Here is a 113,002-nt window from a genome sequence, read left to right as displayed (position 1 = left end):
GTCGTGACGGGGCGCTTCTTCATGGAGCGGATCATGCCGGAGACGTCGGCGCATCTCGCCCGCATTTCGAGCGGTGCCGACACATTGATGGCACTGCCGGCGGAAGCGTTCTAAAGATGATCGGCGTCCTCCTCCCCCTTGAGGGGAGGGTGGCCCGAAGGCCGGGAGGGGTCGCTGCGGCAGTGCGCCGGCCTCAGTTTCGATGATGCATCTCGGGAGGAGTATCATACCAGCATGACCAACCCAGCTGAAATCCTTGGCCTTCCGAAGCCCGCCTGGGCGGCGGATGAGGTCGGCATGCTCTACGACATGGCGCATCGATTCATGTCTGAGGAGATCGCGCCGCGCTACGACGAGTTCGAGAAGAACGAGATGGTCGATCGCGAGAGCTGGCTGAAGGCAGGTTCCGCCGGCCTGCTCTGCGCCTCTATGCCGGAGGAATATGGCGGCTCCGGCGGTACCTTCGCGCATGAGAGCGCCATCATCGAGGCCATCGGCCATGTCGGCGTCGACGGGTTCGGTATCGGCCTGCACAATTCGATCGTCGTCCCTTACATCCTGCATTACGGCTCCGAGGAGCAGAAGAAAAAATGGCTGCCGAAGCTGGCGACCGGCGAGCTGATCGGCGCCATCGCCATGACCGAGCCGGGCGCCGGCTCCGACCTGCAGGGCGTCAAGACGCGGGCGCAGAAGGATGGCAACCAGTACAAGATCAACGGCTCCAAGACCTTCATCACCAACGGCCAGCTTGCGAACTTCATCATCGTCGTCACCAAGACCGATCCGGAGAAGGGCGCCAAGGGCACCTCGCTGATCGTCGTCGAGACCGACGAGGTCGAAGGTTTTCAGCGCGGCCGCAACCTCGACAAGATCGGGCTCAAGGCCAACGACACGTCGGAGCTGTTCTTCAACGACATGCGCGTGCCGACCTCCAACCTGCTCGGCCACGAGGAAGGGCAGGGCTTCGTCCAGTTGATGCAGCAACTGCCGCAGGAGCGGCTGCAGATCGGCACCGGTGCCATTGCCATGATCGAGCGGGCGCTGGCGCTGACCATTGATTATGTCAAGGAGCGCAAGGCATTCGGCAAGGCGATCATCGATTTCCAGAACACCCAGTTCAAGCTGGCCGAACTCAAGACCGAGGCCACCGTCGGCCGCGTCTTCTACAATGATTGCGTCACCCGCCACATCGCGGGCGGCCTCGATCCCGTGACCGCGTCGATGGCCAAGTACTGGCTCAGCGACCTGCAGGGGAAAGTCGTCGACGAATGCCTTCAATTGCATGGCGGCTATGGCTACATGAATGAGTACCCGATCGCCCGCATGTTCCGCGACGCCCGCGTCCAGCGCATCTACGGCGGCACCAACGAGATCATGAAATTGCTGATCGGCCGCTCTCTGTGAGAGCGACATCAGGCAAACCCAAGGAGCAAGCAAATGGCTGAAGCTTATGTCTATGACGCCGTGCGCACGCCGCGCGGCAAGGGCAAGAAGGACGGATCGCTGCATGAGGTGCCGGCGGTGCGGCTTGCCGCCAAGACGCTCGAAGCGCTGCGCGACCGCAATGGGCTGGATACCGGCACTGTCGACGACATCATCTTCGGCTGCGTCGATCCGGTCGGCGAGGCGGGTTCGGTCATTCCGCGCGCCGCCGCCTTCGAGGCCGGCTACGACACCAGGGCGCCCGGCATGCAGATCTCACGCTTCTGCGCTTCGGGGCTCGACGCCATCAATTTCGGCGCCGCCAAGATCGCGCAGGGCGCCGACGAGATCGTCATTGCCGGCGGCGTCGAATCGATGTCGCGCGTCGGCATGGGCGCCTCGGGCGGTGCCTGGTTCATGGATCCTTCGGTCGGCCTGCCCGGCTGGTTCGTGCCGCAAGGCATCTCGGCCGACCTCATCGCCACCAAATATGGCTTCAGCAGAGACGACGTCGACGCCTATGCGGTCGAGAGCCAGAAGCGCGCCGCCAAATCCTGGGCCGATGGCCGCTTCAAGAAGTCCGTCATCCCGATCAAGGACCAGAACGGCCTGACCATCCTCGACCATGACGAGCATATGCGCCCGTCCACCGACATGCAGTCGCTGGCCTCGCTCAATCCGTCCTTCGTCATGCCCGGCGAAATGGGCGGCTTCGATGCGGTTGCCGTGCAGAAGCATCCCGAGGTGGAAGAGGTCAACCACGTCCATCATGCCGGCAATTCGTCCGGCATCGTCGACGGCGCCGCCGCCGTGCTGCTCGGTTCGAAGAAGGCCGGCAAGGCGATGGGCCTGAAGCCGCGCGCCCGCATCCGCACCTTCGCCAATATCGGCTCCGAGCCGGTGCTGATGCTGACCGGCCCGGTCGACGTCACTGAAAAGCTGTTGAAGCGCGCCAAGATGAAGCTGTCCGACATCGACCTGTTCGAGCTCAACGAGGCCTTTGCCTCGGTGGTGCTGCGCTACATGCAGGCCTTCGACATTCCGCACGACAAGATCAACGTCAATGGCGGCGCGATCGCCATGGGTCATCCGCTCGGCGCCACCGGCGCGATGATCTTCGGCACGGTGCTGGACGAACTCGAGCGCCGCGATCTCAACACCGCTCTGGTGACGCTGTGCATCGGCGCCGGCATGGGCACCGCAACCATCATCGAACGCGTCTGACGGGGAGAGAAACGATGAGCTACACCAATTTCACTCTCGACATCGACGCCGACGGCATTGCCCTGGTCACCTGGGACATGCCTGGCCGCTCGATGAACGTGTTCACCGAAGAGGCGATGCGGGAATTGAACGCCATCGTCGACAAGGTGGCTGGTGACGCCGCCATCAAGGGCGCCGTGATCACCTCCGGCAAAGACACCTTCTCCGGCGGTGCCGACATCACCCTGCTGCAGAAGATGCTGACGACCTACGCTACTGACAAGGGCAAGGACGCAGAAAAGGCGACCAAGGCGCTGTTCGACAATGCCGGCATGATGACCGGCCTGTTCCGCAAGCTGGAAACTTGCGGAAAGCCGTGGGTGTCGGCGATCAACGGCACCTGCATGGGCGGCGCCTTCGAATTGTCGCTGGCCTGCCACGGCCGTGTCGCCGCTGACAGCGACAAGGTCAAGATGGCGCTTCCCGAGGTGAAGATCGGTATCTTCCCGGGCGCCGGCGGCACCCAGCGCGTGCCGCGGCTGACCGATCAGCAGCAGGCGCTGCAGATGCTGACCTCCGGCCAGACGCTGTCGCCGCAGAAGGCCAAGTCGATGGGCCTGATCCATGAGATCGCCGAGCCGGCCAGGCTCGTCGAGACCGCCAAGGCGATGATCAGGAATGGCCTGAAGCCAGTGGCACCATGGGACGAGAAAGGTTTCAAGCTGCCCGGCGGCCAGATCTATTCGCCGGCCGGCTTCAATCTGTGGCCGCCGGCCATCGCCATCCTGCGTCGCGAGACCTACGGCAACTATCCGGCCGCCGCCGCGATCCTCAAATGCGTCTATGAAGGCCTGCTGGTGCCGTTCGATACCGCCTTGCGCATCGAGCAGCGCTACTTCACCGAGATCATGCAGACCAGGGAAGCGGCGGCGATGATCCGCTCGCTGTTCGTATCGCTGCAGGAACTGAACAAGGGCGCCCGGCGCCCGGCCGGCGTGCCCGAAACCAAATTCAAGAAGATCGGCATTCTCGGCGCCGGCTTCATGGGCGCCGGCATCGCCTATGTCACCGCCAAGGCCGGCATCCCGGTGGTGCTGCTCGACCGTGATCTGGAGTCGGCGACCAAGGGCAAGGCGCATTCCGACAGCCTGATCTCGGATCAGGTCAAGAAGGGCCGCGCCAAGCCGGAGGACAAGGACAAACTGCTGTCGCTGATCACGCCGACGGCCGACTATGCCCACCTTGCCGGCTGCGATCTGGTGGTCGAGGCCGTTTTCGAGGATTCGAGCGTCAAGAAGAGCGCCACCGAACAGGCGGAAGCCGTGTTGAAGCCGTCGGCGATCTTCGCGTCGAACACCTCCACCATCCCGATCACCGGCCTGGCGAAGAATTCGGCGCGGCCGAAGAATTTCATCGGCATCCATTTCTTCTCGCCGGTCGACAAGATGATGCTGGTCGAGATCATCTTGGGCAAGAAGACCGGCGACAAGGCGCTGGCCACCGCGATCGACTTCGTCCGCGCCATCAAGAAGACGCCCATCGTCGTCAACGACACGCGCGGCTTCTACGTCAACCGCTGCGTGCTGCGCTACATGTCGGAAGCCTACAAGATGCTGATCGAAGGCGTTCCCGCGCCGATGATCGAGAATGCGGCGAAGGCAGCCGGCATGCCGGTCGGCCCCCTGGCGCTGACCGACGAGACGGCCATCGACCTTGCCCAGAAGATCATGAAGCAGACCATCAGGGATTTGGGCGACAAGGCGGTCGATCCCAAGCAGATGGCGCTGATCAACACCATGGTCGACGATCACGGCCGCTTCGGCCGCAAGAACGGCAAGGGGTTTTACGATTACCCGGCAAAGCCCGCCAAGAAGAAGCTGTGGCCGGGCCTCAGGGAACTCTATCCGCAGCTTGCGCCCGAGAAGGTCGATTATCAGGAACTGCAGCAGCGGCTGCTGGTCACCATCGCGCTGGAAGCGGCGCGGGTGATGGAAGAGGGCATCGTCACCGACCCGCGCGAGGCCGATGTCGGCTCGATCCTCGCCTTCGGCTTCGCTCCCTACACCGGCGGTGCGCTGTCCTACATCGACGGCATCGGCGCCAAGGCGTTCGTCAAGATCGCCAGGAACCTGCAGAAGAAATACGGCGCCGAGTTCAAGGCGCCCAAGCTGCTGCTCGATATGGCCGAGAAGGATGAGAGCTTCTACCAGCGCTTCGATCCCTACGCGAAAGGCGAGGCCAGGAAAGCGGCGTGAGTAAGCCTTGCACTGTGGACAAGATGGCGGTCCGGGGTTAGAACGGGGAAGGTATTTTTTCCTGTTCGAAGGAGAGCGACGCATGCTCTCGCATGACCGTGTCTGGGCTGCCATCGATGCTCTTGCCGAGCGCTACTCGCTTTCGGCCTCGGGGCTGGCCAAGCGTGCGGGGCTCGATTCCACCGCCTTCAACAAATCGAAGCGCCTGTCGTCGGATGGCCGGCCGCGCTGGCCCTCGACCGAATCACTGGCAAAGATCATGGAGGCGACGGGCGCTTCGCTCGATGAATTCACCGGTTTGATCGAAGGCCGGCCCGGGATCAGCAATGGTGCTTCGACCAGCCATGCCGCTTCGATTGCCCGCCGAAGCTCCGTGCCGCTGCTCGGCTTTGCCCAGGCCGGCGCCGGCGGCTTCTTCGACGATGCCGGCTTTCCAGCCGGGCAGGGCTGGGATCTGATCGAACTGCCGACGCAATCGACCGAGAGTTCCTATGCTTTGCAGGTGCAGGGCGATTCCATGCTGCCGCTCTACCGCAATGGCGACGTCCTCATCGTCGAACCGGGCGCCGTCACCCGCAAGGGCGATCGCGTCGTCGTCAAGACCACATCAGGCGAGGTGATGGCCAAGGTCCTCGAGCGCCAGACCGTCAGGTCGATTGCGCTGGTCTCGCTCAATCCCGATCATCCCGACCGCGATATTCCCATGCGCGATGTCGAATGGGTGGCGCGGATTGTCTGGGCAAGCCAATAGGTCACGCTGGTGCGGCTTCTCCATCATGCGCTGGCGGTTCTGATGGTCCCTGTGATGGCAGCCATCGTCGTCACTGGCGGTCGCGCGTTGAAAGGAAGTGAAAGCGTCATTACGGTGGACCAGCTTGATCCGGGCGCCGATACGATGGCGCAGCAGGCTGCCGGGACGATGCCCGAGGAGCCGGCCACATCCGCGATCGCAGCCCCACAGCCACCGAAGCCGGCGCCGCATTCAAGGGCGATCGATCCCGAAATCGTCGCGCCGCCGGAACTGCCCGCCGAGGGGCTTGAACGGGTCGAGCCGCGCGAGCCGTTGAGCAAGCTCGCGCTGGCTGTGCCGCCCAAGCCGAAAATGCCCGACGACTGGAACGGCACCAAGCTGTTCCAGCCGGTTGCGCCAGCCGCCGGCCTGATCGAGGCGAAGGGCTATTCCGTCGCGGTTTCCGGCATCGACATCGTCAGGCAGGACGAGACCTGCAGCGAGGACGGCAAGCCCTGGCCGTGCGGCGTCCGGGCGCGAACGGCGTTCCGCGCCTTCCTGCGCGGTCGCGCGGTGGTCTGCACGGTGCCGCCGCAGGGCGGCCGCGACCTGATCGCAGCCGAGTGCCGGATCGGCAAGCAGGATGTCGGTCAGTGGCTGGTCGAAAATGGCTGGGCGCGCGCCGCCAGGGGCGGCCCCTATATCGAGGCCGGCGACAAGGCGCGCACGGGCAAGAAGGGCATTTTCGGGTCGGCGCCGAACCTCTCCGGCCTGCCGGCGATGCCGGCCGCGCCACGCCCGGCGCCTCAGGCGCCAGGTTCGATCCTGGAAGAGGTCGACGGCATGCTCAAGCCAGCTGACCAGCCAGCGCCCGCTCAATGAGCGCACGCGTCTCGGCAACGCCATAGAGTGCTGCGAACGAGCCGAAGCGCGGGCCGCGCTCCTGGCCGATCAGCACCTGGTAGATCATCTGGAAGAAGGCGCCCGATACGCCGGGGCCGCCCTCCGGGCTCTGCTTGGAATGATCCTGGTAGCGTTCGATCCTGCGCGCAACGTTGAGCGAGGCGTTCTGGATCGCTTCGCCGCTGGCGCCGGCCGGCAGCGCCCCAAGTGCTTCGTCGAGGGCTGCCAGCGCCTCGCGCTCGACCTCGTCGGCGGGCCGGAAGGTTTTCGTCGGCTTCACGAAATCGTCGAAATAGCGGATCGCATGGCCGACCAGCCGGTCGAGCTCTGGATGCGTCGCCGGCGTCACGCCTTGCGTATGGCGCGAGATGAAGCCCCACAGCACATCCTTGTTCTGTGCGTTGGACGCGCTGACCAGATTGAGCAGCAGCGAGAACGGCACCGGCATGTCGATCGCGGGCGGGTTGCCGTCATGCATATGCCAGACCGGGTTGCCGAGCCGTTCCTTCCAGTCCTGCCGGGGATACGCGGCGAGGAAGGTATAGTATTCGTCCACAGCCCGCGGGATGACGTCGAAATACAGCTTCTTGGCCTGCCGCGGCCGCTGGTACATGTAGAGCCCGAGGCTCTCGGTCGGCGCATAGGTCAGCCACTCGTCGATGGTCAGCCCGTTGCCCTTCGACTTCGAGATCTTCTGGCCGTTCTCGTCGAGGAACAGTTCGTAGACGAAATGCTCCGGCGCCCGTCCGCCCAGAATGTTGCAGATGCGGTCGTAGACCACCGCATTGGTCTGGTGGTCCTTGCCGAACATTTCGAAATCGACGCCAAGCGCTGCCCAGCGCATGCCGAAATCCGGCTTCCACTGCAGCTTCACGCGGCCGCCGGTGATCGAAAGCGTGGTCTCGGTGCCCTCGTCGTCGAAGGTGATGGTGCCGGCCTTGGCGTCGACATGCTTCATCGGCACGTAAAGCACGCGGCCGCTCTTCGGTGAAATCGGCAGGAACGGGCTGTAGGTCGCCTGCCGCTCGGGGCCGAGCGTCGGCAGCATCACCGCCATGATCTGGTGGTAGCGTTCGGCGGCACGCAGCAGCATCGCGTCGAAACGGCCGGACTTGTAGTATTGCGTCGCGCTGGCGAACTCGTAGTCGAAGCCGAACGTATCGAGGAAGCGGCAAAGCATCGCGTTGTTATGGTCGGCGAAGCTGGCATAGTCGTCGCCGAACGGATCGGGGACCGACGACAGCGGCTTGTGCAAATGCTGCTCGAGTGCGGCGCGATCCGGCACGTTGTCGGGTATCTTGCGCATGCCGTCCATGTCGTCGGAAAAGCACAGCAGCTTGGTTGCAACCTTGTCCTGCGTCAGGACGCGGAAGGCATGGCGCACCATCGACGTGCGCGCCACCTCGCCGAACGTGCCGATATGCGGCAGGCCGGACGGTCCGTAGCCGGTCTCGAACAGGACTGTTTGCGGGAAGTCGGCGCCTTTGTAGCGCTCGATGATCTTTTTGGCTTCCTCGAAGGGCCACGCCTTGCTTTCGGTCGCGGCCGCCAGCAGTTCGGGGTTGAGATCGATGATGTTTGATCCCGCCATGTCACAGTTTTCCAAATCATTTGCCGGCCCGAAGGCGGGCCGCAGCAAGGGTTTTTCAACCGGTCTCTAGGCGTGCAGCGCCGGAGCGTCAACGCGTGCGGCGCTTTTTCCTTGCGGTGCAGAATGGGCGTTCCTAACTTCGAGGCCCGGTTCAAGGAGAAAAAATTGCCGACACCTCATGAAGCCCTGATCTATCTGATGGTCATCACCTCGGCCTCCGACCGCGACATGACCGATGTCGAACTGGCGCGGATCGGCGAGGTCGTCCGCTCCTGGCCGGTGTTCGAGGACTTCAACCACGACAGGCTGGTCGGCGTCGCCCAGGCCTGCCAGAAGCGCCTGCACGAAAAGGACGGGCTGGAAGGCGTGCTGGCCGAAGTCGCCGAGGTCTTGCCCGAGCGCTTGCGCGACACCGCCTATGCCGCCGCCTTCGAGGTTGCCGCCGTCGATCTCGAAATGCGCATGGAAGAGGTGCGGGTGCTGCAGCTGATCCGGCGTCAGCTCGATCTCGACACGCTGACCGTTGCCGCCATCGGCCGCGCGGCCAAGGCACGGCTGCGCACTTTGACCTGACTATCAGCAGCGCCTAGAAAAAACTCACCGGGAAATAGCGCAAATAAAATTCGGCGAACGTGCCTTTCATCGAAATCTCCTGCAGCGCGTAGTCCATTGCGGCGGCCAGCGCCGGATTGTCCGCTTTGGTGGCGATAGCCATGCCTGTGCCCAGATATTCAGGCGCCAGATAGGGCCCGCCGGCAAAGCGGCAGCAGCCCGCCGCATCCGAGCCGCCCAGCCAGAAGGCCAGGCGCATGCCGTCGCCGAACGCCGCGTCGACCTTGCCGGCCTTGAGATCGTTGTAAAGGTCTTCCGGTCTATCGAAAGTAACGACCTGAACCGTGTTGAAATAGTCGCGCAGCACGCGCTCATGCGCAGAGCCTGATATGACGCCGACACGCTTGCCGTGCAATTTGTCAAAGACGGGTTCGGTCAGGGCCTTGCTCTTCGGCATGATGAAGCGTGCCGGAAACTGCAGATAGGAGCGCGAGAAGGCATAGGTCGCGCGCGATTCCGGCGTTGCGGCGATACCGGCGATGACCGCCTCGCCTTCGCCTTTCTGCAGTGCGCCTTCCAGTTCGGCCCAGGGCAAGGCCTGGATCTGGCACTTTTCGACGATGCCAAGCTCGGCGCAGATGGCGCGCGCCAGATCGATGTGGAAGCCGGAAAGCTTTCCCGAGCCGTCGAGGAAATTGAAGGGCGGGAAGTCCGTGGTGGTCAGGAATCTCAGCCGGGGCAGCGCCGAGAGATCTGGCTTGGGCAGCCGCTCCTTGGCATCCCACAGCACCGGAACCTGAGGCGCCGCGGCGCGCGCACTGTCGGCGAACGACAGCAATCCGATCAGCATCGCAAGGGCGAAGGACCTCCACTGGAACGCCAAGATAAAACTCCGCCACACTCGTGCTCGCACCGGTTTTGGTACGAAAATGGGACAGGCACAATGGTTTTTGATTTCAACACGCCGATTTCAGGATATGATTTAGCCGGTTTGCAAATCAGCTTTGGCCGCCTTGGTGAGAGGATCAAGGTCGGAACCACAGAATAAGCATGCGGTTTGCAATCCGTGGTCGGTGGCGAAGTGTAAATCAGGCACGCATCATTGGCCGCAATGCATGAGGCAACATGGGGTTGATGTTGCGATGGGTCAGTTCGATCGCACGCTGGAATACATAGACCAACTGCAGCACGCCGGAACGGCGGCGGCGGTCTGCGAAAGGCTGTTGGGCATCACGTCGGATTTCGGTCTCACCGCGCTGATGGCGGGGACCGTGCCGCAGCCCGGCACGCCGGCCGGCCAGCAGAAACAGCATGTTCTGCTCTGCGACTGGCCCGTCGAATGGCTGGAGCGCTATGTAGCGCGCAACTATGTCGATCACGACCCGGTCGTCAGCCACATGAAACAGCTGCAGGCGCCGTTCCAGTGGCGTGAAGCCTCACAAGGCATCCGCATAGACAAGAGCAGCGGCGAAGTGATGGGCGATGCCGGCGTCTTCAAACTGCGCGACGGGCTGGCCTTCCCGCTGATCACGCTCGACGGCCAGATCGTCATGGTGTCGCTGGGCGGCGAGGCGGTCGAGTTGTCGGCGGCCGAGTTTGGCCTGGTGTCGCTGGTGTCGACCTATGCGGTCGGCCGCGCCATGCAGCTCCACACCATGGCGAGCAACACCATCGACCATATCATGCTGACGCCGCGCGAGCGCGAATGCCTCCAATGGGCCGCCGTCGGCAAGTCCGAATGGGAGATTTCGCAAATCCTCGGCATCTCCGAACACACCTCGGAGAAACATCTTCTTAACGCCAAAAGCAAACTCGGTGCCGTCAACCGGGTTCAAGCCGTCGCGGAAGCGATAAGGCGAGGCTACATTAGTTAGGTCGGCCGTGCCGGCCTAGAAATCCTTGCCTACGCGATCACGCAATTTTCTCATCAAAGCACGGCCGTATCTTCCTCTGAACGCAGGAGACGGCGGAATGCTTTTTTCCCTTACAACCCAGGAATTGATGGAACGTCCCGACCTTTGGGAGGCCGTCCATCGTTTGCGCTACAAGATATTCGTCGAAGAGATGGGGTGGGATGACCTCAGGCGCCCCGACGGGCTCGAACTCGACCAGTTCGATCACGACGAGGCGGTCCATCAGATCGTCATCAGGGGCGATGAAGTGGCGGGTTATCAGAGGATGTTGCCGACGACACGGCCACATCTGCTGACCGAGGTCTTGACCGATCTTTCCGAAGGAACGCCGCCATCGGGTCCAAACATCTGGGAATTGACCCGTTATGCGGTGGCTCCCGGTTTTCGCGATGGCCGTCGCGGCGTTTCGACCGTCGGCACCGAACTGATTGCCGGTTTCGTCGAGTGGGGGCTGAAGCGCGGCGTCGACAAGGTGATCATCGAGTTCGAGCCGATGTGGGTGCTGCGCGCCTTGCAACTGCATTTCCTGGCGACCCCGCTGGGTTATCAGCGCACCTATGGCAACCAGCAGGTGGTCGCCACCTTGCTGACCTTCAACGAGCACACGCTCGACGTGGTGCGGTCGCGCCGCAATCACTTTGCTCCCGTGCTGGCCAGGGGATATCCCGACATGCTCGGGCAAAGGCGTGCGTCATGAGATCGGAGACAGTCATGAGCACACACCCGCAACCTGAACTTCGCAACCACACGCTGGTCGTCACCGTGTCGTCGAGTGACGGCCGGCCGGTGCTGGACAGGAGGGCCTATGAAAGCCTGGCAAGGACCTTCCATGAAGCCGCCGACAATGAGGAGGTTCGCGTCGTCGTGCTGCGCGGCCTGGCAGGCTGTTTCTGCCTCGGCGGCGACTTCTCCGAATTCCTCGACGCCACCAAGCACCAGAAACTGATCGCCGCCGTCACCGACCTGTTCCGCACGCTGGCGACGTTTCCAAAGCCCATCCTTGCCTGCGTCGATGGCGATGCCGTCGGTGTCGGCTGCACCATCCTGTTCCATTGCGACATGGTGATCGCGTCCGATGAGAGCACGTTCAGGGTGCCGTTCGTCGATTTCGGCCTGGTGCCGGATGCCGCGACCAGCATCCTGGCGCCGCAGAAGCTCGGCTACGCCGGTGCCTTCCGCTTCTTCTGCCTCGGCGACACGCTTCGTGCCGAGGACGCCAGGGCGCTCGGCCTCGTTGCCGAGATCGTGCCGGGCGGCAGCGTCGAGGAAGCGGCGCTTGGCCGGGCGAGGCAGCTTGCCAAGAAGCCGGTCGCCGCCTTGCTGCAGACGCGCGGCCTGCTGAAGGGGAACACCCAGGCGCTCTGCGACCGCATCGACCAGGAGATTTCGCTTTTCCAGCAGGCGCTGCAGGACGACACCACGCTGCGGCGATTGCAGCGCATCGCCCGGCTCGCGGCCTGAGCGAAAGCATCAAGGAACGCGCCGCGCGGCCAATGCCGCGCGGCGCGGAAGCGTCAATCCTGCTTGCCGAGGAATGACGGCCCTTCGCCGATGATCTTCTTGTCTTCCTTGCCGATGATTTCGAGATCGCGCCCCTCATAGGGCAGAGACGACAGGATGCGCCGCATTACCGCCAGCCGCGCGCGCCGCTTGTCGTTGGCCCGTACGATGATCCACGGCGCGAATTCCTTGTGGGTGCGCTCGAACATTGTGTCGCGAACCTTGGTGTAGTCGTCCCACTTGGTGATGCCTGCAACGTCGATGGGCGAAAACTTCCAGCTCTTCAGCGGGCTGTAGCGACGGTCATGGAAGCGCTCGAGCTGCGTTTCCCGGCCGATGTTCAGCCAGAATTTGAAGAAGTGGATGCCCTCGTTGGAGATCATCCGCTCGAAATGCGGCGTCTCGTCGAGAAACTGCTCGTGCTGCTGCGGCGTGCAGAAACCCATCACCGGCTCGACACCGGCGCGGTTGTACCAGGAGCGGTCGAAGGTGACGAATTCGCCTGAAGTCGGGAAGTGGTCGACATAGCGCTGGTAGTACCATTGGCCAAGCTCGGTCGGGGTCGGCTTGGTCAGCGCCACGTTGCGTGCCGTGCGCGGATTGAGGTACTGGCGCACCACGAAGATCGTGCCGCCCTTGCCGGCAGCATCGCGGCCCTCGAACAGCGCCATCACCCGTTTGCCGGTCGACTGCAGCCAGGCCTGCGCCTTGACCAGCTCGATCTGCAATTTCTCGAGCGTCTCGTCATACTCGTCGCTTTTCATCTTCTTGTCGTAGGGATAGCCGCCAGCGGTCAGCTTGTTGTCCTCGACCCAGTCGGGAAGCACGGGATTTTCGATGTCGAACTCCCGCTCCTTGCCGCCGATCGTGATCTTCAGCGGCCCCGAAGTTGGCGCGGCGGGACTTTCCTTGGCTTTTTTCATCGAGACGAACCCTTTCCAGCTTCCGGACTCATGCTATGGGGAGCCACTACAGCGCCGCGCGTCCGTTTGGACGCGCAAAGGACGCTGTAGCACTTTTAATTTGCGCATGATCCTTTCCGAAAATCGATTCCCGATTTTCCGGGTCATGCGGCAAGCGGTCCAGCGGAAGTTTCCGCCACCGGGTCGTCGGATGCGAAGGCATGGGTGCGGACGCTCAAGAAAATGGCTGACCTGGATGCAGAACAGAAAGGTACCGCGCAAACCATGGCCGCCCGGCTGTGGGACAGCCGCTGGCTGCTCGCGGCCGGTATTGTTGCGGTTCTCGCTGTTTATGCCTTGGCCGGGATTTCAGCCTATGTCGTCCTCGCGTCGCTGCTGTTGCTGCTTGCAGCGGCAATACTGCCGGCCACCGGCGCGCGCCAATCCACCGGCAGCGGCGCTGCCATCGAGGCCATCGGCCTGCAGCGGCTCTCGGGTGAATATCTGGCCGCCGCCGTCGCCGATCCGCTGATCATCTTCGACCGGGCCGCCACCATCGTCCATGCCAATGCCGCCGCCTTCGCCGCTTTTGGTGGCATCGCGCCAGGCATGTCGCTGTCGCTGAAATTCCGGGCGCCGGAGATGCAGACCCTGCTGGATGGCGTGCTATCGGGCGATGTCGCCTCGGATGTCGTCGACTACATGGAGAAGCTGCCGGTCGAACGGGCTTACAGGGTGAGCGTGTCCTCGGTCGGTCACGCCACCGATCTCTATGTGCTGGTGTTCAAGGACCAGAGCGAAACGCGCAGGATCGACCGCATGCGCGCCGATTTCATTGCCAATGCCAGCCACGAACTGCGCACGCCGCTCGCCTCAATCGCCGGCTTTATCGAAACGCTGCGCGGGCCAGCCCGCAACGACGCGGCGGCGCGCGACCAGTTTCTGCAGATCATGCAGAGCCAGACCGGTCGCATGGCGCGTCTGATCGACGATTTGTTGTCGCTGTCGCGGCTCGAGATGAAACCCTATCTGAAGCCGGGAACCGAGGTGAACCTGCGCCAGACCGTCGACAGCGTCATCGACTCGCTCGGACCGTTGGCCAGCGAAAACGCCGTTGCCATCGAGCGGCACTACGCCGATGGGCCGCTTCATGTGCCTGGCGACCGCGATGAGCTTTTCCAGGTTTTCGAGAACCTCCTGGAAAACGCCTGCAAATACGGGCAGTCGGGTGGGCGTGTGGTTGTATCCATAGCGCATAGCGATGCCGGATCAGAGCCGGGCATCGACGTGACGATCAGGGACTTTGGCCCCGGCATTCCCGAGGAGCACATTCCGCGCATTACCGAGCGCTTCTACCGCGTCGACGTCGAGACCAGCCGGACCCAGAAAGGCACCGGCCTCGGCCTGTCGATCGTCAAGCATATACTGACGCGCCACAACGCCCGGCTTTCGATCAAGTCCGAAGTCGGCAACGGCGCGGCATTCTCGGTTCATTTGCCGACGCACTGATATCGCCCTAGTTCAAGGGAACTGTTTCTTTTTTCTGTCATCCGGCTAGCGTATCAGCGGGGATTCGAGGAAACGACTCAAAATCAAAACACCCCGTGGGAAGGCATTTTGCCATGCAGTCCGTGCACATCGTCAGCGCTTATGACGAGGAGCTGAAATATCTGTCGAAGCGCATCGCCGCGATGGGCGGCCATGCCGAGCGCATGGTCGAACAGGCGGTCACCGCTCTCGTCAACGCCGACCCGGGATTGGCACAGAAGGTCATCCGCGACGATACAGTACTGGACGAGGGCCAGCGTGAAATCGATGACAAGGCGATCATCATCATCGCCAAGCGTCAGCCGATGGCGGCGGATTTGCGCGAGATCGTCGGGACCATTCGCATCTCCGCCGACCTCGAGCGGGTTGGCGATCTCGCCAAGAACGTTGCCAAGCGGGTGGTCGCCGTCACCGACGGACGCCAGCCGACCAGCCTGTTCCGCGGCCTCGAGGCCCTGTCCAACCTGGCGTTGACCCAGCTCAAGGAAGTGCTCGACGTCTACGCGTCTCGCTCGGTGGAGAAAATCGGCTTCGTGCGCGATCGTGATGACCAGATCGACGCCATGTACACGTCGCTGTTTCGCGAATTGCTGACCTACATGATGGAAGATCCGCGCAACATCACGCCCTGCACGCATCTGCTGTTTTGTGCCAAGAACATCGAGCGCATCGGTGATCACGCCACCAACATAGCCGAGACCATCTACTACATCGTCACCGGCGATCAGTTGCCGGCTGAGCGGCCCAAGGGCGACAAGACCGACAAGATCAGCCTTTCCGAGACGCAGCCGGTGAAGTGAACGCGCCTCTCGAACCTTCATCCGATTTACGCTAAGCTTTCCGGGCTTGCCTCTATCCTCGTCCGTGGATTTGCTCCGGGAGGTCGTGATGGAAAATGTTCGGAACCTGACCCCGGCGCCTGCGCCGATATCCGGCATTATCGCTTGCGGCGTCTACACGGCCGGGCGCCGCATCGCCGACATTCCCATCGAGGAAGCCGGCGAATGGGCAAAAAAATCCGGCCATGTCGTCTGGATCGGCCTGTTGGAGCCCGACCGTAACCTGTTGCTGCGCGTCCAGGCGCAGTTTCACCTGCATGAGCTGGCGATCGAGGATGCCGAGCACCCGCACCAGCGGCCGAAGATCGAGCAATATGGCGACGCCTTGTTCATCGTCGCCCGCACCGCGCAGCTGATCGACGGCCGGGTCACCTTCGGCGAGACCCATTTGTTCGTCGGCTCAGGCTACATCGTCAGCGTCAGGCACGGTCCCTCGACGTCCTATGCCGCCGTTCGTCAGCACTGGGAAAGCTGCCCGCATTCGCTGGCCAAGGGTGAGGATTTCGTCCTCTATGCCATTCTCGATTTCATCGTCGACAATTACATGCCGGTGCTCGAGCAGATCGAGGACGAGGTCGAGGCGATCGAGGACAAGGTTTTGCTGAAGCCGATGACCGCTCCCGACATCGAGCGGCTCTACATGCTGCGCCGCGATCTCCTGCGCCTGCGCAATGCCGCGCTTCCGCTGGTCGAAGTCTGCCGACGGCTGACCAGCGCCGAGCTGCCGCAGATACATACCGCCATGCATCCGCTGTTCCGCGACGTCACCGACCACATCCGCACCGTCCAGGAGAAGATCGACAGCCTGCGCGAGGTGCTGGCTTTCGCTTTCGAGGCCAGCCTCCTGGTCGGCCAGAGCCAGGAAACGGCCAACACCAAGAAGCTCGCCTCCTGGGCCGCGATCCTGGCGGTGCCGACGGCGCTCGCCGGCATCTACGGCATGAACTTCGACAGTATGCCGGAACTGAAGATGGAATACGGCTATCCGGTGGTTCTGGGCGCTATCGCGCTGATCTGCACGGTTCTCTACTGGCGGTTCAGGAAGAACGGCTGGCTGTGAGAAGAGAGGGGAATAAGGGAGTAGGGCAGTACGGGAGTAGGTAAAAATAGCGCTTTTGTGGGCGCAGCTCCCAACATACTCCCTTACTGCCCTATTCCCCTACTCCCTTATCTGCTCCGCCGCCGCTCCGATGCCGGCTGGAATGCCACGCGGGCGTGGTACTTGCAGTAGGGACCGGTTTCGGCGGCATCGTTGCCGCAGAAATGGAAGTCTTCTGAAAGCGGGTCGCCGTTCGGCCATTTGCAGGTCCGCTCGGTCAGCTCGACCAGCTGCAGATGCCGCGAGATCGGCAGCACGACATTTTCGACCGGGCGGATGTAATGGCGCGCCACCGGTTCGGCGTCGAACTGCGTCTGCAAGGCGGTCGCGCCGATCGATGTCGTGACATGGCGTGCCGTGGTTGCTGCGCGCGATACCGATTTCTGGACGGTCGATCCTTGCGCTGCCTTCTTCTGGCGTGCCGGCGTGGCGGTCGAGCGACCGCGGCCCGACAGTTTCAGCCGATGCACCTTCCCGATGACCGCATTGCGGCTGACCCCTCCAAGCTGCGCAGCAATCTGGCTTGCGCTCAGACCCTCCGACCACAGTTTTCTCAAGAGTTCTACCCGCTCGTCAGTCCAGTTCATGAGACCGCGCTCCTCTAAGCGTGCGGCAATCGGAATCCCTCTCCCGACCCGGCAAATTTTGCCGGGGCAGACACCACATATATCTGGTGATTAGGTCCGCCGCACGAAATCTAGTTATTTCTCGACTACAACTACCCTATGCGCTGACTCGGTGACAAGAGTCCCAAGTGCAACACGAATCGGTTTTTTCGGTTTTCCCCAACTTGCCCGGTCGCTTATGAGCCGGCGTCCCGTCGGGGGGCTTGCCGCGCGCCACTACGCGACGTTTTCGTTGACTTCATGGCCGAAAAACAGGATAAGCCGCACAGGCCGCCGCTTTGGCGGCTTTTTTGATTTTCCGGTACCGGAGACGCATATAATGAGCGGTTCGGCGCTTTACGAGACCTTTGCTCGCGCCCCCCTGGCCTTCGACCACGGGGAAGGCACATGGCTGATTACCGACAAGGGCGAGCGATATCTCGACTTTGCCGGCGGCATCGCCGTCAATTCGCTGGGCCACAGTCATCCGCATCTGGTCGCCGCACTCACCGAGCAGGCCGCCAAGCTGTGGCATGTCTCCAACCTCTACGAGATCCCCGGGCAGAGCCGGCTTGGCGAGCGGCTGGCCGACGCCACCTTCGCTGACAAGGTGTTCTTCACCAATTCCGGCGCCGAGGCGCTGGAATGCGCGATCAAGACGGCGCGCCGCTGCCAGTTCGTCAACGGACACCCCGAGCGCTTCCGCGTCATCACCTTCGAAGGCGCCTTCCATGGCCGCACGCTGGCGACCATCGCGGCCGGCGGCCAGTACAAATATCTCGAGGGCTTCGGCCCCAAGGTCGAAGGTTTCGATCAGGTCGGTTTCGATGACATCGACGCCGCCGAAAAGGCGATCACGCCGGAGACGGCCGCCATCCTGATCGAGCCGGTGCAGGGCGAGGGCGGTATCCGTCCGGTGCCGACGCAATCGCTGAAGCGGCTCAGGCAATTGTGCGAACAGCACGGCCTGCTGTTGATCTTCGACGAGGTCCAGTGCGGCATCGGCCGTACCGGCAAGCTGTTTGCGCATGAATGGTCAGGTGTCACGCCTGATATCATGGCGATAGCCAAGGGTATTGGCGGCGGCTTCCCGATGGGCGCCTGCCTTGCCACGGATGAAGCGGCTGTCGGCATGACCGCTGGCGTGCATGGCACCACTTTCGGCGGCAACCCGCTTGCCATGGCGGTCGGCAACGCCGTGCTCGATGTCGTGCTGGAAGACGGCTTCCTCGAAGATGTCCAGCGCAAGGCGTTGCTGATGAAGCAGGGGCTGGCGTCGGTCGCCGACGAATTTCCCGAAATCATCGAGGACATCAGGGGTTCCGGGCTGATGCTCGGCCTCAAATGCGCCATGCCCAACACCAAGGTGAACATGGCCTTGCGCGACCAGAACCTGCTGGCGGTTCCGGCCGGCGACAATGTCATTCGCCTGTTGCCGCCGCTCACCGTCACCGACGCCGAGATCCACGAGGCGCTCAACCGCATCCGCGCCGGCGCCAAGGGCCTGGCGGAGGCGATCGCTTCCGCCGCGGCGAAGTAATCCCGGAACCATTGCTGATGTCAGTTCGCCATTTCACCGATCTTTCCACCGTTTCCGAAGGCGATTTGCGCTTCATGCTGGACGATGCGGTGGTGCGAAAGGCGCGCCTCAAGGCCGGCGAGCGGACCAAGCCGCTCGAAGGCAAGGTGCTGGCGATGATCTTCGACAAGCCGTCGACGCGCACGCGCGTGTCCTTCGACGTCGGCATGCGGCAGCTCGGCGGCGAGACCATCATGCTGACCGGCACCGAAATGCAGCTCGGCCGTTCCGAGACCATCGCCGACACCGCCAAGGTGCTGTCGCGCTATGTCGATGCGATCATGATCCGCACCACCTCGCATGAGCGGCTGCTGGAATTGACCGAGAACGCCACCGTGCCGGTGATCAACGGACTGACCGACGACACCCATCCCTGCCAGCTGATGGCCGATATCATGACCTTCGAGGAACATCGCGGTCCGGTCGCCGGCAAGACCATCGCCTGGACCGGCGACGGCAACAATGTGCTGCATTCCTTGCTCGAGGCGTCGGCCCGGTTCCGCTTCAACCTCAACGTCGCCGTGCCCGAGGGCAGCGAGCCGGCGCAGAAGCATATCGACTGGTCGCAGGCGCATGGCGGCAAGCTGCACTTCACCCGCTCGCCCGAGGAAGCCGTCGATCAGGCCGACTGCATCGTCACCGATTGCTGGGTGTCGATGGGCCAGGAGCATCGCGCCCGCGGCCACAATGTGTTCTCGCCCTACCAGGTCAATGCCAAGCTGATGGCCAGGGCCAAGCCGGACGCGCTGTTCATGCACTGCCTGCCGGCGCATCGCGGCGAGGAAGTGACCGACGAGGTCATCGACGGACCGCATTCGGTGGTCTTCGACGAGGCCGAGAACCGGCTCCATGCCCAGAAGGCCGTGCTCGCCTGGTGCCTCGGCGCTTGATCTCCGGAGGTGTGATGCCTATCTGCGGGCCATCACGCAAAAACAGCGCGTTTCGACGCATGCGCCCCGGAGGGCGGCATGGCCGCGCCCCGGAGCTTTGTCATGTTGGAAACCTATCAAGTGACTGAACATCACCCCAAACTCGGCGAATTCGGCTATGCCGGCGACGATCACGTCGTGCCGTTCGAGGTCGGCCCTCTCGATGTGCGAGGCCGCACGGTCCAACTCGGGCCGATGCTGGACGCCATCCTCAGCCGCCACGATTATCCCGAACCGGTCGCCCGCCTGCTGGCGGAGGCCTGTGTGCTGACCGTGCTGCTCGGCACTTCGCTGAAGTTCGAGGGCAAATTCATCCTGCAAACCCGCACCGACGGGCCTGTCGACATGCTGGTCGCGGATTTTTCCACGCCCTCGGCATTGCGCGCCTATGCGCGTTTCGATGCCGACCGGCTGGAAGCGCTGGTCGCGGCCGGCGAAACCTCGCAGCAGACGCTGCTCGGCAGCGGTGTGCTGGCGCTGACCATCGACCAGGGCGCTCATACGCAACGCTATCAGGGCATCGTCCAGCTCGATGGCGAGACGCTGGAAGATGCGGCACGCACCTATTTCCGCCAGTCGGAGCAGATCCCGACCGATCTCAGGCTGTCGGTGGCCAAGCTTTTGACGCCCGGTCCCGGCGGCGCCCGCGAGCAGTGGCGCGCCGGTGGTATCCTGGCGCAGTTCCTGCCGCAGTCGCCCGAGCGCATGCGCGTCCCGGACCTGCCGGGCGGCGATGGCGATCCGCGCGAGGAGATCCACGACCCGGTCGACAATTCCTGGCAGGAGTTGCTGGCGCTGCTCGGCACGATCGAGCCGACCGAACTGATCGACCCGACGATCGGCGCCGAGCGGCTGCTCTACAGGCTGTTCCACGAGCATGGCGTGCGCGTCTTCGGCGGCGTCCCGGTCGCCGACCAGTGCTCGTGCTCCAGGGACAAGATCCGCGGCATCCTCGAGGGTTTTTCCGCCCAGGAGATCAAGGACAGCACCGAGGATGGCGGCATCCACGTCGCCTGCGAATTCTGCTCGAAGCAATATGACTTCGACCCGGCGGAATTTGCGGCTCAGTAAAATACCTTCCTTCTCCCGTTCACGGGGAGAAGGTGCCCGAAGGGCGGATGAGGGGCGGCGCGAACTTCGGCGAATGGCCGCGTGTATTCACTCAGGCGCTGTTGTATCCATGGAAGATAATCTCACGAGTTCGGCGCCGCCCCTCATTGCCCTGCCGGGCATTTCTCCCCGTATAGTGACGGGGAGAAAGACGCTGTCGCGCAGGACTTCGCGAACTTCCTAATTCACCGTGCGCCGCGTCCCCGGCAGGTCGAGTGAAAATGCGGGGATGGCGATGTCGAACGTCTCGCCCCGCTTGTTGCGCATCGTGTAGTGCCCGACCATGATGCCGGACGGTGTCGAGAGCGGGCAACCGGATGTGTATTGGTAGCTGTCGCCGGGATTGAGTTCGGGCTGGTCGCCGACGACGCCGGGGCCGCGTACCTCCTCGACCCGGCCGGTGCCGTCGGTGATGTGCCAATAGCGCGACAACAGCTGCACGAAATCGTCCGACTGATTGTCGATCGTTATCTGATAGCCCCATACATAGCGGTTCTCCGAGGGATCCGAACGGTCCTCCAGGTAGAACGGCCTGACCTGCACTTCGATGTTGCGCGTGACGGCGCTATACATAAGCGGCTCCAAAACAATCCGGTAACTTTCGGCGCTCCACGCGGGCTGGTCAACGGTGCGCGTCCTGTCATTGCGGACCGAACCGCAGGTGCCGGCAAAGAATGTCATTTAAGTGACACATGACAATGATGGTGTGCGCCGACCAGTGCCGCGCGACTCGGGCGCTCTGTCGAACTGTTGAATCGGTCGTCATGCCAGCCAGATTGTTCTGGCGGACCGGTTTTCCTGGAGTGACCGGATCTCGATGGAACTCACTCTCATAGCCGCCACGCTTTCAACTGCCCTCATCCTCTCAAATCTCGCCAGCATCGTGCTCGCCGCTTCGCGTCTGAAACGGCGCCGCACCATTGCGCCGCCGGCCGGCAAGCAGCGGCCGGTGTCGATCGTCGTGCCGTCGCGCGGCGTCGAGCCGTTCACGCAGGAGACGCTGGAGCGCGCCTTTTCGCTCGACTGGCCGCGCTACGAGCTGATTTTCTGCGTCGCCCATGCCGACGATCCGGTGGTCAAATTGATAAACAGGACGATCATCCGGTTTCCGAAAGTGCCGGCCCGGCTGCTTATCGGCGACGACCGCATCAGCGCCAATCCGAAACTCAACAATTGCGTCAAGGGCTGGGAAGCGGCGCGGCACGACTGGGTCGTCCTGGCCGATTCCAACGTGCTGATGCCGAGAGACTACGTCCAGCACCTGATGGCTGCCTGGCGGCCCGGCACCGGCCTTGTCTGCTCGACGCCGATCGGCTCGCGGCCGGCCGGCTTCTGGGCCGAGGTCGAATGCGCTTTCCTCAACACGCTGCAGGCGCGCTGGCAATATGCCGGCGATGCGCTCGGCCTTGGCTTTGCCCAGGGCAAGAGCATGCTCTGGAACAAGCCGATGCTCGACGCCAATGGCGGTATCCGCGCGCTGGCCGCCGAGATCGCGGAGGATGCCGCCGCGACCAAGCTGGTGAACAGCCTCGGCTTGCGCGTCAATCTCGTCGCCGCCCCCTTCGAGCAGCCGCTTGGCCGGCGCTCGTTTGACGAGATCTGGTCGCGTCAGGCCCGCTGGGCGCGCCTGCGCCGCGTCACTTTCCCGCTGTTCTTCGCACCCGAAATCCTGACCGGCGCCTTGGTGCCGCTGGTGCTTGCGCTGATTGCCGCAGCCAGTGCCGGTTTCAGCCTCTGGGCAACCGCCATTGCCGTGCTGGCAGCCTTCTACCTTCCGGAGTGCGCCCTAGCCTGGTCCAAGGGCTGGTACCTGTCGCCACGCATGGTCGCGGCGATCATGGCGCGCGACCTGATCCTGCCGGCGATGTGGGGGCGCGGCTGGCTCAGCGGCGCCGTCGACTGGCGCGGCAATGCGATGACCATCGGCACCAAGACGGCCGAGCTGGAAGAGACGCCGTCCGGCGCCTGAAGGCCGCCTACCTGGCCTTCAGCGCCTGCGCGATGTCCTCGAGCAGATCGTCGGTGTCCTCCAGGCCGACCGAAAGCCTGAGCGTGCCCGGCCCGATGCCGAGCTCGGCGCGCGCCTCGTCGCTGAGGTTCTTGTGCGTCGTCGTCGCCGGGTGGGTGATCAGGCTCTTGGCGTCACCGAGATTGTTGGAGATCAAGACGATGTCGAGCGCGTTCTGCAAGGCAAAGGCCGCCTGCTTGCCGCCCTTGACGTCGAGGCAGATCAGCGTCGAGCCGCCCGCCATCTGCTTCTTGACGATATCAGCCTGCGGGTGGTCGGCGCGGCCGGGATAGATGACGCGGGCGATCTCCGGCCGCTCGGCCAGGAAATCCGCGATCCGGCCGGCACTTTCCGTCTGCTGGCGCACGCGCAGCGGCAGCGTTTCCAGGCCCTTCAGCAGCGTCCAGGCATTGAACGGCGACAGGCTCGGACCGGTATGGCGGAAATAGTCGTGCAGGTTTTCGTCGATCCACTTCTTGTCCGACAGGATGACGCCGCCGAGGCACCGTCCCTGGCCATCGATGTGCTTGGTCGCCGAATAGACGACGATGTGGGCGCCGAGCTGCAAAGGCTTCTGCTGCAAAGGCGTGGCGAAGACATTGTCGACGATCAGCCTGGCGCCGATCGAATTGGCAAGCGAAGCGACAGCGGCGATATCGACCACTTCCAATGTCGGATTGGTCGGACTTTCCAGGAAGAACAGCTTGGTGTTCGGCTTGACCGCCTTTTCCCAGTTGGCGATGTCGGTGCCGTCGACCAGCGTCGCCTCGATGCCGTATCTCGGCGCCAGCGTCTCGACCACCCAGCGGCAGGAGCCGAACAGCGCACGTGCCGCCACGATATGGTCGCCGGCCTTGGCGCTGCACAGAAGGGCGGCCGTCACCGCCGCCATGCCGGAAGCGGTGGCGCGCGCGTCTTCGGCGCCTTCCAGGGCGCACATGCGTTTTTCGAACATGTCGACGGTCGGATTGGCGTAGCGCGAATAGATGAAGCCCGGTTCCTCACCCTTGAAACGGGCTTCGGCGGCCTGCGCCGTTTCGTAGACATAACCCTGGGTAAGGTAGATCGCTTCCGACGTTTCGCCGAAACCGGAACGCAGTGTTCCGCTGTGCACGAGTGCCGTCTGAGGCTTCCAGTTGTGCTTCTTGGTGCTCATCGCTTTTCTTCCAGACACAAAAAAACCGGCCGCGAAAGTCGCAACCGGTCCATACGGCCTTGCGGCCCGACGGTCCTTTAGCGACTTGTTTAACGTGGCTGCAAGCCGACCGGCCAAATCACCACGGGATAACGACCCTTTAGACCCGCACCGCGCTTGCGTCAATTGCCGGCTTCATTAAGAGGTTTGTACCAAGCAGGTTCCGCAAAAGTGTTCCACGGTTTTGCGACAAGAACCTGCGACAAGAAAAACGTCTGACCTAGGAGTGGAGCCTTGCGGCAGACAGGCATTCTTCCCGATCAGGACATATCGGCGCTGTTCCAGTCCGGCGCGCTGAAGTCGGCGCGCGCGCTCGACGCCGACCAGATCCAGCCGGCCAGCCTTGATCTCAGGCTCGGCGACAAGGCCTGGCGGGTGCGCGCCTCCTTCCTGCCCGGCCCCAACCACAAGGTTTCGGAGAAGCTCGACCGGCTGCAGCTGCACGAGATCAATCTTGCCGAGGGCGCGGTGCTGGAGACCGGCTGCGTCTACATCGTGCCCTTGCTTGAAAGCCTGGCGCTGCCGGCGGACATTTCGGCCTCGGCCAATCCGAAGAGCTCGACCGGGCGGCTCGACATCTTCACCCGCGTCATGACCGATCGCGGCCACGAGTTCGACAAGATCGCCGCCGGCTATCATGGCCCGCTCTTTCTGGAAGTCAGCCCGCGCACCTTCCCGATCGTGGTCCGCACCGGCTCACGCCTGTCGCAGATCCGTTTCCGCACCGGCAATGCGTTGCTCTCCGAAGCTGAGTTGCACGACCTGCATCGCACCGAGATGCTGGTCGCCACCGAGCCGCCGAACATTTCCGGCGGCGGGATCGCGCTGTCGATCGACCTCAACGGCGATCAGAACGGCTTGGTCGGCTATCGCGGCAAGCATCACACCGGCCTCGTCGATGTCGACAAGCGCGCGGCCCAGGAGGTCGTCGACTTCTGGGAGCCGATCCACAAGAGCGGCGCCGGCGAACTGGTGCTCGATCCCGATGAATTCTACATCCTCGTCAGCCAGGAAGCGGTGCACGTGCCGCCGCTCTACGCCGCCGAGATGACGCCCTTCGATCCGCTGGTCGGCGAATTCCGCGTCCACTATGCCGGCTTCTTCGATCCGGGCTTCGGCCATTCGGCGTCCGGCGGCACCGGCAGCCGGGCGGTGCTGGAAGTGCGCAGCCATGAAGTGCCGTTCATCCTTGACCACGGCCAGATCGTCGGCCGGCTGGTCTACGAACATATGCTGAAGCGGCCGCAGGCGCTCTACGGCACCGATCTCGGCTCCAACTACCAGGCGCAGGGCCTGAAGCTGTCCAAGCATTTCCGCGCCGCGCGCTGACCTCATTGCCCCAAGGCAAAATACTTGCCTGTACCGGCGCGCCATGCTTGGCTGCCTTGCCGCCCGTCAAGCTGGCGGCGTTCAAGGGGAACCAAGAAAATGCGATTTTCGAAACGGGTCATATCGGCAGCGGGCGCTGCCATGCTGGCAACACTGGCCGGCTCTTTGTCGGCGCAGGCAGCCGAAAAAATCAAGATCGGCACCGAGGGCGCCTATCCGCCGTTCAACACCATCACCGCTGACGGCAAGGTTGAGGGCTTCGACATCGACATCGCCAATGCGCTGTGCGCGCAGATGAAGGTCGAATGCGAAATCGTCACCCAGGATTGGGACGGCATCATTCCCGCTTTGCAGGCCAAGAAGTTCGACGCCATCATCGCCTCGATGAGCATCACCGAGGAGCGCAAGAAACAGGTCGCCTTCACCAACAAATACTATACGACACCGCTCGCTCTGGTGGCGCCGAAGGACAGCGACCTGACCTCGACCGAACCGGCGGCGCTTGCCGGCAAGACAGTCGGCGCCCAGGCTTCGACCACGCAGGCCGACTATGCCCAGAATGAATATGGCAAGGCGGGCGCGGAGGCCAAACTCTATCCGACCCAGGAAGAGGCGATCACCGACCTGACCAACGGTCGTCTCGACGCCGTGATCTCTGACAAGTTCGTGCTGATGGATTGGCTGAAGAAGGCAAGCGACGGCTGCTGCAAGCTGGTCGGCGACGTCAAGGGCACCGAGACCCAGGCCGGCATTGCCGTGCGCCTGGACGACACGGCCCTGCGCGACAAGCTCAACGCGGCCATCGACGCGATCGTTGCCGACGGCACCTACAAGAAGATCCAGGCCAAGTACTTCGACTTCGATATTTATTGAGGTGGGGCGCCTCTTCCTTCTCCCCTTGTGGGAGAAGGTGTCGCCGAAGGCGACGGATGAGGGGTGTTCCAGGGAACGCTAACGCCTCACTCCGCTGGAACACCCCNGCCCTGGTGGGCAATGTCGTCGAAGGCCGCACGGCAATCGGCGGGGACCTGGTGTTCACGCTGACCGTCAACACGGCGACCGGCGCTGTTGCTCTGGACCAGATCCGGGCGGTCGTCCATCCGACGACGGACCCGAACGAGCCGACCAGCCTGAGCGCCGACGATCTGATCAAGGTGACGGCGACGATCACCGACAAGGACGGCGACAGCCAGTCGGCCTCGGTCGACATCGGCAAGAACCTGAGCTTCCTTGATGACGGCCCCGCCTTCACCCTTGTTAACGACAGTAACGGTGATGGCATTGTCAGCCTGTCGGCGCTCAATCCGGCGACGGCTACAACCTACACCGGCCAGTTTGCCGAGTGGCACTATGGGGCGGACGGGTTTGGCAGCGTTACGGCGACAGGGCCGAATGTAGAAGTTGCCTCCACGTCGGCATCCCAGATCGTGCTGAACCTGAAGGAGGGAGGTGACGTCGTTGCCAAGCTGACGCTGAATGCCGATGGAACCGACTCGCTGGAAGTGCTGCATCGCGCAGGTGATATCGTCTTTAGCCCAATCGCGGCGACTTCAGCGACAGCCGGAGGGCCAACGGGTTCCCTGCTCGTGGATTTGGGCGCGGCCACAAACTTCAACATTGTTGTGACCGGCGATGACGGCAATGCCACCCTCGGCCAAGCTTCGGATGAGGTGAATACAAGCTCGCAGGGCTGGGCCGTCAAGGGGAGCTCTGGTCAGTCAAATGACCCCGGCGAATCCATAAAGTTCGCATTCGTCGATGACAGCAACAATTCGACGGGCCATGGTGTTGACGATTTCAAGTTTACAACCCAAGGCTACACGGGCGGCATGGGGACGGCTCACATTACCGTAGTGGTTTACCTCAATGCCCAAATGACGATTTACGATACGGTGTCGATAGATACGACATCCGGCCAGGTCATCCAGATCAGCAACCTTAACTGGTCGGCTGCGGCAGGAACAGGCAATTATGTTTCCGGCGATGCTATCTACGGTGTGAAAGTCATCAGCGACAACACCAATACTGGCGGGTTCCGTCTGAATGGTGTCGAGGTCGGCGCCGCATCTGAAAACCCACCGGCAGATCTCGACTTCAACGGCATCAACGTAACGATTACCGATCATGACGGCGATACCGCTTCGCAAACCTTCAATGTCCACATCGATGGCACAACAGGCAGTCAGCTGACGGTTGAGGCTATCGCTGGGACTTCCGGAAATGACATTCTGGCTGGCACTGCTATCGGCGACACTTTGATCGGCGGTGCCGGCAACGACACGATCTGTGCCGCCGGCGGCAACGACGTCCTTATTGGCGGCCTCGGTGCTGATCAATTCCGGCTCGCGACCAATACCGGAATGGATACCATCAAAGACTTCGTGGTCGGCACCGACAAGATCGGCCTGCTGGACACCGGCTCGACCGGAAGCGGTAGCGTCAATTTCGCCAACACCACTGGAACCTCGGGCGGCAACGCCCTCAATGTCAGCGACTTCTCGATCCGGGCCTCGATTTCCGCACTCACGGCCGGCGATTCGGCGCATATCGTTAGAATCGACGCGGCACAGACGTCGGCGCAAATCGCGGCTGCAACTGCAGCGGTGGCAGCCAACACCTATGTGCTTGTCTTCAACTCGACCACTGCACACGGCGAACTCTGGTTCGATACGAATTGGAGTGACGCCGCCGGCCGCACCCAGGTGGCAACCTTCGACAATATCACCACGCAAGCGCAGCTTACCGCGCTGACCAGCACGGATTTTGTCGTCTACAACAGCGCTACCGACCCCATCATCCTCGACCTCAATCATGATGGCTTCGCCTTCTCCGACCTCAGCCACGGCGTCCAGTTCGACATCAATGGTGATGGTGTAAAAGATCAGGTTGCCTGGAACACATCCCATGACGGCATGCTGGCGGTCGATCTCAACCATGACGGCAAGATCGACAATGGGACCGAACTGTTCACGCCGAACTTCGGCGGTGGCAACTTCGCCAGCGGCGCGGCGGCATTGGCTTCGCTCGACAGCAACCATGACGGTGTCATCGACCACAACGATACCGCCTTCGACAGCCTGCTGATCTGGAAGGACGCCAACGCCAACGGCGCCAGTGACGCCGGGGAATTGTCACACCTCGCTGACAACGGCATCGTCTCCATCAGCACAGCGGCTACTCCGACTGTCGGCGAAATCGACGGACAGACCGTGACAGGCAACGGAACCTTCCACATGGCCGACGGCACGACCGGCAACTATGTCGAGGTCGAACTCGACACCTCACTTGTTGCACCGGCAGAGCAGACCGCCGGCAGCACGGGCGCCGACACCTTCAAGCTTGACAACCTCGACATCAAGGATCTCATCACCGACTACCACGGCACCGGCCCTGGTGGTGAGGGCGACAAGATCGACCTGAGTGCGCTGTTCGACACGGCGTCGGGGGGCAACATCAACGACTATGTGCACTACGACGCCGACACGAAGACACTGAGCGTCGATACCACTGGTTCGGGCAATGCGGCCAATTTCGTGGATGTCGCCGCGTTGCAGAACGCACCTGCCGCCGGCACGATCACGATACTCTACGACGACACGGCGCATGTGCAACACACGGCAACGATCTAACGCCATAGCGCACAACCACGCGACTATGTTATACATCGCTAATATTTAGGGGAGCTCAACATGAAACGTTCTGCAAGACTGCTGGTTTCCGCCGCGACGCTGTTGCTGGCAGTCGGGTCGACGGGGTATGCCGCCGACATCATCGACGGCCCGACCGGCGACATTTGCCGTGTCGTCGGCACCTCCAACCTGGTGCTGAACGACAACATCGTCGATCTGAAGCAGGTGGTTGTGAAGCTGATGGACGAGTCGGTTGCCGTCGCCAACAGCTCGGAGTGGATCAACTCGTCGCGTCCCGTCTTCGTCTGGGCGTCTGAGGCCAAGGTCGCTTGCGGCAAGGCCTATGGCTACCTGAAGACGAACTACAAGGACGAAGACTACCTCAACAAATGCGAGTGTTTTCACGATCGCATGGTCGAGTACATGCACTGACCGGATAGCCACGCCTGTTGGCCATCATGACAGCCGACGGATCCTTCCTGAAGGCGGTCGCGGGCGCGATCGTGTTGTTTGGCTTTGTCCAAACGGTCACACCGGCCAGTGCCAACTGGCTGGAAAGACCATCCGTGAAACAACAGCTTTCGTCCGGCCTGAAGCAACCGGTGCGCTGTGATCCGGCCACCGAGTGGACCCGGCAGGCTTTCAAGGCATTTGCGAGCTGCCAGGCATCGATCTATGGCCTGGAGCCGCTACTGGCGCATGCGGTGATGGAGATCGAAAGCGGCTTCGATCCCGGCGTGCAAGGCGGCGACGGCGAAGTCGGCCTGATGCAGGTGATGCCGGCGACGGCCAGGATGCTCGGCTTTCGAGGTTCCCTGGACGATCTGAGCGCGCCGGCGGCCAACATCGCGCTGGGGGTCAAATATCTTGCACAGGCCAACAGGCTGGCCGCGGGCGATCTATGCACCACCGTCATGAAATATCGCGCCGGGCACAATGAAAGCCGGTTCTCGGCCCTTTCGGTCCGCTACTGCCAGCGTGCGCGGGCAATCCTGGCAAGGGAAGGCTTTGAAGTGACCGGGCCTTTGCCGGTGGCGACGTTCGGCTTTTCCGCATTTTCGCCGGGCGGAGAGGGCGGAGCCCCTGCCCAGGCAAAGGGCGTTTGCGTGCGCCGCGTGTTTGTGCCGGGGCCGCGATACATGAAATGCGCCGACTATCGAAGTGCCGGGCAAGCAAGGCAGATCAGGACGCTCAGAGGCAGGCTTTTCGGCGGCTAAAAGAACTACAGACGGCACTGCAAGTCCGCCGTAACATGCGTTGAAGACCAGACCGGGAACAATATCCGGCGGCACATAGGGGTGGAGCATTCATGGAAGCTGGCCGACAGGTCCACTGTCCGCGGACATGGGCAATCGCCCTGGCGCTCGCCGCGATCGTGTCGGGCTGCCAGTCGAAGGGCGGCGTGTCCGAAGTGCTCGATCCGGCGGCGGTTGCCGCGCCTGCCGGGCAGAATGGCGCCGCCGGTGGCGGTCCCGTCCAGGCGACCCAGTCGCTGGGCACCGGTTCGACCAAAGTCACGATGCTGCTGCCGCTGTCCGCCCCTGGAACGGTCGGGGAAAACGGCAGGAAGATGCTCGATGCGACCAAGCTGGCGATGACGGATATCGGCAACGGATTGCTGACGCTGACGATAGAGGACACCAAGGGCGACAGCGCGCAGGCCAGCAAACTGGCGGTAACGGCCATTACGACGGGATCGAAAGTCGTCATTGGCCCGACCGAGCTGCCGGCAGCCCAGCATATCGCCACGCTTTCGGGATCGAAGCGGCCACCGGTTCTGGCGCTTGCCGACAATTTCGCCGGCGGCGCCGGGGTCTATGCCGTGCTCCTTGGCGAAGCCGACAGCGCCGCAGCCGGCGCCGCGGGATTGGCTGCGAAAGGCAGCAAGAAGTTCGTACTGCTTGTCGCGGACAATCCAAACGCCGGCGCCATGGAGAGGCGGGTCGCAAACAGCCTCAGCATCTACGGCGCGGCGCTCGCGGTCACTCTCCGGTATTCTGCCGGCGACGGTGGCGCGAAGGCGGTCGACGAAATGGGCTCACTCGTGGACGCCCCCGACGCCGTCATTGTCGCCAGCGGCAATGGCAGTCCGGCGCCTATCCTTGCCGCCCTCAAATCGAAGGGCATTCCGGGAAAGACCATCTCCGTCGTCGGAACGAACCGTTGGCTGGAGCACCCCATGGATCCGCTCTTCGAGGGGGCGTTTATCGCCACGCTCGATCCAAGTGAAACCGGGCCGATCGCCGACCGCTTCAGGACGACATACAACTATCCGGCCGACGTCAATGTGGCCTATGCCTATGATATGGTTGCCTTGACGGCAGGGATTGCCAGCGCGGTCGGGCCTGATGGCTTCAGCAAGAAAGTTCTCGAAAATCCAAACGGCTTTCGTGGCTCGACCGGCCTGTTCCGGTTTCGGGCCGACGGATCCAGCCAACGCTCGATGCCGTTCTATCGGATTGAAAAAAGTGCGCTCAAGCTGGTTGCCAAATCGACGTCGGGTTTCTGACCGGCGCAAGTCCCTGAGATCCTGTTCAGGCTGATGGGCAGGCCGGGCCGCAGCCGCTTGGCGATCGCCCTCGGAAGCCTCCTGCTTCTGGCCGGGATACTGCTGATCATTCAAGGTGGGGCGTTGCTTTCGGTCGATCGGCCGGTCCGTGCCCAGTCGCCGGATGTTGACGATACGCAGCCTGTCCGGCCGGTTACCCCTGTTGCCGGCGCGCAACGCCTGGAGCCGGCGCGCAAGGTTGCTCAAGACTTGATCGCTCCGCCACGGCTTGATCCCGCTGAGATCGAACGGGCCGAGCCCCGTCCGCCACTCAGCGAGCTCGGTCTCGCCGTGCCCCCGAAAACGCCAATGCCTGGGGATTGGCGGGAGGTCTTGCTCTACCGCCCGATTGCCACATCGTCGGCGACGTTCGAATCCATGGGCCGCAAGGTGGTCATCAGCGGAGTGCGAGGCATCGATCTCGACAGCTCCTGCTCGTTTCAGGACGTCACCTGGCCTTGCGGCGTGCGCGCCCGCGCCGTTTTCAATTCCTGGCTGAGGGGACGCGCGCTGCACTGTTTCGCACCGCCGGACGTCGAGCGTTTTGCTGTCGCCGCACCATGCAGGCTGGGCAAGCAGGATGTTGGCGCCTGGCTTGTCTCCAACGGCTGGGCCACGGCGCTGCCGAGCGGCATCTACGGCAAGGCGGAGGCGACAGCCCGAAAGGCTGAGATGGGCATATTCGGCCCGGCGCAATAGCCTGCCATTCATTTCCTGATGTTTTGTTTGTTAACCGCCACGGGCGCAGCCTTGATGGGGTCATCACGCAATCGATTAAATTGCAAGCTTCCTTGAAACTGAAATTGCAACACACCGGCCTTATACCAGCCCAACCACAGGAGATCGGCCAGTGATAAAGACTATGGCGAGCACCACCGACCAGGCATGGAAAAGCGTCGCTTTGCTGACCTTTCTGGGAACCGCTGCAATCCTGGGCGTTTCCGTCGGCCTCAATTACCTGCTCCTGTTCTCCGAGGCGCTGACGGCATTTGGGCGCAGCATGATCACGGCAATCCTGTTGCCCGTTGTCCTTGGCGTTCCGCTTTTTCTGTTCGTTGGATTGAAACAGATCGAGCTTCGTCGCTATCGCCGGGAGCTCGACAAGTCGGCAACCTTCGACACCATGACCGGCTGCCTGAACGGAGCGGTCTTCACGTCGATGGTCGAAAAAAGAACGGCACGGCCGTCGGTGCCGGGGCCGAAATCGGGCGCCTTCCTGGTCATCCATTCGGAACATCTGCGGTCCATCAACCTGCGCTTTGGTCTTGAATGGGGCGATCAAGCCTTGCGGCTCATAGCCTCGACCATACAATCGTCGGTGCGCGCGGAGGATCTGGTTGGACGCATGGGAACGTCGATGTTCGGGGTTTTCCTCGCCGGCGCGACCGAAGCAGAAGCCAGGGAAATCGGCGAGCGTATCAGGGCGCGCATCGCGCAAGTCTATTTCGCGCCAAAAGGGACCGAGGATGCCCTGACCGTCAAGGTCGGCGGCGTGGTGTTCGAAAACCAGGTGGAGTTCGCGGACATGTTCCGGTCCGCCGAGCAGCGCATGGCCGGCGTCCAGGACGGAGCCGCGTTTGAACTGACGCATCTCCATAGCTGACAATCGCTGGGAGCCAGAGCCATTCGGAACCCAGGGGAACTGTCGGACGCGGCCGCGGTTACGCTGAGGACGGGGCAGCCCGTGAAGACGCCGCCCAGGTTTCGGCGATGGCGACGATCGCCGCGTTGATCGGTCCGCTCGGGATCGCCGGCATCACCGAGGCATCGACGACAAAGGCATTGTCGAAGCCGTTCAGCCGCAAGTCAGGATCGACGACGGCCTCAGTGTCACGACCCATCCGGCACGTGCCGGCCGGATGGTGATGGGTGGAAGCAGCCCTGGCGATGAAAGCATCGAGTTCGGCATCGGACTGAACCGGTGCACCTGGCAGGATCTCCGTATCGCGCCATTCGTCCAGAGCCGCATGATGGCCGACCATGCGCGCCCGCTTCAACGCCATCCTGAAGACCGCGCGGTCGTGTTCGGTTTCCAGATAATGCGGGTCGATGACCGGCGCATCGTTGCTGCTCGGGCCGCTCGGTGTGATGCGCCCGCGGCTTGTCGGATGGGTGACGCCGCACAGGATGGTAAAGGCGGAGCCATAAAGCGGGGCATTCAGGCCCTCGGCCGCTGACGGAGCGACGACGCAGGCGAGCACGATATCGGGACTTCCCGTGGAGCGGGTCGGGTCGTCGCTATGCAGGTACATCAGCGATTCGGAGTGCTGCAGGCGGGAAGGCGGCACCGGCTTCTTCGTGCTGTAGACATTTCCAAGAGCCAGCAGATGATCCTGCAGGTTGCGGCCGACATCGCCCCGATCGGCAAGGCAGCGGATTCCCGCCTGCTTCAGCGTATCTGGGCAACCAATACCCGACCGCATGAGGATGAGCGGCGAGGACACGGCGCCGGCGCAAAGAACGATCCGGTCGGCGGACAGCGTTCCGGTCTCACCCTCGCAGACCACGCTCACGCCCGTGATCTTGTGGCCGTCCAGCACCAGATGCTCGACCTCGTGGCCTGCGAGCAAGGTCAGGTTCGGCCGCGCCATGACCTGCGGCGGCAGATAGGCGTCGGCGACGCTCAGGCGCTTGCCGTCGCGTATGTTGAGTGAATTGGGGCTGGTGCCGACCAGTTCGCCGCTGTTGTGGTCGCTCAGGGCGGGAGCGCCCATGGCGCGCCCGGCGGCGATGTAGGCACGCACGACCGGACTGACCTCGGCGTCCGGCAGATAGACGTCCAGCGGGCCGCTCTTGCCGCGTGTCGGCCCGTCGAAGGCAGTGAAGGCTTCGCTGCGGATGAAGCCCGGTAACAACCTCCGATAGGACCAGCGCTCTCCGCCGGCTTGCGCCCAGGGTTCGAAATCATCGGGATGGCCGCGCACATAGGCCATTGCATGCAGGCAGCTCGAGCCGCCGACGATCTTGCCGCGCGGCCATTCATGGACGCGGTTGGCGGTGAAGGGCTGGGGCACGGTCCGGTAGCTCCAGTCGTAGGCGCGGCCCTGGAGCATCGTCCATTTCAGCGGATCGGCGATGTCGGGATCGGCCGGCATCGTCCCGGCCTCGATGAGGCCGACCTGGCACGATCGGTCTTCACTGAGCCGGCTGGCAACAACCGAGCCTGCGGATCCCGCGCCGATCACCAGCACGTCGAAATGACGTTTCAATTTGAAATTCCCCGCACAGGCTCAATGTCGGAAGCTGATACGATCACGCGGCAAAGGCGCCGGCATTCGACCGTTCCATGATCTGTCTCTGCACGGACAAAAGGTGCGCGCGCATTGCGGCCTCTGCCGCTTCGGGATCGCGCTGCGAGATCGCTTCGGCGATCAGGCGATGCTCGCCGTCGCGGTGGGCGATCCGCTTGGGGCAGGTGGGTGCCGCGGTGCGCGCAACCTTCACCCGCGCATCGACACCGACCTGGCGCAGCATCTTGTAGAATTCCGCGGCGAGGTGGTTCCGGGCCGCGGCAACGATCGCGAGATGGAAAGCGAAGTCGACCTCACCCGACGGGGCGTTCTCCGGCGTGGTTGCCGCGTCGAGGATCCGCGCCGTCTCGAAAGAGGAGGCGCGCAGCGACGCCAGTCGGGCAAGGCCCGGCTCCATGATCAGGCGCAATTCCAGGACCTCGATCGGATTGGTTACCCTGACCAGTTCCTCGCCATATCTTGGAAGGGCGGTCGGCGCCCGCCTGGCGCGCGCCGGTTTGAGGTCGCCCGAAAGGCGCAGCACTTCAAGCGCCTTGCGAAGCTGATGGCGCTTGACGCTCAGATGTTCCGCAAGATCGCGCTCGGACGGAAGCTTGCCGCCGCCCTGCTGCAACTGGCGGACCGCGGCGATGATGTCGTCGAGATCCGATGGTCCGACCTGCGGCTCGAATGCGCTCAAAACCAAATCTCCTGTCCGATCGGCAGACCGCCGACTCAACGTCCCGGCATCATATTGTGACACGAAAACCTGTTCGACGGCACTCAACCAATTCAACCAATCTACAACTGTACGCAATGGTTGACAACACCAGTTGCGCGATGGTTGACTGCCCATGTCGACGGTTGCCATCGCGGCGGACCGTCTTTCTCCCGAGGATCACGCATGCCGGCTGGCGAAACCTTTGACTACGTCATTGTCGGTGCGGGTTCGGCCGGCTGCGTGCTGGCGAACCGGCTGAGTGAAGACCCTGCCGTGTCGGTGCTTCTGCTGGAGGCGGGGGATTGGGACCGCGATCCAATGATCCACATCCCGCTCGGCTGGGGCAAGATACTGACCGAGCGCCGCCACGACTGGATGTATTTCTGCGAGCCCGAGGCCAATGTCGGCGGCCGCAAGGTCGAATGCGCGCGCGGCAAGGTCATAGGCGGCTCTTCCTCAACCAACGCCATGGCTTATGTGCGCGGCAATAGCGGCGACTATGATCGCTGGGCGGCAAGCGGCCTGACGGACTGGTCGTTCAACAAGGTGCTGCCCTACTTCAAGAAGCAGGAGCGCTGGGAAGGAGGCGAAAGCCGGTACCGTGGCGGCAGCGGGCCGCTGAACACCCAGTTCTGCCGCTACAAGGACGAACTGATCGATGCGTTCGCGACGGCCAGCCGTGATGCCGGATATCCGCAGACCGACGACTATAACGGCGCCATACAGGAAGGCTTCGGCCGCCTGCAGATGACAATTGCGAACGGCCGCCGCTGCTCGACCGCGACCGCCTATCTGCGGCCGGCCATGCGCCGCGGCAACGTCAAGGTGCTGACCGGCGCTATGGCGACGAAGGTCCTGCTCAGGGATGGCCGTGCAACGGGCATTACCTACACCAGAGGCGGGGCGAGTCATGAAGTACTGGCGCGGCGCGAAGTCCTGCTTGCCGGCGGCGTCATCAACACGCCGCAGCTGATGATGCTGTCAGGCATAGGCGACAGCGGCGAACTCGCGGCGCATGGCATCGAGACGAAGGTCGATCGTGCGCAGGTCGGCAAGAATTTGCAGGACCATGTTTCGGTCATCCTGATGTATCGGCGCAAACAGCCGGGACCGTTTCTCAAGATGATGCGGGCCGATCGTATCGGGCTGGATTTCGTCAAGACCTATCTCACCGGAAAGGGCTTTTCGGGAGATGTGCCTGGCGGCGTCGTGGCATTCCTGAAAAGCGATGCAAGCCGGCCGCTGCCGGATGTACAGCTGCTTTTCACCGCCGCACCGCTTGGGGCATGGCCTTACATGTCGCCATTCAAGGCGCCGTTCGCCGACGGCTTTGCGACCCGTATCGTTGCTGTGCAGCCGGAAAGCCGCGGCAGCGTCAGGCTGGCGTCCAGCGATCCGGTCGCCGCGCCCCTGATCCATCAGAATTTCCTGTCCTCGCAGCGCGACTGGCAGTCGCTTCGCGCCGGCTTTCGTGTTGCGCGCAACCTGGCCAGTCAGCCGTCCATGGCCCCGTTCGTTGGTGCGGAGTTCTTCCCCGGCCCGAAATGCGAGAGCGACGAAGAGATCGACGAGCATATCCGCAAGACCTCGATCACCGTGCATCATCCGGCCGGCACGTGCCGTATGGGCGTCGATGCGGCATCGGTGGTCGATCCGGAATTGCGGGTGCGCGGCATTGCCGGACTTCGTGTCGTGGACGCCTCGGTGATGCCCGACCTCGTCTGCGGCAACATCAATGCGGCGGTCGTCATGATCGCCGAAAAGGCCGCGGATCTGATCCGCAGCCGCGCTCAACAGGGCGTGGCGGCCTGACCTAGGCGGCCGGAATACAACCAAAGTCTTTTGGTTGAGACTGAAAAACTGCGTTGGTTGGACTGTCATGCGCATCCGCGTGGCCGTGACGAAGCGGTTTCACGCCCTGATTGCGATCCGTATTTCACGCATTTCTAGGCTATTTCTGCCTATTTCTGGGCATTTGCCTCTCAAAAATGCACCTCAACCAAAAACTTATAAAATTCGCAATTTGGGTATTGTCGTGCAAAACCAATGCGAATACGGTTGAGTTGGTTAGAAGTATTTTCTTCGTGACGAGAGGTGTCCGATATGTCCCTGGCGCAACCAGCTAACGATGTGCTCACCAACAAGAAGGCAGCACTCAAGGGCCTCTATGACGCCCTCTACGCAAAGAACATGTTTCCGTTCTGGGCGACGTCGGAAGGCGTCGACCATGACGAGATCAAGCAGCTGATGGCGACGTCGAAGGCCGTTCCCTTCGTGTGGTCCTATTCGGACATCGAGCCGCTGCTGCAGCGCGCCGCCGAACTGGTGACCATGGACGACAGTGAGCGCCGTTCGCTGATCCTGGTCAATCCCGGTCTTGCGCCCAAGCGTGCATCAGTCAGCACCATGTACACCGCCTACCGCCTGAACGATCCCGACGAGATCATGCCGCCGCACAAGCACTCGCCGAGCGCCATCCGCTTCGGCCTGACCGGCAAGGGCAATTTCACCGGCGTCGAGGGCGAAGACGTGGTCTTCGGCCCGGGCGACATGGTGCTGACGCCCAACGACGCCTGGCACAATCATGGCACCGTCGGCGGCGAGCAGGCGGTCAACCTGTCGGTGCTCGATTTGCCGCTGGTCGAAACGCTGCATGCCGTCCATTTCGACCACAAATACACCGAGATGGTCGATGGCAAGGAAGTCGAGAAGAAGGTGCAGACCGCCCGCTATCCCGGTGACTACTCACAGCGCATCTATGGCGAGGGTGGCCTGATGCCGCGTTTTGTCGACCACAAGCGCGGCGGCGGCCTGTCGTCGCCGATGTATGTCTATCGCTGGGAGAAGATGGAAGCGGTCCTCGACGCCCACAAGGATTGGGATGGCGACCCCCATGAAGGCATCGTCATCGACTATGTCGATCCGACCACCGGCGGACCCGTCTTCCACACCATCAATTTCTACGTGCAGATGCTGCGCCCCGGCGAGAAGACCTTGCCGCAGCGCGAGACCGCCAGCCTGCTCTTGGCGCCGTTCCGCGGCAACGGCCATTCGATCATCGACGGCAAACGTTATGACTGGAACCAGTTCGACACCATCGCCATACCTGGCGGTTCCTGGGTCGAGCATGTCAACGGCTCGTCGAGCGAGCCGGTGATCTTCTTCGGCGCCACTGATGCGCCGACGCAGAAGGCGCTGCTCCTCTACAAGCGCTGGGGCCGCAACCAGGCCGGCGACCTGCTCCGCCTCGTCTAGTTTCCGGTCCTTCGGCAAGCACTGTCCCGCCGCGATTGGCGGCGGGGACATCGAAATGACGTTTCAGCAGCAAGGGCGTATACATTTGGTTTCGGCGTTCAACACCAAGCAGATCGGCCATGTCGACTGTCCAGGCGGCGGCCAGGTCTGGGTCGATGGCAACATCCTTTATATCGGCCACATGCGGCCGCCGAGCGGCACGACGCTGGTCGACATTTCCGACCCGCGCAATCCGCGCAAAATTACGACGATCGATGTCCCGCCCGGCTGGCACTCGCACAAGGTGCGGGCCAAGGACGGACTGATGATCATCAACCACGAGCGCTTTGGCGACGCCGGCCCGGCCGATTTCGGCGGCGGACTGGCGCTCTACGACACCACCAAGCCGACACAGCCCAAGCTCATCTCGAAATGGATAACCGGCGGCAAGGGCGTCCACCGCTACGACTTCGACGGCCGTTACGCCTACATCTCGCCAACCGCCGACGGCTATGTAGGCAACATTGTGATGATCCTCGACCTGATCGATCCGGCACATCCGGTCGAGGTAGGCCGCTGGTGGATACCCGGCCAGTGGACCGGGGGCGGCGAAGAGTATCCGTGGCACGACTATGTCACGCCGCGCTGCCACCATCCGCTGCGCATGGGCGACCGGCTCTATGTCAGCTACTGGCATCACGGCCTGTTCATTCTCGACATTTCGGACATCACCAAGCCGAAACTGGTCTCGCACGTCAATTCGAGCCCTGGCTTTCCCCATCCCACGCACACATGCCTACCCATCCCGCAGTTGCTGAAGGGCCGCAACATCATGGTGGTGGCCGACGAGGATGTCGCCAAACTGCGACCTTCACCGCCGGCCTTCACCTGGATCTACGACATCACCGACGAGACCAACCCGTTGCCGATCTCGACCTTCCAGGTGCCGGGCCTCGACCTGGACGGTGCGCCGCAACCGCCGATGACCGGCTGCCATCAGCCCTCCGAGCGGTTCAATGGAACCGTCATTCCCTTTGCGTGGTTCGCGCAGGGGCTGCGCCTCGTCGACATCGCCGATCCGTTCGCGCCGAAGGAAGTCGGCCATTTCATGCCCGACGCGCCGGAGGGGGCGGAGCGTTCCTCGTCCAACGACGTGACCATCGACGACCGCGGCATCGTCTACCTGATCGATCGCATCCGCGGCGTCGACATCATCGAAACCAGCGTTCTCTAGGGGGGTATGTTGAGCGACAGCACGCGAAAATCCGCCAGCCACTACGCCATCGGCAACAAGAACCCGAACCTGCCGTTTCATCCGGCGGTGCGTGCCGGCGATTTCATCTTCGTCTCGGGCCAGGTGCCGAAGGACGATAACAACAACATGATCAGCGGCACGATCGAGGAAGAGACGCTGGCGACGCTGAAGACCATTGCGCGCGTCATCGCGCATGAAGGCGCGACGCTGTCGGATGTCGTGCGGATCACCACCTATCTCGAGGATACGCGCGATTTCGGCCGCTACAACAAGGCGTTTCTCGAAGGGATCGGCGACGCCGTTCTGGCACGCACGACCGTCGAGGCAAAAGCGGTCATCAACACCAAGATCGAAATGGACGCCATCGTCTACAAGCCGCTCCCGGCGAGCAAGTAGGCCTTGGACACTAGCGAGGAGACGACATGTACAAGCTGTTAGGCCGCCAGACATCAGGCAACGTCCAGAAGGTGCTCTTCATGCTCGAAGAGCTGGGAGCATCCTACAAGCGCGAAGATTATGGCCGCCAGTTCGAGAACACGCAGACGGCGGAATACAAGGCGCTCAACCCGACGTCCAAGGTGCCGACGCTGGTCGACGGCGACACCGTGATCTGGGAGTCCAACACCATCCTGCGCTATCTCGCGGCATTCGGCGGCGAACAGTTGAATGGCGCCACGCCGGCGGAAAAGACCGAGGTCGAGCGCTGGATGGACTTCCTGCTGGCGGCGATCAATCCCGGCTACCTGGCGGCCTTCAAGGGCGCCAAGCTCACGCCCGAGGAACAGACCGCCGAATACAAGGAACAAGTGAAGGACCTTGTCGCGCAACTCAAGATCGTCGACGGCCACCTGGCCGGCAAGGACTTCCTGGCGCTCGGCAAGCTGACCCTTGCAGACATTGCCTGTGCGCCGATCCTGAAGCGCTGCGTCGACTTCAAGATCGAGCGGCCGTCAATGCCAAATCTGGAGCGCTGGGTGGCCGCGATCGCCGCTCGGCCGGCCTTCAAGGCGGCAACCACTGCTGCTCCCGCAAAGGCGGCATGATGATCAAGCGCGCCGCTCTCATCGGATTGGGAACGATGGGTCCAGGCATCGCCGCGCGGCTTTCGCGCGGCGGGCTCGATGTCACGGCGTATGACGTTTCGCAGGCGGCAGTCGAGCGTGCTCGCGGCATGCTTGATCTCGCCGGCGGCGTGCTCGACCGTCTCGACATCAAGGCGCCCGGGACAGGCGCCGGTAGCGTGCGTTTCGTCGAGACGATCGCCGAGGCCGTCGATGGCGCCGAACTGGTCATCGAAAATGTACCCGAGAATATCGACATCAAGGCGCAGACCTATCGTGACATCGATCCGCTGATCGGCCCGTCCGTCATCGTCGCTTCCGACACGTCGGGCATCCCGATCACCAAGCTGCAGGCGCATATCTCGCACCCCGAGCGAATGGTCGGCATGCACTGGTCGAACCCGCCGCACATCATCCCGATGATCGAGGTGATCGGCGGCGAGAAGACCGCGCCTGAAACCGTGGCTGTTATCCGCGACCTCATTCGCTCGATCGGCCTGCTGCCGGTGGTGGTGAAGAAGGACGTTCCGGGCTTCGTCGAGAACCGCGTGCTCTATGCGCTGCTGCGCGAGGCGGTTGATCTTGTCGAGCGCGGCGTCATCGAGCCGGAAGACCTCGACACCTGCGTGTCGTGGGGCATCGGCTACAAGATTGCCGTCATCGGCCCGATGGCGCTGCTCGATATGGCGGGGCTGGACATCTACAAATCCGTCTCGTCCTTCCTGAATGCCGATCTCTCCAATCGCGACGATGTCGCGCCGATGGTGCTGGAGAAGACGGCTGCGTCGAAGTTCGGCATCAAGTCGGGCGAGGGCATGTTTGCCTACACGCCCGAGCAGACAAAGGCGCTGCAAGGTGAACGGGCGCGCAAGCTCGTCGCGGTGCGGCGCATCCTGGAAGGCCGGGAGTAGCCAATGTCACATGGTGCGCAGAGGGTAGGCCGGTTTGAGGAGTTCCACCGGTCGGCTGTTTGTGTGAAGGGCGCCTTCGCCATCAAGATGGTGCGGGTGCGGCGAAAAACAGTGCGCGGGGCGGCAAGCCATGCGCATTGAAACCATCCGGGCCGCCGGCGACAAGCCGGCCCATATCCGCCATGACGATCTGATCTCCGCCAAAGGCGTTTCGGTGGTCATCGCCCGGCAGCTGATCCTCAGCAACATCGATCTTTCGGTGCCCAAGGGATCGTTCGTTTCCCTTATCGGCCCTTCCGGCTGTGGCAAGAGCACCTTGCTCAAAGTGCTGGCCGGGCTGGTGCAGCCGACCCAGGGCAGCGTTTCGATCGCCGGGCTCGCGCCGACCGAGGCGGCGCGCAAGCGGATGATCGGCCTCGTCTTCCAGGACGCCAACCTGCTCCCCTGGAAAAACGCCGTCGACAATGCCTCGCTGCTGCTCGGCATCGCCGACAAGTCGCTGTCGCGCTCGGATCTGCGGGCGCGCGGGCAGGAGATGCTGGAACTGGTGGGCCTGGGCGACAGCGCCCACAAGCGGCCAAACGAGCTGTCGGGCGGCATGCGGCAGCGAGTCGCCATCGCACGGGCCCTGGCGCTCGATCCGGCGGTCCTGCTGATGGACGAACCGTTCGGCGCGCTCGACGCCATCACCCGCGATTCGATGGGCCAGTCGCTGCTGGAGATCTGGCAGCGGACCGGCAAGACGATCGTGCTCGTCACCCATTCCATCGACGAGGCCATCCATCTGTCGCGCCATGTCCACGTGCTGGGGATCAAGCCGGGGCGGATCACCGAGAGCCTCGACATTGCGCTGCCTTATCCGCGCGACCTGTCGGTCACCGAGGATCCGGAGTTCGTCAGGCTGGTGGTCCAGTTGCGAACGATGCTGCGCTCCAGCCATCAACCGGGAGGCGCGTCTTGAGCGACCAGCCCATCACCGATCTTTCCGAGCCGCGCCTCCCCTCCAGCTGGAGTGCGGCGACCGGTAGCTGGCTGCCGGCGGTCATCCTACTGCTGGTGACGATCGTGCTGTGGGAAGCCGCCGTGCGGATCTTTGCCATATCCGCTTTCATCATTCCCGCCCCTTCCGAGATCGCGAAATCGCTGGTCGCGCAATGGGGCACGCTGATGCAGGCGACGCTGGTGACGGCGGGCGAGATCCTGTTCGGCTTCCTGGTCTCGGTCGTGGTCGGCATCGCCATTGCGCTGGTCATCGTTCGCTTCGATTGGTTGGGACGCGCGCTGTATCCACTGGTGGTGCTGTTCCAGAACGTGCCAAAAGTCGCGCTCGCCCCGATCTTCATCCTCTGGTTCGGCTATGGGCTGGCGCCCAAGATCGGCCTGATCCTGGTCATCGCCTTCTTCCCAGTGACGCTGTCGATGCTGGCGGGCATGCAATCGGTCGACCGCTCGCTGCTGTCGCTGATGAATTCCGTCGGAGCCAGCCCGACGCAGATCCTGTTCAGGATCCGCGTTCCGCACTCGCTGCCAAACCTGATGGCCGGAACCAAGATCGCCGCCACGTTGAGCGTGATCGGCGCCATCGTCGGTGAGTTCGCCGGGGCGTCGGACGGTCTCGGCTACGTCATCCAGTTCGCTTCGACCCAGCTCGACACGGCGCTGGTCTTCGCAGCGCTGCTGCTCGTTTCCGTGCTTGGCATTGCCTTCTACTACGCCGCCGAAATCCTCGAACGCATCGTGGTGCCGTGGGCGCCGAAATTCAGCCAGTCCTAGGCCCGCTCGATCAACCAATTTATAAAAGGGAACAAAACATGCTGAGACGGTCACTTATCAAGGCAGCTACCCTGGCAGCTTTTGTCGGCGTGCTCGGCTTTTCGAATGCGGCTCTGGCGGCCGACAAGGTCAACGTCCAGCTTGACTGGGTGGTGCGCGGCAATCACGCCATGTTCTTCGTCGGCAAGGAAAAGGGCTTCTTCGCCAAGAACGACATCGATGTGGCCGAGATCCGCAAAGGATCCGGCTCGCCGGACGCGATGCGGCTGGTGGGCAATGAGAACGCGGATTTCGGGTTCGGCGATCTTCCCACGCTTGCCGTCGCACGGTCGCAGAATGTCCCGGTGGTGGCGCTGGCGGCTGTCAACCAGCACTCGCCGCTGGGGATCATTTCGCTGGCCAAGACGCTGAAGCTCACCAAGCCGTCCGACCTCAAGGGACTGACCATCGGCATTCATCCGGCTGGTTCCACCTACATCTTCTTCAAGGGCTTCCTGGCCGCCAACGGCTTGACCGAAAAGGACATGACGCTGAACAGCGTCTCGCCTCCCTATGAAAGCTATTTGCTGCTTGGCCGGGTTCAGACGGTCGTCGGCTATATCGACGCGGAGGTTCCCGAGCTGGAAGCGAAGGCCGGAGGCCCCGGCTCGCTCAGCATCATGATGGGGGCTGACCATGGGTGGAAAGCCTATGGCTCCGGCCTGTTCACCTCGCAGGCGATGATCAAGGACAAGCCGGACGTCGTGCGCCGCTTCGTCAAGGCCTACAGGGAGGCCTTCGACTATGTCGTTGCTCATCCGGAAGAGGCTGCCGAGATCACGGCCAAGGCAGCGCCCGGCTATGCGGACAAGAAGGACGTGCTGCTGGCGCAGATCAATGCCGACATCGCATCGACGTTCAGCAGCCCCGACACAAAGGAACACGGTCTCGGCTGGATGACGAAGACGCAGTGGGAGGAGACCCTGAAGACACTGACGGACCAGGGCGTGCTCAAGGCGGCTCTGTCGGCGGACGACGTCTTCACCGACGCATTCCTGGCAAAAGAATAAGGGGCGCGCGGTGTTCGAACGGAAAGCCCGATGAGCGCCTACCGGCAGACCAGGCTGTCCTGCGCCAAGGCGCAGGACACATCACGCTCGCCTTTCGCCGCATCGGTGCGGTCGAGCGTGACCTGCACGCGGGTGGCATATGCTCGGCTCGCCAGACCGCACCACAGCCGCTCGACGGGCAGGTTCTCGCGCTTGTCGTTGAGGATTGTGAACGTGCCGGTCTTCGCATCGAACCAGAGCTCGACGCGGGTCTTCTTGCCCGGCCCGACCGTTGCGATCCCGGCTGAATACCAGTGGGCGAAGTCGGCGTTGCAGGAGAGGCCTTCGCTGCCCGCATTCGAAATCGTCAACGGAACCATGTCGAGCCCGTCAGTGCCGGTGCGGACGGTGACATGGTGCAACTCAACCGCGTTGGCGAAGGACGACAACGCCAGCATCACCGGAAGGGCATAACGGATCTTCACTTTGCCTGAGCTCCAATGTAATTTTTCCTCGGCAGTCTATCTCGCTTTCGCGCAATAACAATAAGAATATTGATTGGTGAAACAACAGAGAGGGTAACATGTTAAAGCTTCTTAAGAGCAGTGTAAGTGCAGTTATATTGACCGGTGTCTTGATGAGCGGCGCGCTTGCCGGCGAGGTCAAGTCGATCGCCATTCTGACGCCCGAAGAAGGCACGGACTATGGCTGGAACCAGCAAGGCATCGACGCCGCCAAGGCGGCAGGCAAGGCCGCCGGCGTTGAAGTGGTCGTGGCGCAGGGCCTCGGCTATGGCGATGTTCGTCCGACCCTGCGGGAACTTGCCTCCGACGGCGCCAGCCTGCTGATCGCGCATGCCAGCGGCTACAACACCTCGGCGCCCGAAATCGCCAAGGAACTGAAAGTTCCGGTGGCGATCGTCGACACGCCAGCCGGCCTGGAGAAGGGCCTTGTCGCCGACTACACGCTGAGCGGCCACGAGGGTGCCTATCTGGCCGGCCGTCTCGCCGCCAAGGTGTCGCGTTCCAAGTCGGTCGGCATCGTCGTCTCGGGCGAACCGCCATCGTGGAATTCGCAGTCGGCGGCGTTCGCACAAGGCGTGAAGGCGGAAAACCCTGACGTCAAGATCACCTATGCGGTGATCGGTCCTGCCGCCTACAGCGACGCGGCCGGCGGCAAGCGCGTCACCGAAAGCGTGATCGCATCGGGCGCCGACATCATCTTCGGCCAAGGCAACGGTTCGAGCTTCGGCATGCTGCAGGCGGTCGAGACGACCAAGGCAGCCGATGGCGGCAAGGTCTATTTCATCGACGTCATCGGCGACAAGACACCGATCGACAAGGGCTTCCTGCTGTCGTCGGTGGTGTGGAACATCGAGCCGGTCTATGCGGCGATGATTGCCGACCTGAAGGCCGACACGTTCGGCACCAAACACTATACGATCGGCCTCAAGGACGACTCGGTCAAGCTGCTGAAAACCGCTGCGATCCCGGACAATGTCTGGACGGAAATCCAGGCGCTGCGCGAGGACGTCATTTCCGGCAAGATCAAGGTCGAGCCGGTCTATGACGCGGCCGCCGTAAGGGCACTGATGACCAGCGTCGCCCAGTAAGGCGATCACGGTCAACTGCCGGAGGGGTGATCCGTTCACCCCTCCGGACGATTCCCGTTTTTTTGGTGCTGGGCTTTCATGAGCGGTTTTTCTTCATCGTCCGTTGCCGGGCGCGACATCGTCGCGCTTGAAGGCGTGACCAAACGGTTCCCCGGCATCGTTGCCAATGACAGCGTCGACCTGTCGATCCGCCCGGGCGAAGTGCATGTGCTGCTGGGCGAGAACGGCGCTGGAAAATCGACGTTGATCGGCATGCTGTCCGGCCTGCAGCAGCCGGACGAAGGACGCATACTGGTCGACGGCAAACCGACGCCTATCACCTCGCCGCGCCATGCGCTGGCACTCGGCATCGGCACCGTATTCCAGCACATGATGCTGGTGCCGACGCTGACGGTAGCGGAGAACCTCCTGCTTGGCGGGCCGTGGTGGCAGCGCCCCAGGACCGAGGAACTGGCGGCGCGCGTCGCCGAGATCACCGGCACGCTCGGCATAACCGTCAAGCTTCAAGCCAAGGTATCGGAGTTGTCGCTCGGCGAGCAGCAGCAGGTCGAGATCCTGCGCGCGATGCTGCGCAACAGCCGGCTGCTCATCCTTGACGAGTCCACCTCCATGCTGACGCCGAAAGGCATCGACGAACTGGGCGCGCTGATGCGCCGCCTTGTCGAGCAGGGCCTGGCGATCGTCTTCATCACCCACAAGCTCAAGGAGGCGGCTGCGTTCGGCGACCGCATCTCGGTGCTGAAGCTCGGGCGCAAGGTCGGCGAGATCCCGCCCGAACGGTTTCGCGCGCTGGGCGAACAGGAGATCGTTGCGGAGATCGTGGAATTGATGTTCGGCAAGCAGAAGGATGACCCGGAAGCCGTCGAGCGTCCTGTCCGCACTGCCCGCGCCGGAGCGGCCCCGCTGCTTCAGGTCGCGGATCTGGCGGTCGCGCCGACGGACAATGCGCCGGGCCTGTCGTCGATCTCCTTCGACATCCGCCCGGGCGAGATCCTGGGCATAGCCGGCATCGACGGCAACGGCCAGAAGCAGCTGGCGGAAGCGCTGGCCGGCCAGCGTACAGCCACCAGCGGCTCGGTGCGGCTGGACGGCGCCGCCATCGAGACGCTGAGCGTCGGCGAGCGCCGCCGGCGCGGCCTTCGCTACCTGACCGACGACCGGCTGGGCGAGGGCACTGTCGGCACCTTCCCGGTCTCGATCAACTTCTTCCTCAAGCAGGTCGGCGCGGCCCCGTTCTGGCGCAACGGCGTCGAGCAGCGCGCGGAGATCGACAAGCGCGCCACCCAGCTCGTGCGCGAATATGATGTGCGTACGCCGAGCCTGAAGACGCCCGTCGCGCGGCTGTCCGGCGGCAACATCCAGAAGGTGCTCCTGGCACGGGAACTGGCTGAAGGCGCCAAGGTGGTGATCTTCAACAAGCCGACCTATGGGCTCGATCTCGCCAACACATTGGCGTCGCGCCAGCGCATTCGCGACACGGCGGCGCGTGGCCTTGCCGTGCTGCTGATCTCCACCGACCTCGAGGAATTGCTTGGTATGTGCGACCGCATCGCCGTCATCGCAAACGGCGCTTTGGTCGGCACCGTCGAGAACGTAGACGACGCCCGCACGAAGGTCGGTCGCCTGATGATCGGACTTGCCGCATGAGCATCGACACCGCGCCCACGGTCAGTGCCACCGCACTCGATGCCACGAGCGGGGCGGCGACGCGCCGCGACATCGCGCACCGGCTGCTAATGACGCTCGGCCCGATCTTCATCGCGCTTGTCATAGCCGGCTGCATCCTGCTTGCCGTCGGCGTCGACCCGCTCGCCTATTACGGCTTCGTGCTGGAGAAGGGACTGTTCTCGCCGCTCGGCATCCAGCAGACGCTGACGCGCATGGCGCCGCTGCTGTTTCTTGCCGCCGGCCTGATCGTGGCCTTTCGCGCCGGCATGTGGAATCTGGGCGGCGACGGCCAGTTCCTGCTTGGCGCGGTGACGGCGGCTGCCAGCGCTCCCGTGTTCGTGCAGATCATGCCAGCCTGGCTGGCGCTGTTCTGCTCGTTCCTCATCGCCATGGTGGTGGCGATGATCTGGTCGCTGGTGCCGGCCCTGCTGCGTGCCTATCAGGGCGTCAACGAGATCATCACCACGCTGATGATGACGTTCCTCGGCACCTCTCTCGCCAATGTGCTGGTCAAGCTGGCGTTTCGCGACCCAAACACGACCGTGCCGCAGACGCGCACGCTGCCGGTGGAAGACCGGTTGCCGCGCCTGTTCGAAACGACCATCACCAGCGGCCTGCTGCTTGGGCTGGCCGCGATCGTCATCGTGCATCTGGTGATGACGCGCACGGCGTTCGGGCTGAAGCTGAGGATCGTCGGCGCCAATCCACGCGCGGCGGTCCACTCGGGGCTCGGCGTTCCCGGCCTGACCGTCGCCGTCTTCGCCATTTCGGCCGGGCTTGCCGGGCTTGCCGGCGCCGTCGACATCATCGGCGTCCAGGGCAATGTCCGCGCCGACTGGAATCCCGCCTACGGGCTTGCGGTGATCCCCGCCGTGTTTCTCGCCCGCATGAACGGCTTTGCGGCCATCGGTTTCGTGTTCCTGCTCTCGGTGCTTTCGATCGGCGGCGAGAGCGCGGCGCGCCGGCTCGGCGTGCCCAATCATTTCACGCTGGTGCTGGTTTCCATCGTGCTGATCGTGCTCGCTGTCGCCGAATATTTCGATCACCGATACAGCCAGTCGCGGAGGACCTAGGGTATGACCGGCCTGTTCAGCGAAGTCTTTCTCAGCGCGCTGCTGTTCGGCGCCGTCACCGCGGCGATCCCGCTGCTGCTGGCCGGGCTCGGCGAGCAGATTTCCGAGAAGGCGGGCGTGCTCAATATCGGCATCGAAGGCATGATGCTGGCCGGCGCCTATCTCGGCTTTGTCGGCGCTTTCTATTCCGGGTCGCTGTGGCTGGGCTTTCTCACCGGTGCCGCCGGGGGTGCTGCGGTGGCGCTTGTCATGGCGCTGCTTTGCGTGCGCATCGGGCTGAACCAGATCGTCATCGGCATCGCGCTGACCTTGGGGCTCGAGGGCCTGACGGCACTGCTCCACCATTTCCAGTTCTCGCGCAGCTACCCGCGCCTGCCCGCGGCGGATGCAACCGTCATTCCGCTGCTTTCGGACATTCCGGTCATCGGGCCTGCATTCTTCAAGCATCATCTGATCGTCTATCTGGCGGTCGCGCTGGTTTTCGGCATGGGCTACATCTACCGGCGCACGCAGCTGGGCCTCAATTTGCAGGCGGCAGGCGACAAGCCGGCCGCGCTCGATGTCGCCGGCATCGATGTCGTGCGGACCCGCACCATCGCCGTGTTGACGACCGGAGCGCTGGCCGGGCTCGGCGGCGCTTATCTCGCCAATGTCGGGGCTGGGCTGTTCATTCCGTTCATCACCAATGGCGCGGGCTTTCTCGGCATCGTGCTGGCCATGCTGGCGCGCGGTCGCCCGATCTGGGTGCTGTTCGGCGCGTTGCTGTTCGGTGTCTGCCTATCGCTGACGACGGCCATGCAGGTGGCCGGCATCAACATACCGACCGACATCATCCAGATGCTGCCGTTCCTGGCGGTGATGATCATGCTGGTGCTGTTCGGCCGGCGCGCCAGCCTGCCGGCGGCGCTCGGCATTCCATACGAGCGCGGCGCGCGCTGAGGACAATTCATGCGCGGATGGGACCCGTGCCAATAAAGGAGGCAAGAATGTCGGATACCAAGGTTTATCTGCTCGACGGCGGCTCGCTCGTTCTCGACGGCTATCATGTGTTCTGGAATCGCGGCCCTGGCGGCGAAGTGCGCTTCCCCGTCTATTCGATCCTGATCGAGCATGCCGAGGGCCGGTTCCTCATCGACACCGGCTACGACTACGACCACGTGATGAAGGTGCTGCCGTTCGAAAAGCCGATCCAGGAAAAGCACCAGACCATCCCCGGCGCCCTGGCGCTGCTCGGCCTTGAGCCGAAGGACATCGACGTCGTCGTCAACTCGCATTTCCACTTCGATCATTGCGGCGGGAACAAGTATTTTCCGCATGCCAAGAAGATCTGCCACCGGACCGAGGTGCCGCAGGCCTGCAATCCGCAGCCCTTCGAACATCTCGGCTATTCCGATCTGAGCTTTTCGGCGGAGGCTGCCGAAGCGCGTGGCGCGACCGGACAATTGCTTGCGGGAACGACACGGGCGAACTCGACCTTTGAAGGCATCGATGGCGACGTCGAGCTTGCCAGGGGCGTCCGGCTGATCTCGACGCCCGGCCATTCGATCGGCCATTACAGCCTGCTGGTCGAGTTCCCCAAGCGCAAGCCGATCATGTTCACGATCGATGCGGCCTATACACAGAAGAGCCTTGAAACGCTGTGCCAGGCAGCCTTCCACATCGACCCGGTGGCGGGCGTCAATTCGATGCGCAAGGTGAAGAAACTTGCCGAGGACCATGGCGCCGAGCTGATGTACTCGCACGACATGGACAACTTCAAGACCTATAGGACCGGCACGCAATTCTACGGCTGACCCCCGCCAATCCGGAGACAAGACGATGCGTTATCTCGAACATGCCGATCCGGTCATCACCCTGACCGCGGGGCCGGTGAACGCCTATGCCGAAGTGCTGCGCGGCCTCGGGCGCACGGTGCTCTACGACTACGACCCGGCGTTCCAGCTCTTCTACGAGGGTGTGGTCGACAAGGCGCAAAAGGCGATGCGGCTGTCGAACAAGCCGGTCATCCTGCATGGCGAGCCCGTGCTTGGCCTGGAGGCCGCCGCGGCCTCGCTGATCACGCCGGACGATGTCGTGCTCAACCTTGCCTCAGGAGTCTACGGCAAGGGGTTCGGCTATTGGGCGAAGCGCTACTCGCCACATCTGCTTGAGATCGAAGTGCCCTATAACGAGGCGATCTATCCGCAGGCGGTCGAGGCAATGCTGAAGGCGCATCCGGAGATCACCGTCGTTTCCGTCTGCCACCACGACACACCGTCCGGCACCATCAATCCGATCGACGCCATCGGTGCGCTGGTTTCAGCGCATGGCGGCTATCTCATCGTCGATGCCGTCTCGTCCTTTGGCGGCATGAAGACGCATCCCGAGGATTGCAAGGCCGATATCTATGTCACCGGCCCGAACAAATGCCTGGGCGCGCCTCCCGGCCTGACGATGATGGGTGTCAGCGAGCGGGCCTGGGCCAAGATGAAGGCCAATCCCCTGGCGCCGCGCGCGTCGATGCTGAGCATCGTCGACTGGGAGCATGCGTGGTCGCGGGACAAGCCGTTTCCATTCACGCCGTCGGTCTCGGAGATCAACGGGCTCGATGTCGCGCTCGACCTCTATCTCAATGAGGGACCGGAGGCGGTGTGGGCGCGCCACGCGCTCACCGCCAAGGCTATGCGCGCGGGCGTTGCCGCGATGGGCCTGTCGATCTGGGCCGCCAGCGACAGCATCGCGTCGCCGACCACGACCGCTGTCCGCACGCCCGAAGGTGTCGACGAGAAGGCGCTTCGCCAGGCCGCGCGCGCCCGTTACGGCGTGGTGTTTTCGTCTGGCCGCGGCGAGACATTGGGCAAGCTGACACGCATCGGCCACATGGGACCGACCGCCCAGCCGATCTATACGATCGCGGCGCTGACGGCACTGGGCGGCGCCATGAACGCGGCCGGCCAGAAACTGGCGATCGGCAGGGGCATCGACGCGGCGCTGGCCGTGATCGACGCCGACGCCTGAACAGACACGGATTGAGGGAGCATTTTCATGACTGAACGGCTTGCGGGAAAGACGGCCCTGGTTACAGGCGCCGCGCAGGGTATCGGCAAGGCGATCGCAGCGCGGCTTGCCGCCGACGGGGCAACCGTCATCGTCAGCGACATCAATGCCGAAGGCGCCGGGGCGGCGGCCGCGGCGATAGGCGGAAAGGCGAGGGCGATCGCGGCCGACATTTCCGATCCGGCGTCCGTCAAGGCACTCTTCGCCGAAATCCAGGCCCTGACCGGGGGCATCGATATCCTGGTCAACAATGCCAGCATCGTGCCGTTCGTCGCCTGGGACGATGTCGATCTCGACCATTGGCGAAAGATCATCGACGTCAATTTGACCGGCACTTTTATCGTCAGCCGTGCCGGTACGGACCAGATGCGTGCGGCGGGGAAGGCCGGACGGGTAATCAGCATCGCATCCAACACCTTCTTTGCCGGCACGCCGAACATGGCGGCCTATGTCGCGGCCAAGGGTGGCGTCATCGGCTTCACCAGGGCGCTCGCCACCGAGCTTGGCAAATACAACATCACCGCCAATGCGGTGACGCCCGGCCTGATCGAGAGCGACGGCGTCAAGGCGAGCCCGCACAACGAGGCGTTCGGCTTCGTCGAGATGCTTCAGGCGATGAAAGGCAAAGGACAGCCGGAGCATATCGCCGATGTGGTTTCGTTCCTGGCCTCCGACGATGCGCGCTGGATCACGGGCCAGACGCTCAATGTCGACGCCGGGATGGTGCGCCACTAACCAAAAGCGCATCCCAAAACCGCTACGACCCTTCTGGGCGACCTGCATTTTGGGTCGCAACAGCGGATGAGCGCGGCCGTGCCCGCAAGGCCGTGCCGCAAATGGCCAATCAAGGAAAAATCACAGTGGACTTCGGATTCGACACGTCGGTTTTCGACGGGCTGACGATTGCAATGCTGGTCGCCGGCCTGGCCATGACCGGAATGGCCTCCGGCGTGCTCGCCGGTCTGCTGGGAGTCGGAGGCGGCATCGTCATCGTCCCGGTGCTGTTCTGGGTGCTTAGCCTGTTCCACTTTTCGCCTGCTGTGATCAGCCATCTGGCTGTCGCGACGTCGCTTGCGGTCATCATCCCCACCTCGATCTCGTCGATGCGGTCGCACAACAGGCGCGGCAATGTCGACCGGGCACTGCTCACACTATGGGGACCGGCCATTTTCGTCAGTGCCCTCATCGGCGGCATCATGTCGAAATTCATCCCGGGCGCCGGCTTGCGGCTGGTCTTCGGCGTGGTCGGCCTGCTGGTGGCCGTCAACATGGCGTTGCCGAAGCACCTCGTGATCTCCGATCACCTGCCGCAAAGCGGCTGGATCAACCGCGCGATCGCTGCTGTGATCGGCTTTGTCTCTTCGCTCATGGGAATTGGCGGCGGCACACTGTCGGTGCCGACGCTTTCCAGCTTCTCCTTTCCGGTGCACCGGGCCGTCGGCACGTCGTCGGCGCTTGGCCTGCTTATCGCGCTTCCAGCGGTGGCCGGCTTCATCTGGTCGGGTCTCGCAAGTGCAGGCAGGCCTCCGCTCAGCCTGGGCTATGTCAGCTTGCCGGCGGTTGCCATCATAGCGCCCATGAGCTTTCTGTTCGCTCCTCTGGGCGCAAGACTCGCCCACGCGCTCAACCCGCGCTACCTGAAGCTTGCCTTTGCGTTCTTCCTGGCGATCACGGCCGGGCGAATGCTGCTTTCCTGAATCCGGTTCAGCGGCCTACGGCTATTTTTCCCGCATGGCCCGGCGGAAGTTCTGCGTGATCGGCTCGGCGAGATAAGAGAGCACGGTGCGAGCCCCCGTCCGGATCATCGTCTCGCTCGACATGCCGGGCAGCAGCTTGCGGCCTTCCAGCTTGCCGAGTTCGCTTTTGTCGATCACAACCGTCGCGGCGAAATAAGGTGCGCCGCTGCGCTCCTCAACCATGCGGTCAGCCGACACGATCTCCACGACGCCCTCGAGCGGCGGCAGGTTGTAGCGGGCGAAGGCCGGGAAGCTGACGCGCGCGGGCTGTCCGGGTGCGATCGTCTCGACATCCTCCGGCTTGACCATAGCCTCGACCACGAGTTGTTGTCCGAGCGGTACGATCGTCATCAATGTCTCGCCGGGTTTCACGACACCGCCCGCCGTATGGACCTTCAGCTCCATGACGATGCCGTCAACGGGCGCGACGACGTTGGTACGGCTAAGCACGTCCCTGGCGGAACGCTCCTGCTGTCCGAGGTCAAACAACTCCGCCTCGACCTTGCTCAACTCGTCGACAGCCTCGTTCAGACGCACTGTGTTGAGGTTCAGGATCTGCATGTCGATCTCGGCCACGGCGCTTCCGGCACGGGCGATTGCCGCGACATTGGTGGCGCGCTCCCCCTCGATCTCCCGCTGCTGGCGTCTGAGCAACAGGTTCCGTTCGCGGGTGGTCAGCCCTTTCTTGAGCAGACCTTCAAGGTCCTTGCTTTCACCCTCGATTGCCTCGATCTGTTTGTCTTCGGTGACGATAAGCTGCTCCAGTCCCGTTATCTCTTCCTCGACCTGGTGACGGCGCTGGCCGAGAATTTCCCGCTCGTCCTTCAGATTGTGGTGCTTCGCGGCAAACACGTCACGCTGTGCCGCCACCGCGTCCTTCACGGCGGTCGCGGGGTTTGCGAGCAACGCCGGATTGAACTCGATCTCGGTCTTGCCGTCGCGCTCGGCCCTGAGACGCGCGGCCAGAGCCTCACGCGTTGCTATCCGGTTCTGGATCAGGTCGAGCTGCGCCTTTGCCTGCGTGTCGTCGAGCCGGACGAGGATCTTGCCCGCCTTGACGATATCGCCGTTGGCGGCGTTCAACTCCGCGATGATGCCGCCCTCGAGGTGCTGGATAAGCTTGCGGTCGCCGGCGACCTTGATCACGCCCGGCGCCACCGCGGCGCTGTCCAGCGGCGCCAGGGCCGCCCATCCCCCGGCCACGCCGAAGAACAGGAACATGATCGCGAAGCCGGTGCACGTCACGCCCGTGAGCCGCAGCGGCACCGGTTCCAGCAGCGAAGGCGGGGTAAGGGGCAGCGGCACGACGTTCAGTCCCGGGGGGCGGCTCATGCTTCCTTGACCTCTTCGATTTCTTTGACTTGCTTGACCACTTCGAGGGTTGGCAACTGGGCTACCTTCGGCATCTGGGTCACTTTGCGGGCCCGGTTGGCGAGTTCGTTGAATACGGCGTCGCGCGGTCCGAACAGGTCTTGTGCGCCGTGATTAAGTACCAACACCTTGTCAACTTTTTCCAAAATGCTCGGGCGGTGCGAGATCAAGATCAGGGTCGTACCTGCCGCCTTGAGCCCACCGATGACTGTAGCCAGTGCTTGCTCGCCCTCGTGATCGAGGTTCGAATTAGGCTCGTCGAGGACCAGGAGTGCCGGGTCGCCATAGAGGGCTCGCGCCAGTCCGATGCGCTGGCGTTGCCCGCCGGACAGCGCCGCACCACCGTCACCGATCTCGGTGGCATAGCCCTTCGGTAGCCCCTTGATCAGTTCGTGGACTCCGGCCAACTGCGCGGCCTTGATTACGTTGTTGAAAACCGCAGGGTTGAGCGCCGCAAAACGGGCGATATTCTCGGAGACCGTGCCGGCGAAGAGTTCGATATCCTGTGGCAAATAACCGACGTGTCGACCCCGGTCCTCGGCCGCCCATTCGACGACACTCATTCCGTCAAGCAACGCGCGACCACCGGTCGGGCGCCAGGTGCCGACCAATATTCGCGCCAGGCTCGTCTTGCCAGCCGCGCTCGGGCCGACCAGTGCCATCGCTTCACCGGGCATGAGTTGAAAGCTGATTCCACGCAAGACCGGTTCGCCGCCTTGCCTGGCGAGCATAATGTTCTCGGCCTCAAACCTGCCCTTGGGGCGCGGCAACGGCAGAGCCGGTGTGGCTTCCGGTCGCTGGCCGGCCATCACAGCGAGACGCTTATAAGCAGCCCGTGCCCCGATCGTCGCCTTCCACGTGCCGATCGCTTGCTCGACCGGGGCCAATGCACGGCCCATCAGGATCGAGGCGGCGATCATGATGCCGGGCGAAGCCTCGTCCTTCAGCACCAGGTAAGCGCCGAGGCCAAGCACGGCCATCTGCAGAGCCAGCCGGAAAGAACGCGCGAGAGCCGAGATGACGCTGGATCGGTTGCTGGCGCTCGATTGCGCATTATTCGCCTCGTTCTGCTGGGCCTTCCAGCTCTCGAGCAGGGGATTCAACATGCCCATGGCCTGGACGACCTCGGCGTTGCGGATCGTTTGCTCCGCCTGCATGTGAGCCCGGGTCTGGGCGATTGTAGCTTCCGCCAGCGGCCTGCGGGTCAGGTACTCCGTGAGCAACGCCAATGCGAACAGCGCGATACCGCCGCAGGTTGCCAGCCAACCCAACCAGGGATGCATGAGGAAGATAGCGCCCAGGAAAATCGGTGCCCAAGGTGCGTCGAGGATCGGGTAGATACTCGGGCTGGTGAAGAAGTTCCGCACCTGGTCGAGGTCACGCAGCGAGCGGGCGTTGATCTGACCCGGAGCCGAGGCGGCGTACTCCACCGACGCGGTGAGCAAAACCGGCGCAAGACGTGCGTTCAGCCACGTCCCGACTTTAGCCAGAAGACGCGCCCGCACGACCTCCAACCCAGCCATTGCCGTGAGCGCAGCCGCCGCCATCAATGACAGCATTACCAGCGTCTCCAGGCTGTGACTGCCCAACACGCGGTGGTAGACTTGGAGCATGTAGAACGCGCCGGTCAGCATCAGAATGTTGATGCCGGCGCTGAACCAGATAAGCGGCCTGACAGCGCGCCTGGCCTCTTTCATCACCGCCTGCAGGGCAGAAGGGCGTGGGGATTTCATCATGACGTATCTGCCTGTGTGCGGGTTCGCGCCGTTGTCTGAGCCGGTTTGCGAGAGCGCGAGATCATCTCAATGGACACTGGAGGCGGCGTGAGCCGCCTCCAACTGGTCCAATGTTAGGCAAGGACGTCAACCAGCAGGTGCTGGACGCCCGTCGTATCGCCGTCGCCGTCCTGGATGTTGACCGCGAAGTCGAGGTCGGCGCCGATCTGACCGGAAGTCGTCTGGATGAAGCCGATGTCCGTGATCTTGAGGACGTCGTTGTCCGTGTTTTCCCAAGCCACCAACGGACCACCAACCGGGCTGGCACCCTCAACCGGGACAGTAGCCGGGTTATCGGTCGCCTTGTTCAGGTTGATGCCAGACCCGGTCAGCCCGTTACCGGACTGCATGATCTGCATCCCCTGGATTTGGAAGTTCTCACCGGCGGCGTTGTAATCGTTGCTCTCGATAATCAACAGAGCATCGTTGTTGTCGAGCGTGAACTCCGTGTTGTAGGGGGAGGGGACACCGCCCGTCGACAATTTGAAGAGGTCCGCGTTGTCGACAACAATCGACCTCGTCGTCTCGACGTCGAGGTTAGCGCCAGTTCCACCCAGGACACCATCGGCACCGTAGTTGATCAGGTCAAGGACCACGATAAGGTCTTCGCTGTTGCCGATGCCGTCGAATTTGATGGCGATAGCGTCTACCGCGTCCGTCGGCGAAACCTTCTCGGTACCACCACCGGGCGCGCCGGGGTTGACGTCGCCCAGAATGTTCTCGTTGAAGAACCGCAGGGTGAGAAGTTCGCCCTTCTGGATCGTGTCGCCGGCCACGCCGTTGGTATTGCCCGTGGCGGAAACCCAGTCCTCGAAGTTGCTGGTGACGAACTGCCCGGCGTTGAACGTGGTGTCACCTGCGATCGGCGAACCGTCACCCGTCGCGTTGAACCCGAAGGGGTTCCCGTTGGGGTTCGAGTTGCCGGTGAACTGCACGTAGAACCCATCGTGGTCAGCAGCTGTGTTGGGGTTGGCGTCCAACTGCGTCACCACGAGTTCGGGGTGACCGGTGTTGCCGGGGGGCGCCTTCGCCGTCAACTCCGAGGAGTGGAAGACGTTGAAGCTGAACCCGTCGATCGGGTCGGTCAAGACGAGGGAGTACGTTCCCGCCGTCTTGTCGAAGGTCAGAGTGCCACCCGCCGTTGCGTCCTGCACTCCGGCCGTGATCGGGTCCTTGTCGTAATGGAACGAGAAGGAGAATTGTGCGGATGTAGCGGTTTCCGAAACGAGTGCCGTTTGGACGTTGGTGATGGCCGGGGTCTGCGCGTTGTCGACCGTGCCGGTCAGGGACAACCGTTGGACACCTGCACCTGCGTCGAGGTCGGCGAAATCTGAGCCACCACCCGTGTAGAACGCTGCCAAGTGGCCGTCCGCACCGATATTGAACGAGAAGTTACCAGTAGCGGTACCACCGGTCGCGGCGATGGTCTCGCCCTGGGCCCCGGCGGGGCCGGGATCGCCGTCGAATCCTTGAACACCGCCGGCGACGCCATCTTGGTCGACAATCGACGGGCCGTCATCCTTGACCTGAAGTAGGTTGCCGATGCTGAGAACGGCCGACTTGTGATCGCCGTCGCCGTCGGTAACGGTCCCCGTCAGAAGAACGCTGTTGACGGCACCCAAGGTGAGGGTGTCATCCGCGTTGTTGGGGTCGGGGTGTCTGATCGACCTTACCTGATCGAGTGTCACGACGCCGGCAGCGCTCACGCTGACCGAGAATACCAGCAGGTTGCTGGTGGCCGTGCGGCCCTCGATGACGCCAGCGTTGGCCGACAGGTTGATCGCCTGACCGGACTCGGAGTCAAGAACATTGACCCCACCTGCGCCTACGCTGAGGGCGAAAGTGACATCGCCTTCACCGTCCGCTCCGAACAGGGCGGCGAAGTTGGGTGCATAATCACCGGTATTATTGGTGCCCAGCAACGACTCATCATCCAGAATAGTCGGCGCGGTACCCGTCGTGCTGATTGACGGGATGTCGTCGTGGAAGATGAGGTTCTGGCCTATGTTGAGGTCAGCCTTCGCAGTATCGCCGTCGCTGTCGGTGATGGTCGCCGTCAAAACGATGAAGTTATCCGCCGACAGCGTTACGGACTCATCATCCGCGTTCGCGTCGGGGTGAACAACCGCCTGCAGCTGATCGAGCGTCACGACGCCAGCGGCAGTCGTCGTAACCGTGAACACCAATGTACCGCTGGCATCAACAGTTCGACCCTCGATGACGCCGTTGTTGTTGAACAGGAGGACCGCCTCGCCGGTTGCAGTGAGATCCAAACCCGAATCCGTACCGTTTCCCCCTGTGATACTCAGAGTGTGAATGGTCGAAGCCTCGCCGTCAGTGCCGCCGTCCTTTGTGAACTGCGTCGAGAAGTCGTCGGACGCGTTGGTGCCCAGTGTCGTCTCGTCCACGACCAGGTCCACATTGTCAGTCGCCTGGCTGATTGTAGGACCGTCGTCGTCAACATTGATGTCGCCACCGACGGACTCATCCGTGTGTGACACCGCGCGGACTTTCAGGATGTCGCTGAAGTCCACCCGGTCATCCGGGTTGAGGTCATTCGGGTGGGCGATTGGCGCGAAGGTGACCATCTGCACCGTGCCCAACGTATTGTCACTGTTGGGGATTATGTAGAAGGCGGCGACAGGGTCACCGCTGGTATCAGTCGCCAACACAGATTTGCCGTCCGCCGACGTGGTGAGGAAGATGTCCTCGCCGCCCACGGTGTTCAATCCAGAATCCGCGTGTGACAGAGGGGCGAATATCAGGCTGTCGACGACTTCGTCGGTTCCCGCCGTCACGTGGATGAGATCGGCCTGACTTGCTGCCTCGGCGGAGTCAGCGAACGCCAGCTGCCCTGGGGTCAAACCAAGACCGTTCAGATAGGTCACAAAGGCGGAGTCGAGGTTAGCGCTAACCAGCAAACCGCCAGCGACGCTTACGGCGACATCATCGCCATCCGGGTCGCCGGTAGCGGTGTTTTGTATACCGGCGGTCTGGTCGTTAACCAACTCGCCTACGATATTAATGGTAGCCATGATGTCATCCTTTCCTGGATGTTGACTATTGTGCACACGGCCCGTACTCACGCTCACGCGAGTACAAGTTCACTGTTTGTTTTTGGAAAGCCCCGCTCCCCTTGGTTCCGTCCGGACCCTTGCCCGCGGCGTTATCGCCTGCGGACTTCGGCCCATCGAGCTGCAATGTGCCGCCGGCGCAGAGGGCGCGTCCATTCCCGCTTCGATAGTATTGCGGTCAATGTCCGCACCTGATCGAACGATATATATCCTTCGATAGATCAGACTGGCGGGTGCCGGGAGAGGCCACGACGGCACAAGGAAGATGCCGTCAGACGGCTTTCCGGCCGTTGCCTTGCGTACAAATGTCCATGAGAGGGGAGAGGGGCGGTCAGAGCAGGCCGGTTCGGCCCGTTCCTGGACGCTCGACGCCTTTGCCGTGCGTCATCCAGGCCAGTTCCGCCCTGCCGCCGAGATGCAGTTTCTCGTAGACGTGATGCAGGTGCATCTTCACCGTGCCTTCGGATAAATGCAGCCGCTGCGCGATGGTCTTGTTGCGCAGCCCGCGCGAGACGAGATCGGCGATCTCGGTCTCCCGCCCGGTCAGCCGGGACATTGGCTGCGGCTGCGAGCCGGGCATCAGCAGCTGCTGGACGATCTTGTTGTCGATCCACTTCTTGCCCGCCGCCACCGCATTCACGCATTCGATGAGAAAGCGGTGGCTGATGCCGTCCAGAAACAGGCCGTCGACATCGAGTGTCTGTATTTCCTTGACATCGAGCCTGCCGGTTGGCTGCACGATGAAGATGATGCCGAGAGCGCTGTTGCCGGCCTTCAGCCGTGAGGAAAGACCTGATGTCTGCTGGTCCGCGAGATCCACGCCGACGATGACGATATCAGGTTGATGGCGCTCCACATGAGCGAGAACGTCCACAGGGCGGCGACACTGGGCGACAACATCGTGTCCAGCCTTCTGCAAAACCCATTCCAGACCGGCGAGATATACCCCTCGCGGGTCCGCCACGACCAACGTCGACATGTGAACACCGTCCGTAAAAAACGCAACGAACTTGGTTAAGTACCCGTAAAATCAGGAAACCAGAGCGTAGTCCGATTGTCAAGGAATTGCTAATATACACATTGCTATAATCCGTGGCGGGCCGGCAGGCTCCCTCGCACCGCAGCAGGCCGGCTGACGATTCTGCAGAGGCGTTGTCGGGATTCCCGTCCCCCACCAGCTATTCCTCGTCTTGCCCTATGTGGCGTCACTTGTGCTGCTTGCGGGCCTGCGATCGCGCACCCATCAGCCAGTGGCGCTCGGCATTCCCTATAACAGGGAATAGACCCCCGCCGCTCAACCCGCCGGACGGAAAGGCTTTGCCAGCGAAGCCGGGAAGTGCAGCGCCAGCATTTGCCGGTTTCGCGAGATCAGCACCAGCACGATGATTGTCGCGAGATAGGGCAGGGCCGAGAGCAGCTCGGACGGCACTTCCAGCCCGAGCGCCTGTCCCTGCAACTGGAGGATCGTCATGCCGCCGAACAGCCAGGCGCCAAGCAGGATGCGCAGCGGCCGCCAAGTGGCGAAAACCACAAGCGCAAGTGCGATCCAACCTTTGCCGGCAGTCATGTTCTCGACCCAGAGTGGTGTGTAGGCGACCGACAGATAGGCGCCCGCCAGTCCCGCCATCGCCCCGCCGAACAAAACGGCCATGTAGCGGATCCTGATCACGGGATAGCCGATCGCATGCGATGTCTGCGGTGACTCGCCGATCGTTCGCAGGATCAGCCCGGCCTTCGTGCGGTAGAGAAACCAGCTGATGGCAGCGAACATCACCAGAGCCAGGTAGACCATTGGATCGAAGCGGAAGAGCAGCGGACCGACCAGCGGCAGATCGGACAGAACAGGGACGTTGATGCCGTGCAGCGCCTCGATAGGCTCGCTGCCGAAGCCGCGTCCAAGGAAGGCGGAGACGCCGGAACCGAAGATGGCCAGCGCCAAGCCGGCCGCATATTGATTGGTGAGGAAGGTCAGCGCCAGAACGCCGAACAGCAGCGAGGCGGCGACACCTGCCAGCGCGCCGGCAAGGATCGCGACAGGCATCGGATAGCCGGCGGTTACGGCTCCGAAAGCCAAGGCGGCGCCCATCAGCATCATGCCTTCGATGCCGAGGTTAAGCACGCCGGACTTCTCCACCACGAGTTCACCGAGGGCAGCGAATATCAGCGGCGTGGCGGCAATGACGGTGCCGGTGAAGATGGCAATGAACAGGTCCATCAGGCTGTCTCCAGCGCATGCGTGTCTCGGGCCGGCCGCACCAGACGTACGCGATAGAAAATGAAAAAGTCGGCGGCGAGCAGGAAGAACAGCAGGATGCCCTGGAAGATGCGCGTCAGCGCCGATGGCAGGCCAAGCGTCATCTGCACGCCCTCGCCGCCAAGGAAAAGCAACGACATCAACAGGCCGCCCAGAACAATGCCGAAGGCGTTCAGCCGGCCGATGAAGGCAACGATGATGGCCGCAAAACCGTAACCAGGCGAAATTTGCGACGAGAGCTGGCCGAGCGGCCCGGCGGCTTCCGCCATGCCGGCGATGCCGGCCGCAGCGCCCCCAGCCAGCAGCCCGATCCAGACGGCGGCCGATTCGCGAAAGCCGGCATAGCGGGCGGCAAGCGGGGCCGCGCCGCTGACCGACATCTTGTAGCCAAGGAAGCTGCGGTCGGTGAACAGCCACATCACGAACACGGCGACGACAGTGATAAAGATCGAAGGGTTGAGCCGATAGGCCGGGTCGAAGGATTCGAACAGGGCGGCTGTCGGCAGAAGCGCCGTCTGCGGGTAGTTGAAACCGGCCGGATCGCGCCACGGTCCATGCACGAGATAGGACAGGAACAGCGTCGCGATATAGGTCATCATCAGCGTGACCAAAATCTCATTGGTGTTCATGCGGGCGCGCAGGAAGGCAGGGATCGCCGCCCATGCCATGCCGGCGCCCATGCCGGCGACGAACATCAACGGCAACAGCAGCACGCTCTCCGGATCGGGCCAGAAGAGACCCACGCCGCTCGCGGCAATCGCGCCCATGGTGAACTGGCCCTCGGCGCCGATGTTCCAGACATTGGCGCGGAATCCGGCCGCCAGCCCACAGGCGATGAGGATCAGCGGCGAAGCCTTGAGCAGCCATTCTGACAAACCGTTGAGGGAATTCAACGGCTCGACAAAGAAGGCGTAGAGCGTCGGCAGCGGATCGTGTCCGAGCGAGGCAAAAAAGACCGAGCCGACGACCAGCGTCAAAACCGACGCCAGTACCGGCGCGGCGACGCGCATTGTTGCCGAAGGCTCCGGCCTTTGTTCAATCCTGAAGTGCAACGTCGCCACTCCCACTTGCCATTTGATCCGTGCTCATCGTTCGACCGGTCATCAGCAGCCCGACCTCTTCGCGGTCGGTCGTCTTGCGTACCAGCGGCGGCGACACCCGGCCCTGACAGATCACCAGCAGCCGGTCGCAGATCTCGAACAACTCGTCGAGCTCCTCGGAGACGACGAGCACCGCCGCGCCGGCGCGGCTGAGGTCGACGATGGTCTGGCGAATGAAGGCGCTGGCGCCGACATCGACACCCCAGGTCGGCTGGGAAACAAGCAGCAGCTTCGGCTCGAGCGCGATCTCGCGACCGACGATGAATTTCTGCAGATTGCCGCCCGAAAGGCTCTGTGCCGTCGAGCCTGCGCCGTTGGCCTTGACCTTGAACCTGTCGATGATGCCGGCAGCGAAAGCGCTGGCCCTGCGCCTGTCGACCAGGCCCTTGCGAACGGTGCCGAAGCGATGGGCGGTCAGAACCGCGTTCTCCCACAGCGTATGCGACGGCACGGCGCCGCGCCCCAGCCGTTCCTCGGGAACGAAGGCGAGACCGAGCTTGCGGCGCTCGTCGGCACGAAGGCAAGCGGCAGCGGCGCCGCAAATCCTGATCGCGTCGTTGTTGTGATGCGTGCGTTCGCCGCTGAGCAAGGCGATAAGCTCGGCCTGGCCGTTTCCCGACACTCCCGCCAGGCCGACGATTTCACCACCATGAACGTTGAAGGAGACATCCTTCAGATCCACGCCGAAATGGTCTCTTGCCTTGACCGAAAGGTTGTTGACCTCGAGCACTGGCTTCTCGCTTGGGCTCGGCGGGCTGACATGCATTTCCGGCAGCTTCGATCCGACCATCATGCGGGCGAGCTCGAGCGAGGTCGTCTCTTTCGGCCGAGTGGTGCCGGTGACCTTGCCGTTACGCAGCACGGTTGCGGTGTCGCAGAGCTCCTGCACCTCGTCGAGCTTGTGGCTGATATAGACGATGCTGCAGCCTTCGGCGGCGAGTTGTCGAAGCGTCTCGAACAGCTTGACCACCGCCTGTGGCGTCAGCACGGAGGTCGGCTCGTCGAGGATCAGAAGCTTGGGCGCCTGCAGCAGGCAGCGCACGATCTCGACGCGCTGCCGCTCGCCGACAGAGAGGTCATGCACCTGGCGATGCGGATCGATCGGCATGCCGTAACGAAGCGAAAGCTCGCGGATCTTGTCGGCAAGCGAGGGCAGGTCGAAGGCGCTGCTTGCCGAGAGCGCGATGTTCTCGACCACCGAAACGGATTCGAACAGCGCGAAGTGCTGGTAGACCATCTCGATGCCGAGCGCGCGCGACGTCGCCGGGTTGTGCGCCGCGATCGGATTGCCGTCGCAGAAGATCTCGCCGGAATCGGCCTGCGCCGCGCCATAGATGATCTTCATCAGGGTCGATTTGCCGGCGCCGTTTTCGCCCAGCACGGCGTGGATTTCGCCGGGCTGGATAGACAGCGAGACGTCGTCATTGGCGATGACGCCGGGATAGCGTTTGCAGATGTTGCGCAGTTCTAGACGCGGATGCATGGCGGGTCCTGCCGTGGCGTGAAGCGGGGTTGGACGGGAACCAGGCAGGGAGACGCCGAAGGTCGGCTCCGGTGTCTCCCTGTTCTTTGATGGCGCTCAGCTCAGCTTGCCGATCATCCCCTTGACGAACCAGTTCATGCCGCGAACATCGTCATCGGCCAAGACCGAGCCTGCAGCGACCTTGACGTTGCCGTCCTGGTCCTTCAGCTCGCCGCCATAGGGGTGTACCTTGCCGCTGCCGATGTCGGCCTCGAGTTGCTTCAGCTTGGCCTTGGTGTCGGCCGGTATGCCGTCATTGTAGGGCGCCATCTTTACGACGCCCCCTGCCAGTCCGTCCCAACGGACTTCCGGCTTCCAGGTGCCGGCAGCGACAGCCTTGGCTGCGCCGACATAATCGCTGGTCCAGTCGAGCACGAATGACGTCAGCTGTTTGCCCGAAGCGAACTTCGCCATGTCGCTGGCATAGCCGATCGACCAGGCGCCGCCTTCGCCGGCGACCTGGACACCGGTTGCCGTGTCGGTCATCGAGCAGATGACGTCGCAGCCTTGCGAAAGCAGCGTCTTGGCCGCCTCCTTCTCCTTGCCCGGATCGAACCAGGAATTCAGGAAGATGGCGTTGCAGGTGGCGTTCGGATTGACGCTTTGCGCACCGAGCAGCAGCGCGTTGGCCGGGCCGACGATATCCGGAATCGGGAAGCCGCCGATGAAGCCGATCTTGCCTGATTTCGACATGTAGCCGCCGGCCGCGCCGGCGACGAAAGTGCCCTCGTAATATTTGGCTTCAAAGGTGCCTAGATTGGCGAGGTGGACGATGCCGGAGCAATGTTCGAAGGCGACCTTCGGAAAGCGCGGCGCCACCTTCTGCATCGGGGTGCCGTGCGAGAAACTGGTGCCGAAGATCAATTTGTTGCCGGCGCTGGCCAGCTCGCGAAAAATGCGCTCCGCATCTTGCGGCATGAAGATGTTGTCAATGACGGTGAGCTCGACCTTGTCGCCGAACGCGGCCTTGATGGCGTCGACACCGAGGCTGTGCTGCTTGGTCCAGCCGATCTCGGCGACCGGCGAGACATAGACGGCACCGATCTTCAGCACCTCCTGGGCGCGCGCGATCGTTGTCAGTCCTCCGGTGCCGAGCGCAGCGCCGAGCGCGCCGCTGTATTTGAGGAAATTGCGTCTTGTCAGATCGTTCATGATGGTAACCCTCTGTTGGTTTTTTTTGTTGACGCCCGGCTTGTCGGTGCCCGGTCTATTTTGGGGAGATGGACGTGCACATGCGCCGTGCTACCGCCACTCCCTGATGCGTTGGCTGGTTTTCTTGGCGCAACCGGCACAGTTGCGCCGTCGGTCCTGCCGTCGAGATAAGGCGCCAACGCTTCGGCTGGCGTCATCTCCGGAAACACTTCGCGATCCATGATGTAGCCCCGCACCACCGCGCGATGGTGGCTGTCTATCAGGTCCATGGCCTGTTTCAGGCGGCCCTTTTCCAGCAGATCGACGACCCGCGAGTGGTCGTCCAGCAGATTGCAATAGTCGAAATCGGCGGTGATGAGCGAGCGCAGTAGCGTCGTGCGGCGCACCAGCTGGGCGTGGATTTCCTGCATGACCTTGTTGCGGCTGAGGCGCACGAACACGGTGTGGAATTCCTGGCCGAGCACGTCCGCCAGCGCATCGTTGCCGACAGCCACCGCCTGCCGCTGCCGTTCGACATGCTGGCGCAGTTCGGCCCAGCCGGCCGGGCCAAGCCGATCGCTGAGCTGCGCCGCAACGCCTTGCTCGACGAGCGTCAGGGCATCGTAGATCTCCATCGCTTCCTGCATGCTCGGCTTGGCGACAAAGGCGCCGCGGTTGCGTTCGATCTGCGCCAGCCCGTCGTCGGCGAGCCGGATCAAGGCCTGGCGCACCACGATGCGGCTGACGTTGAATATTTCAGAGAGTTCGCGTTCACCGAGCTTGCAGCCGGGCACCAGCCGATGGTCGATGATGGCGCGGGTCAGCGTGTCCGCGATCGTCTGGGAGCGGCTGCTCAAGGCGCGGTCCTCCGCCACTTCGACGACATCATCAGCAGGCTTTCGTTATAGGACTATGCCCTGTCGGGGTGCGACATATCCCAGGTTCAGCTTTCCCATATCGGAATTCAATCACCTTAATCTGTCAACACAAAAAAGGATTTTGAATGACAAAAAAATATTGATTGGTATCCAATCTTGTGATCTCGTTATGTCGAGACGTTGGGCTAGGTTCATTGTGAAGGGCTAGCCGAGTTGGGAGGGAAGCCGATGGCAACCCGTTGCGTTGACCGCGAGCTTCTTAACGACTGGCATATCGTCGCGGACCAGGAATCGCTCAGCCAGGACACGCCATTTGCGACACGCCTGCTCGGGGTCGATCTCGCCGTTCACGCACGCTCAAACAAGATCGAAGTCATTCGCAGCGATACGGGCGCCACGCTGAACAGTGCCGAGCGCTATGGCTTCATCTGGACCTGCCTGGACAGGCCCTGGCGCGACATCATCTACATTCCCGAGGCCAATGAGGCGGATCGGCACTTGGTCAATGGTGGGTCGATCGCGGTCAAGGTGTCGGGCCTTCGCGCCGTCGAGAATTTTCTCGACATGGGGCATTTCCCTTTCATCCACACCGGCTGGCTCGGTGAGGAGCCGCATACGGAAGTGGTCCCTTACAAGGTGGAAATCACGCCTCAGGACGAGGTGCTGGCGACCGAGTGCAAATTCTACCAGCCCATCGCGTCGCCGACCGCAAAGGAAGGGTTTGTCGTCGAGTACATCTACAAGGTGATCCGGCCCTACACGGTGGCGCTTTACAAGAGCAATCCGATCCAGAAGGACAGGCTGGATGTCATCACGCTGTTCGTGCAGCCGGTCGACGAAGAGAACTGCGTCGCGCATCCCTATCTCTGCTATCTCAAGGAAGGCATGGACGCGGCGACGGTGCGCAGTTTCATGCAATTGATCTTTGCCCAGGACAAGCCGATCCTGGAGAACCAGGTCCCCAAGCGTCTGCCGCTCGATCCGCGCGCCGAGACACCGATCCGTGCCGATGCCGTCTCGGTTTCCTATCGGCGCTGGCTGCGTGACCGTGCCGTCACCTATGGCGCGATACCGGCACAAGCCTGATGACGTCCGAGGGGCATTCAAGGGGTAATATGATGACAAAATGCTCTGATCCCGTGATCCTCAATCTTTGGCATCCGATAGGGGCGATCGCCGAGGCTGCACCTGGCGGCGTCCAGGAAACCGTTCTGCTCGAGGAGCGCCTCAGCTTCGCGTTCAATGCGGATGGCGAGCCCGTCGTCTGGCGCTCGCGTCCGGGTGCACAAGGGGTTGGTCAAATTTCAGCCGCCGACAGGCTGCCGGCAAGAAGCACCTACGGCTATGTCTGGACCTCGCTCGGCTCACCGCCCGCCGATCTTTTCCCGATCCCGGAATATGAGGAGCCTGACCGCCGCAAGCTCAATGCGGCAACGTTTGGCGTCAACGTCTCGGCCCCGCGTGCCATCGAGAATTTTCTCGACATGGGTCACTTCCCCTATGTGCACACCGATATTCTCGGCGTCGAGCCGCACACCGAAGTCAAGGAATATGATGTCGAGATCTCCGTCGATCGCGACGAGATCCTGGCCACACGTTGTCGCTTCTTCCAGCCGATGGCTTCGACCGCGTCCGATGGCGGAGCCGATGTCGACTACGTCTATCGCGTGCCGCATCCCTATTGCTCGGTGCTCTACAAATCGAGCCCGGTCGACGAGGCCCGACGCGATGTCATTGCCGTCTTCCTGCAGCCGGTCGATCAGGAGCACGTGCGCGCCCACATGCTGCTTTGCGTGCTTGATGAAGACAATGAAGACAAGGTCATCAAGCGCTTTCAGCAGACGATCTTCGGCCAGGACAAGCCGATCCTGGAAAACCAGGTGCCAAAGCGCCTGCCGCTGGATCCGCGCGCCGAGACCCCAATCCGCGCCGACAAGTCGGCCATCGCCTACAGGCGATGGCTCAGCCAGAAGGGCATCACCTACGGCGTCATTCCGGTCGCGGCCTGACAAGACATTTTTGGAGACGACGAATGCTGGAAGTAGCCAAAAGCCAGTGGCATCCGATCGCTGCTGCCCATGACCTGCCGTTCCGCCATGTTTTCCATGGCCAGCTGCTCGGCCGGGAATTTGCCGTGTGGCGGGCCGACGACGGTTACGTCAACATCTGGGAGAACCGTTGCCTGCATCGCGGCGTCAGGCTGTCGATCGGCATCAATGATGGGCGTGAGCTGAAATGCCAGTATCACGGCTGGCGTTATTCGAACCGCACCGCCGGCTGCACCTATATTCCGGCGCATCCGGCCGACGCACCGGCCCGCACCATCACCAATCGCACCTTCCCGGCGGTCGAGCGCTACGGCCTGGTCTGGTCCTCGGAAGAGCCACGCGGCGAAGTACCCGATGTTGCCGCACTGGCCGAAGGCAAGCTGCTCGCCTTGCGCGGAATTCCGGTCGACGCGCCGGCCGACAAAGTCATCGAGAGACTGAAGGCCTATCGCTTCCAACCCAATGCGGCGATTGATGGCGGGGGCGCGCAAACCGTCATCGAGGCCGCGCGGGATTTTGTCGTGGCGCTGCATTCGCGCGCTGGAGGTGCCGAGACGCACGGCGTGTTCTTCGTTCAGCCAGTGGATTCAAACCGCTCGGTGATCCGCGGGGTTCTCGATCAGGAGGCCGAAGGGGCCGCGCGCCTCGCCATCCTGCGTCATCACAATGAACGGCTTTCCAGGCTGCGCGATGAGGTCGAGCGCGAAGCGGCAAGTGCGCCTGCGCCCACCCCTATCGAACCGATCTACGAAAGGGTGTCGGCCGAACTCGCCGAGATGCCGGAAATGACCACGCATGGTCGCAAGGCGGCGCTGCGAGTCAGCGTGGCCAGGAAATGGCAGACCGCTGACGGCATCGCCGGTTTCGAGCTTCGCCCGATCAAGGGCATCCTTCCGACCTTCCAGCCTGGTGCCCATATCGACGTCCATATGCCCAATGGCGAGGTCAGGCAGTATTCGATCACCAACGGCCCCGGTGAAACCGACAGCTTCGTCATCGGCGTCAAGCTGGAGCGGGATTCGAAAGGCGGCTCGAAATGCATGCACGAGACAGTGCGCGAAGGCGACGTGCTGGCGATTTCCGAGCCGCGCAACAACTTCCCGCTGCGCCGCGATGCGATCAAGACGCTGTTCGTCGCCGGCGGCATCGGCATCACGCCGCTGCTCGCCATGGCCCAGGCATTGAAGAACCAGGAACTGACGCATGAGCTTCATTATTTCGCACAGGGTGAAGAACACCTCGCTTTCGCCGATCGGCTGAAACATCTCGGCGATGCGCTGAAACCGCATCTTGGGCTCTCACCTGACGCGACCGGTGCCGAGCTTCGACAGATTCTCGCCGCTTACCGCAATGGCATGCATCTCTACATCTGCGGTCCCGGACCAATGCTGGAGGCTGCGCGCAAGATAGCGGCCGATCAGGGCTGGCCGGATGCCGCTGTCCATTTCGAGTATTTCAAGAACACCAACAAGATCGACGACAGTTCGAGCTTCGAGGTAGCGCTGGCGCGCTCCTGCGTCACGCTTCAGGTGCCGGCGGGCAAGACTATCATGCAGGTCATGCGCGAAAGTGGCATCGACGTTCCGTCATCCTGCGAGCAAGGCGCCTGCGGTACCTGTGTGGCGACAGTGATCGAGGGCGAGCCGGACCATCAGGACGTCTACCTCAACGATGCCGAGAGGAAGGCCGGAACCAAGATCATGACCTGCGTTTCGCGCGCCAAGTCGGCGCGCCTCGTGCTGGACATCTAGGAGCTGCCGATGATTACGCTTTACGACTACGAACTGTCCGGCAATTGCTACAAGCTGCGCTTGCTGATGAGCTTTCTCGGCATTGAGTACAAGACCGTGCCGGTCGACTTCTATCCTGGACGCGAACACAAGTCGGAGTGGTTCCTGAAGCTCAATCCGCTCGGCCAACTGCCGGTCATCGAGGATGACGGGCTAATCCTGCGCGATGCCCAGGCAATCCTGGTCTATCTCGCTTCGAAATACGACCCATCCGCCACCTGGTATTCCAGGGACAATCCGGCCCTGCTCGGGGAAATCAGCCAGTGGCTGGCCTTCGCCGACGGCATCACGTCGACATCGTCGGCTGCGCGATTGCACGATGCGCTGTTCTACGATTTCGACATCGACGCAGCCCGCGCCGGCGCGCACCGGCTATTCCGTATCCTCGACGAACATCTGTGGTTCGGCGAACAGCAGGGCCGCAACTGGATCTGTTCGGCCACTCACCCGACCATCGCCGACATCGCCTGTTTTCCTTACATCATCCTGTCGGAGGAAGGCGGTATTCCGCGCCAGGACTATCCGGCAATTCGGCGCTGGTGCGATCGCGTGAAACGCATCAAGGGCTTTACGGTGATGTCGGGCGTGTTCCCCGCTGGCCCCGGCAAGATCGCCGCATAATCTGATCACAAAGAGCCGCGCTATGGCCCGGCAAAATAAAGTTGTGGGAGAGAAAAAATGAAAACCCGCGCCGCTGTCGCTGTCGCCGCCGGAAAGCCGCTGGAGATCATGGAGGTCGACCTCGACGGGCCGCGTGAGGGCGAAGTGCTGGTCGAGATCAAGGCGACAGGCATCTGCCACACCGACGAATTCACGCTGTCGGGCGCCGATCCGGAAGGCCTGTTTCCAGCCATCCTCGGCCATGAGGGCGCCGGCGTCGTCGTCGATATCGGCAAGGGCGTCACCTCGCTCAAGAAGGGCGACCACGTCATCCCGCTCTACACGCCCGAATGCCGCCAGTGCCATTCCTGCCTGTCGCGAAAAACCAATCTTTGCACGGCCATTCGCGCGACGCAGGGGCAAGGCCTGATGCCGGACGGCTCGTCGCGCTTCTCGATCGGCAAGGACAAGATCTTTCACTACATGGGCTGCTCGACTTTCTCCAACTTCACCGTGCTGCCCGAGATCGCTCTGGCCAAGGTCAATCCCGACGCGCCCTTCGACAAGATCTGCTACATCGGCTGCGGCGTCACCACCGGCATCGGTGCTGTGATCAACACCGCCAAGGTCGAGATCGGCGCCACCGCGGTCGTCTTCGGTCTCGGCGGCATCGGCCTCAATGTCATCCAGGGCCTGAAGCTTGCCGGCGCCGACATGATCATCGGCGTCGATTTGAACAACGACAAGAAGGAGTGGGGCGAGCGGTTCGGCATGACGCATTTCGTCAATCCGAAGGAGATCGACGGCGATGTCGTGCCCTACCTCGTCAACATGACCAAGCGTGGCGCCGACCAGATCGGCGGCGCCGACTACACATTCGACTGCACCGGCAGCACCAAGGTGATGCGTCAGGCGCTGGAAGCCTCGCATCGCGGCTGGGGCAAGTCGGTCGTCATCGGTGTCGCCGGTGCCGGCCAGGAGATCTCGACACGGCCGTTCCAGCTGGTCACCGGACGCACCTGGATGGGCACCGCCTTCGGTGGCGCGCGCGGCCGCACCGACGTGCCCAGGATTGTCGACTGGTACATGGACGGCAAGATCCAGATCGATCCGATGATCACTCACACGCTGAAGCTCGAGGACATCAATAGGGGTTTCGACCTCATGCATGCCGGTGAGAGCATTCGCAGCGTCGTGGTTTACTGACCGGCTCACAAGATCCGCCCGCGTCGAAGGCTCTGTGTTCCCAAAATACTGTGCCTCCCCGACATTGGGCGTTAGGCCGGCGGCGCGATCGGCATTCCGGATGCCTGTGCCGCCGGTCGATTCGACCTACACCGGATCCGCGCGGATTGCCGCGATCAGGGTCGATGCCGTAGACGCCGGCCCATTGGCGTTTGAAATCTGCGGAGGGGGAATATGCCGGAACCGATGAAGACCATCTCTCAGGCAAAATCCCGTGGCGGGGTGCAGGGCGTCTATTCGCACCTGTCGACGGGTTGCTCCTGCGACATGACGTTTGCCGTTTTCGTGCCTCCACAGGCTGAGGAATCGCCTTGCCCGGTGGTGTGGCATCTGTCGGGGCTGACCTGCACTCATCAAAATGTCATGGACAAAGGGGGATACAGGCGCATGGCCGCCGAACTGGGCCTGATCGTTGTCTGTCCGGACACCAGTCCGCGTGGCGCCGACATCCCTGATGACAAGGGCAATTGGCAGTTTGGCAGCGGCGCCGGCTTCTATCTTGATGCAACGCAGGAGCCTTATGCGAAGAACTATCGCATGTATTCCTACATCGTCGAGGAACTGCCGGCGTTGATAGCAGCGAATTTTCCGGCAGACATGTCACGCCAAGCCATAACGGGCCATTCGATGGGCGGGCATGGTGCACTGACGATCGCCCTGAAAAACCCGGAGCGGTTCAGGAGCTGCTCGGCCTTCGCGCCGATCGTGCAGCCAAGCACTGCCGGCTGGTCAAGGCCGGCTTTTGAAAAATACCTCGGCATGGATGAGGCCGCGTGGCGGACCTATGACGCTACTTCGCTTGTTGAAGACGGGCGCCGCTTCCCGGAATTTCTCGTCGATCAGGGAACATCGGACGGGTTCCTGAATGACGGGCTGAGATCCTGGCTATTGGAGGCCGCCTGCACCAAAGCCGGCATTCCGCTGACGTTGCGCATGCAGGACGGATACGACCATTCGTACTTCTTCATTTCGACATTCATGGACGACCATCTGAGATGGCATGCGGAACGGCTTGCATAGGTCGAGGTCCGAGCGATGCAATCGGGATTAATCCTCGTCCAAGCGAGGAACGCGTTACTCTTCTCGTCTCTACCAGGGGAGGAGCACGATGGCGCCGCATTGAAATTATTGAACAATTTCAACCAGAAGCGCTACCATTGCGTATAAATTTTTTAGCCATTTCAATGGCTTAACTGGATTTTGGTAGCGGGAGAGGGACTTGAACCCCCGACCCCAGGATTATGATTCCCGTGCTCTAACCAACTGAGCTACCCCGCCAGGGCGGCGAAAGACCCGAAATCCGCCTCAAATCGAAAGGCATGTCGGGGGGCGTTCGCCAAGGTCGCGCGGATATAAGGTTGGGAGGGTGAACCTGTCAAGCTTCGAAGCAACCGGCTTGCCGGCTTATCGTCATTATCGAAAAGCTTTGCCGTGCGGACATTTGGTTGCCGCCGCCGGGGTTGAGTTCGAAGGGGCACGTCGCTATGTCTCGGCCACGAGTTTTTAGAGTTTGAAACAGATGAAGCCGCGCATAGCAGTCCTCGGTTGCGGATACTGGGGCAGCAACCACATCCGCACTCTCAAGGCGCTCGGCGCGCTGCACGCGGTCTCCGACACCAACCGGGCCCGCGCGGAAGGCTTCGCCAGCGAGCAGGACTGCCTGGCGATCGAGCCGGACCAGCTGTTCGTCCGTGACGATATCGACGCCATTGTCATGGCACTGCCGCCGCAATTCCATGCCGACCTTGCCGTGCGTGCCGTCGAGGGCGGCAAGGACGTGCTGGTGGAAAAGCCGATCGCGCTGACTGTGGCGGATGCCGAGCGTGCGGTGCAGGCGGCCAAGGACAATGGCCGCGTCTTCATGGTCGGCCATGTCCTGCGGTTCCATCCCGCATTCGAGACGCTGAAAGGGCTGATCGACAAGGGCGAACTCGGCGAAGTCCGCTACATCCACTCGCACCGGCTCGGCCTCGGCAAGTTCCACACAGAGAACGACGCGCTGTGGGACCTGGCGCCGCACGATCTGTCGATGATCCTGGCGATCACCGGCACAGAGCCGATCGAGGTGCGCGGCGAGGGGGCCGCCCTGCTCGACAATCTCAGCGACTTCGCGCATCTGCACATGCGCTTCCCCAACGGCCTGCGCAGCCATCTCTTCACCTCGCGTCTCAATCCCTATCGCGAGCGGCGGCTGACCGTGGTCGGCACCAAGGCGATGGCGGTGTTCGACGACGTCGAGCCATGGGAACGCAAGCTGGCCGTCTACCGTCACGCGGTGTGGCAGGACAGCGGCCAATGGGCCTTCACCACCAATGAACCGTCCTATGTCGCGGTTGCCCAGGGCATGCCGCTGACACGCGAGCTGGAGCATTTCATCCAGTGCATCGAGACGCGTGCCGAACCGCGTACCAGCGGCGAGGAAGCCATCAGGGTGCTGCGCATCCTGACCGCCGGCACGGTCACGCACACCAAGTCGAATTCCTAAAAGCGCGAATTATTCGGCGGGAATCTTATTCGGCAGGAATTTGGGCCGGCCTGGCGGCAAGCCGGGTCAGCATGGCCTCGGCCTCGGCGCCACGCTCCGAACGCTCGATGAAGCCGCCGCCGAACACGCGGGCTTCGTTGCCGTCATCGGAGTAGAGCACGCAGGCCTGGCCCGGCGCGATGCCGGACTCGCCGTCAACCAGTTCCACCCATGTGGCACCGGCACGATGATGCAGCACGGCCGGGCGCGGCGGTCGCGTCGAGCGGACCTTGGCGAACAGTTCCAGGCCGCCAGCAGGGACGTCTGTGAGCGGTCCGTCGCCCAGCCAGTTCATATTGCGCAGATAGATCTTGTGCGTCTCCAGCGCCTCGCGCGGGCCAACCACGACACGAGCGCGGTCGGCATCGAGATGGATGACGTAAAGTGGCTCGCCGGACGCGATGCCGATGCCACGGCGCTGGCCGATCGTGTAGCGCAGGATGCCCTCATGGCGGCCGAGCACGCGGCCGTCGATGTGGACGATGTCGCCCGAATTGGCCGCGGTTGGCTTCAGCTTGGCGATGATGTCGGAATACTTGCCCTGCGGCACGAAGCAGATGTCCTGGCTGTCCTGCTTGGCGGCAACCGCCAGCCCCATCTCCTCGGCGATGGCGCGAACCTGGGGCTTCGACAGGCCGCCGAGGGGAAAGCGCAGATAATCGATCTGCGCCTGCGTGGTGGCGAACAGGAAATAGCTCTGGTCACGGTCGGCGTCGACCGGACGGTAGAGAGCGCGGTGGGCGCCATTGGCGCCGGAACGGATGTAGTGGCCGGTGGCCAGCGCGTCGGCGCCGAGCTCCTTGGCGGTGGCCAGGAGGTCGGCGAACTTCACCGTCTGATTGCAGGAAACGCACGGGATCGGCGTCTCGCCGGCGACGTAGCTCTCGGCGAAGGGATCGATGACCGCCTTGCGGAAGCGCTCCTCGTAGTCGAGCACATAGTGGGGGATGCCGAGCGTCTCGGAGACACGGCGGGCATCGTCGATGTCCTGTCCGGCGCAGCATGAGCCGGCCCGGTGCGTCGCCGCGCCGTGGTCGTAGAGCTGCAAGGTGACGCCGACGACGTCGTAGCCCTCGCGCTTCAGCAGGCCGGCGACGACCGAGGAATCGACACCGCCCGACATGGCGACGACGATGCGGGTGTTTTCGGGACGTCCGGGAAGATCGAGACTGTTCATGATGCTTTCGTTCTGCGCGGCGCCTCAATGCCAATGTCGAGAATATAGGTCAAGCTTTACCGGCGCGCCAGCGTGCAGGGCGATTCACCGGTTGCGGCCGATCTCCGCCAAGGGATGCATTTTCCCCGGCCAATCAGGGTTTGCGGGCAGATGTTTCAAATGCCGGCGAAAAGACTAACGCGGCGTTCATGATCCTTACCTAGTCATTAGGGTCTGCTTAGGCAATTTTTAAAGCTGTGGCGGTAACGTGGCGGGGATTGGGTCTTTGAGTTTTTTGTAGAGAGTACGATGACCGATCTGGTTAGACCGAGAGTCAAATATGTTATCGGGCCTGACGGCAGCCCTCTTACGATTGCCGATCTGCCGCCGACCAATACACGTCGCTGGGTTATCCGGCGCAAGGCGGAAGTGGTTGCGGCCGTGCGCGGCGGGCTTTTGAGCCTGGACGAGGCATGCCAACGCTACAAGCTCACCACCGAGGAATTCCTGTCCTGGCAGGCGTCGATCGACGAATATGGCCTTGCCGGGCTGCGCACGACACGCATCCAGCAATACCGGCACTGACCATTGCGAATTTAGACGAAGGGCGCGGCTAACCCCGCGCCCTTCGTGTTTTCCAAAATGCTTTTCGTTCTGGAAACGAGCCTGGCGCTCAGACGGTCAGTGCAACCTTGCCGATCGGCTTGGCGGCGAGGAAGGCGTGAGCGGCCCCCGCCTGGTCCAGCGGGAAGCTCTTCGCCACATGGACGGTGAGCTTGTTGGCATCGATCAACCGAGCCAGTTCCACCAGGCCCTCCCTGTCGGGCACGACGGACATACGCTCGACCCGGATGTCTCGCGCACCGGCTTCGGCCCTTGTGTTGTCGCTGACGTCGAGCAATGACACCAGCACGCCGCCACGCTTGAGCACCTTCAGCGACCTCTCGGCATGGTCGCCGCCCATTGGATCCAGCACCAGATCGATATCGCGAACCTGGTCGGTGAAATCGCCCTTGGTGTAGTCGATGACCTCGTCGGCGCCAAGTTTGCGGACGAAATCGAGCTTGGCCGGGCTGGCCGTGGCGACAACGTAGGCGCCGCGCGCCTTGGCGATCTGCACCGCCAGATGACCGACGCCGCCGGCTCCCGCATGCACCAATACGCGCTGATCCGATTTCAGTCGGCCGTGGCGAACAAGCCCTTGCCAGGCGGTGAGGCCGGCAAGCGGCAAGGCCCCGGCCTGGAGGTGGTCCGCGCCCTTCGGCTTCAGTGCGATTTGATCGGCAGGTACGGCAACCAGCTCGGCATAGGCCGCCGCCTGCTTGGGAAAGCGCGGCATCCCGAACACCTCGTCGCCGATCTTGAAGCCGGTGACGCCGGCGCCAAGCGCTTCGACAGTTCCCGAGATATCCCAACCCAGGATGAAGGGCGGCTCGCCGAGCAAGGGGTAGTAGCCGGCACGGACGGCGCCGTCGACCGGATTGATGCCCGCGACCTTGACGCGAACCAGCACTTCGCCGGCCTCCGGCGTGGGATCCGGCTGATGGGCGATGACAAGGACGTCGGGTCCGCCGACGGAATTCTGGATAACGGCATGCATTGAGATATCTCCTGCTCGGTTGATGCCACTATCATTTGGATAGTAATAGTCCCTTGTCCAGTATGTACCTTCCTGATATATACGCACCTTATGGATAGTGAAGATGATTGCGGTTTCGGCTATGACGCGTTCCGGCGAACGTGTCCTTCGCACACCGTGCTGGAGATGCTGGCCAGCAAATGGGTCTATCTGGTGGTTTGCGCGCTGCGCAAAGGCCGGCTGCGCAATGGCGAGCTCGCCCGCAAGCTCGAAGGCATCACGCCGAAGATGCTGACGCAGACGCTGCGGGTGCTCGAGCGCGACGGACTGGTGCGGCGGGAGATCTTCCCGGTCATTCCGCCGCGGGTCGAATATGAATTGACCGAGCTCGGCCAGAACCTGGCGGGGCTGCTTACCCAGATCAGGTCATGGGCGGAGCAGCATGCTCCGGATATCAAGGATGCCCGTGCAAGGGCAATTGCCGAGAGTGAAGGGGATTGGGCCGCGTAGGGCGGGTTCATTTTTCCCGCCGGAGCCGCAAGCCGCGACAATGCGCCGGCCCGATGGCGAGCGTTGACGCCGCCAACGGCGGGGTATTAGCCGATCATGGCACTGCGGCCACCGACTTCCGCTTCGCGGATCTTCGTGTCGCGCGATTCCAGCATTTCCGCCTTGGAAAGCTCCGCTTCAGCTTCGCCGAGTAATGATTCGGCGGCGCTTCGCTGCTGGGCGAGGTCGCTTTGGGAATTCCTGAGGTTGTCGCGGCGCAGGCGAGCCGCCTTGGCGAAGGTCGGATAGGCGAAATGGTTGATGTCGGTGATGCCGGCCTTCTTTTCCTCGGCGGTGATCTGAAGCTCCAGCTCGACGGCCATGCGTTCGAACTCGGCGATCATCATGTCGAGCTGCAGCAGCTGCCGCCGCTTCTCATTCACCTGAAACTGTTTCAGCCGAACGAGGTTTTCACGTGACTTCATGATTCGGTACTCCCGGAAACGCACACCCGCACATATCGTCCAAACCACCTGGAAACGCCCAGGCCGCACCCGTGTCCACTGCCTTTCCCCGAACTATGGGAAACAAAACCCTAAAGTTTTTTGCCGGCGGTAACCATTCGTTTACGGGCATTGTTAATCATACGGGTCAGGACTTAAGGCCGGGTAAAAATTCCGGCCACCGATGCGGAAGCGACGTCGATGAGTCCCTGGAGTCGCTTAGTCCAGGTTGTTAATGTGTTGCATTAGGAATTTGGTTCTGAGATTCGTTATTAGATTCAAGAGGGTGTAGAAAGAGGTTAAAAAATCTGATACCGTCATGGACGGGAAATTAGGATTTATTAACCATTCAATGGCAGCCTCTGCACAAGGCAACCACTGCTCCGGATCCGGACGGGTCGTGAAATGGTCCGGCAGCAGAAAAGGGGAATGAAATGCGTGTTCTGCTGATAGAAGATGACAGTGCAACCGCACAAAGCATCGAACTGATGCTGAAATCGGAAAGTTTCAACGTCTACACGACCGATCTCGGTGAAGAGGGCGTCGATCTAGGCAAGCTCTACGACTACGATATCATTCTTCTCGATCTCAACCTGCCTGACATGTCGGGCTACGAGGTCTTGAGAACGCTTCGCCTTTCCAAGGTCAAAACACCTATTCTCATCCTCTCCGGCATGGCCGGCATCGAGGACAAGGTGCGCGGCCTCGGCTTCGGCGCCGACGACTACATGACCAAGCCGTTCCACAAGGATGAGCTGGTTGCCCGCATTCATGCCATTGTGCGGCGCTCCAAGGGCCACGCCCAGTCGGTCATCACCACTGGCGACCTGGTGGTCAATCTCGATGCCAAGACCGTCGAAGTCGGCGGCCAGCGCGTGCACCTGACCGGCAAGGAATACCAGATGCTGGAGTTGCTTTCGCTGCGCAAAGGCACCACGCTGACCAAGGAAATGTTCCTCAACCACCTCTATGGCGGCATGGACGAGCCTGAGCTGAAAATCATCGACGTCTTCATCTGCAAGCTCCGCAAAAAGCTCGACGCGGCATCGGGCGGTCAGAACTACATTGAAACGGTCTGGGGGCGCGGCTATGTGCTGCGCGAACCGGAAGACATTCGCGTCAGCGCCTGAGCGACGACCAATCGTTCGAATCTTTTCAATAAAAAACCCGGCTTCGGCCGGGTTTTTGCATGACGGCTGGTAAGGGTCTGTTTTTGGGCTTCCGAGCAGGAAACCGTCACGCACTTTTTCTGGAATTGCTCAAGGGTGCCGAATCAGGTGCGCTCTTCAAGGTGCGAAAGCGCTCGAGCAGCTGCGGGCGGTTGAACGGCTTCAAGAGATAGCCCTGGGCGCCGGCTCGCTTGGCCCGCATGATCGAAGCAATATCGAGCTCGACCAGGGAAATCAGGATCTGCGGCCTTATCGGGCTCTCCATGGCGCGGACGCGACGGATGAGATCGACCGCCGGTACGTCGGGCAAGGCGCCATCGACGACGATGATGTCGGGCATGTCGGCGGCGCACATCTCCAGCGCGTCAAGTCCGCTGGCGGCCTCGATGACAATCATTTCGGAGCCGCCCAGGATGCGTTTTGCAACCTTCCTGATGACGCTTGAATCGTCGACGAACATGCAGCGTTTCATTTCCGGGTCCTCTTTGCCTTCTGGCAGTCCGGTAGCGTCAGGGGCATCCAGGACGACCATAGGCCAATCTGGTAAAGAAGCTGAAAAGGCGTTAGGTAAAATTTTTACAAAGATCGGCAGATGCCTGCTTTTATTCACGAATGCTTTGCCACTGCCTGGACAACCAGACGCATCTCAAGTCGATGAGCTGGAATTACAGATTTCAATGTAAAAATACTTCGCTCTATCGGCTGCGCAATCAGGCCGCCGAAAGCACGATTTCTTCCGGCGTCGCGTGGATCGATATCGTCATTCCGGCTTCGCGCGCCAGAAGCAGCGTGTAATAGGGCTGCACGGAATGCGCGTCGATCGGCTCCTCCGGCTTGTGGCCGGAATGCAGTTCGAGGAATTTCGGCGGCACACGCAGCATCGGGCCAGCCGACGCAAGCGCGAAACGCGGTTCGGTCTCAAGATTTTCCAGCGTCACGGAAAGCTTGCCGCCGCGCGGAATGGCGGCATTGGCGACGAGGATCAGGTTGAGCAGCAGCTTGACCTTGTTCTTGGGCAGCAACGCGCGGGGCCCGTTCCAGGTCAGTTCCGGCTTTTCGTTCTTGAGGAAGGCGATGGCGACCGCTTCGGCATCGCCGGTATCGATCAACATGCCGGCCGAGCCGGCGGCGCCGAAGGCGATGCGGGCGAACTGAAGGCGGGCCGAAGCGTTGCGGGCGCTCTGACGGATCAGCTTCATGGCGTCCTCATCGGCGCCGCCTTCATCAAGCAATTCGAGCCCGTTGTTGATCGCGCCGACCGGCGAGATGATATCGTGGCAGACCCGGCTGCACAAAAGCGCTGCCAGATCGGGTGCGGAAAGGGTGAACAGATCGGCCATCGGCGAAAAATCCCTGCAAAATCTCACAACTCATGGCCGGGCGATCGATCGTCGCCTGCCACACGAATCACGCACTCTCTCCTCGGGCTTTCTGAATACACAGCGCCCGTGCGTGCAGCAACAAATCCAAATTGTGGTTGTGGCAAATGGCGTGTTCACGCAGGCTGCCGACCCCACTTGAGCGACCCCAAACAGCCTTCGAACCGCCATGTTCATGTGTGAGCTTAATGGTTGAAAAAGGATTACGGCATAGTTTGCCCCTAACAGTTACCCTTAACGGCCAGCTAAAAGAGCCGTACGGGGTGCGAGGCGTCGGCGAAGGTGCTCCCTGACGGAGATTGGAAGCATGTTTTCCCGATACTACGACCGGAGCTTTCTCCGTGTCTTCTCAATGGCGGTCACGCTCCTGGGCGTTCTCGTCTTCTCGACTTCAGCCCTGCGGGCCCAGGAATACACCGCTCAGGAGATTGTCGATTCCGGTCACAAGTTCTTCGGCGCGACATCGGGCGGGCTCGCCACGGTCGTCGAGAAGATTTTTGCTTCCTACGGCCTGCCCAACGGCTATCTGCTCGGCGAAGAGGGCTCGGGCGCGCTGATCGGCGGCCTGACCTATGGCGAAGGCACGCTCTACACCAAGAATGCCGGCGATCACAAAGTGTTCTGGCAAGGCCCATCGCTCGGCTGGGATTTCGGCGGCGAGGGGTCGCGGGTGATGATGCTGGTCTACAATCTCGACGATGTGGGCAGCCTCTACAATCGCTATGGCGGCGTCGCCGGTTCGGCCTATGTGGTGGCTGGCGTCGGCTTCAACGTGCTGAAGAACAACAATGTGATTTTGGTGCCGATCCGCACCGGGGTCGGTGCCCGGCTCGGCGTCAATCTCGGCTATCTGAAGCTTACCGAGCGCGCCACCTGGAATCCGTTCTAAGCTGAAGTCCTTGGCTGTCGTTGCCCAAAACCGGGACCGCTTTTGGGTCGACATGCATTAAACTCGTGGTGTTGCGGCAAACCCTTGCCGCAACGCTGGATTTCCGCCATGTCAACGTGGCACAGTCGAAGCGCTCTATGCGCTTTTGGTTTATCTGGTTTGATGCTTACCGGCCACAACGGGTAGTCACTTGGTCCAGTCGGTCCTGTTCTTCGTCCTCGGCTTTCTCTGCGCTGGCTTTCTGGCGCTCATGGTGGCTCCGGCCATATGGCGTCGTGCGGTCGCGCTCACACGCAGACGCATCGAATCCTCGATCCCTCTGACGCAGACCGAGATCCAGGCGGACAAGGATCGCATCCGCGCCGAATATGCCATGACGACGCGCCGCCTGGAAATCAGCGTCAAGGCGTTGCGAGAGAAGGCGGCCGAACAACTCGTCGAGATCAATCGCGGTCGCGAGGCCATGAAGGGCCTGGCGGTCGAGCGGACGGACAAGAACCAGGCGCTGACCGAGCTGGGCGCGAAGAACGAAGCGCTGCGTCAACGAGAGGGCGAGTTGCAGCAGCTTTCGGAGCGGCTGAAGGAAACCGAGCGCAAGCTGGAAAAGCGCGCGCTTGAGCTGGAAAAGCTGGAGCGCATGTATGACGACGCCAGTTTTTCCTCGAGCAGCCGGCAGATCGAGCTCGTGGCGCGAGAGTCCGAAATGCAGAAACTCGCCAGTGACATTGCGATGCTGCGTGGCCAGCGCAAGGAAGCCGACAGGCGCGGCCAGGAAATCGCGGCCGAAAGCAAGGCCGCGCGGGACGCCCTGAAAGCCGAGAAGAAAAGGACCACCGAGCTCGACAAGAAGGTCGAACGGCTGCTGGCCACACTTGCCGATCGCGAAGACAAACTCGACCGCCGCGAAAAGGAACTGGCACGCATGCGCGAAAGATCGAAATCCGAGGACAGCGCGCCAGCCTTGCGGCTGGTCGGCAAGGGCGGCGATGTCGCCAGGAGTGAGGATTTGGACAAGGCAATCGCCAAGCTCGACAGCGACCGTGAGCAGCTCGAGGCGAGGCTGACGGCGCTGGCGCGCGAGAACAAGCGGCTGAAGGCGGATCTCACCGCACTGGCAGTGTCCAAGTCCATGGACAGCAGTTCCGCCTTGCGCGAGCAGATGAACGAACTGGCGGCGGAGGTCGTCCATCTGACGGCCAAGCTCGAGGGGCCTGGTTCGCCGATCGCCAAGGCGTTGGCAGTACCGTCGGACGCTCGCTCCGCCAACGGTGACCGCAGTCTTGCCGACCGGGTGCGCGCGCTGCAGAAGGCTGACGCGACAAGCTGAAGTCAGGCCTCCTTAGAGCATTTCACCGTTTCACGGAAACGGCGAAATGTCCTAACGCTTTGCTTGGACGCAATTCTGGACGGAAAACCGCTTCACACTTTTCCTGGAATTGCTCTGGCCGAAAAATGATGCAGCGCGATGGCTGAAGCCGCGGCGACATTCAGACTGTCGAAGCCTTCCGCCATGGTGATCCGCACATTGTGCAGGCGTGCGAGCAGGTTGCCCGGCAAGCCTTCGCCCTCGGTGCCGAGATAGAGCGCCAGGCGCTCGCTACGCTGCGCATCGCGGATGTCGGTCCTCCCGCGGGGCGACAGCGCGAATTGTTCGAAGCCACGCCGGGCGAGCATCGTTGTGAAGCCGGCGGTGTCGGAGAACGATGCGAAGGGGATCTTGAGCGCGGCGCCGACCGAAACGCGGATCGCCTTGCGATAGAGCGGATCGCAGCATGTCGCATCCAGCAGAACCGCGTCGGCGCCAAAGGCGGCTGCGTTGCGGAAGATCGAGCCCACATTGTCATGGTTGGCGATGCCGACGAGCACTACGACCAGCGCACGAGGGGGCAAGCCATCGAGCAGGGCTTCGGCCGGCTGCGGCTCTCCCTTGCGGCCGATGGCCAGGATGCCGCGATGCATATGAAATCCGGCGATAGCGTCCATCACCGCGCTGGTGGCGACATAGACCGGGAGGTCGGCGGGCGCCTTGCTCAGAATGTTGTCGAGACCTGCCAGCCGGTTTTCCAGGACCAGGATCGATTCGGCGGCAAAGCGCCCGGTCGAGAGCAGCAGGTCGAGTACCACCTTGCCTTCGGCGACGAAGCGGCCTTGCCGGCCGGCGAGGTCGCGCTCGCGAATATCGAGATAGGCAGCGACGCGCGGATCTTGCGGGTCGTCGATGCGAATGGGATCCATGCAGTCCTCGCGACCATCGCATCGGTCCGAAAATCCAGACCGCTTCCCGGCGCTCACCTTGTTTGGAAAGCACGATGCGACGATTCAGGACAATCAGCCAGCTTTATGCGCCGCGGATGGGCGCATGTCGCTCTGAATCACCGGCGAGATCGGCGCTATGTGGTCAGGTTCCAGCACGGCGCAAACGGTGCGCCATCTGGGACAGGTCATCCTTGCCGCTGCCGAAAATGCCGTCCAGCATGACAAGCAGTTCTCGCACGGCGTCGGATTTGCAGGAGTAGTAGATCATCTGCCGGTCGCGGCGGGTGTCGACAAGGTCGAGCGCCCGCAACTTGGCCAGATGCTGGGACAGGGCGGATTGACTGAGCATCACCTTCTCGGCGATGGCTCCCACCGACATTTCACCTTCGGCGAGGTAGCTCATGATCAACAGTCGCTTCTCATTGCCCATCAGCATGAGAAACTCTGCCGCCGATTCGGCGTTCACGATTAGCTTTGTCGAGACCATCGATCCCCCATGCTTCCTGTTCATCCCGACGCCATGGGGGCAATGGCGTCTGATTCCATAAATTCACTTATCGATCGGCGCTGGCGATTCAGCGTCACCAAAAGGTAGAGCATTTCACTTAAATCTCAAGTGTTGCTTTTGATCCGGCATAATTAAGTCTCCGTCCCGGCGTCGAAAATGGCTCGGCCAGCCCTGGCCATATCGACCAGAACGTGCCGCAATTCGCCTGCCGCCGCCAGAGGTTGTGGGTAAAAGACCCGGTAAACATCGTCGCCCGAAACCAGGTCCATGCCATCGGCATCGAATCCGGCAACACGCCAGCCGTTTCCGGATGCTTTTGCGAAATGCTGTGCGTAGACGGCGATCGCGTCGAGATGATCGGCGTTCATGTGGTCAATGGCGGATTGTTCGCGCGCCGCGAGTTCCTCGACGATCGGTCCGCTGGCGAGCAAATCCGATCGATCGAGCTGATAGGCCTTGCCGAAGCCGCCGTTGAGGCTGGCGCGTTGCGGATCGAGGCGAAAGATCGAAAAGTCGCCGAGACCGGCGTAAAGTTTCGCCTTGGGATTGCGGTTGAGATAGCGGCGCTCGGCGCGGGCGTGTTCGTCTGATCCGCGCTCAAGCCGCGCCGCCTGGCAGATTAATGTCAGGCGCGGGTGCGCCAGCGGGTCGCCCTTGCCCGGTTCGCCGAGCAACAGGGAACAGCGCGGGTCGGCAAGCAGCGCGCCGGTGTGCGCCGAAAGCATCGACACCAGGATCAGCGGCGCGCCGTCGATGTCGGTGGCCACACCGACCCTGCTGGCCAGCGGCGAGCCGGTTTGCGGTTCGACCACCGCCAGGGCGCCAAAGCGGGCGCTGCGCAGAAGCGTCTTCGCCAGCCGGATCGCTTCGGCGTCCGTCTCGCGGATCACGTCCTTTTTCGGCTCGTCCAATGCAGCACCGCAGTAAGTTGATCTTTCTTCTCTAGTTATCGGTCAGCAAGCCGGATTTGACAAGGTCGTCGATCTCGGCTTTCGCAAAGCCGAAACGTGCCAGCACCGCCGCCGGCGAAACGTCCTCGTCGCCGGGTATAGTGGCCAATGTCGGTTGCGAGCTCGAGAAACGCGGCGCGGGGGCCGGGCGCTCAAATGCACCTGTCGTCACAGAGGCGTTGCGTGCCCGATTGTGCGGGTGGTGTTTCGCCTCTTGCAGCGACAGAACGGGTGCAACGCAGGCATCGGTTTGCGCGAACAGAAGGTCCCAGTCGTCGCGTGGTTTCTGCCGGATCCGATCGGCAATGGCGGCGCGCATCGGCGGCCACAGTGCCTTGTCGTACTGGCCGGACGCAAAGCGCTCCTCGAGCGGCAGCAGCCTGGCGAATTCAGCGAAGAATTTCGGCTCGAGACAGCCGATGGCGATATGGCCTCCATCCGACGTCTCATAGGTGTCGTAGAACGGGGCGCCGGAATCGAGCAGGTTCGCGCCGCGCTTGTCGCTCCACAAGCCGGCCGCCATCAAGGCGTGCAGGGGCACCGCTAGCATCGAGGCGCCGTCGACCATCGCGGCGTCGATGACTTCACCCTTGCCCGTGCGCGAACGTTGGAACAGGGCAGCCAGCACGCCGGCAACCAGCATCATGGCGCCACCGCCATAGTCGGCGACAAGGTTGAGCGGCGGGACGGGACGGCCGTCGGCATGGCCGATGGCGTGTAGCACGCCGCTATAGGCGAGGTAGGTGATGTCGTGGCCGGCGCGGCCGGCGAGCGGGCCGTCCTGGCCGAAGCCGGTCATGCGGCCGTAGATCAGCGCCGGACTACGCGCCATCACCGTTTCCGGGCCGAGGCCGAGCCGCTCCATGACGCCCGGGCGAAAGCCTTCGAGCAACATGTCCGCCTTTTCGGCAAGGCGCAGCAACAGATCGGTGCCTTCACGGCGCTTCAGGTCGAGGCGCAGGACGGCGCGGCCATGGCGGTCGATGTCGTACTCATCCGGCAGCGACAGGAGCTGGCTCGTCCCCGCCCGTTCGATGCGCAACACTTGCGCGCCCATCTCCGACAGCATCAGGCCAGCCAGCGGCACCGGGCCGAGCCCGGCCATCTCGATCACCTTCAGCCCGGCCAGCGGACCGGTTTTTGCGGCAGCGGACAGGCCGGCGCTCATGACCTTCTATTTCGGTGCCATGCGGATGGCGCCATCGAGACGAATGGTCTCGCCGTTCAACATCTGGTTCTCGATGATGTGCAGGGCGAGAGCGGCATATTCGGACGGCTCGCCCAGGCGCGACGGGAACGGCACGGCGGCGCCCAACGAATCCTGCACCTCTGGCGGCATGCCGGCCATCATCGGCGTCTTGAAGATGCCGGGCGCGATGGTGCAGACGCGGATGCCGGAACGGGCAAGGTCGCGCGCTACCGGCAGGGTCATGCCGACGACGCCGCCCTTGGAAGCCGCATAGGCGGCCTGGCCGATCTGGCCATCATAGGCGGCAACCGAAGCGGTGTTGACGATGACGCCGCGCTCGCCGCCCTGCAGCGGCTCGAGCTTCGACGCGCGCTCGGCGACGAGGCGGATCATGTTGAACGTACCGATCAGATTGACCTCAATCACCTTGCGATACTGGTCGAGGGGGTGGGGACCATCCTTGCCGATGGTTTTCACGCCGATGGCGATGCCGGCGCAATTGACCAGGATCCGTGGCTCGCCAAGCTTGGCGGCCACGTCGGCGAGCGCAGCGGTTCCACTATCGGCGCTGCTGACGTCGCACTGGACGGCAATGCCGCCTATCTCGGCCGCGACCTTGGCGGCGCGGTCAATACCGACGTCGAAGATGGCGACGCGAGCTCCCTTGGCGGCCAGCGCGCGCGCCGTTGCCTCGCCAAGGCCGGAGCCGCCGCCGGTGACGATCGCGATCTGGCCGTTCGGGTTCATGGCGTCATCCTTTGATCTCAGGAACAGTGGGATGGATCAGGCGCCAGATGGACGGGAAAGGTCAAGCCATCGCCGCGGCAGGATCGGCCACCCTGGCCTGATCGGCGTGGCAGACCTCGCCCAAGAGCCTGGCTACCGCGCCCGGCGCGATCTCGTGCGACAGCAGCCGGTCGAGATCGACGGGGCGCGGCATCGAAATCTGGCCGCGCGGAATCCGCTTGAAACCGAGCGGCCCGTAATAGGGCTCGTCACCGACCAGCATGACGGCAGGTGCGCCGGTCTTGGCGGCGGCCTCCAGCGCGATCGCCACCAGCCGGCGGCCGATGCCGAGATTCTTGAAGGCCGGCCGCACGGCGAGCGGCCCGAGCATCAATGCGCGGCCGGCACCGGCGGCGATGCGGGTCATGCGCACGGAGGCGACCACTATGTCCCCATCGACGGCGACAAAGGACAGCGAGCGCTCGTGCCCTCCGGCCTCACGAATCTTGTAAGCCGCCAGCACAAAGCGGCCGGGCCCGAAGGCTTCGTCGTTGATGGCTTCGATCTCGGGGTCGTGCGCCGGGGCTTCCGGCAGGTATTTCACGTCGGCAAGGCTCATGGTCTTTGCGGTCCGGTGCAAGGAGGAAAGGTTTGCTGCAAACGGCAGCATTCGCCAGTCAGCGCTTCATCAAGCGCGGGCGCCCTTTCGTCGTCGGTCAAACCGGATCAAAGCAAAGTCGAACATGCGGATTGTCCGCTAGCATCAATTTCCCGCCGCTGCAATCGGCCTGATATGTCCGTCATTTCTGCCAAGTGACGGTCTGTTCAGCACCTGACGTCTTCGACAGGGCAACCTTGCGCCTACATCAACCAACAGGACGCAAGGAGATTTGCATGGGATTGCTGGTCGAAGGAAGATGGCAGGACCGCTGGTACGATACAGCGGACAATGGTGGCAGGTTCGTGCGGACGCAGTCGCAATGGCGCGACTGGATCACCGTTGACGGGGCGCCTGCCGAAAGCCGGACGCGCGGTTTCAAGGCTGAGCCCGGCCGCTATCACCTCTATATCTCGCTTGCCTGTCCGTGGGCCCACCGGACATTGATCTTTCGCGCGCTGAAGAAGCTGGAAGGCGTCATATCGGTGTCGGTGGTGCATCATTTCATGGGCGCCAATGGCTGGACGTTCGTGGCTGAGGACGGCGCCACGGGCGATACGCTCTACGGCCTCGACTTCCTGCACCAGATCTATGCCAAGGCCGATCCAGCCTATTCGGGCCGGGTGACGGTGCCGGTGCTGTGGGACAAGAAGGAGCAGACCATCGTCTCCAACGAATCTTCCGAAATCATCCGCATGCTGAATTCAGCCTTCGACGAATGGGGCGACGCCAGCCTCGATTTCTATCCGAAGGCGTTGCGCGGCGAGATCGACCGCATCAATGCGCTGGTCTATCCCGCGGTCAACAACGGCGTCTATCGCGCCGGCTTCGCCACCACGCAACGCGCCTATGAAGAGGCGTTCGGTGAAGTGTTCACAGCGCTGGATGCGCTGGAGGAACGGCTGTCGAAGCAGCGCTATCTCGTCGGCGATCATATCACCGAGGCCGACTGGCGGCTGTTCACCACGCTGGTGCGCTTCGATCCGGTTTATGTCGGCCATTTCAAATGCAATCTGCGCCGTATCGCCGACTACCCGAACCTGTCCAACTATCTGCGCGATCTCTACCAGGTGCCTGGCGTGGCCGGGACGGTGAACATGCATCATATCAAGGCGCACTATTACGGCAGCCATCAGACGATCAATCCGACGCGGATCGTGCCTGTCGGACCGGATCTGGATTATGCCGCACGGCACGACCGGGCGCGCTTCGAGAAAGCGGCAGCCTGATCTACCAGTAGGGCGAGGGCTGCCCGCCGTCAAAAACCTCGGCGATGCGGCGCAGCGTCGCCGGCGTCGTGCCCTGCGGCAAGCCGTCGAGCGGGAAGAAGCCGGCTTCGGCGATCTCGTGGTCCGGCAGCTTCGGCGCCGTCTGGCTGAAATGCTCGAGCAGATAAAAGCCGACATGGTCGCGGCGGCTGGAGCGGCGGTTGAAATGCATCGATTTGAGCACCGGTGGGGCGGTGAGAGCGATGTTGCCTTCCTCGGCCAGTTCACGAGCCAGTGCCTCGTTCATCGTTTCGCCGACTTCGACGCCGCCGCCGGGAAGCTGCCAGCCCGGCACATAGGTATGGCGAATAAGGAAGACAGACCTGGACGCCCTATCGTGGATCAAGCCGCGCACGCCAAGCGTCATCGGCCTCCGCAGTACGAAATAGAGATGGAACAGCCTGGCCCTCAAACCTGGCCAGCCAGTCTGGCGGAAGGCATCTTCGGGGCTCGTCATTGATAGCGAAACCGTGGGTGGAAAGCCGCGCGCGGGTCGCCTATGAAGGTTGTATGTTCAGGCTCGCGCATATTTCCGATGTCCATCTGGGGCCGCTCCCCGATGTATCCTATCGCGATCTCGCCTCCAAGCGCGTGCTCGGATATGTCAACTGGCAGCGGAACCGCCGCCGCCATATGCATGATGCGGTGATCGACACGATCGTCGCCGACATCAAGGCGAACACGCCTGACCACCTCGCCGTCACCGGCGACCTGGTCAATCTGGCGCTCGACGGCGAGATCGAGATGGCCAGGCACTGGCTGGAAACGCTGGGGCCGCCGCATGATGTTTCGGTGGTTCCGGGCAATCATGACGCCTATGTCCCCGGCGCCTTCGACAAGGTCTGCCGGTCCTGGGCGGCGTGGATGAGCGGCGACGGCGTCAACACGCCGGTCGACCGCAACGCCTTCCCCTATCTGCGTGTGCGCGGCAATGTCGCGCTGATCGGCGTCTCGACGGCACGCGCCACGGCACCATTCATGGCCAATGGCTTCTTCATGGAAGGCCAGGCCGAGCGGCTCGGCAAAATCCTTGGGGATACCGCCGGGCAGGGGCTGTTCCGCGCCATCATGATCCATCATCCGCCGGTGCGCGGCGCGGTCCCGCAGCACAAGCGGCTGTTCGGCATCGCCCGCTTCAACAAGATCATTCGCCGCCACGGCGCCGAACTTGTGCTGCACGGCCATTCGCATCTGCCGTCGCTGTTCTTCATCGGCGGTCGAGGCGTCAGGATCCCGGCGGTCGGTGTCGCCGCCGCCGGCCAGGCGCCGGGCGGCAAGCACCCGGCGGCGCAGTACAATCTGTTCGACATCGACGGTGAAAAGGGAAATTGGCTGATACGGCTGACACGGCGCGGCCTGACCGGGCCGTCCATACCGCCATCCGATCTGCAGACGGTGGAGCTTGGCGCCGAGGCCGCTATGGCCGCAAATTGACAACCATGGCCACGATGCGGTCCCAGAACAGGACGACCGACACCACAAGGCCGACCAGTGCGCCGGCAGCGACCAGGCCAAGCCCGGACAGAAGGGCCGACCAGCGTTTGCCGCGCTCCGTCGCGTGCAGCGGCGGTTCGGCTTCTGGCACATACGCGCGTTTCAGGCCAGCGACGGCGGGTTCGACGCCGCCTTCCAGCATCCTCTGACGCTCGACGATGCGCTCGGCGACATAGCGCGTCACGGAATCGGCAACCGGTTTCATCTCGGTGGATTCGGCAAGCACCACCCGGCCGATGCGGGTGTCCTTGAGGAAGCGATAGGTCCGGCGGTCGCGCCCCATGGCGACATGGCTGATGGCGTCGATCCACAGGCGCGGCTGCAAGCCGGACGAGACGACAAAGTCGAAATTGTCCATGTCGGCGGGAACATCGGCAAAAACCGGCGCCAGCTCGGCGGCAAGCAGATCGAGACGCATGCGATGCGCCTCGCGCATATCGACGACGACGTCGTCGCGGTCGGCGAAGGCATTTTTGACATCACGGATGGCATCGGACAGTTTCTTCGACTGGTCGATGGTCTTCTCGCCTGCTTCCTTCATCGGCGTCTGCCTCGTGGGTTTGGTTAACACCGGGTTAACACAGCCGCCGGCAAAATGCACTGGCGAGATCGACGGCCCCGGGGTGTCCAGGAAGGTTGTCGTGCGCGAAAAGTCAGCTGGCTGCTGCGGCAAATTTCTGGCGATGCGGTCTGGCGCGGCGGCTGGTGTTGCGGCGGATGATCTCGGCAACGAGGTCGGGGGCTTCCTCAGCCAGCATATGGCCGGCCTCCAGCACGTGGTGCACGTGAAAATGCGCCGGCAGGTCATCGGCCTGGGTAAAGGGCAGCACCGCATCGTTGGTGCCCCATGCCACCATCACCGGCATGTTCAGTCCATCGAGGCGATCGTGCGGGATGACGCCTTGCCGATCGTCCACGGTCATGGCGGCCGCGATCTCGACGAGCTTTTCGAGTTGGCCGGGTCGTCTGCGCATTTCCCAAAGGATGTCCACCGTATGTTCGAGCGGCAGGGCTGAAGGTCCCGACATGACGGCGAGGCAGGAGCGGATCTCGGACCGATCCGCGGCTTCGGCATAGCGGCGCAACAGCGGTCCATTGATTTCGGCGCCAAGGCCGCCCGGCGCCAGAAGCGTCAGCGAGGCTATCTTTTCGGGCTCGGCCAGCGCCATCAGCGCCGCCACGGCACCGCCCATCGAGTGGCCCACGAGATGAACGCGCTTCAGGCGACGCTCCGTGAGATCGGCGAGCACGGCCTTGGCCGCCACCCTGGCCGGACCGGCGGCAGGAAAATCGAGCGACATCCCATGCCCAGGCAGATCATAGGCCAGCGTATGCGTGGAAGGCGTCAGGGCGGAAATCACCTCGCGCCATACATCGTGGCAGCCGCCGAAACCGTGCAGCAGGACGATGGCCTTCGAGCCAACACCCTCTTCGGCGGCAAAAAGTGATGCGGTCATGAAAGCTGATTTTTTGTTATTGCAGAATGCGCGAGACCAACTGTGGCTGAATTGCTCCTAGTCCAACGTGATGACCAGTAAAATTTTCGCGATTTGTACGGTTGTGTACAGAACTTGGCGACCAATCGCATTCGACGATCGGAGCGCAGGAAATCCATCGGGACGCGGCGCAGCCAGTGCGCGGACGTCGATCGTGTCAGCTTGGGCTGCCGAGCCCGGCAGCGCGCAGTGCCTGGACCAGCCGGTCGGTCAGGTCGGCCGGATATTTCCGCTCGACGAAAGTCGCCCGCGGATCGGCGGCAAATTTGGGGAACTCGGTGGTCAGCTGTTTCAGCAGCGTGCTCACCAGATGGTCCTGTCCGGCAGCCTTGGCGCCGACCAGCCGCGCCGCCAGATAGTGTGATTTCGTTGCCGTCGTTCTCAGTGCCATGCTGGCCGCGACCGCCTTGTTCATGTCGCCGAGCATGAGTTCACCGACGAACAGCCCGTAATCCCACCATGTCGGGTGCCCGCTGAAGGTCTCTGCCGCATGATCGAGGATCGGCGTTCCCTCGGCATATCGTCCGGCGAAGATCAGCCCGTAGCCGTAAGCGGCGGCCATGCCGAGATCGTAGGGGTTGAGTTCATAGGCCTTGCGCATCCAGCGGATCGCTTCGTCCGTATTGCCGAGGCGCGAACTGACATAGCCGTAGGAGCGATGCGCATAAGGGCTGGTCGGACCCATCTGCACGCCGCGATGGGCAAACTCGACGGCTGTTTCAATCGTCGCATTGGGCGGATAGGCGTAATGATCGGACACCGCCTCGAGATGCAGGGAAGCAAGTTCCGAATAGACGAGCGAGGACTTGGTTCCACCATTGGCCAGCTTCTCGAGGCAACGGTAGGCAGCCTCATGGGTCCTGGCGTTCTGGTCGAGGTAATATTTGCCGTTGAGCAGCAGGCATTGCGTCAGACCGTTTGGCGTGCCGGTCTGCTCGATATAGTTGTAGATGGTGCCGGAGGCGGGGAGTGCCGAGCTCAGCATGTCGGCGATACGGTCTTCGACCGCGGCAGGTGCGCTGTCGGCGGGGGTGAGATTGCGCGATAGAAGCACCCGTCCAGACGCCATGCTTTGCAGTTCGATCGTGATGTCGCCCGCGTCTGGTCCAGGCAGGACGTCGAATATGAAGCTCGCAGCGTCGTCTGCCGGATCGCTGACGGTGTCGCGGCCGATGAAGTCGATCGTGTCGAAGCCACTCAGGCCGGCGCGCAGCGATGCGGCGACACGGCTGGCGTCGGGGCCGTCAGCCTTCAGTCCGATATAGACCTGCGGCAGGGCGTCAGCCCTTGCCGATGCCGTGATGCTTGCGGTCGCACCAGCAGTCTCCGGCATTGCCGAGATGTCGCCGCCTGCCAGCAAGGCAGTGCTGCCCTGGCGAAGGATCAGTACGCCCAGCATGGCGATGACCAGGGCGATCGCCATCCAGAAAAAGCGGAGATGGCGCGCCACCGAGGGGGCAGGCGAAGACGGCACGGAAGCCAGAGACATCGCGTCCGGCATGCCCGTGCCGGCTTCGTTCGACTGATTGGCGGATACGGCGCCGTCCAGCCTGAGTTCGGGAACAGCCTCGGCAATATCGGGCAGGCGGATCGCGTTCAATTCATAGGCTGGAACATAGCCGCCGCGCGGAATTGCGATGCGGACCGGCTCGGCAATTCCCTCATTTGCAAAATAATGCTGAAGAAGCTCGCGCAGCCTGCCTGCCTGCACCCGCACCACGGCATCGGTGGACGGATCGAAGTCGCCGTCCTTGCCGAAAACATCCATGGCAATGGAAAAGCCCTTGAGCCTGTCGGCTTCGCCGGCCTGTTCACGTTCGACAAGATAACGCAGCAGCTTGCGCGCGCGTTCGGATCGGCCGAACGTTTGGCTGGCAAGCAGTCGCTCCAGTGTCTCGCGCACTGCGGGGGCGGCAGGCGTGGCATGCTGCAAGTGTCGATCCTCTCGAAGTCGGCACAGGTTGAGGCGCGATCATATAGGTCCCGCACCACCACACAAGTATACACCCCGTTATGCGATCACGTACCCACCGGATAATTCCGCGGTGGTTAATGGCCCGAAAGATCGGAACCGTTCACCAGACTGGGACGGTTCCGATCTCTGTTCCCGTCGGGCGTCAGCCGGCCTTTTTACCGACGATACGGTTGGCGGCGGACATCACTGCTTCCAGCGAGGCAGCGACGATGTTGGTGTTGATGCCGGCGCCGAACAGCTTGCCGCCGGGATATTCCATCTCGACATAGGAAATGGCCGACGCGTTCGAGCCGCGCTGCATCGAGTGCTCGGAATAGTCGAGCACCGACATCTCGACACCGACATGGCGCGACAGCGCATTGACGAAGCCATCGATCGGGCCGGTACCCGTGCCTGTGATCGTCACTTCCTTGCCGTTGTCGAGGATGACCGCCTCGACGACGCGCCGGCCCTTGATCTCGGTGCTGGGATAGGTGTGGTGATCGAGGAATTTCAGCCGCGCCCCGGGCTGGTCGACATAGGTCTCGAGAAAGCACTCGTAGATGCGCCTGGCCGGCACTTCCTTGCCCTCGGCATCGGTGATCGCCTGGATTTCCTGGCTGAACTCGATCTGCAGATTGCGCGGCAGATTGAGGCCGTAATCGGCCTGCAGGACATAGGCGATGCCGCCCTTGCCGGACTGCGAGTTGATGCGGATGATGGCTTCGTAGCTGCGTCCGACATCCGCCGGATCGATCGGCAGATAGGGCACTTCCCACAGGCTCGTATTGGCCTTCTTCAGCGCCTTCATGCCCTTGTTGATGGCATCCTGGTGCGAACCGGAAAAGGCGGTGTAGACGAGTTCGCCGACATAGGGGTGGCGCTCGGGGATCTTCAACTGGTTCGAATATTCGTAGACGTCCTTCATCCGGTTGATGTCGGAGCAATCGATCAAGGGATCGACACCTTGCGTGTACATGTTCAGCGCCAGCGTGACGATGTCGACATTGCCGGTGCGCTCGCCATTGCCGAACAGCGTGCCTTCGACGCGGTCGGCGCCGGCCATCAGGCCGAGTTCGGTGGTGGCTATGCCGGTGCCGCGGTCATTGTGCGGATGCAGCGAGACCAGCAGGTTTTCCCGGTTGTCGAGGTTGCGGCACATCCACTCGATGCGATCGGCATAGATGTTGGGTGTCGACATCTCGACCGTCGACGGCAGATTAATGATCAGCTTGTTGTCCGCTGTCGGCCTGACGATCTCGGTGACGGCGTTGCAGATCTCCAGCGCCACTTCCAGTTCGGTGCCGGTGAAGCTCTCCGGCGAATACTCGAAACGAAAGCCTCCGCCGGCCTTGGCCGCCATGTCGGTGATCATCTTGGCGGCGTCGGTGGCGATCCGCTTGATGCCGCCGACGTCCTTTTCGAAGACGACGCGACGCTGCAGCTCGCTGGTCGAATTGTAGAAATGGACGATCGGGTTGGTGGCGCCCTTCAGCGCCTCGAAGGTGCGGGTGATCAGCTCCGGCCGGCACTGCACCAGCACCTGCAGCGAGACAACGGCGGGCACGTTGCCTTCCTCGATGCACCAGCGGGCAAAGTCGAAATCGGTCTGCGAGGCCGACGGGAAGCCGATCTCGATCTCCTTGAAGCCCATGTCGAGCAGCAGGCCGAACATGCGTGCCTTGCGCTCATGGCCCATCGGATCGATCAGCGCCTGGTTGCCGTCGCGCAGGTCGACCGAGCACCAGATCGGAGCCTTGTCGATCACTTTCGAAGGCCAGGTCCGGTCGGTGAGGCCGACGGTCGGATAGGGCTGATATTTGCGAGCCGCGTCGGGCATCCCTTTAGCCGAATCCGTGTCGGCTACCGCGGCATCGGAGCGGATTTCTTCTCGTGCGTTCATCGTCGTTTCTCCCGGCGGCTCATGGATCCACCTTCGGTGGATTGATGGCGAGCGGCGCCTTTACCAGAATTTCGTTCGCTTGATGTGATTGCCAAGGAGCATGCGCTTGCGCGGCGGTTCGACCGCCGGGCGCTCCTTCAGCGAACCCGGCGATCGCCGATAAGGCCGAGAAGAAGCAGGGTCGAAGCAAGCGCGCGCACGGTCTCGCCGGAAAAACCGGTCGGACGGGATGCGTTGGTGGCGCGCGGGTTCATGGCGGTTCTCTTACAGGAGCGGCTTGTGGGAGGCAAGTCCGGGTTAACGGGTTCCTCCGGAGCCTTTTTCCGGCGCGTTGGCCGACGAAGCGTCAAACGAAAAACCCGCCTGTGCGGCGGGTCACTGGCGCAAATCAGCACCATGGATGAAAATGTACCTTAGCTGAGGGCAGGGTGTCAAGAAAAAATTCCTATCGTGCATGCTCTTCCCCAGGCGCGGCAAATGCGCCAGACTCGGGCATCGACAGGGTTTCGATGCCCTGTCGCGGGAGAGGGTCGTCCATGAATTTCGTGTTCTTCTCGCCGCATTTTCCCGCCAATGGCGCGGATTTCTGCGACCGTTTGAAGAAGGCCGGGGCCAGGGTGCTCGGTATCGGCGACGCGCCCTATGATGCGCTCGACACCAAGCTGAAAGCAGCCCTTTCGGAATATTACCGCGTCGCCGACATGGAGGACTACGATCCGGTGTTCCGGGCGATGGGGCATTTCATCCACAAATGGGGCCGCATCGACCGCTTTGAATCGCTCAACGAGCACTGGCTGGAGCTGGAAGCCAACATCCGCACCGACTTCAACATCTATGGCACCAAGCTCGATTTCGTGAAGAACCTGAAGCGCAAGAGCCGCATGCGTGCCTTCTTCCGCAAGAGCGGCGTCGACACCATCGCGCAGCGCAAATGCTCCGACCGCGCTGGCGCAATGACCTTCATCCGGCGCGTCGGCTATCCCGTGGTGGTCAAGCCCGACAGCGGTTCCGGCGCCTCGAACACCTTCAAGATCTCCAATGCCAAAGAGCTCGACCAGTTCTTCCGGGACAAGCCCGAGGACGTGACCTTCGTCATGGAGCAGTTCATCGAGGGGCTGGTGGTGACCTATGACGGGCTGGTCAACCGTGACGGCGAGGTGGTGCTGGCCGCCAGCCACCGCTACGATCAGAGCATCATGGAGGTGGTCAACAAGGACCGCCACATGAGCTACACCTGTTTTCCCAAGGTCAGGCCGGCGATCGAGGAGGCCGGTCGCAAGATCCTGAAAGCATTCGACGTGCGCGAACGCTTCTTCCACATCGAGCTGTTCGAGACCAAGGACGACCGGGTCATCGCGCTGGAGGTCAACATGCGCCCGCCCGGGGCCTGGATGACCGATGCGATCAACTATACGTTCGACGTCGACGTCTATGCGGCATGGGCCGACATGGTGGTCAGGGACGCCGCCGGTGGCCCTTACGAGGGCAAATATTTCACCGCCTATGCCAGCCGCAAGCGGCGCCTCCACTATTTGCACAGCCATGGGGACGTGCTAGCCGCGCACCGCGACAAGATCGTCCACCATCAGGCCATCGAAGAGGTCTTCAGCCGCGCCATGGGAAATTACGCCTACCAGATGCGCTCGAAGGACGAAGCAGCGTTGCGCGAGGCGGTCGCGTACATCCACGCGGAAAAGGCGTGAGGCGATGGACATTTCCTATCACAAGAATTTTTCGAGCCAGCTCGGCCGTGACATGGAATACAAGCGCTACGGCCATGCCGGCCGGCCGGTGGTGGTTTTCCCGACCTCGCAGGGCCGGTTCTACCAGTTCGAGGATTCCGGCGGGGTGGGAGCGCTGGCCGAATTCATCGACACCGGCCGCATCCAGCTGTTCACGGTCGACGGCGTCGATTCCGAATCCTTCTTCGACAAGCATGCCGACGCCGCCCACCGCATCGCCCGCCACGAGGCCTATTTCCGCTATGTGCGCGAGGAGGCGCTGCCGGAGTTCCTGTCCACAGCCGAGCAGGCCAATGGCGGGCGCAAGCTGAAGCCGCTGTTCTCGGGCTGTTCGATGGGCGGCTACCACTCGTCGAACTTCGTCTTCCGCTTTCCCGAACTCGCCAGCGGCGTCATCGCGCTGTCGGGCGTCTATTCGGCGCGCGACTTCTTCGGCAAGGCGCTCGAGGGCGACATTTTCTACAACTCGCCGCTCGACTATCTGCCCGGCATCGTCGATCCAAAACTGCTGGCCCGGCTGAAGGCGCTCAGGCTGATCTTCTGCTGCGGACAGGGCGCCTGGGAAGAGCGGATGCTGGCCGAGACGCGCAAGTTGGAACAGATCCTGCGCGACAAATCCATTCCCGCCTGGGTCGATTACTGGGGCGGCGATGTCAGCCACGACTGGCCATGGTGGCACAAGCAACTGGTCTATTTCTTCGGCCGGTGGCTGGATGAGGACCTGATGCACAGGCTGGATTGAGGTGCATTGATATTCAGGTGAGGCTGGCCTGCAAATGACGGCTTCCTGCGCTTCCGGTGCTCACGTACTTAAGTACGCTCCGCTCCGGTTCTCGGAAGCCACCATTTCGACTCAGCCTGACCTGAATCTCAACGCACCTCGGGCACGGACGAATGATCTCTCCCGACCCGATCCGCCGTTTCGTCGAGGCCCCAATGCCGGCGATGGAAACCTCTCTCGTCGCGTTTACCGCCGACGCATCCCTGAGCGACTGGGACGGTCTTTCCGGGCGCGAGCAGATCGCGCGCTGGAACCAGTCGGACAATATCGGCGTTGGCATCGTCCGTATCACACTGGCCGGGATCGTATTTCGAGTTTGGTGATCGCCTGACTACCCTTCCTGGCCTGCCGGCAGAGCGACGGTCTCGTGTTCCGAAGCCGCTCCGCGACGCAGACCAAGGAAGACGACGATGGCGGTCATGACGGTGATTGCCGCCAGCACGATCAGCAGCCTGTCGAACGCCGTCTCATAGGCCTGGACGAGCACAGCGGCTCCGGCTTGCGGCAGGTGTTGCGCCGTTGCACCGAGATTGCCGGTCACCAGCAACTGTGCTGCCGCCGCAGCATCCGTTGAAGACGCCATTCCTTGTGCGGCGAGCTGCGCGGCGGTGAAGCCCGACAGGGTCGCCATGACGATCGCCAGCGCCACGCCCTCGCAAGCGACGCGGGTGGTGTTGAAGATGCCGACCGCCATGCCGGCGCGCTCCCTCGGCACGACACTGACGGCAAGCCCGTCCATCAACCCCCAGGGCAGGGCGATGCCGACGCCGATCAGCATCAGCGGCGCCACCAGCGCACTATCGACCGGCGGTGTCAGGCTTAGCCACACAAGTCCGGCGGCAGCGACGAGCAGGCCGACGCCGCAGATCGTGGCCGGCGCGATCCAGCGCGCCAACTGGCCGGCGAGCATCGGCAGGATCAGCAGCGGACCCGAGAGGCAGATCATCAATTGCCCGGCCCTGATCTCGTTCATCCCTTCGATGCCGATGAAACGGATCGGCAACAGGACGAGCAGGACGACGAAGGCGTAAGCGGGTGCCGCGGCCAGAAACTGGACGCCGACGAAGCGGGGATAGGCAAACAGCGTGAGGTCAAGCATCGGCCGTTGTGCTCGCCGCTCGACAAAGACGAAGGCGACAAAACAGATGGCAGAAGCGGCCAGAAGCGTGACGACGAGGGGATCGGCCCAGCCGCTCTGCGGGGCCTGGAGCACACCATAGGTCAGCGACGCCAGCGCGATCGTGAAGGTGCCGGCTCCCGCCCAATCGAGGCCCGTCGCATCCGGGTCGCGCGATTCCCTGATGGTGCGCAGGCTGAGCATGGCGGCGGCAATCGCGAGTGCCGCAACCAGAAGAAAGATCGACCGCCAGCCGAATGCAGAGATGAGCATGCCCGACGCGATCGGGCCGAAGGCGAGGCCGACGCCGAAACTGGTGCCGAGAAAGCTGAAGGCGCGCAGCCGCAACGGCCCTTCGAATTCCTGGGCGAGTGCCGAGGCGCCGCCAGCGAAGGCGGCCGCACTGCCGATCCCCTGCACGGCCCGGAAAGCGTCGAACCAGATAATGTCCGGCGCCAGCATCGCGCCCAGCGACGCCAGGACATAGAGGCAGAGGCCGACGAGGAAGAGGCGCTTGCGGCCATGATTGTCGGCCAGAGCGCCCGACGCCATCAGGGTGGCGCCGAAGGTCAGCATGAAGGCGTTTGTCACCCAGTTGAGCTCGAACGGACTGCCGCCGAGATCAGCCGCGATGCGCGACAGAGCGATGGCCGGACCGGTGAAGGTCAAGGGCATCGTCATCGCGGCAAGGCACACGGACAAGAGCACGAGCCATCTCTCGGCAGAGCCGGTTGTGGTCCTGGAAGTCATGGATTTCCCTATCTGAAACAGCACTCGCCGGTGGGCCGCGCGATTGCGGAGCCGGTCGTGATGACAAGATAGGTCGTCGGCATTTCAGGAAAAATGGTGTTATATCTCCTCGTATATCGGACTAAAACGCTCGAATGGAATGACACGATGGATCGTCTCAACGGGCTCCTGGCCTTCGCCCGCACCGCCGAATTCGGCAGTTTCGTCGCCGCCGGGCGGGCGCTTGGCATCTCGGCTTCCGCTGTGGGCAAAAGTGTCGCCCGGCTCGAGCAGGAACTCGGCGTGCGGCTGCTGCAGCGCAGCACGCGGCGCATTGGCCTGACGGAAGAGGGCAAGCTGTTCAACGAGCGGGTGCGCCGCATCCTCGACGACATCGACGATGCCGAGGCGATGCTGTCGCGGACACGGGAAACACCGAGTGGGCGGCTGCGCATATCCACCCCGATCGTCACCTATCATCTGCTGCTGCCGGTGCTGTCGGAGTTCATGGCCCGCTATCCCGAGATCGAACTCGACATCGATTTCAACGACCGGATCGTCGACGTCATCGACGAGGGCATCGATGTCGCGATCCGTAGCGGCGAGCTGCCGGATTCGCGCCTTGTGTCGAGACCCGTTGCGCCCTTTCGCATGCTGCTGTGCGCGGCGCCCTCCTACCTGGACCGCCATGGCGCCCCCAGCGTGCCGGCTGATCTCATAAGGCATTTCGGCATAAACTTCCGCTTCCTGAACAGCGGCAGGCTGCTGGAGTGGCCATTCATAACCGGAAGCGCCGAACCGCAGATACGCTCGATGCTGACCTGCAACAACATGGAAGCCTTGAAGGGCGCTACGCTCGCCGGGCTCGGTATCGCCTGCATGCCGGATTTCCTGGTGCATGAGGCGCTGCACGAAGACAGGCTGCGCACCGTCCTCGATGATCATGTCGACGGCCGTGGCCAGTTCCGGATGCTGTGGCCCTCCAATCGCCATCTGTCGCCAAAGGTGCGCGTGTTCGTCGATTTCCTTCCCGAACGCCTTGCAGCGCGGTAGGCATTCGCCGCCTAAATATGACCTTTATGATCAAGTTTATGTGGAAACGCCGCAGCGGCTGTGGCATGTCGCTGACAGCGGTGGCGTTGCGGCGCTTGCCCCGAACTGTTGCGAAAGGCTGAGCGATGGACCAATTGAGCGCGCAAACCCGGATCAGCGACGCGGCGATCAGGTCGGTGATGGACCGGCTGCGCGCCGAGCACAGCGAATTCGAGATCGACACCGGCGTCGCCGACCAATGGGAGCTTCGCCTCTACTATGGTTCGTTGAGCGCTACGCTCAATGACGAAAGCGTGCTGATCCGCGTCGCGGCGACCGACGAAACCTGCCTGTCCTACATGAAGATGACGGTTGCCGGCCATGTCGCCGAACATCTCGGCACGACCAGGGGCATTCATTGGCAAGGCGACGGCGTTGACGCCGGCACGCCGGTCTTCTTCCGCGAGATCACGGTGATGTCGTCGACGCGGATTTCGGCGCACATGCAGCGTCTGCGCTTCGCCGGCAAGGATCTCGGCCGATTTACCCATGGCGGCCTGCACATGCGGCTGCTGCTGCCGCCGCCTGGCCGCCGGCTGGTTTGGCCGATGATGGGCGCTGACGGCTTGATCGTCTGGCCTTCTGGCGACGATGCGCTTGCCGTGCGGGTCTACACGATCCGGGCGCTGGATGCCGCAAGCGGCTGGCTCGACGTCGATTTCGTGCTGCATCCAGGCCAGGAAACGCCCGCCGCCGCCTTCGCGCAAGGCGCACAGGCAGGAGACGTGATCGGCATGATCGGACCCGGCGGCGGCGACGCCCCGGTGGCGCAGACCCTGCTTCTGCTCGGCGACGACACCGCACTGCCCGCCATTGGCCGGATTTTGGAGCATTTGCCGCCGTCAACCCGCGCCGAGGCGCTGATCGAGGTCGATGGCCCGGACGACCGAATGGCGCTGGCGCAAGGGGACAATATCGACATCACCTGGCTCTACCGGCGCGGCCTCGAGGCCGGCACCGCGGGCCTATTGTCGACCGCCTTGCGTGAGCGCAATCACATGGCGCTTGCCGACGGCCTGTACGTCTGGGCCAGTTGCGAATTCGGCGATTTCCGGGAGATCCGCAAGATCGTGCGTAAACAGTGGGGCCTGCCGCGCGACCGCCACCTGGTTACGGCCTACTGGCGCCGGGACGCGCACAGCGTGGGCGAGGGCGGCGAGGACTAGTCGCTGCCTATTGCCTGACGCTTCTCGCCACCAGCCGCGCGACGCTCGGGCCGATCAGCAGCACGATCAGGAAGCGTGCCGATTGCAGGGCCATGACGAAAGAGATGTCGACGTTCTGAGCTGCGGCGGCGATGATGGCGATGCTGTCCATGCCGCCGGGGCTGGTCGCCAAATAGGCGGTCAGCGGATCGATGCCCAGGAGATGGCTGATCATGAAGGCAAGGCCGCCGCAAAAGGCGATCAAGGCCACGATCGAGGCGATGATCTGCGGCAACGCGCGCGCCGCATGGCGCAGGATCGCCCTTGTGAAGTTCAGGCCGATCGACCAGCCGACCATGGCGTAGCTGACGGCCAGCAGCCATTGCGGCAATTGCATTTCCACGCCCAAGCCGAGATGGACGACGGTGCCGAAGACAAAGGTGCCGAGGAAGAACGGCGAGGGCAGTCGGCCCAGCTTTCCCGCCAGGCCGCCTACGACCGCGATGCCGATGGTGGCGGCGAAGGCTTGGGCATCGATCGGCGGAAACCAGATGATGGCGGGGATCTCGACGCCAGACGTGTCGACCCACATCTTGGCAACGAGTGCCGCCGTCATCGAGACGAAGATGACACGCAGATATTGCATGAAAGCGACGAGGCGCTGGTCGGCACCGAAGGCACCTGCCATCAGCACCATGGCGGTGGCCGCACCCGGCGACGAGCCCCAGACGGCGGTGGTGCCGGGCAGGATGCGCCAGCGGCTGATCAGCCAGCCGAGCAGGCTGGAGGCCGTGACGGTGGCCACCACGACGCCGAGAAACAGCGGCCATTCCTTGTAGAAGACTGGAAAGATGTCGGCCGAGATCGACGCCGCGACGAGGCAGCCGACGATCGCCTGGGCGGCGCCGAACAGAAGACGCGGGACGCGCACCGTGGCGCCATTGGTGCCGGCGACGATGGCGGCCAGCATCGGCCCGATCAGCAGCGCCGCCGGCAGGGCCGCGAGTTCCAGCGCACCGGCAAATAGCAGAGAAACGATCAGAAGGGCCAGCCATTGCCAGAGCTTGCGCATCCGCGCCATGCGTTCGATGGCGGGCTGGTCTGGGGGCTGCTCGGCCGAGGAATCCATGTTTCGGTCTTAGACTTGAAGCGGGACGATGCGAACCCTGCTTTGCCGAAAAAAGGCTGCCTGCCTCAGCCGGTCTTGCCGTCAGCCAGCCCGAAGCCGCCGACGGGGTGGGTCTCGACCTGAAACTCAAAGCCGGCGATGAACGGCCGCGCCTTGGCGATCGCCGCCTGGACTTCGGGAAGCTGCAGCGAGGCCTTGTGACTTTCGGCGTCGGTCCACACTTCGGTGACCCAGATCGCGTCGGCATCGGCGGGGTCGCGCGCGATGATGTAACTCAGGCAGCCTGGCAGGGCGCCTGTACTGTCGCGCAGAAGGTCCATGACCGCGTCGCGCTGGCCGCGCGCCGCCCGCATCTTGCCGATCAGTCCGTACATTCCGCTGTCTCCCTTTGAGGTTTCGACAAGAGCGTGCAGACCGCCAGTATGCCGATAGCCGTTCAAGGCATCAACTGGCCGCCATTCACCTCGATCACCTGGCCGGTGATGTAGCCGCTGAGAAGGTCGGAGGAGAGGAACAGATAGGCGCCGACGCAATCCTGCGCCGTGCCGGCGCGCCCCTGCGGAATGGTGGCGACCATGCCCTTCATCTGCTCGTCGGTCGAATAGCGCTCGTGGAACGGGGTGAGAATGGTGCCGGGCGCCACCGCGTTGACGCGGATGCCAAAGCCGATCAACTCCTTGGCCATGCCGCGCGTCACATTGGAGACGAAGGCCTTGGCCGAGCCGTAAAGTCCGGCGCCGCCGCCGGCGCCATTGCGGGCGGCGATCGAAGAGGTGTTGACGATGAAGCCGCCCTGTTTCTTCAGCCACGGGATAGCCTTGCGCGAAGCGGTCAGCACCGAACGGGCGTTGAGGTCCATCACAGCGTCGTAATGCGCCTCGGTCTGCTCGGCATAGGGAATGCGGCCAAGCATGCCGCCGGCATTGTTGACCAGTCCGTCGAGGCGGCCGAAATACTGCGCGCTGTCCCCGACGACGCGCTCTACATCGGCGGCAACGGAGAAATCGCCCTGGACGAGAAACACCTCGCCGCCCTTGTCGGCAATCGTCAGGCCGAGCTTCTCGGCGGCGTCTTGACTTGAATTGTAGTGCAGCGCCACCTTGCATTTCTGCGCTGCATAGGCCAGCGCGAGCGCCGCCCCGATGCCGGTCGATGCACCGGTAACCAGTACTGCCTTGCCGGCAAGATCGGGTATGCTGAGTGTGGTGGCTGGCACGGTTCTTCCTCCGGGATGTCTGCCTGCCCTTCGTAGGCCCTTGCCACCCCGGTGTTCAAGCCTTGGAGCAATTCAACGAAAAGTGTGAGCGCTTTCCCTTGGGGAATTTGCGTCAAACAAACTGCTCTACGGGCGCAGATAGGCGTAACCCCGGCCTTGCAGTTCGGCGAGCTTGACGACGCCGCCCTTGTCGGCTGCATGGAACCCCGCAAGCAGGTCGGGGAGCGAAATATCCATGCCTTGCATGGTGTTGGCGCAGGCATGGGGTTCCAGCCCCTGCTGCACCAGGCCGGCGAAGCGCCCGGAAATCGCGGCCGATATGCCTTTCGACTTGAAGGCCGCGAGCGCGGGACCATGCACGACCAGCACGATGTCGACATTGCCGCCGGTGCCCTCATAGTGGTTCTTGATGTTGCCGAGCACGAAATTGACCTTGTCGGTGTCGCTCAAGTGGTAGGCGACTTTTTGCCTTGCGGGCTCGGTGGCGGCTGCCTGTGCTGCCCGCAAACCGAGAAGCGTTCCGGTTCCGGCAAGAACCGCGCGGAACATATCGCGCCGGCGCATGGCATCCTCCTCCGCTTGGCGGCCCGCCGCGAATTGCGTGGCTGCGGCCGCAATACTAGCATAAATTGACGTTGCGTCCTGTCGATGCGGAGGAGAGATCACATGGCGTTGAAGGAATGGGCGTTCAGGGCAGGGGAATGGAAGACGGTTGCCGGCGCCGGGTTTGGCGCGGCGCTGCTTGGCGTGCTTGCCGGATCGGCCTCCGCCGATGATGCGCTGAAGCTCACCGAACTCAGCCCCAACGGTGCCGACGCCTGTTTCGGCCGTGTCTACGATGCGGCGCATCTCAAGGCGCACCCGAAGCAGAAGGTGGCGCGGATCTTCTTCTACTACGGCCATGATCCGGTCAGCCGCCCGAACGAGGAGCCGACCGCGAATTCCGACACGTCCTACAATGCCTTCATCGCCACCACCGTGCGCGGCGCCAAGTCGCCGGAATGGGCCGGCGGCTGGTGCAATCATGCGTCCGAGGACGGCCAGACGGGCCCGATCCATTGCGGCATGGAATGCGACCGGACGCTTGCGTCGCTGAAGGTCGACGACAAGGGTCGGCTGTTCCTCTCGGATCTGCAGCCCGACATCTATCTCGATGCCGGATCGGAAGAGGAGCTTGGCGCAGCGGAATATAGCAGGCAGGCGCTCGGCAAGGATGACGACAATTTTCGCCTCGACCCGATCCCAGCGGGGACCTGCAAGGCGGAGTTCGCGCGCATCGATCCGGTCGACCCTGCGCTAGGCCCGCCACTGCGCGAGCGGCTGAAGCCGGACCAGGCGTTCTGCTATGGGCGCGACTACGATGCAGCGCATCTCGGCTCGCACCCCGATCAACTCACCCAGTCGATCCGGGTTTTCCGCGGCAAGATAGAGCTGGCATCCTTCGCCTCGGGCGGTGGCGCCGCCAACTGGCCAGACGGCGCCGACATTGCCGTTACCGTCACCACACGGCAGAAATCGGCTGAGGTGACGCAGACCTATTCCTGCCAGGGCGAAGCCGACCAGTGGCGCTGTGCGGCCAGTTCGAAGATGAGCGATTTCTCCTGCGACATCGCGCAGAAGGAGATTTTCCTCAAGCGTGGCGCCAATGGTACGATGATGCTGGCCAATCCCAACAGCGCGCTTGCGATCGTCGACCTGTGTTCGAAGGCCGCCGACGGCAAAACGAAATCGGACGACAAGGTCTATCGGCTGCAGCCGATGCCGCAATCGGCCTGCTCGCCTTGAGCTCGGACTTGTCTATGTCGCCGTGAAGGGATATATCTTTGCTATATCTCATTTGAGGATAGCATGATGGACAAGGCGAAAGTGTTCTGGTCGGGCCGGTCACAAGCTGTGCGTCTGCCCAAGGAGTTCCGTTTCGAAACAGATGAGGTTTCGATCCGCCGTCACGGGCAAACCGTCATTCTGGAACCGCTTGCGCAGGACTGGGCGTGGCTAGACCAATTGGTCGGAACAGTTGATGACGATTTCGTCGAGGCAGCGCTCGAACATCACGACCAGCAGGATCGACCTGCATTGGATGACGTTTTCAAGTGATCTATCTGCTCGACACCAATGCCGTCATCGCGCTCATAAAGCTCGATGACGGACTGCTGGCGCTGCTGAAACGGCACAGACCGCAGGACTTTGCGCTATCGGCGATTGTCTTGCACGAATTATACTATGGCGCTGAAAAGAGCCGGCGAAGGGCCGAAAACTTGGCAAGCATCGAAGCTCTGAAATTCCCGATGCTCGAATTCGACCGGGAAGACGCGAGACATGCCGGCGAGATTCGGGCAACGCTAGCGACGTTAGGGACTCCGATTGGTCCCTACGATGCCTTGATCGGCGGGCAGGCGCGTGCTCGAAACCTCAGCCTGATTACCCGTAATGTACGGGAATTCGAGCGAGTCAAGGACCTCTCAATCCAGACCTGGTGAACTGACCTCACGCAAACGGCACGGCCGTCGTGCCCTTGGGCAGCTTGGCCTCGTCGTCGGGCTCGACATGGATGGTGACGCGTACCGAGGGGATTTCGGCTTTCAGCGCGTCCTCGATGCGGTCGCAGATGACGTGGCTGGCGCCGACCGACATGTCGGCGTCGACGACCAGATGAAACTCGATGAAGGTGGCGCGGCCGGCGATGCGCGTCTTGAGGTCGTGAACCTCGAGCGCGCCCTTGCAATTGGCCGAGATGACGTCACGGATGCGCATGTGTTCCTGGGTGTCGACGGCGCGGTCCATCAGGCCGTTCATCGACGAGCCTATGACATGCCAGCCCTGCCACAGGATGTTCAGCGCCACGAGGACGGCAAGTGCGGGGTCAAGGATCTGCCAGCCGGTCAGGATCGCTCCGACCAGGCCGCCGAAGACGCCGATCGAGGTGACCACGTCGGTCATGATGTGGTTGCCGTCGGCGACCAGTGCCGGTGATTTCTCAGCCCTGCCGGCGCGGATCAGCGTCCAGGCCCAGAAGGCATTGATGACCGTGGCAACGCCGTTGACCGCAAGACCTTCCCAAGGCTGTTCCAAGGGTGAAGGGGTCTGCCAGGAGCGCCAGACCTCGTTGAGGATCAAGAGCGCGGCAAGCACGATCAGCACGCCTTCCAGCACTGCCGAGAAATACTCGGCCTTGTGATGGCCGAAAGGATGATCCTGGTCGGCCGGCTTGTGGCTGACCTGGATCGCCCAGAAGGCGGCGACCGAGGCGATGACGTTGACGATCGATTCCAGCGCGTCCGAATAGAGCGCGACAGAGCCGGTAACGTACCAGGCGGCAGCTTTCAGCGCGAGCACGACAAAGGCGACGATAATCGACCAGAAGGCGAGATTGGCGATCTTGCGCTTCGCGGCCGCCTTGGCCGCGATCGCCATCGTGTTCTCGGCTTCAGCCATGATCGTCAGGCGGCCTTTTCCTTGGCCTTGCGCGGCAGGTGGGCGACGATGTTCTCGATGATGCGCATGCCGGCATTGTGGCCGAGCGTCATGATCGATTCCGGGTGGAATTGCACCGCGGCGATCGGCTCCTTGCGGTGTTCGAAGGCCATGATGATGCCGTCCTCGGTCTCGGCGGTGACGATGAAATCGTCGGGCAGGCGCACCGGATCGGCAAAGATCGAGTGGTAGCGGCCGACGGTCACTTCCTTGGGCAGGCCCGAGAAGATGATGCCGGGCTTGGAGACCCGGATGCGCGACGGCTTGCCGTGCATCGGTATGTGCAGCTGCCGCAGTTCGCCGCCATAGGCCTCCGCCAATGCCTGCAGGCCAAGGCAGACGCCGAAGATCGGCAGTTCGCGGGCGCGCGCCTTCTTGATGGTTGCGGCGCAATCGAAATCCTTCGGCGTGCCGGGGCCGGGCGACAGCACGACGAGATCGGGTTTCAGCCGGTCGAAGACTTCTTCCGGCACCGGCGAGCGCACTGTCGAGACATTGGCGCCGGTCTGGCGGAAGTAATTGGCCAGCGTGTGAACGAAACTATCCTCGTGGTCGACCAGCAGGATGTTGACGCCGTCGCCGACGCGCGCGGTGGTGCGCTCGGTGCTGGCGGAATTGCCTGTCTTGGCGTCGCGGATGGCGGAGAGCATGGCGGATGCCTTCAGTTCGGTTTCGGCTTCTTCTTCCTCGGGAATGCTGTCGAACAGCAATGTGGCGCCGGCGCGCACTTCGGCAATGCCGTCCTTGATACGGATGGTGCGCAGGGTGAGGCCGGTGTTCATGTCGCCGTTGAAATTGACCATGCCGATCGCGCCGCCATACCAGGCGCGCGGGCTCTTCTCGTTCTGCTCGATGAAGCGCATGGCCCACAGTTTCGGCGCGCCGGTGACGGTGACCGCCCAGGCGTGCGACAGGAAGGCGTCGAAGGCGTCCATGCCTTCGCGCAGCCGGCCTTCGATGTGGTCGACAGTGTGGATCAGGCGTGAATACATCTCGATCTGGCGGCGGCCGATGACGCGCACCGAACCCGGCTCGCAGACCCTGGACTTGTCGTTGCGGTCGACGTCCGAACACATGGTCAGCTCGGATTCGTCCTTCTTGGAGTTCAGCAGTTTCAGGATCTGCTCGGAGTCCGAAATGGCATCGTCGCCGCGCTTGATGGTGCCCGAGATCGGGCAGGTCTCGACGCGGCGGCCGTTGACGCGCACGAACATTTCCGGCGAGGCGCCGATCAGATATTCGCCTTCGCCCAGATTGATGAAGAAGGAATAGGGCGAGGGGTTGATGGCTTTCAGCTTGCGCGAAATCTCGGACGGCTGCGTCTCGCAGCGCTCGTAGAACATCTGGCCGGGCACGACCTCGAACAGGTCGCCGCGCTTGAACGAATCCATCGCCTTGCGCACCAGATTGGCGTATTCGCCCGGTTCATGGTCGCCGCGCGGCGGGATGCGGTCGGGGCTCTTGAACGGCTCGGCGATTTCGTCGCGCGGCAAGCCTTCGGTCGAAAAACCCTCGCCGGCATAGTCGTAGCGGTCGGTCCAGGCCTTGGCCGAATAATGGTCGACGACCAGGATCTCGTCGGGCAGGAAAAGCACCAGGTCGCGCTGGCTTGGCTTGCGCTCGAGCTTGTAGTCGACCGGGTCGAACTGGAAGGCGAGGTCGTAGCCGAAAGCGCCGTAAAGACCGAGATTGGCGTCTTCCTCGGTCTTGAACAGAGCGGTGATGGCGCGCAGCACCGTGAAGACTGAAGGGACGCGGCTGCGCTCCTCCTCGGTGAAGACACGGCCCGGCTTGGCGACGTCGAGGCGGATGAGTGTCTTCGACGTCTCGGCGATGGTGACATCCGTCTGGCTGGCGAGTGCCTTGCCGATGACCGGCAACAACACCTCGCCACGGCCGTTCAGCGCTTCGATGCGCATGGCGCGGCCGCGCGCGGAGATGACCAGAGGCGGGTCGATGATGGCGGTGTCCCAGCGCGTGTAGCGGCCGGGATATTCATAGTTGGAGGAAAATACAGCGCCGCGGCGCGAATTCAGGCCGTCGACGTAAGCGTCGATCGCACCCGCATAGGGCCGGTCGTGGCGCGCGCGCGTGATGGTGATGCCACCCGCGGTCACGAAACTTTCCGCGCCGTTTTCCAGAACCTTCATCGTCATTGCCGTCTCCATCAGCTTCTTGGGGCAACGGACCCGGGAATGGCTTGGAAAAAACAAATGGCCGCCCGGACTTTCCGTTGCGGCCACCCTCTCTTTTCACGCGCACGTGTTCGAACAGGCCGCTGTCAGCAGGCCCACCACCAAATGGTCTTGATCGAACGCATATTCATGGCGAAATCCATAGCTGCGAAAAGGAGGATGCGCAACAGGTTTGAAAGTCTGTTCTTTGGCCGCCGCTTCTGCAACTCATGGCACATCGCCAAAGCCGGCAGCGCCGCTTAGATTGGCTATCCAACAGCAGGAAGACGGGAAAACAACCATGACCGAGCAGATCGAGCGCGCGCGGACGTTCCATTCCCTCCACATCAAGGGAAACCCGATCGTTCTCTACAATGCCTGGGATCCGGGCTCGGCCAAGATCGTCGAGAAAGCAGGGGCCAAGGCGATCGCCACCGGAAGCTGGCCGGTGGCTGCCGCGTTCGGCTATGGCGATGGCGAGAAAATCCCGCTGGAGCTGGCGCTCGACAACATCAAGCGCATCGTCACTGCCGTCGACCTGCCGGTGACCATGGACCTCGAGGGTGGCTACGGCGTTGATCCCGAAATCGTTGCCCGCACGGTAACGCTGGCGCTGCGGGCCGGCGCAATTGGTTTCAATTTTGAAGACCAGATTGTCGGCGGCACCGGCCTGCATGACATTTCTGTCCAGGTAAAACGCATCGAAGCCGCGGCAGCGGCCGTCAAGGCTTCCGGCATACCGGCGTTCATCAACGCCCGAACCGACATCTTCCTCAAGGCGAAACCGGATGCGCATGACGACGTCCTGCTCGACCAGGCCATCGAGCGCGCACAGGCCTTCGAAAAAGCCGGCGCGCACGGCTTCTTTGCGCCGGGCCTTGGCGATGAGGGCCTGATCGAGACGCTCTGCAAGGCAATTGCGCTGCCGGTCAACATCATTGCGCTGGCGCACGTGCCGCCGCGCCAGCGGCTGGCCGAACTCGGCGTCGCCCGCATCAGCCACGGCCCGGTGCCTTACCGGCAGATGGCGGAATGGCTGGAGGCGAAGGCGCGACTGGCTATTTCGGGTTAAGTCAGTCCTCCAGCGTTCCCGACCGGGCGTCGGCGCTCTTCCTGTCGCCGACCAGCTTCAGAAGATCCTCGCCGGCGCGGATGATGCGGCGCGAGCGGCGGGTCAGGATGATGCCGTCCTGCGGCGCGAACACCTCGGTGCGGCCATCGGTTTCACCCGGTGCATGGACGATGGTGGCGAGGCGCGCGCCCCTGGCGACGCGGTCGCCGGGTTTCACATCGTAGAGCACGGCACCGGCCCGTGGCGCCGGCATCATGTCGATGTTTTCCAATGGCGCCACGAAGCCGGTGAAAGGACCCGGCGCGGGCAGGGTGCTATCGGCGATCACGCCGCGTGCCACCAGCAGCCGGTAGAGCCCGTCGGCGTCAGAGGCGGCCAGGGCGCCGTCGACATCGAGGATGCCGCGATACTCGACCGTGGTGGCGACGCGGCGGTCGAGCTTGGCCACATCAGCTGGGACATTCTGGTAGGGCATGATCGAGGCGCCCTCGAAGGTGCCGTCGGTGTCTTCGCTCCACAGCACGACCGCATCGACGCCCATGGCGGCGGCGCAATTGGCCATGGCAGGCCACAGGCTGGTGTGGACGTAGAGATAGGCGAGGCCCTCGTCATCGCAGTGCAGGTCGAGCACGATGTCATGGCCGAGCGAGAGCTGCACCAGCCGCGTCTTCAGCCGCTGGTCGACGCTGCCAAGCGTGGTGTCGGGCAAGAGCGCTGTGTCGGGCG

Annotated in this window: 107 protein-coding genes, 1 tRNA gene and 1 riboswitch (2 of these 109 running past the window's edge); of the genes, 65 read left to right on the top strand and 43 right to left on the bottom strand. The window is 62.7% G+C overall.

Annotated elements, in window-relative coordinates; translation table 11 throughout:
* From MESCI2_RS0129060 to MESCI2_RS0129035, 6 genes are all read left to right on the top strand, one after another.
* Positions 1-114, top strand: the end of a protein-coding gene (locus tag MESCI2_RS0129060; RefSeq protein ID WP_027039530.1) for an acyl-CoA dehydrogenase. 1,698 nt of this gene lie to the left of the window's left edge; only the last 114 of its 1,812 coding nucleotides appear in the window; its start codon lies off the left edge, out of view; the stop codon is at positions 112-114.
* Positions 115-234: 120 nt separating this feature from the next.
* The gene (locus MESCI2_RS0129055; protein ID WP_027039529.1) at positions 235-1,404 is read left to right on the top strand and encodes an acyl-CoA dehydrogenase family protein; all 1,170 of its coding nucleotides are present in this window, start codon (positions 235-237) and stop codon (positions 1,402-1,404) included.
* A gap of 33 nt (positions 1,405-1,437) precedes the next feature.
* A complete protein-coding gene (locus MESCI2_RS0129050; RefSeq protein ID WP_027039528.1) occupies positions 1,438-2,646 on the top strand; it encodes an acetyl-CoA C-acetyltransferase in 1,209 nt (402 codons plus the stop codon).
* A gap of 14 nt (positions 2,647-2,660) precedes the next feature.
* Positions 2,661-4,880: a 3-hydroxyacyl-CoA dehydrogenase NAD-binding domain-containing protein gene (locus MESCI2_RS0129045; RefSeq protein ID WP_027039527.1), complete on the top strand. Its 2,220-nt coding sequence runs from the start codon at positions 2,661-2,663 to the stop codon at positions 4,878-4,880.
* A gap of 82 nt (positions 4,881-4,962) precedes the next feature.
* Positions 4,963-5,631 (top strand): S24 family peptidase, encoded by a 669-nt coding sequence (locus MESCI2_RS0129040; RefSeq protein ID WP_027039526.1) that lies wholly within the window; start codon positions 4,963-4,965, stop codon positions 5,629-5,631.
* A 9-nt stretch (positions 5,632-5,640) separates the two neighbouring features.
* Positions 5,641-6,492 (top strand): hypothetical protein, encoded by an 852-nt coding sequence (locus MESCI2_RS0129035; protein WP_027039525.1) that lies wholly within the window; start codon positions 5,641-5,643, stop codon positions 6,490-6,492.
* Here the strand turns inward: MESCI2_RS0129035 and MESCI2_RS0129030 are convergent.
* A complete protein-coding gene (locus tag MESCI2_RS0129030) occupies positions 6,458-8,104 on the bottom strand; it encodes a lysine--tRNA ligase (protein WP_027039524.1) in 1,647 nt (548 codons plus the stop codon). The genes MESCI2_RS0129035 and MESCI2_RS0129030 overlap by 35 nt on opposite strands.
* A gap of 123 nt (positions 8,105-8,227) precedes the next feature.
* Here MESCI2_RS0129030 and MESCI2_RS0129025 point away from each other — a divergent pair, with 123 nt between their 5' ends.
* Positions 8,228-8,677: a tellurite resistance TerB family protein gene (locus MESCI2_RS0129025; protein WP_050596717.1), complete on the top strand. Its 450-nt coding sequence runs from the start codon at positions 8,228-8,230 to the stop codon at positions 8,675-8,677.
* Between the two features lie 13 nt (positions 8,678-8,690).
* On the opposite strand, the gene MESCI2_RS0129020 is transcribed toward MESCI2_RS0129025, so the two are convergent.
* Positions 8,691-9,539: a transporter substrate-binding domain-containing protein gene (locus tag MESCI2_RS0129020; RefSeq protein WP_027039522.1), complete on the bottom strand. Its 849-nt coding sequence runs from the start codon at positions 9,537-9,539 to the stop codon at positions 8,691-8,693.
* A 259-nt stretch (positions 9,540-9,798) separates the two neighbouring features.
* On the opposite strand from MESCI2_RS0129020, the gene MESCI2_RS0129015 reads away from it, so the two are divergent.
* The 3 genes from MESCI2_RS0129015 to MESCI2_RS0129005 all read left to right on the top strand — a co-directional run bounded on the left by MESCI2_RS0129015 (position 9,799) and on the right by MESCI2_RS0129005 (position 12,030).
* A complete protein-coding gene (locus tag MESCI2_RS0129015; RefSeq protein WP_027039521.1) occupies positions 9,799-10,530 on the top strand; it encodes a helix-turn-helix transcriptional regulator in 732 nt (243 codons plus the stop codon).
* A 97-nt stretch (positions 10,531-10,627) separates the two neighbouring features.
* A complete protein-coding gene (locus tag MESCI2_RS0129010) occupies positions 10,628-11,266 on the top strand; it encodes an acyl-homoserine-lactone synthase (protein WP_027039520.1) in 639 nt (212 codons plus the stop codon).
* 14 nt (positions 11,267-11,280) lie between these two features.
* Positions 11,281-12,030 (top strand): enoyl-CoA hydratase-related protein, encoded by a 750-nt coding sequence (locus MESCI2_RS0129005; RefSeq protein ID WP_027039519.1) that lies wholly within the window; start codon positions 11,281-11,283, stop codon positions 12,028-12,030.
* A 53-nt stretch (positions 12,031-12,083) separates the two neighbouring features.
* Here MESCI2_RS0129005 and ppk2 read toward each other — a convergent pair whose 3' ends face one another.
* Positions 12,084-12,992, bottom strand: a complete 909-nt coding sequence (gene ppk2, locus MESCI2_RS0129000) for a polyphosphate kinase 2 (protein WP_027039518.1) — start codon at positions 12,990-12,992, stop codon at positions 12,084-12,086.
* Positions 12,993-13,214: 222 nt separating this feature from the next.
* Here ppk2 and MESCI2_RS0128995 point away from each other — a divergent pair, with 222 nt between their 5' ends.
* The 3 genes from MESCI2_RS0128995 to MESCI2_RS0128985 all read left to right on the top strand — a co-directional run bounded on the left by MESCI2_RS0128995 (position 13,215) and on the right by MESCI2_RS0128985 (position 16,418).
* On the top strand, positions 13,215-14,480 hold the full coding sequence (locus MESCI2_RS0128995) for an ATP-binding protein (protein ID WP_027039517.1): 1,266 nt from the start codon (positions 13,215-13,217) through the stop codon (positions 14,478-14,480).
* A gap of 113 nt (positions 14,481-14,593) precedes the next feature.
* The gene (phoU, locus tag MESCI2_RS0128990; RefSeq protein WP_013533646.1) at positions 14,594-15,319 is read left to right on the top strand and encodes a phosphate signaling complex protein PhoU; all 726 of its coding nucleotides are present in this window, start codon (positions 14,594-14,596) and stop codon (positions 15,317-15,319) included.
* Between the two features lie 88 nt (positions 15,320-15,407).
* Positions 15,408-16,418, top strand: coding sequence for a magnesium and cobalt transport protein CorA (locus tag MESCI2_RS0128985; protein ID WP_027039516.1), 1,011 nt, complete (start codon positions 15,408-15,410; stop codon positions 16,416-16,418).
* 107 nt (positions 16,419-16,525) lie between these two features.
* Here the strand turns inward: MESCI2_RS0128985 and MESCI2_RS0128980 are convergent, their stop codons facing one another.
* On the bottom strand, positions 16,526-17,044 hold the full coding sequence (locus MESCI2_RS0128980; protein ID WP_023811342.1) for a GcrA family cell cycle regulator: 519 nt from the start codon (positions 17,042-17,044) through the stop codon (positions 16,526-16,528).
* 358 nt (positions 17,045-17,402) lie between these two features.
* Between MESCI2_RS0128980 and MESCI2_RS0128975 the strand changes: the two genes are divergently transcribed.
* The 3 genes from MESCI2_RS0128975 to MESCI2_RS0128965 all read left to right on the top strand — a co-directional run bounded on the left by MESCI2_RS0128975 (position 17,403) and on the right by MESCI2_RS0128965 (position 20,641).
* Positions 17,403-18,602: an aspartate aminotransferase family protein gene (locus tag MESCI2_RS0128975; protein WP_027039515.1), complete on the top strand. Its 1,200-nt coding sequence runs from the start codon at positions 17,403-17,405 to the stop codon at positions 18,600-18,602.
* A 17-nt stretch (positions 18,603-18,619) separates the two neighbouring features.
* Positions 18,620-19,531: an ornithine carbamoyltransferase gene (argF, locus tag MESCI2_RS0128970; RefSeq protein ID WP_027039514.1), complete on the top strand. Its 912-nt coding sequence runs from the start codon at positions 18,620-18,622 to the stop codon at positions 19,529-19,531.
* A 78-nt stretch (positions 19,532-19,609) separates the two neighbouring features.
* Positions 19,610-20,641, top strand: coding sequence for an Hsp33 family molecular chaperone (locus tag MESCI2_RS0128965; protein ID WP_027039513.1), 1,032 nt, complete (start codon positions 19,610-19,612; stop codon positions 20,639-20,641).
* 219 nt (positions 20,642-20,860) lie between these two features.
* Here the strand turns inward: MESCI2_RS0128965 and apaG are convergent, their stop codons facing one another.
* Positions 20,861-21,253 (bottom strand): Co2+/Mg2+ efflux protein ApaG, encoded by a 393-nt coding sequence (apaG, locus tag MESCI2_RS0128960; protein ID WP_013533640.1) that lies wholly within the window; start codon positions 21,251-21,253, stop codon positions 20,861-20,863.
* Between the two features lie 244 nt (positions 21,254-21,497).
* On the opposite strand from apaG, the gene MESCI2_RS0128955 reads away from it, so the two are divergent.
* Entirely contained in the window at positions 21,498-22,649 is a 1,152-nt protein-coding gene (locus MESCI2_RS0128955; protein WP_027039512.1) for a ceramide glucosyltransferase, read from the top strand.
* A 7-nt stretch (positions 22,650-22,656) separates the two neighbouring features.
* Here MESCI2_RS0128955 and MESCI2_RS0128950 read toward each other — a convergent pair whose 3' ends face one another.
* On the bottom strand, positions 22,657-23,844 hold the full coding sequence (locus MESCI2_RS0128950) for an O-succinylhomoserine sulfhydrylase (protein ID WP_027039511.1): 1,188 nt from the start codon (positions 23,842-23,844) through the stop codon (positions 22,657-22,659).
* A gap of 57 nt (positions 23,845-23,901) precedes the next feature.
* A riboswitch (SAM riboswitch) is annotated at positions 23,902-23,979 on the bottom strand.
* A 138-nt stretch (positions 23,980-24,117) separates the two neighbouring features.
* On the opposite strand from MESCI2_RS0128950, the gene MESCI2_RS0128945 reads away from it, so the two are divergent.
* From MESCI2_RS0128945 to MESCI2_RS0128910, 8 genes are all read left to right on the top strand, one after another.
* The gene (locus MESCI2_RS0128945) at positions 24,118-25,212 is read left to right on the top strand and encodes a 2'-deoxycytidine 5'-triphosphate deaminase (RefSeq protein WP_027039510.1); all 1,095 of its coding nucleotides are present in this window, start codon (positions 24,118-24,120) and stop codon (positions 25,210-25,212) included.
* Positions 25,213-25,311: 99 nt separating this feature from the next.
* Positions 25,312-26,085: an ABC transporter substrate-binding protein gene (locus tag MESCI2_RS0128940; RefSeq protein ID WP_027039509.1), complete on the top strand. Its 774-nt coding sequence runs from the start codon at positions 25,312-25,314 to the stop codon at positions 26,083-26,085.
* A gap of 113 nt (positions 26,086-26,198) precedes the next feature.
* Entirely contained in the window at positions 26,199-28,841 is a 2,643-nt protein-coding gene (locus tag MESCI2_RS0128935; protein WP_027039508.1) for a DUF5801 repeats-in-toxin domain-containing protein, read from the top strand.
* Between the two features lie 60 nt (positions 28,842-28,901).
* The gene (locus MESCI2_RS0128930; protein WP_027039507.1) at positions 28,902-29,273 is read left to right on the top strand and encodes a hypothetical protein; all 372 of its coding nucleotides are present in this window, start codon (positions 28,902-28,904) and stop codon (positions 29,271-29,273) included.
* Between the two features lie 26 nt (positions 29,274-29,299).
* Positions 29,300-30,058: a lytic transglycosylase domain-containing protein gene (locus MESCI2_RS0128925; RefSeq protein WP_027039506.1), complete on the top strand. Its 759-nt coding sequence runs from the start codon at positions 29,300-29,302 to the stop codon at positions 30,056-30,058.
* 92 nt (positions 30,059-30,150) lie between these two features.
* On the top strand, positions 30,151-31,350 hold the full coding sequence (locus tag MESCI2_RS0128920; RefSeq protein WP_027039505.1) for an ABC transporter substrate-binding protein: 1,200 nt from the start codon (positions 30,151-30,153) through the stop codon (positions 31,348-31,350).
* 372 nt (positions 31,351-31,722) lie between these two features.
* A complete protein-coding gene (locus MESCI2_RS1000000139095; RefSeq protein ID WP_245270491.1) occupies positions 31,723-32,088 on the top strand; it encodes a thermonuclease family protein in 366 nt (121 codons plus the stop codon).
* 151 nt (positions 32,089-32,239) lie between these two features.
* Complete coding sequence (locus MESCI2_RS0128910; RefSeq protein WP_027039503.1) at positions 32,240-32,992, top strand: GGDEF domain-containing protein; 753 nt, start codon at positions 32,240-32,242, stop codon at positions 32,990-32,992.
* A 58-nt stretch (positions 32,993-33,050) separates the two neighbouring features.
* On the opposite strand, the gene MESCI2_RS0128905 is transcribed toward MESCI2_RS0128910, so the two are convergent.
* The gene (locus MESCI2_RS0128905; protein ID WP_027039502.1) at positions 33,051-34,598 is read right to left on the bottom strand and encodes a GMC family oxidoreductase; all 1,548 of its coding nucleotides are present in this window, start codon (positions 34,596-34,598) and stop codon (positions 33,051-33,053) included.
* Between the two features lie 43 nt (positions 34,599-34,641).
* Complete coding sequence (locus MESCI2_RS0128900; RefSeq protein ID WP_013529856.1) at positions 34,642-35,319, bottom strand: FadR/GntR family transcriptional regulator; 678 nt, start codon at positions 35,317-35,319, stop codon at positions 34,642-34,644.
* A gap of 204 nt (positions 35,320-35,523) precedes the next feature.
* Here MESCI2_RS0128900 and MESCI2_RS0128895 point away from each other — a divergent pair, with 204 nt between their 5' ends.
* From MESCI2_RS0128895 to MESCI2_RS0128855, 9 genes are all read left to right on the top strand, one after another.
* Positions 35,524-37,152 carry a GMC family oxidoreductase gene (locus MESCI2_RS0128895; protein ID WP_027039501.1) on the top strand — a complete coding sequence of 543 codons (1,629 nt, stop codon included), beginning with the start codon at positions 35,524-35,526 and terminating at the stop codon, positions 37,150-37,152.
* A gap of 291 nt (positions 37,153-37,443) precedes the next feature.
* Positions 37,444-38,595: a cupin domain-containing protein gene (locus MESCI2_RS0128890; RefSeq protein ID WP_027039500.1), complete on the top strand. Its 1,152-nt coding sequence runs from the start codon at positions 37,444-37,446 to the stop codon at positions 38,593-38,595.
* A 55-nt stretch (positions 38,596-38,650) separates the two neighbouring features.
* Positions 38,651-39,808 carry an LVIVD repeat-containing protein gene (locus tag MESCI2_RS0128885; protein ID WP_050596716.1) on the top strand — a complete coding sequence of 386 codons (1,158 nt, stop codon included), beginning with the start codon at positions 38,651-38,653 and terminating at the stop codon, positions 39,806-39,808.
* A 6-nt stretch (positions 39,809-39,814) separates the two neighbouring features.
* Positions 39,815-40,225, top strand: coding sequence for a RidA family protein (locus MESCI2_RS0128880; RefSeq protein ID WP_050596715.1), 411 nt, complete (start codon positions 39,815-39,817; stop codon positions 40,223-40,225).
* Between the two features lie 26 nt (positions 40,226-40,251).
* On the top strand, positions 40,252-40,872 hold the full coding sequence (locus MESCI2_RS0128875) for a glutathione S-transferase family protein (protein WP_027039497.1): 621 nt from the start codon (positions 40,252-40,254) through the stop codon (positions 40,870-40,872).
* A complete protein-coding gene (gene fhmpcd1, locus MESCI2_RS0128870) occupies positions 40,872-41,801 on the top strand; it encodes a 5-formyl-3-hydroxy-2-methylpyridine 4-carboxylate 5-dehydrogenase (RefSeq protein WP_027039496.1) in 930 nt (309 codons plus the stop codon). The genes MESCI2_RS0128875 and fhmpcd1 overlap by 1 nt, the downstream gene beginning before the upstream one ends.
* A 130-nt stretch (positions 41,802-41,931) precedes the next feature.
* Positions 41,932-42,762, top strand: a complete 831-nt coding sequence (locus MESCI2_RS0128865; RefSeq protein WP_027039495.1) for an ABC transporter ATP-binding protein — start codon at positions 41,932-41,934, stop codon at positions 42,760-42,762.
* Positions 42,759-43,574: an ABC transporter permease gene (locus MESCI2_RS0128860; RefSeq protein ID WP_027039494.1), complete on the top strand. Its 816-nt coding sequence runs from the start codon at positions 42,759-42,761 to the stop codon at positions 43,572-43,574. The genes MESCI2_RS0128865 and MESCI2_RS0128860 overlap by 4 nt, the downstream gene beginning before the upstream one ends.
* A gap of 38 nt (positions 43,575-43,612) precedes the next feature.
* Positions 43,613-44,623 (top strand): ABC transporter substrate-binding protein, encoded by a 1,011-nt coding sequence (locus MESCI2_RS0128855; protein ID WP_027039493.1) that lies wholly within the window; start codon positions 43,613-43,615, stop codon positions 44,621-44,623.
* 38 nt (positions 44,624-44,661) lie between these two features.
* Here the strand turns inward: MESCI2_RS0128855 and MESCI2_RS0128850 are convergent, their stop codons facing one another.
* Positions 44,662-45,087 (bottom strand): hypothetical protein, encoded by a 426-nt coding sequence (locus MESCI2_RS0128850; RefSeq protein WP_027039492.1) that lies wholly within the window; start codon positions 45,085-45,087, stop codon positions 44,662-44,664.
* Between the two features lie 98 nt (positions 45,088-45,185).
* On the opposite strand from MESCI2_RS0128850, the gene MESCI2_RS0128845 reads away from it, so the two are divergent.
* The 8 genes from MESCI2_RS0128845 (at position 45,186) to MESCI2_RS0128810 (ending at position 53,688) form a co-directional block, all read left to right on the top strand.
* Positions 45,186-46,214 carry a putative B6 ABC transporter substrate-binding protein gene (locus MESCI2_RS0128845; protein WP_027039491.1) on the top strand — a complete coding sequence of 343 codons (1,029 nt, stop codon included), beginning with the start codon at positions 45,186-45,188 and terminating at the stop codon, positions 46,212-46,214.
* A gap of 78 nt (positions 46,215-46,292) precedes the next feature.
* The gene (locus MESCI2_RS0128840; protein ID WP_027039490.1) at positions 46,293-47,861 is read left to right on the top strand and encodes a putative B6 ABC transporter ATP-binding protein; all 1,569 of its coding nucleotides are present in this window, start codon (positions 46,293-46,295) and stop codon (positions 47,859-47,861) included.
* Positions 47,858-48,955, top strand: a complete 1,098-nt coding sequence (locus MESCI2_RS0128835) for a putative B6 ABC transporter permease subunit 2 (RefSeq protein WP_027039489.1) — start codon at positions 47,858-47,860, stop codon at positions 48,953-48,955. The genes MESCI2_RS0128840 and MESCI2_RS0128835 overlap by 4 nt, the downstream gene beginning before the upstream one ends.
* Before the next feature lie 3 nt (positions 48,956-48,958).
* A complete protein-coding gene (locus MESCI2_RS0128830; protein ID WP_027039488.1) occupies positions 48,959-49,894 on the top strand; it encodes a putative B6 ABC transporter permease subunit 1 in 936 nt (311 codons plus the stop codon).
* Positions 49,895-49,941: 47 nt separating this feature from the next.
* Entirely contained in the window at positions 49,942-50,748 is an 807-nt protein-coding gene (gene pldA, locus MESCI2_RS0128825) for a 4-pyridoxolactonase (RefSeq protein WP_027039487.1), read from the top strand.
* A 25-nt stretch (positions 50,749-50,773) separates the two neighbouring features.
* A complete protein-coding gene (ppaT, locus tag MESCI2_RS0128820) occupies positions 50,774-51,952 on the top strand; it encodes a pyridoxamine--pyruvate transaminase (RefSeq protein WP_027039486.1) in 1,179 nt (392 codons plus the stop codon).
* A 27-nt stretch (positions 51,953-51,979) separates the two neighbouring features.
* A complete protein-coding gene (gene pldH, locus MESCI2_RS0128815) occupies positions 51,980-52,726 on the top strand; it encodes a pyridoxal 4-dehydrogenase, SDR-type (protein WP_027039485.1) in 747 nt (248 codons plus the stop codon).
* A 125-nt stretch (positions 52,727-52,851) separates the two neighbouring features.
* Positions 52,852-53,688, top strand: coding sequence for a sulfite exporter TauE/SafE family protein (locus MESCI2_RS0128810; protein WP_027039484.1), 837 nt, complete (start codon positions 52,852-52,854; stop codon positions 53,686-53,688).
* 21 nt (positions 53,689-53,709) lie between these two features.
* On the opposite strand, the gene MESCI2_RS0128805 is transcribed toward MESCI2_RS0128810, so the two are convergent.
* The 9 genes from MESCI2_RS0128805 to MESCI2_RS01000000135855 all read right to left on the bottom strand — a co-directional run bounded on the left by MESCI2_RS0128805 (position 53,710) and on the right by MESCI2_RS01000000135855 (position 66,811).
* A complete protein-coding gene (locus tag MESCI2_RS0128805; protein ID WP_027039483.1) occupies positions 53,710-55,059 on the bottom strand; it encodes an HlyD family type I secretion periplasmic adaptor subunit in 1,350 nt (449 codons plus the stop codon).
* Positions 55,056-56,834, bottom strand: a complete 1,779-nt coding sequence (locus MESCI2_RS0128800) for a type I secretion system permease/ATPase (protein WP_027039482.1) — start codon at positions 56,832-56,834, stop codon at positions 55,056-55,058. The genes MESCI2_RS0128805 and MESCI2_RS0128800 overlap by 4 nt, the downstream gene beginning before the upstream one ends.
* A gap of 113 nt (positions 56,835-56,947) precedes the next feature.
* The gene (locus MESCI2_RS01000000135870) at positions 56,948-59,908 is read right to left on the bottom strand and encodes a DUF5801 repeats-in-toxin domain-containing protein (protein ID WP_050596714.1); all 2,961 of its coding nucleotides are present in this window, start codon (positions 59,906-59,908) and stop codon (positions 56,948-56,950) included.
* A 370-nt stretch (positions 59,909-60,278) separates the two neighbouring features.
* Positions 60,279-60,803, bottom strand: a complete 525-nt coding sequence (locus tag MESCI2_RS0128790) for a response regulator transcription factor (protein ID WP_245270489.1) — start codon at positions 60,801-60,803, stop codon at positions 60,279-60,281.
* A gap of 438 nt (positions 60,804-61,241) precedes the next feature.
* Positions 61,242-62,162, bottom strand: a complete 921-nt coding sequence (locus tag MESCI2_RS0128785) for an ABC transporter permease (RefSeq protein ID WP_027039480.1) — start codon at positions 62,160-62,162, stop codon at positions 61,242-61,244.
* Complete coding sequence (locus tag MESCI2_RS01000000135865) at positions 62,162-63,253, bottom strand: ABC transporter permease (protein WP_032901415.1); 1,092 nt, start codon at positions 63,251-63,253, stop codon at positions 62,162-62,164. Before MESCI2_RS01000000135865 ends, MESCI2_RS0128785 begins: the two co-directional genes overlap by 1 nt.
* Positions 63,237-64,784 carry an ABC transporter ATP-binding protein gene (locus MESCI2_RS01000000135860; RefSeq protein ID WP_032901414.1) on the bottom strand — a complete coding sequence of 516 codons (1,548 nt, stop codon included), beginning with the start codon at positions 64,782-64,784 and terminating at the stop codon, positions 63,237-63,239. The genes MESCI2_RS01000000135865 and MESCI2_RS01000000135860 overlap by 17 nt, the downstream gene beginning before the upstream one ends.
* A gap of 96 nt (positions 64,785-64,880) precedes the next feature.
* A complete protein-coding gene (locus MESCI2_RS0128770) occupies positions 64,881-65,975 on the bottom strand; it encodes a BMP family ABC transporter substrate-binding protein (RefSeq protein WP_027039479.1) in 1,095 nt (364 codons plus the stop codon).
* A complete protein-coding gene (locus MESCI2_RS01000000135855; protein WP_032901485.1) occupies positions 65,972-66,811 on the bottom strand; it encodes a GntR family transcriptional regulator in 840 nt (279 codons plus the stop codon). Before MESCI2_RS01000000135855 ends, MESCI2_RS0128770 begins: the two co-directional genes overlap by 4 nt.
* A 249-nt stretch (positions 66,812-67,060) precedes the next feature.
* On the opposite strand from MESCI2_RS01000000135855, the gene MESCI2_RS0128760 reads away from it, so the two are divergent.
* From MESCI2_RS0128760 to fghA, 6 genes are all read left to right on the top strand, one after another.
* On the top strand, positions 67,061-67,918 hold the full coding sequence (locus MESCI2_RS0128760; protein WP_027039478.1) for an aromatic ring-hydroxylating oxygenase subunit alpha: 858 nt from the start codon (positions 67,061-67,063) through the stop codon (positions 67,916-67,918).
* Between the two features lie 29 nt (positions 67,919-67,947).
* Positions 67,948-68,841, top strand: a complete 894-nt coding sequence (locus MESCI2_RS0128755; protein WP_027039477.1) for an aromatic ring-hydroxylating oxygenase subunit alpha — start codon at positions 67,948-67,950, stop codon at positions 68,839-68,841.
* A 23-nt stretch (positions 68,842-68,864) separates the two neighbouring features.
* A complete protein-coding gene (locus MESCI2_RS0128750; protein WP_027039476.1) occupies positions 68,865-70,631 on the top strand; it encodes a Rieske 2Fe-2S domain-containing protein in 1,767 nt (588 codons plus the stop codon).
* A 9-nt stretch (positions 70,632-70,640) separates the two neighbouring features.
* Complete coding sequence (locus tag MESCI2_RS0128745; protein WP_027039475.1) at positions 70,641-71,291, top strand: glutathione S-transferase family protein; 651 nt, start codon at positions 70,641-70,643, stop codon at positions 71,289-71,291.
* A 57-nt stretch (positions 71,292-71,348) separates the two neighbouring features.
* On the top strand, positions 71,349-72,476 hold the full coding sequence (locus MESCI2_RS0128740) for an S-(hydroxymethyl)glutathione dehydrogenase/class III alcohol dehydrogenase (RefSeq protein ID WP_027039474.1): 1,128 nt from the start codon (positions 71,349-71,351) through the stop codon (positions 72,474-72,476).
* 213 nt (positions 72,477-72,689) lie between these two features.
* Complete coding sequence (gene fghA, locus MESCI2_RS0128735; protein ID WP_032901413.1) at positions 72,690-73,535, top strand: S-formylglutathione hydrolase; 846 nt, start codon at positions 72,690-72,692, stop codon at positions 73,533-73,535.
* Between the two features lie 181 nt (positions 73,536-73,716).
* Here the strand turns inward: fghA and MESCI2_RS0128730 are convergent.
* Positions 73,717-73,793: transfer RNA gene (locus MESCI2_RS0128730), tRNA-Met, on the bottom strand.
* Between the two features lie 241 nt (positions 73,794-74,034).
* Between MESCI2_RS0128730 and MESCI2_RS0128725 the strand changes: the two genes are divergently transcribed.
* Positions 74,035-75,000 (top strand): Gfo/Idh/MocA family protein, encoded by a 966-nt coding sequence (locus MESCI2_RS0128725; protein ID WP_027039472.1) that lies wholly within the window; start codon positions 74,035-74,037, stop codon positions 74,998-75,000.
* Between the two features lie 25 nt (positions 75,001-75,025).
* Here the strand turns inward: MESCI2_RS0128725 and mnmA are convergent, their stop codons facing one another.
* Positions 75,026-76,216 (bottom strand): tRNA 2-thiouridine(34) synthase MnmA, encoded by a 1,191-nt coding sequence (gene mnmA, locus MESCI2_RS0128720; protein ID WP_027039471.1) that lies wholly within the window; start codon positions 76,214-76,216, stop codon positions 75,026-75,028.
* Between the two features lie 288 nt (positions 76,217-76,504).
* Here mnmA and MESCI2_RS0128715 point away from each other — a divergent pair, with 288 nt between their 5' ends.
* The gene (locus MESCI2_RS0128715) at positions 76,505-76,780 is read left to right on the top strand and encodes a DUF1153 domain-containing protein (RefSeq protein WP_013529904.1); all 276 of its coding nucleotides are present in this window, start codon (positions 76,505-76,507) and stop codon (positions 76,778-76,780) included.
* Positions 76,781-76,868: 88 nt separating this feature from the next.
* Here MESCI2_RS0128715 and MESCI2_RS0128710 read toward each other — a convergent pair whose 3' ends face one another.
* Positions 76,869-77,795: an NADP-dependent oxidoreductase gene (locus MESCI2_RS0128710; protein ID WP_027039470.1), complete on the bottom strand. Its 927-nt coding sequence runs from the start codon at positions 77,793-77,795 to the stop codon at positions 76,869-76,871.
* 90 nt (positions 77,796-77,885) lie between these two features.
* Here MESCI2_RS0128710 and MESCI2_RS0128705 point away from each other — a divergent pair, with 90 nt between their 5' ends.
* The gene (locus MESCI2_RS0128705) at positions 77,886-78,284 is read left to right on the top strand and encodes a winged helix-turn-helix transcriptional regulator (protein WP_023809911.1); all 399 of its coding nucleotides are present in this window, start codon (positions 77,886-77,888) and stop codon (positions 78,282-78,284) included.
* Between the two features lie 86 nt (positions 78,285-78,370).
* On the opposite strand, the gene MESCI2_RS0128700 is transcribed toward MESCI2_RS0128705, so the two are convergent.
* Positions 78,371-78,748: a flagellar export protein FliJ gene (locus MESCI2_RS0128700; RefSeq protein ID WP_013529907.1), complete on the bottom strand. Its 378-nt coding sequence runs from the start codon at positions 78,746-78,748 to the stop codon at positions 78,371-78,373.
* Positions 78,749-79,200: 452 nt separating this feature from the next.
* Between MESCI2_RS0128700 and ctrA the strand changes: the two genes are divergently transcribed.
* Positions 79,201-79,896: a response regulator transcription factor CtrA gene (ctrA, locus tag MESCI2_RS0128695; protein ID WP_006203583.1), complete on the top strand. Its 696-nt coding sequence runs from the start codon at positions 79,201-79,203 to the stop codon at positions 79,894-79,896.
* A 106-nt stretch (positions 79,897-80,002) separates the two neighbouring features.
* Here the strand turns inward: ctrA and MESCI2_RS01000000135850 are convergent, their stop codons facing one another.
* A complete protein-coding gene (locus tag MESCI2_RS01000000135850) occupies positions 80,003-80,407 on the bottom strand; it encodes a response regulator (protein WP_032901484.1) in 405 nt (134 codons plus the stop codon).
* A gap of 238 nt (positions 80,408-80,645) precedes the next feature.
* The gene (gene chpT, locus MESCI2_RS0128685; RefSeq protein WP_024504504.1) at positions 80,646-81,275 is read right to left on the bottom strand and encodes a histidine phosphotransferase ChpT; all 630 of its coding nucleotides are present in this window, start codon (positions 81,273-81,275) and stop codon (positions 80,646-80,648) included.
* A gap of 391 nt (positions 81,276-81,666) precedes the next feature.
* Here chpT and MESCI2_RS0128680 point away from each other — a divergent pair, with 391 nt between their 5' ends.
* Positions 81,667-82,203, top strand: a complete 537-nt coding sequence (locus tag MESCI2_RS0128680; protein ID WP_245270509.1) for a DUF1134 domain-containing protein — start codon at positions 81,667-81,669, stop codon at positions 82,201-82,203.
* Between the two features lie 190 nt (positions 82,204-82,393).
* Entirely contained in the window at positions 82,394-83,530 is a 1,137-nt protein-coding gene (locus MESCI2_RS0128675; RefSeq protein WP_027039468.1) for a hypothetical protein, read from the top strand.
* 92 nt (positions 83,531-83,622) lie between these two features.
* Here the strand turns inward: MESCI2_RS0128675 and MESCI2_RS0128670 are convergent, their stop codons facing one another.
* The 6 genes from MESCI2_RS0128670 to MESCI2_RS0128645 all read right to left on the bottom strand — a co-directional run bounded on the left by MESCI2_RS0128670 (position 83,623) and on the right by MESCI2_RS0128645 (position 88,451).
* Positions 83,623-84,438 (bottom strand): TrmH family RNA methyltransferase, encoded by an 816-nt coding sequence (locus MESCI2_RS0128670; RefSeq protein WP_027039467.1) that lies wholly within the window; start codon positions 84,436-84,438, stop codon positions 83,623-83,625.
* Positions 84,439-84,601: 163 nt separating this feature from the next.
* The gene (locus tag MESCI2_RS0128665) at positions 84,602-84,946 is read right to left on the bottom strand and encodes an ArsR/SmtB family transcription factor (RefSeq protein ID WP_013529913.1); all 345 of its coding nucleotides are present in this window, start codon (positions 84,944-84,946) and stop codon (positions 84,602-84,604) included.
* A gap of 152 nt (positions 84,947-85,098) precedes the next feature.
* Positions 85,099-85,878 carry a HugZ family protein gene (locus MESCI2_RS0128660; protein ID WP_027039466.1) on the bottom strand — a complete coding sequence of 260 codons (780 nt, stop codon included), beginning with the start codon at positions 85,876-85,878 and terminating at the stop codon, positions 85,099-85,101.
* A 31-nt stretch (positions 85,879-85,909) separates the two neighbouring features.
* On the bottom strand, positions 85,910-87,085 hold the full coding sequence (locus MESCI2_RS0128655) for a CaiB/BaiF CoA transferase family protein (RefSeq protein WP_027039465.1): 1,176 nt from the start codon (positions 87,083-87,085) through the stop codon (positions 85,910-85,912).
* 6 nt (positions 87,086-87,091) lie between these two features.
* Positions 87,092-87,853 (bottom strand): 3-hydroxyacyl-CoA dehydrogenase, encoded by a 762-nt coding sequence (locus MESCI2_RS0128650; RefSeq protein ID WP_027039464.1) that lies wholly within the window; start codon positions 87,851-87,853, stop codon positions 87,092-87,094.
* A gap of 61 nt (positions 87,854-87,914) precedes the next feature.
* Positions 87,915-88,451 (bottom strand): GNAT family N-acetyltransferase, encoded by a 537-nt coding sequence (locus MESCI2_RS0128645; RefSeq protein WP_027039463.1) that lies wholly within the window; start codon positions 88,449-88,451, stop codon positions 87,915-87,917.
* A gap of 275 nt (positions 88,452-88,726) precedes the next feature.
* On the opposite strand from MESCI2_RS0128645, the gene MESCI2_RS0128640 reads away from it, so the two are divergent.
* On the top strand, positions 88,727-89,719 hold the full coding sequence (locus MESCI2_RS0128640; protein ID WP_027039462.1) for a glutathione S-transferase family protein: 993 nt from the start codon (positions 88,727-88,729) through the stop codon (positions 89,717-89,719).
* 1 nt (position 89,720) lies between these two features.
* Here the strand turns inward: MESCI2_RS0128640 and MESCI2_RS0128635 are convergent, their stop codons facing one another.
* On the bottom strand, positions 89,721-90,215 hold the full coding sequence (locus MESCI2_RS0128635; protein WP_027039461.1) for an NUDIX domain-containing protein: 495 nt from the start codon (positions 90,213-90,215) through the stop codon (positions 89,721-89,723).
* Positions 90,216-90,268: 53 nt separating this feature from the next.
* Between MESCI2_RS0128635 and MESCI2_RS0128630 the strand changes: the two genes are divergently transcribed.
* Positions 90,269-91,192, top strand: a complete 924-nt coding sequence (locus tag MESCI2_RS0128630; RefSeq protein WP_027039460.1) for a metallophosphoesterase family protein — start codon at positions 90,269-90,271, stop codon at positions 91,190-91,192.
* Here MESCI2_RS0128630 and MESCI2_RS0128625 read toward each other — a convergent pair.
* The 4 genes from MESCI2_RS0128625 to leuA form a co-directional block, all read right to left on the bottom strand.
* Positions 91,176-91,793 (bottom strand): hypothetical protein, encoded by a 618-nt coding sequence (locus MESCI2_RS0128625; protein WP_027039459.1) that lies wholly within the window; start codon positions 91,791-91,793, stop codon positions 91,176-91,178. The genes MESCI2_RS0128630 and MESCI2_RS0128625 overlap by 17 nt on opposite strands.
* Positions 91,794-91,905: 112 nt before the next feature.
* Positions 91,906-92,709 carry an alpha/beta fold hydrolase gene (locus tag MESCI2_RS0128620; RefSeq protein ID WP_027039458.1) on the bottom strand — a complete coding sequence of 268 codons (804 nt, stop codon included), beginning with the start codon at positions 92,707-92,709 and terminating at the stop codon, positions 91,906-91,908.
* Positions 92,710-92,905: 196 nt separating this feature from the next.
* The gene (locus MESCI2_RS0128615) at positions 92,906-94,681 is read right to left on the bottom strand and encodes a tetratricopeptide repeat protein (RefSeq protein WP_027039457.1); all 1,776 of its coding nucleotides are present in this window, start codon (positions 94,679-94,681) and stop codon (positions 92,906-92,908) included.
* A 184-nt stretch (positions 94,682-94,865) separates the two neighbouring features.
* Positions 94,866-96,605, bottom strand: a complete 1,740-nt coding sequence (gene leuA / locus MESCI2_RS0128610) for a 2-isopropylmalate synthase (protein ID WP_027039456.1) — start codon at positions 96,603-96,605, stop codon at positions 94,866-94,868.
* A gap of 536 nt (positions 96,606-97,141) precedes the next feature.
* Here leuA and MESCI2_RS0128600 point away from each other — a divergent pair.
* From MESCI2_RS0128600 to MESCI2_RS01000000135845, 3 genes are all read left to right on the top strand, one after another.
* Positions 97,142-98,308: an ATP-grasp domain-containing protein gene (locus MESCI2_RS0128600; protein WP_027039455.1), complete on the top strand. Its 1,167-nt coding sequence runs from the start codon at positions 97,142-97,144 to the stop codon at positions 98,306-98,308.
* Positions 98,309-98,312: 4 nt separating this feature from the next.
* Positions 98,313-99,089, top strand: a complete 777-nt coding sequence (locus tag MESCI2_RS0128595; RefSeq protein WP_027039454.1) for an esterase family protein — start codon at positions 98,313-98,315, stop codon at positions 99,087-99,089.
* A gap of 152 nt (positions 99,090-99,241) precedes the next feature.
* Positions 99,242-99,451, top strand: coding sequence for a hypothetical protein (locus MESCI2_RS01000000135845; protein ID WP_050596712.1), 210 nt, complete (start codon positions 99,242-99,244; stop codon positions 99,449-99,451).
* Between the two features lie 8 nt (positions 99,452-99,459).
* On the opposite strand, the gene MESCI2_RS0128585 is transcribed toward MESCI2_RS01000000135845, so the two are convergent.
* Complete coding sequence (locus tag MESCI2_RS0128585; protein WP_032901411.1) at positions 99,460-100,995, bottom strand: MFS transporter; 1,536 nt, start codon at positions 100,993-100,995, stop codon at positions 99,460-99,462.
* 147 nt (positions 100,996-101,142) lie between these two features.
* Between MESCI2_RS0128585 and MESCI2_RS0128580 the strand changes: the two genes are divergently transcribed.
* Both MESCI2_RS0128580 and MESCI2_RS0128575 read left to right on the top strand, forming a co-directional pair.
* Positions 101,143-102,027, top strand: a complete 885-nt coding sequence (locus MESCI2_RS0128580) for a LysR family transcriptional regulator (RefSeq protein WP_027039452.1) — start codon at positions 101,143-101,145, stop codon at positions 102,025-102,027.
* A gap of 125 nt (positions 102,028-102,152) precedes the next feature.
* Positions 102,153-103,232 carry a siderophore-interacting protein gene (locus MESCI2_RS0128575; protein WP_027039451.1) on the top strand — a complete coding sequence of 360 codons (1,080 nt, stop codon included), beginning with the start codon at positions 102,153-102,155 and terminating at the stop codon, positions 103,230-103,232.
* Between the two features lie 7 nt (positions 103,233-103,239).
* On the opposite strand, the gene MESCI2_RS0128570 is transcribed toward MESCI2_RS0128575, so the two are convergent.
* From MESCI2_RS0128570 to MESCI2_RS0128555, 4 genes are all read right to left on the bottom strand, one after another.
* Positions 103,240-104,340 carry an AbrB family transcriptional regulator gene (locus MESCI2_RS0128570; RefSeq protein ID WP_027039450.1) on the bottom strand — a complete coding sequence of 367 codons (1,101 nt, stop codon included), beginning with the start codon at positions 104,338-104,340 and terminating at the stop codon, positions 103,240-103,242.
* A gap of 65 nt (positions 104,341-104,405) precedes the next feature.
* Positions 104,406-104,714 (bottom strand): putative quinol monooxygenase, encoded by a 309-nt coding sequence (locus tag MESCI2_RS0128565; RefSeq protein ID WP_023809886.1) that lies wholly within the window; start codon positions 104,712-104,714, stop codon positions 104,406-104,408.
* 62 nt (positions 104,715-104,776) lie between these two features.
* A complete protein-coding gene (locus MESCI2_RS0128560; RefSeq protein WP_027039449.1) occupies positions 104,777-105,556 on the bottom strand; it encodes an SDR family NAD(P)-dependent oxidoreductase in 780 nt (259 codons plus the stop codon).
* Positions 105,557-105,682: 126 nt separating this feature from the next.
* Positions 105,683-106,120 (bottom strand): DsrE family protein, encoded by a 438-nt coding sequence (locus tag MESCI2_RS0128555; protein ID WP_027039448.1) that lies wholly within the window; start codon positions 106,118-106,120, stop codon positions 105,683-105,685.
* 102 nt (positions 106,121-106,222) lie between these two features.
* Between MESCI2_RS0128555 and MESCI2_RS0128550 the strand changes: the two genes are divergently transcribed.
* The 3 genes from MESCI2_RS0128550 to MESCI2_RS0128540 all read left to right on the top strand — a co-directional run bounded on the left by MESCI2_RS0128550 (position 106,223) and on the right by MESCI2_RS0128540 (position 108,036).
* Complete coding sequence (locus tag MESCI2_RS0128550) at positions 106,223-107,341, top strand: hypothetical protein (protein ID WP_027039447.1); 1,119 nt, start codon at positions 106,223-106,225, stop codon at positions 107,339-107,341.
* Between the two features lie 66 nt (positions 107,342-107,407).
* The gene (locus MESCI2_RS0128545; RefSeq protein ID WP_027039446.1) at positions 107,408-107,653 is read left to right on the top strand and encodes an AbrB/MazE/SpoVT family DNA-binding domain-containing protein; all 246 of its coding nucleotides are present in this window, start codon (positions 107,408-107,410) and stop codon (positions 107,651-107,653) included.
* On the top strand, positions 107,650-108,036 hold the full coding sequence (locus MESCI2_RS0128540; RefSeq protein ID WP_027039445.1) for a type II toxin-antitoxin system VapC family toxin: 387 nt from the start codon (positions 107,650-107,652) through the stop codon (positions 108,034-108,036). The genes MESCI2_RS0128545 and MESCI2_RS0128540 overlap by 4 nt, the downstream gene beginning before the upstream one ends.
* Before the next feature lie 7 nt (positions 108,037-108,043).
* Here MESCI2_RS0128540 and MESCI2_RS0128535 read toward each other — a convergent pair whose 3' ends face one another.
* A complete protein-coding gene (locus tag MESCI2_RS0128535) occupies positions 108,044-108,991 on the bottom strand; it encodes a cation diffusion facilitator family transporter (RefSeq protein ID WP_050596711.1) in 948 nt (315 codons plus the stop codon).
* Between the two features lie 5 nt (positions 108,992-108,996).
* Positions 108,997-111,186 carry an anthranilate synthase gene (locus tag MESCI2_RS0128530; RefSeq protein WP_027039443.1) on the bottom strand — a complete coding sequence of 730 codons (2,190 nt, stop codon included), beginning with the start codon at positions 111,184-111,186 and terminating at the stop codon, positions 108,997-108,999.
* A gap of 319 nt (positions 111,187-111,505) precedes the next feature.
* Between MESCI2_RS0128530 and MESCI2_RS0128520 the strand changes: the two genes are divergently transcribed.
* On the top strand, positions 111,506-112,276 hold the full coding sequence (locus MESCI2_RS0128520) for an isocitrate lyase/PEP mutase family protein (protein ID WP_027039442.1): 771 nt from the start codon (positions 111,506-111,508) through the stop codon (positions 112,274-112,276).
* Position 112,277: 1 nt separating this feature from the next.
* On the opposite strand, the gene MESCI2_RS0128515 is transcribed toward MESCI2_RS0128520, so the two are convergent.
* Positions 112,278-113,002, bottom strand: partial view of a succinylglutamate desuccinylase/aspartoacylase domain-containing protein gene (locus MESCI2_RS0128515; protein ID WP_027039441.1) — the 3' portion only. Its footprint extends 331 nt past the window's final position; 725 of the gene's 1,056 nt are visible here — the last part of the coding sequence; the start codon falls outside the window, past its right edge; its stop codon occupies positions 112,278-112,280.

Origin of the sequence: Mesorhizobium ciceri WSM4083 (assembly GCF_000519305.1) — a bacterium.
In the GTDB taxonomy this organism is placed as follows: Bacteria; Pseudomonadota; Alphaproteobacteria; order Rhizobiales; family Rhizobiaceae; genus Mesorhizobium; species Mesorhizobium ciceri_B.
The sequence above is the reverse complement of the archived record's forward strand: the minus strand, read 5'-3'. Positions and strand labels throughout refer to the sequence as shown.

Excerpts from the sequence above, each read along its gene's own strand:
- MESCI2_RS0129055 (WP_027039529.1), top strand. The coding sequence starts at position 235 with ATGACCAACCCAGCTGAAATCCTTGGCCTTCCGAAGCCCGCCTGGGCG.
- MESCI2_RS0129050 (WP_027039528.1), top strand. The coding sequence starts at position 1,438 with ATGGCTGAAGCTTATGTCTATGACGCCGTGCGCACGCCGCGCGGCAAG.
- MESCI2_RS0129045 (WP_027039527.1), top strand. The coding sequence starts at position 2,661 with ATGAGCTACACCAATTTCACTCTCGACATCGACGCCGACGGCATTGCC.
- MESCI2_RS0129040 (WP_027039526.1), top strand. The coding sequence starts at position 4,963 with ATGCTCTCGCATGACCGTGTCTGGGCTGCCATCGATGCTCTTGCCGAG.
- MESCI2_RS0129030 (WP_027039524.1), bottom strand. The coding sequence starts at position 8,104 with ATGGCGGGATCAAACATCATCGATCTCAACCCCGAACTGCTGGCGGCC.
- MESCI2_RS0129025 (WP_050596717.1), top strand. The coding sequence starts at position 8,228 with ATGGGCGTTCCTAACTTCGAGGCCCGGTTCAAGGAGAAAAAATTGCCG.
- MESCI2_RS0129015 (WP_027039521.1), top strand. The coding sequence starts at position 9,799 with ATGGGTCAGTTCGATCGCACGCTGGAATACATAGACCAACTGCAGCAC.
- MESCI2_RS0129010 (WP_027039520.1), top strand. The coding sequence starts at position 10,628 with ATGCTTTTTTCCCTTACAACCCAGGAATTGATGGAACGTCCCGACCTT.
- MESCI2_RS0129005 (WP_027039519.1), top strand. The coding sequence starts at position 11,281 with ATGAGCACACACCCGCAACCTGAACTTCGCAACCACACGCTGGTCGTC.
- ppk2 (WP_027039518.1), bottom strand. The coding sequence starts at position 12,992 with ATGAAAAAAGCCAAGGAAAGTCCCGCCGCGCCAACTTCGGGGCCGCTG.
- MESCI2_RS0128995 (WP_027039517.1), top strand. The coding sequence starts at position 13,215 with ATGGCTGACCTGGATGCAGAACAGAAAGGTACCGCGCAAACCATGGCC.
- phoU (WP_013533646.1), top strand. The coding sequence starts at position 14,594 with ATGCAGTCCGTGCACATCGTCAGCGCTTATGACGAGGAGCTGAAATAT.
- MESCI2_RS0128985 (WP_027039516.1), top strand. The coding sequence starts at position 15,408 with ATGGAAAATGTTCGGAACCTGACCCCGGCGCCTGCGCCGATATCCGGC.
- MESCI2_RS0128980 (WP_023811342.1), bottom strand. The coding sequence starts at position 17,044 with ATGAACTGGACTGACGAGCGGGTAGAACTCTTGAGAAAACTGTGGTCG.
- MESCI2_RS0128975 (WP_027039515.1), top strand. The coding sequence starts at position 17,403 with ATGAGCGGTTCGGCGCTTTACGAGACCTTTGCTCGCGCCCCCCTGGCC.
- argF (WP_027039514.1), top strand. The coding sequence starts at position 18,620 with ATGTCAGTTCGCCATTTCACCGATCTTTCCACCGTTTCCGAAGGCGAT.
- MESCI2_RS0128965 (WP_027039513.1), top strand. The coding sequence starts at position 19,610 with ATGGCCGCGCCCCGGAGCTTTGTCATGTTGGAAACCTATCAAGTGACT.
- apaG (WP_013533640.1), bottom strand. The coding sequence starts at position 21,253 with ATGTATAGCGCCGTCACGCGCAACATCGAAGTGCAGGTCAGGCCGTTC.
- MESCI2_RS0128955 (WP_027039512.1), top strand. The coding sequence starts at position 21,498 with ATGGAACTCACTCTCATAGCCGCCACGCTTTCAACTGCCCTCATCCTC.
- MESCI2_RS0128950 (WP_027039511.1), bottom strand. The coding sequence starts at position 23,844 with ATGAGCACCAAGAAGCACAACTGGAAGCCTCAGACGGCACTCGTGCAC.
- MESCI2_RS0128940 (WP_027039509.1), top strand. The coding sequence starts at position 25,312 with ATGCGATTTTCGAAACGGGTCATATCGGCAGCGGGCGCTGCCATGCTG.
- MESCI2_RS0128930 (WP_027039507.1), top strand. The coding sequence starts at position 28,902 with ATGAAACGTTCTGCAAGACTGCTGGTTTCCGCCGCGACGCTGTTGCTG.
- MESCI2_RS0128925 (WP_027039506.1), top strand. The coding sequence starts at position 29,300 with ATGACAGCCGACGGATCCTTCCTGAAGGCGGTCGCGGGCGCGATCGTG.
- MESCI2_RS0128920 (WP_027039505.1), top strand. The coding sequence starts at position 30,151 with ATGGAAGCTGGCCGACAGGTCCACTGTCCGCGGACATGGGCAATCGCC.
- MESCI2_RS0128895 (WP_027039501.1), top strand. The coding sequence starts at position 35,524 with ATGCCGGCTGGCGAAACCTTTGACTACGTCATTGTCGGTGCGGGTTCG.
- MESCI2_RS0128890 (WP_027039500.1), top strand. The coding sequence starts at position 37,444 with ATGTCCCTGGCGCAACCAGCTAACGATGTGCTCACCAACAAGAAGGCA.
- MESCI2_RS0128885 (WP_050596716.1), top strand. The coding sequence starts at position 38,651 with ATGACGTTTCAGCAGCAAGGGCGTATACATTTGGTTTCGGCGTTCAAC.
- MESCI2_RS0128880 (WP_050596715.1), top strand. The coding sequence starts at position 39,815 with ATGTTGAGCGACAGCACGCGAAAATCCGCCAGCCACTACGCCATCGGC.
- MESCI2_RS0128875 (WP_027039497.1), top strand. The coding sequence starts at position 40,252 with ATGTACAAGCTGTTAGGCCGCCAGACATCAGGCAACGTCCAGAAGGTG.
- fhmpcd1 (WP_027039496.1), top strand. The coding sequence starts at position 40,872 with ATGATCAAGCGCGCCGCTCTCATCGGATTGGGAACGATGGGTCCAGGC.
- MESCI2_RS0128865 (WP_027039495.1), top strand. The coding sequence starts at position 41,932 with ATGCGCATTGAAACCATCCGGGCCGCCGGCGACAAGCCGGCCCATATC.
- MESCI2_RS0128855 (WP_027039493.1), top strand. The coding sequence starts at position 43,613 with ATGCTGAGACGGTCACTTATCAAGGCAGCTACCCTGGCAGCTTTTGTC.
- MESCI2_RS0128845 (WP_027039491.1), top strand. The coding sequence starts at position 45,186 with ATGTTAAAGCTTCTTAAGAGCAGTGTAAGTGCAGTTATATTGACCGGT.
- MESCI2_RS0128840 (WP_027039490.1), top strand. The coding sequence starts at position 46,293 with ATGAGCGGTTTTTCTTCATCGTCCGTTGCCGGGCGCGACATCGTCGCG.
- MESCI2_RS0128835 (WP_027039489.1), top strand. The coding sequence starts at position 47,858 with ATGAGCATCGACACCGCGCCCACGGTCAGTGCCACCGCACTCGATGCC.
- MESCI2_RS0128830 (WP_027039488.1), top strand. The coding sequence starts at position 48,959 with ATGACCGGCCTGTTCAGCGAAGTCTTTCTCAGCGCGCTGCTGTTCGGC.
- pldA (WP_027039487.1), top strand. The coding sequence starts at position 49,942 with ATGTCGGATACCAAGGTTTATCTGCTCGACGGCGGCTCGCTCGTTCTC.
- ppaT (WP_027039486.1), top strand. The coding sequence starts at position 50,774 with ATGCGTTATCTCGAACATGCCGATCCGGTCATCACCCTGACCGCGGGG.
- pldH (WP_027039485.1), top strand. The coding sequence starts at position 51,980 with ATGACTGAACGGCTTGCGGGAAAGACGGCCCTGGTTACAGGCGCCGCG.
- MESCI2_RS0128805 (WP_027039483.1), bottom strand. The coding sequence starts at position 55,059 with ATGAGCCGCCCCCCGGGACTGAACGTCGTGCCGCTGCCCCTTACCCCG.
- MESCI2_RS0128800 (WP_027039482.1), bottom strand. The coding sequence starts at position 56,834 with ATGATGAAATCCCCACGCCCTTCTGCCCTGCAGGCGGTGATGAAAGAG.
- MESCI2_RS01000000135870 (WP_050596714.1), bottom strand. The coding sequence starts at position 59,908 with ATGGCTACCATTAATATCGTAGGCGAGTTGGTTAACGACCAGACCGCC.
- MESCI2_RS0128785 (WP_027039480.1), bottom strand. The coding sequence starts at position 62,162 with ATGGACCTGTTCATTGCCATCTTCACCGGCACCGTCATTGCCGCCACG.
- MESCI2_RS01000000135860 (WP_032901414.1), bottom strand. The coding sequence starts at position 64,784 with ATGCATCCGCGTCTAGAACTGCGCAACATCTGCAAACGCTATCCCGGC.
- MESCI2_RS0128770 (WP_027039479.1), bottom strand. The coding sequence starts at position 65,975 with ATGAACGATCTGACAAGACGCAATTTCCTCAAATACAGCGGCGCGCTC.
- MESCI2_RS0128760 (WP_027039478.1), top strand. The coding sequence starts at position 67,061 with ATGGCAACCCGTTGCGTTGACCGCGAGCTTCTTAACGACTGGCATATC.
- MESCI2_RS0128755 (WP_027039477.1), top strand. The coding sequence starts at position 67,948 with ATGATGACAAAATGCTCTGATCCCGTGATCCTCAATCTTTGGCATCCG.
- MESCI2_RS0128750 (WP_027039476.1), top strand. The coding sequence starts at position 68,865 with ATGCTGGAAGTAGCCAAAAGCCAGTGGCATCCGATCGCTGCTGCCCAT.
- MESCI2_RS0128745 (WP_027039475.1), top strand. The coding sequence starts at position 70,641 with ATGATTACGCTTTACGACTACGAACTGTCCGGCAATTGCTACAAGCTG.
- MESCI2_RS0128740 (WP_027039474.1), top strand. The coding sequence starts at position 71,349 with ATGAAAACCCGCGCCGCTGTCGCTGTCGCCGCCGGAAAGCCGCTGGAG.
- fghA (WP_032901413.1), top strand. The coding sequence starts at position 72,690 with ATGCCGGAACCGATGAAGACCATCTCTCAGGCAAAATCCCGTGGCGGG.
- MESCI2_RS0128725 (WP_027039472.1), top strand. The coding sequence starts at position 74,035 with ATGAAGCCGCGCATAGCAGTCCTCGGTTGCGGATACTGGGGCAGCAAC.
- mnmA (WP_027039471.1), bottom strand. The coding sequence starts at position 76,216 with ATGAACAGTCTCGATCTTCCCGGACGTCCCGAAAACACCCGCATCGTC.
- MESCI2_RS0128715 (WP_013529904.1), top strand. The coding sequence starts at position 76,505 with ATGACCGATCTGGTTAGACCGAGAGTCAAATATGTTATCGGGCCTGAC.
- MESCI2_RS0128710 (WP_027039470.1), bottom strand. The coding sequence starts at position 77,795 with ATGCATGCCGTTATCCAGAATTCCGTCGGCGGACCCGACGTCCTTGTC.
- MESCI2_RS0128705 (WP_023809911.1), top strand. The coding sequence starts at position 77,886 with ATGGATAGTGAAGATGATTGCGGTTTCGGCTATGACGCGTTCCGGCGA.
- MESCI2_RS0128700 (WP_013529907.1), bottom strand. The coding sequence starts at position 78,748 with ATGAAGTCACGTGAAAACCTCGTTCGGCTGAAACAGTTTCAGGTGAAT.
- ctrA (WP_006203583.1), top strand. The coding sequence starts at position 79,201 with ATGCGTGTTCTGCTGATAGAAGATGACAGTGCAACCGCACAAAGCATC.
- MESCI2_RS01000000135850 (WP_032901484.1), bottom strand. The coding sequence starts at position 80,407 with ATGAAACGCTGCATGTTCGTCGACGATTCAAGCGTCATCAGGAAGGTT.
- chpT (WP_024504504.1), bottom strand. The coding sequence starts at position 81,275 with ATGGCCGATCTGTTCACCCTTTCCGCACCCGATCTGGCAGCGCTTTTG.
- MESCI2_RS0128680 (WP_245270509.1), top strand. The coding sequence starts at position 81,667 with ATGGCGGTCACGCTCCTGGGCGTTCTCGTCTTCTCGACTTCAGCCCTG.
- MESCI2_RS0128670 (WP_027039467.1), bottom strand. The coding sequence starts at position 84,438 with ATGGATCCCATTCGCATCGACGACCCGCAAGATCCGCGCGTCGCTGCC.
- MESCI2_RS0128665 (WP_013529913.1), bottom strand. The coding sequence starts at position 84,946 with ATGGTCTCGACAAAGCTAATCGTGAACGCCGAATCGGCGGCAGAGTTT.
- MESCI2_RS0128655 (WP_027039465.1), bottom strand. The coding sequence starts at position 87,085 with ATGAGCGCCGGCCTGTCCGCTGCCGCAAAAACCGGTCCGCTGGCCGGG.
- MESCI2_RS0128650 (WP_027039464.1), bottom strand. The coding sequence starts at position 87,853 with ATGAACCCGAACGGCCAGATCGCGATCGTCACCGGCGGCGGCTCCGGC.
- MESCI2_RS0128645 (WP_027039463.1), bottom strand. The coding sequence starts at position 88,451 with ATGAGCCTTGCCGACGTGAAATACCTGCCGGAAGCCCCGGCGCACGAC.
- MESCI2_RS0128640 (WP_027039462.1), top strand. The coding sequence starts at position 88,727 with ATGGGATTGCTGGTCGAAGGAAGATGGCAGGACCGCTGGTACGATACA.
- MESCI2_RS0128635 (WP_027039461.1), bottom strand. The coding sequence starts at position 90,215 with ATGACGAGCCCCGAAGATGCCTTCCGCCAGACTGGCTGGCCAGGTTTG.
- MESCI2_RS0128630 (WP_027039460.1), top strand. The coding sequence starts at position 90,269 with ATGTTCAGGCTCGCGCATATTTCCGATGTCCATCTGGGGCCGCTCCCC.
- MESCI2_RS0128625 (WP_027039459.1), bottom strand. The coding sequence starts at position 91,793 with ATGAAGGAAGCAGGCGAGAAGACCATCGACCAGTCGAAGAAACTGTCC.
- MESCI2_RS0128620 (WP_027039458.1), bottom strand. The coding sequence starts at position 92,709 with ATGACCGCATCACTTTTTGCCGCCGAAGAGGGTGTTGGCTCGAAGGCC.
- leuA (WP_027039456.1), bottom strand. The coding sequence starts at position 96,605 with ATGAACGCACGAGAAGAAATCCGCTCCGATGCCGCGGTAGCCGACACG.
- MESCI2_RS0128600 (WP_027039455.1), top strand. The coding sequence starts at position 97,142 with ATGAATTTCGTGTTCTTCTCGCCGCATTTTCCCGCCAATGGCGCGGAT.
- MESCI2_RS0128595 (WP_027039454.1), top strand. The coding sequence starts at position 98,313 with ATGGACATTTCCTATCACAAGAATTTTTCGAGCCAGCTCGGCCGTGAC.
- MESCI2_RS01000000135845 (WP_050596712.1), top strand. The coding sequence starts at position 99,242 with ATGATCTCTCCCGACCCGATCCGCCGTTTCGTCGAGGCCCCAATGCCG.
- MESCI2_RS0128585 (WP_032901411.1), bottom strand. The coding sequence starts at position 100,995 with ATGACTTCCAGGACCACAACCGGCTCTGCCGAGAGATGGCTCGTGCTC.
- MESCI2_RS0128580 (WP_027039452.1), top strand. The coding sequence starts at position 101,143 with ATGGATCGTCTCAACGGGCTCCTGGCCTTCGCCCGCACCGCCGAATTC.
- MESCI2_RS0128575 (WP_027039451.1), top strand. The coding sequence starts at position 102,153 with ATGGACCAATTGAGCGCGCAAACCCGGATCAGCGACGCGGCGATCAGG.
- MESCI2_RS0128570 (WP_027039450.1), bottom strand. The coding sequence starts at position 104,340 with ATGGATTCCTCGGCCGAGCAGCCCCCAGACCAGCCCGCCATCGAACGC.
- MESCI2_RS0128565 (WP_023809886.1), bottom strand. The coding sequence starts at position 104,714 with ATGTACGGACTGATCGGCAAGATGCGGGCGGCGCGCGGCCAGCGCGAC.
- MESCI2_RS0128555 (WP_027039448.1), bottom strand. The coding sequence starts at position 106,120 with ATGCGCCGGCGCGATATGTTCCGCGCGGTTCTTGCCGGAACCGGAACG.
- MESCI2_RS0128550 (WP_027039447.1), top strand. The coding sequence starts at position 106,223 with ATGGCGTTGAAGGAATGGGCGTTCAGGGCAGGGGAATGGAAGACGGTT.
- MESCI2_RS0128545 (WP_027039446.1), top strand. The coding sequence starts at position 107,408 with ATGGACAAGGCGAAAGTGTTCTGGTCGGGCCGGTCACAAGCTGTGCGT.
- MESCI2_RS0128535 (WP_050596711.1), bottom strand. The coding sequence starts at position 108,991 with ATGGCTGAAGCCGAGAACACGATGGCGATCGCGGCCAAGGCGGCCGCG.
- MESCI2_RS0128530 (WP_027039443.1), bottom strand. The coding sequence starts at position 111,186 with ATGACGATGAAGGTTCTGGAAAACGGCGCGGAAAGTTTCGTGACCGCG.
- MESCI2_RS0128520 (WP_027039442.1), top strand. The coding sequence starts at position 111,506 with ATGACCGAGCAGATCGAGCGCGCGCGGACGTTCCATTCCCTCCACATC.